Annotated in this window: 116 protein-coding genes, 1 pseudogene and 4 riboswitches (2 of these 121 running past the window's edge); of the genes and pseudogenes, 33 read left to right on the forward strand and 84 right to left on the reverse strand. The window is 42.6% G+C overall.

The features are described from left to right. On the reverse strand, positions 1 to 1,278 hold the 5' portion of the coding sequence (locus tag MNQ98_RS17410; protein ID WP_241929397.1) for a DUF6138 family protein. It extends 393 nt beyond the left edge of the window; the window shows 1,278 of its 1,671 coding nt (coding positions 1–1,278); it begins with the start codon at positions 1,276 to 1,278; the stop codon falls past the left edge of the window. A gap of 121 nt (positions 1,279 to 1,399) precedes the next feature. Further along, complete coding sequence (locus MNQ98_RS17415; protein WP_241929398.1) at positions 1,400 to 2,974, reverse strand: HEAT repeat domain-containing protein; 1,575 nt, start codon at positions 2,972 to 2,974, stop codon at positions 1,400 to 1,402. 369 nt (positions 2,975 to 3,343) lie between these two features. Here MNQ98_RS17415 and MNQ98_RS17420 point away from each other — a divergent pair, with 369 nt between their 5' ends. Further along, positions 3,344 to 3,778, forward strand: coding sequence for a DUF4259 domain-containing protein (locus MNQ98_RS17420; protein WP_241929399.1), 435 nt, complete (start codon positions 3,344 to 3,346; stop codon positions 3,776 to 3,778). Positions 3,779 to 3,868: 90 nt separating this feature from the next. On the opposite strand, the gene MNQ98_RS17425 is transcribed toward MNQ98_RS17420, so the two are convergent. From MNQ98_RS17425 to MNQ98_RS17460, 8 genes are all read right to left on the reverse strand, one after another. Beyond that, positions 3,869 to 4,504, reverse strand: coding sequence for an RNA ligase family protein (locus MNQ98_RS17425; RefSeq protein ID WP_241929400.1), 636 nt, complete (start codon positions 4,502 to 4,504; stop codon positions 3,869 to 3,871). Positions 4,505 to 4,516: 12 nt separating this feature from the next. Beyond that, complete coding sequence (locus MNQ98_RS17430) at positions 4,517 to 5,476, reverse strand: AAA family ATPase (protein WP_241929401.1); 960 nt, start codon at positions 5,474 to 5,476, stop codon at positions 4,517 to 4,519. Positions 5,477 to 5,700: 224 nt separating this feature from the next. Then, positions 5,701 to 6,978: a hypothetical protein gene (locus MNQ98_RS17435; protein ID WP_241929402.1), complete on the reverse strand. Its 1,278-nt coding sequence runs from the start codon at positions 6,976 to 6,978 to the stop codon at positions 5,701 to 5,703. Between the two features lie 140 nt (positions 6,979 to 7,118). Continuing rightward, on the reverse strand, positions 7,119 to 7,943 hold the full coding sequence (locus MNQ98_RS17440; protein WP_208919426.1) for a phosphoenolpyruvate hydrolase family protein: 825 nt from the start codon (positions 7,941 to 7,943) through the stop codon (positions 7,119 to 7,121). Between the two features lie 45 nt (positions 7,944 to 7,988). Continuing rightward, complete coding sequence (locus MNQ98_RS17445) at positions 7,989 to 9,200, reverse strand: Tm-1-like ATP-binding domain-containing protein (RefSeq protein ID WP_241929403.1); 1,212 nt, start codon at positions 9,198 to 9,200, stop codon at positions 7,989 to 7,991. 143 nt (positions 9,201 to 9,343) lie between these two features. Beyond that, complete coding sequence (locus tag MNQ98_RS17450) at positions 9,344 to 10,534, reverse strand: phosphoenolpyruvate hydrolase family protein (protein WP_481856648.1); 1,191 nt, start codon at positions 10,532 to 10,534, stop codon at positions 9,344 to 9,346. A gap of 239 nt (positions 10,535 to 10,773) precedes the next feature. Then, a complete protein-coding gene (locus tag MNQ98_RS17455) occupies positions 10,774 to 11,565 on the reverse strand; it encodes a hypothetical protein (RefSeq protein WP_241929404.1) in 792 nt (263 codons plus the stop codon). 175 nt (positions 11,566 to 11,740) lie between these two features. Further along, positions 11,741 to 13,084 carry an amino acid permease gene (locus MNQ98_RS17460; protein ID WP_241929405.1) on the reverse strand — a complete coding sequence of 448 codons (1,344 nt, stop codon included), beginning with the start codon at positions 13,082 to 13,084 and terminating at the stop codon, positions 11,741 to 11,743. 157 nt (positions 13,085 to 13,241) lie between these two features. Here MNQ98_RS17460 and MNQ98_RS29925 point away from each other — a divergent pair, with 157 nt between their 5' ends. Next, positions 13,242 to 13,523 carry a stalk domain-containing protein gene (locus MNQ98_RS29925; RefSeq protein WP_481856649.1) on the forward strand — a complete coding sequence of 94 codons (282 nt, stop codon included), beginning with the start codon at positions 13,242 to 13,244 and terminating at the stop codon, positions 13,521 to 13,523. 547 nt (positions 13,524 to 14,070) lie between these two features. Here the strand turns inward: MNQ98_RS29925 and MNQ98_RS17465 are convergent. From MNQ98_RS17465 to MNQ98_RS17475, 3 genes are read right to left on the reverse strand one after another with little or no spacing between them, the layout of a single operon-like run. Continuing rightward, positions 14,071 to 14,727 (reverse strand): GAP family protein, encoded by a 657-nt coding sequence (locus tag MNQ98_RS17465; protein WP_241929406.1) that lies wholly within the window; start codon positions 14,725 to 14,727, stop codon positions 14,071 to 14,073. After that, positions 14,724 to 15,503 carry a MerR family transcriptional regulator gene (locus tag MNQ98_RS17470; RefSeq protein ID WP_208919421.1) on the reverse strand — a complete coding sequence of 260 codons (780 nt, stop codon included), beginning with the start codon at positions 15,501 to 15,503 and terminating at the stop codon, positions 14,724 to 14,726. Before MNQ98_RS17470 ends, MNQ98_RS17465 begins: the two co-directional genes overlap by 4 nt. Positions 15,504 to 15,556: 53 nt before the next feature. Then, entirely contained in the window at positions 15,557 to 15,736 is a 180-nt protein-coding gene (locus MNQ98_RS17475; protein ID WP_241929407.1) for a hypothetical protein, read from the reverse strand. A gap of 219 nt (positions 15,737 to 15,955) precedes the next feature. Between MNQ98_RS17475 and MNQ98_RS17480 the strand changes: the two genes are divergently transcribed. Then, a complete protein-coding gene (locus tag MNQ98_RS17480; RefSeq protein WP_241929408.1) occupies positions 15,956 to 16,627 on the forward strand; it encodes a DUF4097 family beta strand repeat-containing protein in 672 nt (223 codons plus the stop codon). 111 nt (positions 16,628 to 16,738) lie between these two features. Here the strand turns inward: MNQ98_RS17480 and MNQ98_RS17485 are convergent, their stop codons facing one another. The 4 genes from MNQ98_RS17485 to MNQ98_RS17500 all read right to left on the reverse strand — a co-directional run bounded on the left by MNQ98_RS17485 (position 16,739) and on the right by MNQ98_RS17500 (position 20,684). Then, a complete protein-coding gene (locus MNQ98_RS17485) occupies positions 16,739 to 17,278 on the reverse strand; it encodes a GrpB family protein (protein ID WP_241929409.1) in 540 nt (179 codons plus the stop codon). Between the two features lie 21 nt (positions 17,279 to 17,299). Further along, positions 17,300 to 17,656 (reverse strand): hypothetical protein, encoded by a 357-nt coding sequence (locus MNQ98_RS17490; RefSeq protein ID WP_241929410.1) that lies wholly within the window; start codon positions 17,654 to 17,656, stop codon positions 17,300 to 17,302. A 383-nt stretch (positions 17,657 to 18,039) separates the two neighbouring features. Continuing rightward, positions 18,040 to 19,713 (reverse strand): ribonuclease J, encoded by a 1,674-nt coding sequence (locus tag MNQ98_RS17495; RefSeq protein WP_241929411.1) that lies wholly within the window; start codon positions 19,711 to 19,713, stop codon positions 18,040 to 18,042. 359 nt (positions 19,714 to 20,072) lie between these two features. After that, a complete protein-coding gene (locus MNQ98_RS17500; RefSeq protein WP_241929412.1) occupies positions 20,073 to 20,684 on the reverse strand; it encodes a TetR/AcrR family transcriptional regulator in 612 nt (203 codons plus the stop codon). A 183-nt stretch (positions 20,685 to 20,867) separates the two neighbouring features. Between MNQ98_RS17500 and MNQ98_RS17505 the strand changes: the two genes are divergently transcribed. Both MNQ98_RS17505 and MNQ98_RS17510 read left to right on the forward strand, forming a co-directional pair. Beyond that, the gene (locus MNQ98_RS17505; RefSeq protein WP_241929413.1) at positions 20,868 to 22,082 is read left to right on the forward strand and encodes an MFS transporter; all 1,215 of its coding nucleotides are present in this window, start codon (positions 20,868 to 20,870) and stop codon (positions 22,080 to 22,082) included. 235 nt (positions 22,083 to 22,317) lie between these two features. Further along, on the forward strand, positions 22,318 to 23,052 hold the full coding sequence (locus MNQ98_RS17510) for a hypothetical protein (RefSeq protein ID WP_241929414.1): 735 nt from the start codon (positions 22,318 to 22,320) through the stop codon (positions 23,050 to 23,052). A gap of 61 nt (positions 23,053 to 23,113) precedes the next feature. Here MNQ98_RS17510 and MNQ98_RS17515 read toward each other — a convergent pair whose 3' ends face one another. The 15 genes from MNQ98_RS17515 to MNQ98_RS17585 all read right to left on the reverse strand — a co-directional run bounded on the left by MNQ98_RS17515 (position 23,114) and on the right by MNQ98_RS17585 (position 38,921). Further along, the gene (locus tag MNQ98_RS17515) at positions 23,114 to 23,827 is read right to left on the reverse strand and encodes a YjjG family noncanonical pyrimidine nucleotidase (protein ID WP_241933955.1); all 714 of its coding nucleotides are present in this window, start codon (positions 23,825 to 23,827) and stop codon (positions 23,114 to 23,116) included. Beyond that, on the reverse strand, positions 23,827 to 24,285 hold the full coding sequence (locus MNQ98_RS17520) for a DMT family transporter (protein WP_241929415.1): 459 nt from the start codon (positions 24,283 to 24,285) through the stop codon (positions 23,827 to 23,829). The genes MNQ98_RS17515 and MNQ98_RS17520 overlap by 1 nt, the downstream gene beginning before the upstream one ends. Before the next feature lie 81 nt (positions 24,286 to 24,366). Next, a complete protein-coding gene (locus MNQ98_RS17525; protein WP_241929416.1) occupies positions 24,367 to 25,065 on the reverse strand; it encodes a Crp/Fnr family transcriptional regulator in 699 nt (232 codons plus the stop codon). Positions 25,066 to 25,122: 57 nt separating this feature from the next. After that, entirely contained in the window at positions 25,123 to 25,548 is a 426-nt protein-coding gene (locus MNQ98_RS17530; RefSeq protein WP_241929417.1) for a DMT family transporter, read from the reverse strand. A gap of 89 nt (positions 25,549 to 25,637) precedes the next feature. Further along, positions 25,638 to 26,783 carry an MFS transporter gene (locus MNQ98_RS17535; RefSeq protein WP_241929418.1) on the reverse strand — a complete coding sequence of 382 codons (1,146 nt, stop codon included), beginning with the start codon at positions 26,781 to 26,783 and terminating at the stop codon, positions 25,638 to 25,640. Positions 26,784 to 26,847: 64 nt separating this feature from the next. Next, positions 26,848 to 27,444: a TetR/AcrR family transcriptional regulator gene (locus MNQ98_RS17540; protein WP_241929419.1), complete on the reverse strand. Its 597-nt coding sequence runs from the start codon at positions 27,442 to 27,444 to the stop codon at positions 26,848 to 26,850. Between the two features lie 179 nt (positions 27,445 to 27,623). Beyond that, positions 27,624 to 28,583, reverse strand: a complete 960-nt coding sequence (arcC, locus tag MNQ98_RS17545; protein WP_241929420.1) for a carbamate kinase — start codon at positions 28,581 to 28,583, stop codon at positions 27,624 to 27,626. Further along, complete coding sequence (locus MNQ98_RS17550) at positions 28,565 to 29,488, reverse strand: oxamate carbamoyltransferase subunit AllH family protein (RefSeq protein ID WP_241929421.1); 924 nt, start codon at positions 29,486 to 29,488, stop codon at positions 28,565 to 28,567. Before MNQ98_RS17550 ends, arcC begins: the two co-directional genes overlap by 19 nt. A 33-nt stretch (positions 29,489 to 29,521) precedes the next feature. Continuing rightward, the gene (locus MNQ98_RS17555) at positions 29,522 to 30,787 is read right to left on the reverse strand and encodes a YlbE family protein (RefSeq protein ID WP_241929422.1); all 1,266 of its coding nucleotides are present in this window, start codon (positions 30,785 to 30,787) and stop codon (positions 29,522 to 29,524) included. A gap of 52 nt (positions 30,788 to 30,839) precedes the next feature. Next, a complete protein-coding gene (gene fdrA / locus MNQ98_RS17560; protein ID WP_241929423.1) occupies positions 30,840 to 32,582 on the reverse strand; it encodes an acyl-CoA synthetase FdrA in 1,743 nt (580 codons plus the stop codon). Positions 32,583 to 32,624: 42 nt separating this feature from the next. Next, positions 32,625 to 33,674, reverse strand: a complete 1,050-nt coding sequence (allD, locus tag MNQ98_RS17565) for an ureidoglycolate dehydrogenase (RefSeq protein ID WP_241929424.1) — start codon at positions 33,672 to 33,674, stop codon at positions 32,625 to 32,627. A gap of 42 nt (positions 33,675 to 33,716) precedes the next feature. After that, positions 33,717 to 34,481, reverse strand: coding sequence for a (S)-ureidoglycine aminohydrolase (gene allE / locus MNQ98_RS17570; RefSeq protein ID WP_241929425.1), 765 nt, complete (start codon positions 34,479 to 34,481; stop codon positions 33,717 to 33,719). Between the two features lie 56 nt (positions 34,482 to 34,537). Next, on the reverse strand, positions 34,538 to 35,782 hold the full coding sequence (locus tag MNQ98_RS17575; RefSeq protein WP_241929426.1) for an MFS transporter: 1,245 nt from the start codon (positions 35,780 to 35,782) through the stop codon (positions 34,538 to 34,540). A 54-nt stretch (positions 35,783 to 35,836) separates the two neighbouring features. Continuing rightward, positions 35,837 to 37,069 (reverse strand): allantoate deiminase, encoded by a 1,233-nt coding sequence (gene allC / locus MNQ98_RS17580; RefSeq protein WP_241929427.1) that lies wholly within the window; start codon positions 37,067 to 37,069, stop codon positions 35,837 to 35,839. A 169-nt stretch (positions 37,070 to 37,238) separates the two neighbouring features. Further along, positions 37,239 to 38,921 (reverse strand): PucR family transcriptional regulator, encoded by a 1,683-nt coding sequence (locus tag MNQ98_RS17585; protein ID WP_241929428.1) that lies wholly within the window; start codon positions 38,919 to 38,921, stop codon positions 37,239 to 37,241. A gap of 269 nt (positions 38,922 to 39,190) precedes the next feature. On the opposite strand from MNQ98_RS17585, the gene MNQ98_RS17590 reads away from it, so the two are divergent. After that, positions 39,191 to 40,057, forward strand: coding sequence for an alpha/beta hydrolase (locus tag MNQ98_RS17590; protein ID WP_241929429.1), 867 nt, complete (start codon positions 39,191 to 39,193; stop codon positions 40,055 to 40,057). A 179-nt stretch (positions 40,058 to 40,236) separates the two neighbouring features. Here MNQ98_RS17590 and MNQ98_RS17595 read toward each other — a convergent pair whose 3' ends face one another. The 4 genes from MNQ98_RS17595 to MNQ98_RS17605 form a co-directional block, all read right to left on the reverse strand. After that, positions 40,237 to 40,854 (reverse strand): uridine kinase family protein, encoded by a 618-nt coding sequence (locus MNQ98_RS17595; RefSeq protein WP_241929430.1) that lies wholly within the window; start codon positions 40,852 to 40,854, stop codon positions 40,237 to 40,239. A gap of 121 nt (positions 40,855 to 40,975) precedes the next feature. After that, positions 40,976 to 43,054: a WG repeat-containing protein gene (locus MNQ98_RS17600; protein ID WP_347272215.1), complete on the reverse strand. Its 2,079-nt coding sequence runs from the start codon at positions 43,052 to 43,054 to the stop codon at positions 40,976 to 40,978. Then, a complete protein-coding gene (locus MNQ98_RS29765) occupies positions 42,975 to 43,343 on the reverse strand; it encodes a hypothetical protein (protein ID WP_347272216.1) in 369 nt (122 codons plus the stop codon). The genes MNQ98_RS17600 and MNQ98_RS29765 overlap by 80 nt, the downstream gene beginning before the upstream one ends. A gap of 173 nt (positions 43,344 to 43,516) precedes the next feature. Then, positions 43,517 to 44,158: an NAD(P)-dependent oxidoreductase gene (locus MNQ98_RS17605; RefSeq protein ID WP_241929431.1), complete on the reverse strand. Its 642-nt coding sequence runs from the start codon at positions 44,156 to 44,158 to the stop codon at positions 43,517 to 43,519. A 419-nt stretch (positions 44,159 to 44,577) separates the two neighbouring features. On the opposite strand from MNQ98_RS17605, the gene MNQ98_RS17610 reads away from it, so the two are divergent. Beyond that, entirely contained in the window at positions 44,578 to 45,174 is a 597-nt protein-coding gene (locus MNQ98_RS17610; protein ID WP_241933956.1) for an acetylglutamate kinase, read from the forward strand. Positions 45,175 to 45,415: 241 nt separating this feature from the next. Continuing rightward, entirely contained in the window at positions 45,416 to 46,309 is an 894-nt protein-coding gene (locus MNQ98_RS17615) for a pentapeptide repeat-containing protein (protein ID WP_241929432.1), read from the forward strand. Between the two features lie 99 nt (positions 46,310 to 46,408). On the opposite strand, the gene MNQ98_RS17620 is transcribed toward MNQ98_RS17615, so the two are convergent. The 5 genes from MNQ98_RS17620 to MNQ98_RS17640 all read right to left on the reverse strand — a co-directional run bounded on the left by MNQ98_RS17620 (position 46,409) and on the right by MNQ98_RS17640 (position 49,904). Then, on the reverse strand, positions 46,409 to 46,924 hold the full coding sequence (locus MNQ98_RS17620) for a VanZ family protein (RefSeq protein WP_241929433.1): 516 nt from the start codon (positions 46,922 to 46,924) through the stop codon (positions 46,409 to 46,411). A 4-nt stretch (positions 46,925 to 46,928) separates the two neighbouring features. After that, positions 46,929 to 47,801, reverse strand: a complete 873-nt coding sequence (locus tag MNQ98_RS17625; protein WP_241929434.1) for a M15 family metallopeptidase — start codon at positions 47,799 to 47,801, stop codon at positions 46,929 to 46,931. Positions 47,802 to 48,145: 344 nt separating this feature from the next. Beyond that, positions 48,146 to 48,541: an LSm family protein gene (locus tag MNQ98_RS17630; protein WP_241929435.1), complete on the reverse strand. Its 396-nt coding sequence runs from the start codon at positions 48,539 to 48,541 to the stop codon at positions 48,146 to 48,148. Positions 48,542 to 48,686: 145 nt separating this feature from the next. Then, positions 48,687 to 49,139 (reverse strand): NUDIX domain-containing protein, encoded by a 453-nt coding sequence (locus MNQ98_RS17635; RefSeq protein WP_241929436.1) that lies wholly within the window; start codon positions 49,137 to 49,139, stop codon positions 48,687 to 48,689. A 132-nt stretch (positions 49,140 to 49,271) separates the two neighbouring features. After that, a complete protein-coding gene (locus tag MNQ98_RS17640; RefSeq protein ID WP_241929437.1) occupies positions 49,272 to 49,904 on the reverse strand; it encodes an FMN-dependent NADH-azoreductase in 633 nt (210 codons plus the stop codon). Between the two features lie 443 nt (positions 49,905 to 50,347). Between MNQ98_RS17640 and MNQ98_RS17645 the strand changes: the two genes are divergently transcribed. Together MNQ98_RS17645 and MNQ98_RS17650 are read left to right on the forward strand one after the other, a co-directional pair. Beyond that, positions 50,348 to 50,989 carry a zinc metalloprotease gene (locus MNQ98_RS17645; RefSeq protein ID WP_241929438.1) on the forward strand — a complete coding sequence of 214 codons (642 nt, stop codon included), beginning with the start codon at positions 50,348 to 50,350 and terminating at the stop codon, positions 50,987 to 50,989. Beyond that, positions 50,982 to 51,590: a hypothetical protein gene (locus tag MNQ98_RS17650; protein WP_241929439.1), complete on the forward strand. Its 609-nt coding sequence runs from the start codon at positions 50,982 to 50,984 to the stop codon at positions 51,588 to 51,590. Before MNQ98_RS17645 ends, MNQ98_RS17650 begins: the two co-directional genes overlap by 8 nt. 990 nt (positions 51,591 to 52,580) lie before the next feature. Here the strand turns inward: MNQ98_RS17650 and MNQ98_RS17655 are convergent. The 3 genes from MNQ98_RS17655 to gcvH form a co-directional block, all read right to left on the reverse strand. Continuing rightward, positions 52,581 to 52,934 (reverse strand): site-specific integrase, encoded by a 354-nt coding sequence (locus MNQ98_RS17655; protein WP_241929440.1) that lies wholly within the window; start codon positions 52,932 to 52,934, stop codon positions 52,581 to 52,583. A 279-nt stretch (positions 52,935 to 53,213) separates the two neighbouring features. Continuing rightward, positions 53,214 to 53,978 (reverse strand): DUF4253 domain-containing protein, encoded by a 765-nt coding sequence (locus tag MNQ98_RS17660; protein ID WP_241929441.1) that lies wholly within the window; start codon positions 53,976 to 53,978, stop codon positions 53,214 to 53,216. Positions 53,979 to 54,226: 248 nt separating this feature from the next. Continuing rightward, on the reverse strand, positions 54,227 to 54,616 hold the full coding sequence (gene gcvH / locus MNQ98_RS17665; RefSeq protein WP_241929442.1) for a glycine cleavage system protein GcvH: 390 nt from the start codon (positions 54,614 to 54,616) through the stop codon (positions 54,227 to 54,229). Between the two features lie 165 nt (positions 54,617 to 54,781). After that, positions 54,782 to 54,897, reverse strand: a riboswitch (glycine riboswitch). A gap of 171 nt (positions 54,898 to 55,068) precedes the next feature. Further along, positions 55,069 to 55,166, forward strand: a riboswitch (glycine riboswitch). A 3-nt stretch (positions 55,167 to 55,169) separates the two neighbouring features. Next, a riboswitch (glycine riboswitch) is annotated at positions 55,170 to 55,281 on the forward strand. 102 nt (positions 55,282 to 55,383) lie between these two features. On the opposite strand from gcvH, the gene gcvT reads away from it, so the two are divergent. From gcvT to gcvPB, 3 genes are read left to right on the forward strand one after another with little or no spacing between them, the layout of a single operon-like run. After that, entirely contained in the window at positions 55,384 to 56,490 is a 1,107-nt protein-coding gene (gene gcvT, locus MNQ98_RS17670) for a glycine cleavage system aminomethyltransferase GcvT (RefSeq protein ID WP_241929443.1), read from the forward strand. Beyond that, entirely contained in the window at positions 56,490 to 57,839 is a 1,350-nt protein-coding gene (gcvPA, locus tag MNQ98_RS17675) for an aminomethyl-transferring glycine dehydrogenase subunit GcvPA (protein ID WP_241933957.1), read from the forward strand. Before gcvT ends, gcvPA begins: the two co-directional genes overlap by 1 nt. Continuing rightward, positions 57,836 to 59,293 (forward strand): aminomethyl-transferring glycine dehydrogenase subunit GcvPB, encoded by a 1,458-nt coding sequence (gene gcvPB / locus MNQ98_RS17680; protein WP_241929444.1) that lies wholly within the window; start codon positions 57,836 to 57,838, stop codon positions 59,291 to 59,293. Before gcvPA ends, gcvPB begins: the two co-directional genes overlap by 4 nt. Before the next feature lie 540 nt (positions 59,294 to 59,833). On the opposite strand, the gene MNQ98_RS17685 is transcribed toward gcvPB, so the two are convergent. From MNQ98_RS17685 to MNQ98_RS17695, 3 genes are all read right to left on the reverse strand, one after another. Then, entirely contained in the window at positions 59,834 to 60,472 is a 639-nt protein-coding gene (locus tag MNQ98_RS17685) for a nitroreductase family protein (protein WP_241929445.1), read from the reverse strand. 128 nt (positions 60,473 to 60,600) lie between these two features. Further along, positions 60,601 to 61,056, reverse strand: a complete 456-nt coding sequence (locus tag MNQ98_RS17690) for an RrF2 family transcriptional regulator (RefSeq protein WP_241929446.1) — start codon at positions 61,054 to 61,056, stop codon at positions 60,601 to 60,603. Between the two features lie 95 nt (positions 61,057 to 61,151). Then, the gene (locus tag MNQ98_RS17695) at positions 61,152 to 62,099 is read right to left on the reverse strand and encodes a carbon-nitrogen hydrolase family protein (protein WP_241929447.1); all 948 of its coding nucleotides are present in this window, start codon (positions 62,097 to 62,099) and stop codon (positions 61,152 to 61,154) included. 247 nt (positions 62,100 to 62,346) lie between these two features. On the opposite strand from MNQ98_RS17695, the gene pdxR reads away from it, so the two are divergent. Next, positions 62,347 to 63,792: a MocR-like pyridoxine biosynthesis transcription factor PdxR gene (gene pdxR, locus MNQ98_RS17700; protein WP_241929448.1), complete on the forward strand. Its 1,446-nt coding sequence runs from the start codon at positions 62,347 to 62,349 to the stop codon at positions 63,790 to 63,792. A 78-nt stretch (positions 63,793 to 63,870) separates the two neighbouring features. On the opposite strand, the gene MNQ98_RS17705 is transcribed toward pdxR, so the two are convergent. The 13 genes from MNQ98_RS17705 to MNQ98_RS17765 form a co-directional block, all read right to left on the reverse strand. Beyond that, on the reverse strand, positions 63,871 to 64,446 hold the full coding sequence (locus MNQ98_RS17705) for an SCO family protein (RefSeq protein WP_241929449.1): 576 nt from the start codon (positions 64,444 to 64,446) through the stop codon (positions 63,871 to 63,873). A 13-nt stretch (positions 64,447 to 64,459) separates the two neighbouring features. Continuing rightward, positions 64,460 to 64,798 carry a c-type cytochrome gene (locus MNQ98_RS17710; protein WP_241929450.1) on the reverse strand — a complete coding sequence of 113 codons (339 nt, stop codon included), beginning with the start codon at positions 64,796 to 64,798 and terminating at the stop codon, positions 64,460 to 64,462. Positions 64,799 to 64,845: 47 nt separating this feature from the next. After that, complete coding sequence (gene cyoE, locus MNQ98_RS17715) at positions 64,846 to 65,709, reverse strand: heme o synthase (RefSeq protein WP_208920253.1); 864 nt, start codon at positions 65,707 to 65,709, stop codon at positions 64,846 to 64,848. Between the two features lie 11 nt (positions 65,710 to 65,720). Next, entirely contained in the window at positions 65,721 to 66,047 is a 327-nt protein-coding gene (cyoD, locus tag MNQ98_RS17720) for a cytochrome o ubiquinol oxidase subunit IV (protein ID WP_241929451.1), read from the reverse strand. 1 nt (position 66,048) lies between these two features. Next, complete coding sequence (cyoC, locus tag MNQ98_RS17725) at positions 66,049 to 66,648, reverse strand: cytochrome o ubiquinol oxidase subunit III (protein ID WP_241929452.1); 600 nt, start codon at positions 66,646 to 66,648, stop codon at positions 66,049 to 66,051. Continuing rightward, positions 66,648 to 68,630 (reverse strand): cbb3-type cytochrome c oxidase subunit I, encoded by a 1,983-nt coding sequence (locus MNQ98_RS17730; RefSeq protein WP_241929453.1) that lies wholly within the window; start codon positions 68,628 to 68,630, stop codon positions 66,648 to 66,650. Before MNQ98_RS17730 ends, cyoC begins: the two co-directional genes overlap by 1 nt. Before the next feature lie 36 nt (positions 68,631 to 68,666). After that, the gene (cyoA, locus tag MNQ98_RS17735; protein ID WP_241929454.1) at positions 68,667 to 69,581 is read right to left on the reverse strand and encodes a ubiquinol oxidase subunit II; all 915 of its coding nucleotides are present in this window, start codon (positions 69,579 to 69,581) and stop codon (positions 68,667 to 68,669) included. 164 nt (positions 69,582 to 69,745) lie between these two features. After that, positions 69,746 to 70,666 carry a COX15/CtaA family protein gene (locus tag MNQ98_RS17740; protein ID WP_241929455.1) on the reverse strand — a complete coding sequence of 307 codons (921 nt, stop codon included), beginning with the start codon at positions 70,664 to 70,666 and terminating at the stop codon, positions 69,746 to 69,748. A 271-nt stretch (positions 70,667 to 70,937) separates the two neighbouring features. Then, positions 70,938 to 71,132, reverse strand: a complete 195-nt coding sequence (locus MNQ98_RS17745; protein ID WP_241929456.1) for a hypothetical protein — start codon at positions 71,130 to 71,132, stop codon at positions 70,938 to 70,940. A 30-nt stretch (positions 71,133 to 71,162) separates the two neighbouring features. Beyond that, positions 71,163 to 72,644, reverse strand: a complete 1,482-nt coding sequence (locus tag MNQ98_RS17750) for an aminotransferase class I/II-fold pyridoxal phosphate-dependent enzyme (RefSeq protein WP_241929457.1) — start codon at positions 72,642 to 72,644, stop codon at positions 71,163 to 71,165. A gap of 218 nt (positions 72,645 to 72,862) precedes the next feature. Beyond that, positions 72,863 to 73,171, reverse strand: a complete 309-nt coding sequence (locus tag MNQ98_RS17755; protein ID WP_241929458.1) for a 50S ribosomal protein L25 — start codon at positions 73,169 to 73,171, stop codon at positions 72,863 to 72,865. A gap of 40 nt (positions 73,172 to 73,211) precedes the next feature. Next, complete coding sequence (locus MNQ98_RS17760; protein ID WP_241929459.1) at positions 73,212 to 73,427, reverse strand: sporulation protein Cse60; 216 nt, start codon at positions 73,425 to 73,427, stop codon at positions 73,212 to 73,214. Between the two features lie 184 nt (positions 73,428 to 73,611). Beyond that, the gene (locus MNQ98_RS17765; protein ID WP_241929460.1) at positions 73,612 to 74,286 is read right to left on the reverse strand and encodes a VOC family protein; all 675 of its coding nucleotides are present in this window, start codon (positions 74,284 to 74,286) and stop codon (positions 73,612 to 73,614) included. Positions 74,287 to 74,414: 128 nt separating this feature from the next. On the opposite strand from MNQ98_RS17765, the gene MNQ98_RS17770 reads away from it, so the two are divergent. Together MNQ98_RS17770 and MNQ98_RS17775 are read left to right on the forward strand one after the other, a co-directional pair. Then, on the forward strand, positions 74,415 to 75,290 hold the full coding sequence (locus tag MNQ98_RS17770) for a LysR substrate-binding domain-containing protein (RefSeq protein WP_241929461.1): 876 nt from the start codon (positions 74,415 to 74,417) through the stop codon (positions 75,288 to 75,290). A 71-nt stretch (positions 75,291 to 75,361) separates the two neighbouring features. After that, positions 75,362 to 76,258: an SDR family NAD(P)-dependent oxidoreductase gene (locus MNQ98_RS17775; protein ID WP_481856650.1), complete on the forward strand. Its 897-nt coding sequence runs from the start codon at positions 75,362 to 75,364 to the stop codon at positions 76,256 to 76,258. 120 nt (positions 76,259 to 76,378) lie between these two features. Here the strand turns inward: MNQ98_RS17775 and MNQ98_RS17780 are convergent, their stop codons facing one another. Next, positions 76,379 to 78,436, reverse strand: a complete 2,058-nt coding sequence (locus tag MNQ98_RS17780) for a stalk domain-containing protein (protein WP_241929462.1) — start codon at positions 78,434 to 78,436, stop codon at positions 76,379 to 76,381. A 558-nt stretch (positions 78,437 to 78,994) separates the two neighbouring features. Here MNQ98_RS17780 and MNQ98_RS17785 point away from each other — a divergent pair. Continuing rightward, positions 78,995 to 79,651, forward strand: coding sequence for a cupin domain-containing protein (locus tag MNQ98_RS17785; RefSeq protein ID WP_241929463.1), 657 nt, complete (start codon positions 78,995 to 78,997; stop codon positions 79,649 to 79,651). Between the two features lie 177 nt (positions 79,652 to 79,828). On the opposite strand, the gene MNQ98_RS17790 is transcribed toward MNQ98_RS17785, so the two are convergent. From MNQ98_RS17790 to MNQ98_RS17800, 3 genes are all read right to left on the reverse strand, one after another. After that, positions 79,829 to 80,446, reverse strand: a complete 618-nt coding sequence (locus MNQ98_RS17790; RefSeq protein WP_241929464.1) for a hypothetical protein — start codon at positions 80,444 to 80,446, stop codon at positions 79,829 to 79,831. Positions 80,447 to 80,562: 116 nt separating this feature from the next. Then, the gene (gene sigJ / locus MNQ98_RS17795; protein WP_241929465.1) at positions 80,563 to 81,423 is read right to left on the reverse strand and encodes an RNA polymerase sigma factor SigJ; all 861 of its coding nucleotides are present in this window, start codon (positions 81,421 to 81,423) and stop codon (positions 80,563 to 80,565) included. 33 nt (positions 81,424 to 81,456) lie between these two features. Continuing rightward, entirely contained in the window at positions 81,457 to 82,641 is a 1,185-nt protein-coding gene (locus tag MNQ98_RS17800; protein WP_241929466.1) for an NAD(P)/FAD-dependent oxidoreductase, read from the reverse strand. A gap of 293 nt (positions 82,642 to 82,934) precedes the next feature. Here MNQ98_RS17800 and MNQ98_RS17805 point away from each other — a divergent pair, with 293 nt between their 5' ends. The 3 genes from MNQ98_RS17805 to MNQ98_RS17815 all read left to right on the forward strand — a co-directional run bounded on the left by MNQ98_RS17805 (position 82,935) and on the right by MNQ98_RS17815 (position 84,776). Further along, entirely contained in the window at positions 82,935 to 83,138 is a 204-nt protein-coding gene (locus MNQ98_RS17805) for a hypothetical protein (protein WP_241929467.1), read from the forward strand. 119 nt (positions 83,139 to 83,257) lie between these two features. Beyond that, the gene (locus MNQ98_RS17810; RefSeq protein WP_241929468.1) at positions 83,258 to 84,040 is read left to right on the forward strand and encodes an arylamine N-acetyltransferase family protein; all 783 of its coding nucleotides are present in this window, start codon (positions 83,258 to 83,260) and stop codon (positions 84,038 to 84,040) included. Positions 84,041 to 84,074: 34 nt separating this feature from the next. Next, a complete protein-coding gene (locus MNQ98_RS17815) occupies positions 84,075 to 84,776 on the forward strand; it encodes an HAD family hydrolase (protein ID WP_241929469.1) in 702 nt (233 codons plus the stop codon). Positions 84,777 to 84,797: 21 nt separating this feature from the next. On the opposite strand, the gene MNQ98_RS17820 is transcribed toward MNQ98_RS17815, so the two are convergent. The 4 genes and pseudogenes from MNQ98_RS17820 to MNQ98_RS17830 all read right to left on the reverse strand — a co-directional run bounded on the left by MNQ98_RS17820 (position 84,798) and on the right by MNQ98_RS17830 (position 87,807). Then, the gene (locus tag MNQ98_RS17820) at positions 84,798 to 85,037 is read right to left on the reverse strand and encodes a site-specific integrase (RefSeq protein ID WP_241929470.1); all 240 of its coding nucleotides are present in this window, start codon (positions 85,035 to 85,037) and stop codon (positions 84,798 to 84,800) included. Positions 85,038 to 85,162: 125 nt separating this feature from the next. Further along, positions 85,163 to 85,288, reverse strand: a pseudogene (locus MNQ98_RS29640) (DnaB-like helicase C-terminal domain-containing protein); the annotation flags it as partial. Positions 85,289 to 85,376: 88 nt separating this feature from the next. Next, a complete protein-coding gene (locus MNQ98_RS17825) occupies positions 85,377 to 85,616 on the reverse strand; it encodes a hypothetical protein (protein ID WP_241929471.1) in 240 nt (79 codons plus the stop codon). Positions 85,617 to 87,093: 1,477 nt separating this feature from the next. Beyond that, positions 87,094 to 87,807, reverse strand: coding sequence for a hypothetical protein (locus tag MNQ98_RS17830; RefSeq protein ID WP_241929472.1), 714 nt, complete (start codon positions 87,805 to 87,807; stop codon positions 87,094 to 87,096). Between the two features lie 970 nt (positions 87,808 to 88,777). Here MNQ98_RS17830 and MNQ98_RS17835 point away from each other — a divergent pair. Continuing rightward, positions 88,778 to 89,986 carry an IS110 family RNA-guided transposase gene (locus tag MNQ98_RS17835; protein WP_241933947.1) on the forward strand — a complete coding sequence of 403 codons (1,209 nt, stop codon included), beginning with the start codon at positions 88,778 to 88,780 and terminating at the stop codon, positions 89,984 to 89,986. 443 nt (positions 89,987 to 90,429) lie between these two features. On the opposite strand, the gene uvrA is transcribed toward MNQ98_RS17835, so the two are convergent. Together uvrA and MNQ98_RS17845 are read right to left on the reverse strand one after the other, a co-directional pair. Then, entirely contained in the window at positions 90,430 to 92,880 is a 2,451-nt protein-coding gene (gene uvrA / locus MNQ98_RS17840; protein ID WP_241929473.1) for an excinuclease ABC subunit UvrA, read from the reverse strand. Positions 92,881 to 93,032: 152 nt separating this feature from the next. Further along, positions 93,033 to 93,434 (reverse strand): GNAT family N-acetyltransferase, encoded by a 402-nt coding sequence (locus tag MNQ98_RS17845; RefSeq protein WP_241929474.1) that lies wholly within the window; start codon positions 93,432 to 93,434, stop codon positions 93,033 to 93,035. Between the two features lie 225 nt (positions 93,435 to 93,659). Here MNQ98_RS17845 and MNQ98_RS17850 point away from each other — a divergent pair, with 225 nt between their 5' ends. The 6 genes from MNQ98_RS17850 (at position 93,660) to MNQ98_RS17875 (ending at position 100,721) form a co-directional block, all read left to right on the forward strand. Next, a complete protein-coding gene (locus tag MNQ98_RS17850) occupies positions 93,660 to 94,367 on the forward strand; it encodes a TioE family transcriptional regulator (RefSeq protein ID WP_241929475.1) in 708 nt (235 codons plus the stop codon). Between the two features lie 107 nt (positions 94,368 to 94,474). Continuing rightward, positions 94,475 to 95,662, forward strand: coding sequence for a cytochrome P450 family protein (locus MNQ98_RS17855; protein WP_241929476.1), 1,188 nt, complete (start codon positions 94,475 to 94,477; stop codon positions 95,660 to 95,662). A 257-nt stretch (positions 95,663 to 95,919) separates the two neighbouring features. Then, positions 95,920 to 96,738 carry a MerR family transcriptional regulator gene (locus MNQ98_RS17860; protein WP_241929477.1) on the forward strand — a complete coding sequence of 273 codons (819 nt, stop codon included), beginning with the start codon at positions 95,920 to 95,922 and terminating at the stop codon, positions 96,736 to 96,738. Positions 96,739 to 97,008: 270 nt separating this feature from the next. After that, complete coding sequence (locus tag MNQ98_RS17865; protein ID WP_241929478.1) at positions 97,009 to 98,472, forward strand: spore germination protein; 1,464 nt, start codon at positions 97,009 to 97,011, stop codon at positions 98,470 to 98,472. Positions 98,473 to 98,502: 30 nt separating this feature from the next. Beyond that, positions 98,503 to 99,600, forward strand: coding sequence for a GerAB/ArcD/ProY family transporter (locus MNQ98_RS17870; RefSeq protein WP_241929479.1), 1,098 nt, complete (start codon positions 98,503 to 98,505; stop codon positions 99,598 to 99,600). Positions 99,601 to 99,671: 71 nt separating this feature from the next. Further along, positions 99,672 to 100,721, forward strand: coding sequence for a Ger(x)C family spore germination protein (locus MNQ98_RS17875; protein ID WP_241929480.1), 1,050 nt, complete (start codon positions 99,672 to 99,674; stop codon positions 100,719 to 100,721). Positions 100,722 to 100,803: 82 nt separating this feature from the next. Here MNQ98_RS17875 and MNQ98_RS17880 read toward each other — a convergent pair whose 3' ends face one another. Both MNQ98_RS17880 and MNQ98_RS17885 read right to left on the reverse strand, forming a co-directional pair. After that, complete coding sequence (locus MNQ98_RS17880) at positions 100,804 to 101,286, reverse strand: hypothetical protein (RefSeq protein WP_241929481.1); 483 nt, start codon at positions 101,284 to 101,286, stop codon at positions 100,804 to 100,806. 398 nt (positions 101,287 to 101,684) lie between these two features. Continuing rightward, positions 101,685 to 102,359 (reverse strand): DUF5701 family protein, encoded by a 675-nt coding sequence (locus MNQ98_RS17885; RefSeq protein WP_347272218.1) that lies wholly within the window; start codon positions 102,357 to 102,359, stop codon positions 101,685 to 101,687. Positions 102,360 to 102,507: 148 nt separating this feature from the next. On the opposite strand from MNQ98_RS17885, the gene MNQ98_RS17890 reads away from it, so the two are divergent. After that, complete coding sequence (locus MNQ98_RS17890; protein ID WP_241929482.1) at positions 102,508 to 103,218, forward strand: MerR family DNA-binding transcriptional regulator; 711 nt, start codon at positions 102,508 to 102,510, stop codon at positions 103,216 to 103,218. A gap of 19 nt (positions 103,219 to 103,237) precedes the next feature. Here the strand turns inward: MNQ98_RS17890 and MNQ98_RS17895 are convergent, their stop codons facing one another. The 10 genes from MNQ98_RS17895 to MNQ98_RS17940 form a co-directional block, all read right to left on the reverse strand. Further along, the gene (locus tag MNQ98_RS17895) at positions 103,238 to 103,696 is read right to left on the reverse strand and encodes a metallophosphoesterase (RefSeq protein ID WP_347272265.1); all 459 of its coding nucleotides are present in this window, start codon (positions 103,694 to 103,696) and stop codon (positions 103,238 to 103,240) included. A 181-nt stretch (positions 103,697 to 103,877) separates the two neighbouring features. Further along, positions 103,878 to 104,375, reverse strand: a complete 498-nt coding sequence (locus MNQ98_RS17900; RefSeq protein ID WP_241929483.1) for a fibronectin type III domain-containing protein — start codon at positions 104,373 to 104,375, stop codon at positions 103,878 to 103,880. Between the two features lie 124 nt (positions 104,376 to 104,499). Then, positions 104,500 to 105,081 (reverse strand): histidine phosphatase family protein, encoded by a 582-nt coding sequence (locus tag MNQ98_RS17905; protein ID WP_241929484.1) that lies wholly within the window; start codon positions 105,079 to 105,081, stop codon positions 104,500 to 104,502. A gap of 277 nt (positions 105,082 to 105,358) precedes the next feature. Continuing rightward, positions 105,359 to 106,519, reverse strand: a complete 1,161-nt coding sequence (purT, locus tag MNQ98_RS17910) for a phosphoribosylglycinamide formyltransferase 2 (protein ID WP_241929485.1) — start codon at positions 106,517 to 106,519, stop codon at positions 105,359 to 105,361. Between the two features lie 125 nt (positions 106,520 to 106,644). Next, positions 106,645 to 106,725, reverse strand: a riboswitch (ZMP/ZTP riboswitch). A 59-nt stretch (positions 106,726 to 106,784) separates the two neighbouring features. Then, on the reverse strand, positions 106,785 to 107,096 hold the full coding sequence (gene trxA / locus MNQ98_RS17915) for a thioredoxin (protein WP_241929486.1): 312 nt from the start codon (positions 107,094 to 107,096) through the stop codon (positions 106,785 to 106,787). 29 nt (positions 107,097 to 107,125) lie between these two features. Then, entirely contained in the window at positions 107,126 to 107,680 is a 555-nt protein-coding gene (locus MNQ98_RS17920; protein WP_241929487.1) for an NADPH-dependent FMN reductase, read from the reverse strand. Beyond that, positions 107,673 to 108,068, reverse strand: coding sequence for a MerR family transcriptional regulator (locus tag MNQ98_RS17925; protein WP_241929488.1), 396 nt, complete (start codon positions 108,066 to 108,068; stop codon positions 107,673 to 107,675). The genes MNQ98_RS17920 and MNQ98_RS17925 overlap by 8 nt, the downstream gene beginning before the upstream one ends. Positions 108,069 to 108,231: 163 nt before the next feature. Then, on the reverse strand, positions 108,232 to 108,654 hold the full coding sequence (locus MNQ98_RS17930; protein ID WP_241929489.1) for a GNAT family N-acetyltransferase: 423 nt from the start codon (positions 108,652 to 108,654) through the stop codon (positions 108,232 to 108,234). A gap of 109 nt (positions 108,655 to 108,763) precedes the next feature. Continuing rightward, positions 108,764 to 109,483 (reverse strand): YebC/PmpR family DNA-binding transcriptional regulator, encoded by a 720-nt coding sequence (locus MNQ98_RS17935; RefSeq protein WP_241929490.1) that lies wholly within the window; start codon positions 109,481 to 109,483, stop codon positions 108,764 to 108,766. Between the two features lie 88 nt (positions 109,484 to 109,571). Then, positions 109,572 to 109,769 (reverse strand): hypothetical protein, encoded by a 198-nt coding sequence (locus MNQ98_RS17940; RefSeq protein ID WP_241929491.1) that lies wholly within the window; start codon positions 109,767 to 109,769, stop codon positions 109,572 to 109,574. Positions 109,770 to 109,812: 43 nt separating this feature from the next. Here MNQ98_RS17940 and MNQ98_RS17945 point away from each other — a divergent pair, with 43 nt between their 5' ends. Further along, positions 109,813 to 110,283 carry a hypothetical protein gene (locus MNQ98_RS17945; protein ID WP_241929492.1) on the forward strand — a complete coding sequence of 157 codons (471 nt, stop codon included), beginning with the start codon at positions 109,813 to 109,815 and terminating at the stop codon, positions 110,281 to 110,283. Positions 110,284 to 110,369: 86 nt separating this feature from the next. Here the strand turns inward: MNQ98_RS17945 and MNQ98_RS17950 are convergent, their stop codons facing one another. After that, the gene (locus MNQ98_RS17950; RefSeq protein WP_241929493.1) at positions 110,370 to 111,572 is read right to left on the reverse strand and encodes an MFS transporter; all 1,203 of its coding nucleotides are present in this window, start codon (positions 111,570 to 111,572) and stop codon (positions 110,370 to 110,372) included. 326 nt (positions 111,573 to 111,898) lie between these two features. Here MNQ98_RS17950 and infC point away from each other — a divergent pair, with 326 nt between their 5' ends. From infC to MNQ98_RS17970, 4 genes are all read left to right on the forward strand, one after another. Continuing rightward, positions 111,899 to 112,372: a translation initiation factor IF-3 gene (gene infC / locus MNQ98_RS17955; RefSeq protein WP_241929494.1), complete on the forward strand. Its 474-nt coding sequence runs from the start codon at positions 111,899 to 111,901 to the stop codon at positions 112,370 to 112,372. Positions 112,373 to 112,649: 277 nt separating this feature from the next. Further along, a complete protein-coding gene (locus MNQ98_RS17960) occupies positions 112,650 to 113,126 on the forward strand; it encodes a MarR family winged helix-turn-helix transcriptional regulator (RefSeq protein ID WP_241933961.1) in 477 nt (158 codons plus the stop codon). Between the two features lie 67 nt (positions 113,127 to 113,193). Beyond that, complete coding sequence (locus tag MNQ98_RS17965) at positions 113,194 to 113,964, forward strand: spermidine synthase (protein ID WP_241929495.1); 771 nt, start codon at positions 113,194 to 113,196, stop codon at positions 113,962 to 113,964. 67 nt (positions 113,965 to 114,031) lie between these two features. After that, entirely contained in the window at positions 114,032 to 114,922 is an 891-nt protein-coding gene (locus MNQ98_RS17970) for a GNAT family N-acetyltransferase (RefSeq protein WP_241929496.1), read from the forward strand. Positions 114,923 to 115,065: 143 nt separating this feature from the next. Here the strand turns inward: MNQ98_RS17970 and bshB2 are convergent, their stop codons facing one another. Continuing rightward, positions 115,066 to 115,343, reverse strand: the 3' end of a protein-coding gene (bshB2, locus tag MNQ98_RS17975; RefSeq protein ID WP_241929497.1) for a bacillithiol biosynthesis deacetylase BshB2. The gene runs 379 nt beyond the window's last position; 278 of the gene's 657 nt are visible here — the last part of the coding sequence; the start codon falls outside the window, past its right edge; it ends in the stop codon at positions 115,066 to 115,068.

A 115,343-nucleotide genomic window follows, 5' to 3' on the forward strand; every position in this document is an offset into this window, starting at 1 on the left:
GGTTCCGGGCATGACAGATTTCTCACTAGGCTCCACATCCTGGTACCAGGCGAATTCCTCCATAGCAAGCTCCGCATATGCTGCAAGTTGAGGGAATAACGCTGGATAACGCACTGCATTAGCAAAAAACCGATGATGTCCTGACTTCGCCAGCTCTTTTAACGGTAAGTAGTGCTTTTCTTTACTCTTTAGCTTAAGGTTGTACCCTTTCGGAAAACCTTGCCGCAGAAGATTGCTGATAAAGTCCAGCGCTTCACGGTAGGCGGCTTCTTCTTCAGATACAATACGAATTTCTATAGTTTGTATAATATCATTGGCTTTTCCTTGAATCAGATTGCTATTATACACACTTTCAAAGAGACCGCTTCCTTGTTTCAAATAATTCGCTGCTTGCTTCGATCCGAGCTCAACGGCGAGTTTCAAGTACTTCTCTCGGATGTCTGGTTCCTTAGGTCCGATCTGCAAGGCCGCATAAATGAAGAAGTCCAGCTCCTGAACATTTAGTTCATTACGCTCCGTCTCATTTTTCAGAACCCAATCCAAACCGAAATTTCCGGATCGGTCAAAATATTGATCTAAAAACCGCTCCTCCGCCCAGTTCTTGAAAGCCGAAGTATACTGGTATGTCCACTTATCACTTCGTTCTCTATTTGGGCGGAGCTTGTCACTAAGACGCCGGATCAGCGGTTCGATTACTTCCTGTCTCTGTTCCATTAGATCGGGATTCATTAGATGACGAGCGAAGAAAGACCCGTCATTTTCTTTCGGAAGTACTGGAAGCTCCGACAAGATTTTTGTGTCAATAAAGATATCCAGCGTCTGTTTGAGACCCTGGAGTTTTTCTTCGTTTAATAAACATTGGGATTGGGAGTGGTACAGTTTAGACTGCTCCCACTCGAACTCAAACACGATTTCAAACCGGTAATCAAAAAAGTTGGGGCCATAATCGTCCGATTGGAATAGTTTATCCATCCGGTCACACAGAGCTGGGAAAAAATCATGAATTAAAATTTCATCCGTCAATTCTACTATGTAAGTACCCGCTTCGAATTTATAAGAGCTATCGCTCCAGGAGAATGGTTCATAAATGTCGATATGGATTTTGCCCTGGGCCCAGTTGAATTTCCCTTTTCTCCAAGCCACTCTCAGGTAGTCATATACTCCCGCCTGAAGCCGACTTCGGTCTTTAAACTCACTAATTCTCTGACTCTCTTTATCGTAAATAGCTGTAATATGACTCCATATATCGTTCAAAAATGCTTCTGCAGCCTGGTTCAATGAGTTGTCCTCCTAATCATAAAATCAGTTAATAAATTGAATTAAGTTTTTGGCCTGGGCATCACTACGAATGCGGATTATTCTTACGATCGCTGTTGCCCCTAGATTTCTTTTATGTATTTCATGTGTTTATAAACCATTCTATCTTTGCAAGAACGACATCTTCCATTTCAGACCTGCTGTAATCCAGTTTATTATGTATACGTGTAATGTCATTTTCCCTAGGTCGACCTGTAAATTTGCGGTTTGAAGACTCCGCCCAAGTTACAAGCTGCTCCCGTATTTTAGCTTTAAACCTATCTTCTCTCGTATATGTCAGTAGATCTAGCAAAATCTCGAGCTGTTTCCATCTATCAAAAGCAGGCAACAGGCGCAGAGCATTCCGCATCACATGATCCGGCTGCTCCCGGGACATTATTGAGGCCAGTTCATCCGGGTTGACCAAGTATGGATATCGTCGGAGTGCACGAGAAGCTTCACGTGAAATACCAGGCTGCTCGCTTTGGAGCGAGTCAGTAAATAGTGATGCATACGGTTCAGGGTTTAACTTAGCAAGACCACGCAGAACAGCCTTCCGTACGGAGACACTCGGATGGTCTGAATATTCAAACAGCACTTCGTTCTCAAAATCCTGACCTGTTTCTCCCAAACCTGCGATCGCCGCTGCAAGGTACTGCTCCTGCCCATTCCAGAGGACGTCCAGATAATACTCGGAATAATCCATCGGTTGAAGGCGGTTCAAATACCGTCGTGCCGTCTCTCTAACCGTCATATTGTAATCCAGAAGCCCGTCTATTAATATTTCCTTGGCAGCATCGGGGAAATAGACCGCGAGTAAAGCCAGGCTTTCCCTTCGGATGGAAGGTACTGGATCATTTTTCATTAGCAGCAGCATCTTATACAGGCTTTCATTTTCAAGACATGCTTCTACCTTTTGCGATGCCCAGCGGCGTATTTCTGTATCACAATCCATGAGCGCCTGTTCGATAACAGCTGCAGCATCAGCGCCCTCGGCTTCAACAGATGCCCGATTTGCAAACCTGCGAATTTTGTTATCCTGCGAAGTAAGTGCTTCGGTCAGTGCCTCCGTACATTCACTCCCCCGCAGAAGCTGATGAATCGACTTCACAAACGGCTCAAAAGAATCTCGGCCGCATGTTAGAAGCCGATCAACAAGTGATATGTTTTGAATCCAGTGCTGTGCATTATTGGAAGTGCGCCTTTGTTCCAGATATTCCCTAGCGATATTTCGGATCTCCGGTACCCAATCGTTCATTCGCAGGAGCAGAAACGGAAAAGCCCTACCGTTATCCTCCTCTGCTAATCTTTTAACAGCCGCCTCACGGACGTATCCGCTCCAATGCATGCTGCTCATAGACAGTCGAGTAAAGCTAGCTTGGTCCATGGCTTCCACCAAACGATTTGTTAATCTTTTCCACTCCATCGGAGATGGATGCCAGGCTCGAATATGCTCATTTAGCCAAGCCAGTTCAAGTGCAGGGCAGGAATCAAGCAGCTTAGAAACCGCCATTTCGGCAGAACCCACTATCTTGCCATCTTCACTATCCATCAAAGGTAGTATATGTGGAATGGCATAGTATTCACCGGACTGTCCTATTTGATCAAGCACGTTAATTCTATTTGGCGTATCCAGAACTTCAATTAAGGAGCCAAGGTAAGGTGACAGCTTCCTCATGAGATCTACTCCTTTCACCTAGAGGACTACTTTTACGCGGACTTTCTGATAGCGTCGTACCGTCGAATGTGACAATAAGTTGTTAACCGATGACCTTTACGACGTTTCACTCATTATCTGTAATTAAACTAAAAAACTAAAAAAATCAGGAGATTGGAATCCCTATTGTCCATTGATAAGATGAATCAGAAGGAAGGGGTCCAAGAGCCTGATTACTGAATAAATTATAAAGCTTTATGGCAACAATTATCAATTGTGATCATGATATATTCGTCTGAAAACCTCTTTCGTCCTAATTTTATAGTATGTTTTTCCTATTCAATTCCTTTTCCATTGTCGTTACACTGATTCTGAAGGAGGTTGTTACATATGGGAGCATGGGAAACAGGTGTATTTGATAATGATGGTGCGGGTGATTTTTTAATCATCGTGGAACGTGACTACTCTGCTATCGTTAACCAGATAGAATATGTGAAAACTACATGGTCTGAAGAAGAATATATGGAAGTCGATGAAGGAAGCTGTATTCTCGCAGCGGGAGAATTGATTCTCGAAGCATATGGTGTGCATCCAGTTCAGCGGCTTTCAGAAAAAATCGATCTGACTGCCGTGAAATCACAGATCACATTGGAGTTGCTTCAAAAAGTCATCGGATTAATCCAAATTGCCTTAAACATGGACAATAGCGACCGGTCAGAAGTGTACGAACTTTGGGCGGAAGCTGATCCTGAGGATTTTGCAAAGTGGAAGCAAACGGGGCAAGCCATACTCCATCAGCTAGAGCAATTGAGTGTTGGCGCTTAATTTTTTCATAAAATAACAAACAGTTGTCATTCTATATTGGTTTCATTATTCGGGATTACATGATACTCAGTCCTCTCCTGTTTATTTAAATTAACAACGGGCTACTCTATTGGGCTCGATCGGTTTACTTAACCAATGCTCATCGGTTTGCACATGATTTTTACGGACAAATTTGGCCGCACAATGCTTGAACTCTTCATATGCAAATGCAGATGCCAGTCTCACCACATAGCCTTCTTGCTCTCCGCCACAGCAGGATTGCTTCGTATAACATTTTTGGGCGGCTTCTTCGTTCCAAATCCCTCGGTACAATACAGGGACCATCGCGAATCCAAGGCGGGACGCCCATTCTACTGTTTCATCCCACGTCAAGCAAACATTATGTTCATTCCAAACGGAAAACAGCATAAAATAGCTGGGCAAAGTTGTATACATCAGTGAATGTTTGGCATAAACATTTTCCCCACACAACCGATATCCTTCCGGTATCAGATGCTGTATACTACCATGCAGCGTCTTGACATAATGCCGGGAGGGATGGTCCTTGCTGTCAAGGGACCTTGCGTGAATGAAATCAGAGTACATCGTCGTATTTTCCCCGTCCATTTTTTCCGTTATGACCACCTCTTTTCCTGCAAAATGATCGGTATTCCGCAAGATTTTGTCATCATCCGTATATCCCCTCGACCATGGCAGATGCATCGTTTTTGGATATTTCACTTTCATGTCATCACCTCTTTATTTTGCAAAAGTATCTGCTTCAGCGAAGAAGTACATTTGGGCTAGTAGATCCTCTCCGAGCAAATGATAAATTTTAGACGCTCCCGCGTCCCCTCCGTGTAAAATCTCCATGTGGAAACTTACTATATTCACAACCTTCAAGATAAAATCTTGGTCATAACCAAGCTCTTTAAGGACATGACAGGCTATTGCAGCGGATACGTGCTCGTGTCCAAAATACGAATAATATCCCCGGCTCTGCTTCCATACCTTGCAAAACGGTTTACCCGCATCGTGAAACAAGGCTGCTAACTGCATCGCAAGCAAATCTTCACCTTCGTAACAGACGTTGATGTATTCCAGAACCGCAAAGGTATGCTCTGACAAGGTTTTTGAATGATGGGGATTCTCCTGATCATATCCCAGCATGACTCGGAAGTATGGGGATTTGGACAAATAATCTAACAGCTCATCATGATCCGAATTGCCAGCAAGATGTTTTTCAAGCTCTGTCCTATCAATCATGACTTCGACTGGTGTATGGACGATATGCATGGCATGAAAGCCTTCTCCAATGACAGGAAACTCGAAGTTTTTGGCATACTTGGTTAATATCTTATCGTCAATCCGCCTTTTTCTCGCTTGTATTCGTTCTCTTACGATCTCGTAAGGAGTAATACATACATGGCATTCGACAGGAACATCCTTGAATCTCTTCAAAAATTTAAACCTCCGGTCGCGGCTGACATTTGTAGCGTCAAACACGACATTCCGGCCCGTTTGCAAAGCATGATCGATTTCCGCAAAAGCTTCGTCAAATACCGCATACGTATTTTTTTGCTTAGATTCGCTTCCGAATAACCTGTTTCGAATTGAATCGGTTGCAACGTGTGCAGCCCTTTGTCGTTTGCACAATTCTTTTGCATAATGGCTTTTGCCGCTGCCCGGAATACCGACCAGCATGTGTACAGTTCTCATATTGATCACCTCCTTTCACTCTTTCTACTATACATAAAAATGTTACCTGGTACATTACTCTTAAAATTTGAGAATACAATTCTTCAACAGATTGAGAACTGTCCAATTTTAAAACAGAACTTTTATTATGTATCTCCTTCTTGTTCATTATTGCGACATTCGCATAATCATGGCTTTCTATCTCTCCAATGTAAATTCCCTTGTCACGATAAAATCTCAAAACCTTAGGCTGTCGTATACCAGAGGTACAAATAATAATGCTTATCATGGACACCAAAAAATTGCAACAGATTCCATTCATCATAAAGCATCACATTGCTTGACCTGAAAGTAATTTCATTTTTCAGATTGAAGTGACCTTCCGTATAAAGCTCAGCTTTATGTAATATCTCCTTCCAGAAAAGTGGTGTACATTCTCCGTTATCCAAAAGATAAGTTAGTGCCGTACGCAATTCTTTAAGACCAACTTCTCTTACTTCCTTCTCATCCCAGCTCCACTCCTGCTCAAGGAATTCCAATCTTAGTAGTAATAATGCAAGTCCCTCCAAATCGGATCGGACTTCTGTCCTCGGCAGCTTGAGAAAGTAAGCTCCGGCTTCTCCAGCTGGATAATTCCATTCTTGAATTTCAAAGTGAACGGTAAAAGACAGCGATTGCTCCGTCAAATTATGCTTTAAGCTCGCAAGCTCCGTTTTGCTTATGTTTAGATGCTGTGTTTGTTGCAGATGCAATACCGAATTGGCCACCGCATGAGAACATTGAAGCAATGTATGATATAAAGCCCCCGTGCAGTCATTGTACTCTTTTTCCAGTTGATGCAGGTGGGCGGAATAAGGTGGACTGTCATTCCACGACCCCATTCCCCCGAATACCCAAGCTTTATATACAGCATTCAATAGCTTTTGAGCCTCGTCCGAATATATATCAGGAAGTTCCATCGGCATACTAGTTACAACACCTTCAAGTCTTTCAATAGCCGGTTTAAAAAAATCTTTGTTCCAGAACTCTTCATCAATATCGACCGCTAGTTGTCCAATCCGCTTCAGTATTCCTCTTAATTCTGCTGCATAATGACTTAAAGGAACCGTACTAAATTCTCTGTTAATCCCGGCAGGGTCAATGTGTTCTGTATATGTAATTCTCCATTTTGTTGTTTGCTGAGGCTTACTCACCACATCCCAGGACGGCATCCAGACAGGTTCGTTTGGTATTCCAAGCGCTGCAATACCTGTAGGTTGCCCCCCACCTACAAAACCACTACTTTTCCAGGTCTCTCCCGAACTTTGGCTGGTCACCAGTGAAAGTCCCTGGCATCCTAACGTTAGTAAATAATCCAGCCATGCTGACCATGTCCATTTCCCTTGGCTGCTTGCAAAAATCACTTCATAATGTTCTTGATCCGGATGAACATTGTCTTCAGGCTTTGCCCCGCTCAGGATATAACCATTACCCATAGCAGTCAATTGAATGAGTTGATACACCTCGCCGTTCATGCTGATCATCCCCTTCTTTCCCCTTGAAAAAAATGCCTATGATTAATATAACGCAAAAAGCCATAGCTGGCTCCCCCTTCGACAAATCCAAGTCTCCAGGTGGAACTACAGCTATGGCATGCTATCGTTTCAGGATTCTCAGTGCAATCCTATTTCAATATATTTTTAAAAGCTTCCGTTTGCTGTTTGATACCGACTTCAGTTGCAAAGCGTTCAATACTGGATGCTCCGAAAAATCCTTCAACTCCCTTGGTTTTTGACAACACATACTCAGCATCTTGGGGTTCAGCAATCGGACCGCCATGGCACAGGATCATGATATCCGGATTGATTGCTTTGCCTGCGTCACAAATCGCCTGGATTTTGTCCACACAGTCATCGAGTGTCAGCGCAGTTTTAGCGCCAATCGTTCCTTTTGTAGTCAGTCCCATATGAGCGACCAGGACATCTGCTCCGGCTTCGGCCATCTTTTTCGCTTGATCCACATCAAACACATAAGGTGTTGTCAGCAGATCCAGCTCGTGGGCTTTTCGGATCATGTCTACTTCCAGATCATAACCCATCCCTGTCTCTTCAAGATTTGCGCGGAACACGCCATCGATCAGTCCGACTGTTGGGAAGTTCTGAACACCAGCGAATCCCTGCTCTTTAAGCTGTTTTAAGAAAATATCCATGATCCGGAACGGATCAGTACCGCAGACTCCTGCCAATACCGGTGTCTCCTTTACAACAGGAAGTACCTCATTCCCCATATCCACTACAATTTGGTTGGCATCCCCGTACGCCATGAGTCCGGCGAGTGAGCCGCGGCCAGCCATCCGGTAACGTCCCGAGTTATAAATAATGATCAGGTCAACTCCGCCCGCTTCGGCGCTTTTGGCCGATATCCCGGTTCCCGCACCTGCACCCAAAAGTACATTTCCGGCCGCTACCTCTGCTTTTAATTGGGCCAAAATCTCTGTTCTAGTCTTCATTGTATGATTGCCTCCTTGGGGTCATTTAGTTCACTTATTCAGCGGTTAATGTTGCTTCATCATTTCCACCAATTTCTTGGCAGCTGCGATGGCAAAAGTCTGATCATTAATATCTGTGTCTACTTCAATCAGTTCAACTGACTGACGGTCAATATTTTGTCTTAGTGTATTAAACAGCATTTCATCCTCTTCGGTACCCCTAAACTGCTCTCCTTCTACATCGAGCAATGAGACACCTTGCAAAGGAAGCATTAACGCCGTTGGACCTTTTGCCTGATTCAATTTATCCGCAATAATTTCGCCAAGTTGACGGTTCTCCTCAACCGTTGTCCGCATCAAGGTTACCGACGGGTTGTGCTTATACAAATTGCGGTCCTTGAAAGCTGTCGGTACTGAATCGTAGGGACCGAAGTTGACCATATCCAGTGCACCAGTCGATACGACCTGCGGTACCTTACAGCGTCCGGCTGCCTCAAGTCGATGAGGTCCGGCAGCCAACACACCCCCGACAAGCTCGTCGCACCATTCAGTTGTCGTGAGATCCAGCACCCCGTCGATAAAGCCGCCTTCAATCAGGCTTTCCATCGTTTTTCCGCCCGTGCCAGTTGCATGGAACACCAGCACCTCGTAGCCCTGATCCTCTAGATATTCTCTCGCATAATTAACACATGGTGTGGTGACGCCAAACATGGTAGCTGCGATCAGCGGTTTTTTATCCTGAGGCGGTGTCGATTCAAACTGCACCATACCCGCCATGGCATGTACTGCGTTGGTAAATATTTTGGTGGAAAACGAGTTTAGCCCGGATACGTCAACGATGGACGGAAACATGATAATGTCACTAGTTCCTACATAGGGTTCTGTATTGCCAGAAGCCACGGTAGATACCATCAATTTGGGAACTCCGATCGGCAAACCTCGCATGCCAGCGGTGACAATGGACGTTCCCCCTGTTCCTCCGAAGGATAGAATACCGTCAAATTTCCCTTCCGCATACAGCTTCGGAATGATTATTTCCATTCCTTTTGCCAAAGCTTCTGTCCCGGCAGCCCGGTCCTTTCTGGCAGCTATTTCATGAATATCGATACCCGCAGCCTCTGCAACTTCGGTGTTGGATACATCAGGTGTAAACATGGGTTCAAACACACCACTGTGTATTGTAAATGCGTTTAAACCGAGACTTTCAATGACCGATTTCACATATAAAAACTCTGCACCTTTTGAATCAAATGTTCCTGCAATGGCTATCGTTTTCACTGAATAACCTCCTTCGTTAAACATGCTATCAGGATCCGCCGCTAGCCCTGCCGGACCACCGCCGTGAACCTTTACAACCCAATAATACAGCGCTTTCAAGTCAAAGTAATCGTATGGTTGTATGATTTTTATGTATATTTGTCTTATGTTTGTTTACGGAAGTTTTGCGGGGTAACACCGGCGTATTTTTTAAACGTTTTACTGAAATGCACATAATCAGGATATCCGACCAGCTCCGCAATCCTTGATAATGAAAGCTTTGTATGCTTCATCACGTCTTGCGCTTTATGTATACGGTATTTCGCTAAGTATTCCGGAAACGTGCAGCCCACTTCCTTGTTGAAAAGCGCGCTTAAATGCGTCCGCGAAACGTGAATCTGGTCTGCTAGCTCTGTCAGTGAGATGTTATTCATGTAGTTATGGGCAATATGCTCTTTAACAAAAGTCACATAATCATACGGCTCATCTAAAGCGTTCAGCTTATCCATCAGCTGTTGGTCCTGCTCCAAATAACCAGTAACCTTGAACCGATGTGTCGTATCTACGATGGCCTCTTCTGTCGGAATCCGTTCGAAGCTGGAGCCGCCGAGATATCCCATCGCGGATGTATTATCATACATATACTGCACATCAATCGGAGTATGGACAGGTCCGCCATATACGAGTTTTATAGGATTCAGATTAGAAGTATCACATACAGCAAAAATCTGTCTCGCGATGTCCGCTCCTTTTTCCAAAGAATATACTTTTTTTGTACCCATCAATCCACCTGCCGTAACCCCCAAGTGGGCGCAGATCACATTAGCTCCCGCATCCAGCATATAAGCCGCCTGCTCTGCATTAAATACAAAAGCCATCGTAAACATATCCATTTCATGTGCGAGCCGGACAGCCTCTACTTCCTGAAGGTAAGATATCCCCTCTTCCTCCAATGCTTCACGAAACTGTCCGTCGATCAGGCCAACCGTCGGATAATTGATGATGCCGGAAAAACCGCTGCTTTGAATCGTATCCAAATACGATGACAGTTCTATGGTAGGATCTGTTCCGCAAAGTCCGAATACAACAGGTTTATTCCCAACAACGGACAATATCTCACGCGAGCCATATTCCATTACCATTTCATTGGAGTTCGCATAAGGCATCAAGCCTGCGATGGAGCCCAGCCCCATTTGTCTGAACCGTCCCGAATTCAATGCCAATATAAGATCTGCTCCGCCTTTTACCGCATACTTGGCTGATATTCCCGCTCCTGCCGCAACGCCAATGATATGCTCTCCAGCTATAGCTTGTTGATGCATCCGTTCGATAATTTGCTTTCTGCTTGTTGCCAATTTGATGAGCCCCTTCGATCAATTAGACCGCCATACTATATTTTACGCTGGCAGTTCATTACCTATTATTATAAGGGATAACTTGTTGATTCTGTTAATGTGTTTATTGTTGTAAAGGATATTGTTAGGTAAGAGCATCGTTAAAGACACTTATCAATAGTTAATTAAACCGATATTATGTAAGCTATTACTTTTCTTAGTAAGACTAGCTTTAGAAGAGGTTGGATCATTGCAGACACTTATCTCGAGAGCCTGGTCTCTGCAGCATGAATTGTACTCCGAATATTCCTTTCCCATTCAAATATCTTCTTCTGTAAAACATGAATTTGGTTAACATCATCAACGATCCGTTTCAATTCTGCAGCAGCCTTCACAGCGTCTCCCTGCTTGACAGCCGCTTTATAACGTTTATTCGCTGCAATTTTATTTTTATTTATGTCTGTTATTTTTTTGTTCTCGGCTGTAATTTGTTTCTTTAGCGTTTGCACCGGCACTAAAGCATCTTTAACGATTTTGGCTTTTGCTGCAGCCTGCTTCTTCGCAGCTGTTAAAGCATCCTTTTTCAATTTGATCTCCTGTCTCGCCGCATTAGCAGAAGCCTTAATACGGTTTCGCTTGAGTTCATACAGAAGAACAGATTTTCGATCTTTGCGTTTCCTCGCTTCTGTCGCTTTCTTGCCGAGATCAGTGTATTCCGCAAGCAAAGGAGCGTATTTTTTCTGAGTCTGGTCTACTTCTGTCTTTAACTTGTCGAGCTTTACCTTGTCAATGAGCTGCACTTTTGAATTAATTTCTTTAAGCTTGTCATTGTTTTGCTTGCGCAGCACCTGTATTTGCTGCTTATCCTGTTTATTGGCTAACTCCAATGCGGTAAAGCTGTCATGCAACTGCTCAATGCTTGTTAACGCAGCATCCCACCCAGTATTTGAAGCCTCTACATAGGGCGGTCTAGCCACAAGCAGCAGGAAACACAAGGTTAGAATTACTAGAACACTTATAAAACGGTAATATTTACTTCTTCGTTGCAACAAAACAATCATCTCCCTTATCCATATCATCTTCAAAGGAAGCGCAAAAAAGCACCCCACAAGAAAGGCTTCATAGCCTGTCCTGCGAGGTGCTTCTCCCGCACTTCTTTCGATTTGATAATAGTATATATTGGATCAAATGGGATGTCAATCACTTTTCAGAACGTTTGTTCCCACTTCAATTCCTGTTGGAACGAAATTTGACAAAAGACGATATGATGAGGATTAGCAGGACCCCAAGACAAGTCCCAATGCTGAATCGGTTCTGACTGTCAAAGAGGAACATGGTTGCAATAACTGCGAGACATACGACTACAAATCCTGTCACATAGGGATAGCCCCATACTTTGAAGGCTGGTTTAACCGGATACTGCTTGCGCAGCTTCAGTTGGGATAGAGCGATGCAAATCCATACCAGAATCACAACGAATCCCGGAACAGCCATTAGTATACGGAAAAGCTGATCCTGTGCGAATAGCCCCAGCATAGAGCCTGCAAGCAAAATGACCGCTAACAGCAAAAGCGTATTTACCGGACTACCCTTCCGATTAGTTCTAGCCAAAGACTTGGGTGCCTCACCTGCCGCTGCCATGGAATAAAGCATTCGAGATGCACCGTAAATACCCGAATTGGCCGCCGATAGTACAGCCGTTATTAGGATGAAATTCATAATATGAGCCGCACCCGAAAGTCCGGTCGCTGTTAGCACCTGTACGAACGGACTGCTCTCAGGCCCCAGCTGATTCCAAGGAATTAAACCGCAAATAATTAGAATTGGCAAGGTGAAAAACAGAATGATTCGTAAGATAAAGTTGCCGACCACCTTGGGTAATATACGTTCAGCATTTTCCGTTTCAGTCAGTGTTAATCCGATAAGCTCGGACCCACCGTAGGAGAACATCACGACGAGCATTGCAGAGATTACTGAAGTCCAGCCATTCGGTAAAAAGCCTCCGGCAGTCGTGTAATTTTGCAGGTAAGGTGTATTATTACTTGGAATAATACCGAATATCAGACATGCTCCTAACACGATAAAAATGATGATCATAGCAATTTTAATTCCCGCCAACCAAAATTCAAATTCTCCAAAGGTACCTACACTCAACAAATTGATAAGAACAATAAAGGCGGCACAGGCCAGACTTAGCATCCATAACGGCACTTCTGTAAACCAATATTGCAGGAAGCTTCCCGCAGCAATAACCTCTATAACACACACAGACAACCACATGAAACAGTACATCCAACCCATGACAAATGAGACTTTTTCCCCAAAAGCTTCGCGGACAAAATCCTTCATATTCCGGTTTGGATATACGGTCGCCATTTCTGCCATGGCTGCCATTACAACCAGAAGCAACAGCCCTGCAAATATATAGGACATGATAACCCCAGGTCCAGCCAATCCAATCGTTTCAGCACTACCTTTAAAAATCCCTGTTCCGATTACACCACCCATAGCCATAAAACTGATATGTCTAGGTTTTAATTTTTTCTGTAATGATCCCTCTGCTTGTCCCATTCATATCCTCCTGATGTACATTCATGAATGACTATGTATATTTAAATGCATATTACAGTATAACCTATAATACCTATTTGTGAATATGCTGAATCTTGGACAATAAATACAAATCACTTTTTTGAGAAAGTAACGAAACTTCCTGCTTCGAGCTCTTGTGATTACCCTTTCAAGCGTCAATATTGCCAACACCTTTTACACGATTAGACATACTGAGGCTTCAGCCTCCTTCCGTATTGATCAACTTGAAACAGAGATCAATGGGAAAACTGTAACTTTGTCCAGCCCAGTCTACTCAACAACCGGCGTGATTATGATTCCCGCTTCACTGCTAAAGCAGATGGGCTTGAACGTTGCATGGAATAGCAAGCTTTCAGAGCCTAGTATTAGTAGCATGAAGCATTTTGTATCATTGAAGCTGCGTGATTATCCGATATGAACGCAGAAAAGGCACGACCGTTAGGGTCGTGCCTTTTCTGTGCAGGTAAATCGCACCGCCGCAGCTCCTAGCGCGCGATGTGGCGGTGCATGTCGGTGGTCGACCACAGTCCCTTAAATAGAAACAAAGATTTTCTGATAATCTCGTTAATTAATAGCTCAACACAAAGATGACTAACATCGAGATGGATTAGTACTTTACGCAACCCGAGACTTGTGTCGTGAAAGGTTTTCAAATAAGTGAGGCTTCATATAAACAAGCGATCCGTAGATCGGACTCAGGTTCCGTTATTTGGAGCAAATTCGTCTATTCGAGTGAGGCACCGGACTGAAAGGCCGTTATTTGTGACTATTTAAGCGGAATCGGCTATGTTTTGAGGACATAACGGATTCTCAGACCGCACAGGTTGCAAAACTCGTCGATTATAGCAAATAGCGGAACGTAAGTCCTCGATGCGCTCCGGCCAGGGCATTGCCTCGTACTAATTACTATCGACTTAGCTGCGATTAGCTAGTCAAGAACTTATTTTGAATTGGAACCTTAATAATTACAAATTATCTATGCTGTTCAGCAGCAGAATAAGTCCGGCAATACACATAATCCAGGAAAGCGCCGATCCGGAGCTTTTGGCGATTTTTACCCTAAGCTTCTCTAAGGGTCTTTGCATCAAACGACCAAATACGAGGTGAAATCCAAACAGCAATAAAGGAGGTAGAATCATGATGAAATTGTATGCAACCAATATGGGAGCCCACTGAACGATTGGCAATTTCGCAGTGGTCATAAGCCCAATCGCCGCAAAATAAGGCAGTGCCATCGCCACCTCAATCAATGCAGTGGTAAGTCCGAGCCCGATCATCGCACCGATGCTTTTTGATTTTGGACGACGTGGTTCAGACGGCTTATTTGTAGGGACATAGAAACTGGCAATAAATAGGGCTCCACCAACTATAGCCATGATCCAGCTTACCGTTCGATTCTGAAAAATACCGGACATTGTTTCAAAAACGACATCTAATCCGAGCATAAGCAAAACGCCGACAAAGAAGTAAAATCCTGCTACTGTTATCAAGTAGACGAGTAAACGTGGTACAAGCCGGTCCCTCTCAGCAAGTAGTAAATAAACGGTTACTCCTATCGTGGCTGGGCTTAGCATATCTAACAGTGACAAAGCCCCAACGGAAAGAAGCAGTTCTATGGTCAAAATCTCTCCTCCTGTTCAGGGTGTTCTTTCTTGCGAGCCAAATATATATCAAATGCTCGGTCCATCAGTTCAAGAAGTTCTTGTTCTATTGGGTATAAACCCATTTGCTCAGACTGATCCGGCGAGTTTCTGATCTCCCATAGTTTTTCTACGAAGGCGTCTTCTTCCCCAAAACTCTCCAATCGTTTCTCATCCATTCGTCCTACGATTCGTTGAACATCAGGCGATTCCGGTCCGTCGTTCATATGTCTTTTGAGCTGTCCCAGCAAAGCGATCCATTCCAGAGAGTCAGGATCGTCTCTATTCATGTTAGGAAGTAGACTCAGCAATTCCTTTTCGTGCTCTTCAAACATTTGATTACGGAACGCTTGCCTTAACGCCGTATCACTTCCCGATAGCTGGATAAGTTGTTGAATAACTGTCCAGCTCTTTTCTCCTTCCACCGCGATACTATGAAGCAACCCTCGCAAAGCAGACTCTATTTGTTCTAACTTTTTTTGTTCATTAAGAACATAGTTTAATTGATTTTTCAAACTAGTTGACCAATTCCACTCTCGGTTCTTGAGCATGTCTGAAATTTCTTGGAGGCTGAAGCCTAAGCTTTTTAAAAATTGAATTTGCTGCAGCTTCTTTAATTCTTGATCGCTATACATCCGATGTTTCCCCTCTGTCCTCGCTGAAGGGATCAATAAACCGATCTGATCATAGTAACGCAGCGTTCTAACGGTGATACCCGTCTGTTTTGTTATTTTTTGAATAGGAATCGATTCAAACACCTACTTTCTTTTTATCGTATAAACCGACTATACAAGGTGACGTTACGTCATGTTCAAGCCTTTTTACGTGAAATAAATAATAAAGCAACATTAATCCTTTTTTTAAAAGAAAATTTAATTAGATACCCAATCCCCAAACCGACTAGAACACCTGGAAATGCACTGCCAAGCATTAGCCCTATACCGGCACCAATAATTACACATGCGTAAATAACGATATCTTCTTGCTTCATCTTAACTCCCCCTCTTTTTCCTTCTCTGTAATTAGATCTAATCACCAATACCATTGTCGAAAGCTAATAAAGCGTTACTTTACGTTGGGATTGGCAGGATTTTTTCATCATACAAGATGACGTCGCGTCACTTACAAGTGTTTTTCTTGAAAAACCACTTGAAGGTGACGTTACGTCATCTAATACAATGAGATCTAGCAAACAAAAGGAGTGGTTAAAATGAAATTCCGATTTATTATGCTTTTAGTTCTCGTCATGTTTTTACTAAGCGCTTGTGGGAACGGAAGCGGTGAGGCAACCGAAAATGTACAAAGTGTCTCCCTAGAAGATGTAGATGTTCTTCAAATCGATCATGGTAGCGTCAAATTAAATGTGGAGTCGGCAGATATTGATTCACTGGAAGTCTCCTTGCTCTTTCACGACAATGGGCCGGGGATTGTTATGGATAAGAGTAAGAAAAAAATCAAAATTCGATTGAAAAACGATATTACTCGCATGATAAATATCGGAAAGATGCCTCAGATTAAAGTGCGCATTCCGTCTGATTATAAAGGAGAGGTGCTCATTGATGGTTCATCTGGTAATGTTGCGGGAAGTGAGTTACAAACCCATAACCTAGTAGTAAAAGGCAAGAGCGGCAACATCTCTCTTGATTTCGCGAAATTCCATAGCGATATTTCTGTTTCAGTTTCAAGCGGTAATGTGAAGGTATCGTTAAATGATGACAATCCGGATGCCAGTTGGCTCCTGCAATCAGGCAGTGGAAGTCGATCAATTTCCATTCCTTTGGAGGATCATCAACAGAGCAATAAAAAGACGGAAGGTCAATCGGGTAGTGGATTATATAAGGTTAATCTCAAAACAGGTTCGGGAAAAATATCAGTACAATAGACACAAAATGGAGAGAAGCGATCTACGCTTCCCTCCATTGAAATTGAACAAACTCAGCACTTGCTATAGGCATGTAATTGGGGGCTATTCTCCCCTTTTCGCTCACGCCTTTTACCCGTTGTTATAAGAGACATTGTATAAGGTCTTTTTTAAAATATCTTTTACAAATTCAGTCTTGTGATTGCTGTATGAATCAATATCGAAACGGTGTGTCTCAGCAAGCCTTATTTTTAATAATTCATATTCTTTTCGAGCTGATTCATATCCACGTAAATAATCCCGAAATGCAATATGTTCTAAATATCCTTTTCCGTCTTGAGGACATACATAAAGATGATACTTCATGCATCCATCGTTAAAAAGCCTCCGAAATGCTTCTCGTCCCTCTGTCCCTAAATTCCCCTCATACTCATATCCTTGCTGTTCTAATCGTTCAACAATGCTTGGAAATACATCATAACTCTCAATGACTACATCAAGATCAATGATCGGTTTAGCTGATAAACCTTCAACTGAGGTGCTTCCAACATGTTCAATAGCTAATATCAAGTCACCAATGTAACCTGAAATCATTTTCTTAATCTTTTCAAATTCGGTTTTCCATTCGGGGTTATATGGTACAACCTCAATGATTCTTTTTCCTTCTGTCATGTTTACCTCCTTTGATTTGGATTATTTCTCGCTTATCCTTGTTGCATATTGATCATGTAGTTGTATACCTGCCTTTAATGTTTCTTTCGTTTCTTTATCGATTAAGTCGATCTCAAAATCTAAATTACCGTAGCCATCTACAACTTCTAAAATTCGATAAATGATCTCGTCAACCAACTCATTCTGTATGAATCGAAAATCTCTTACCTGTTCAACCGTATTTATGTGCTCACCTAATTTTAAATACTCTTCTGGATAACTACTCCAGTTTAGTTTCAAATCCTTATTTAAGCTCAATAGAGAGAAGTCAACATAATGTTCTTTTATTGAGACTAATTCTTCAAGAAACTTTGATTGTTTTTCATTTAGGTTTGACATTAGCTATTCCTCAATCTCATAATGTATTCTTCTAAAGGCTCAAATCCAAAATCAGTGCTTGCATTAAGCCATGAAGCCGCTACATGGATGGATCGTTCTTACGATCGCTGTTGTCCCCAAATTCTTATGAATCAACTTTTAAAGTGGATGAAATTCGGCGACAAAGGCGAACGCTTCGCTTCTTCAGATCGATTCCATCCCCTCCGCTACTTTAGTAAACATTATACCCGACTGACCCTCTCTATCTTTTGTATTTCAATTTACTTCATCCCCTTTAATCAAAGCATTCAACGAATGGATGAATCAATTCAAATATTTTCACATCCTATATAATAATATACAAAAAGAATACCCAATGAGCCATTGGGTATTCTTCTTGTGAGTTATATTTCAATGATGATTGGTAAAATCATCGGTCTTCTCTTTGTCTGACTGTAAATTAACCGGCCGATATTATCCTTTAATGTTTGCTTAATTACGTTCCACTGGCTCATTTCTGATTCCGTTAAGTTATCCATGATGGACTTTACATTCTCATGAATTTCGTTCATGAGTGCTTCAGAATCTCTCACATACACAAAGCCTCTAGAAATAACCTCTGGTGCCACAAGCATCTGCCTCTGATTTTTACTCAAGGTTGTAACGATGATTAGCATCCCGTCTGAGGACAGCTGTCTCCGGTCACGCAGTACGATATTACCTATGTCACCTATCCCTAACCCATCTACCAGGCTGTTACCAGCCGGTATCTTTGGTCCAAGGAGGGCTTTTCCAGCTTCGATCTGAATCATCTCACCATTACGAACAATGAACACATTCTCATTAGGAATCCCTACTGATTCTGCCAGCAAGCGGTGCTGGTACAGCATCCGAAATTCACCATGTACGGGAATCAAGTATTCAGGTTTCATCAAGGTCAGCATTAGTTTAAGTTCTTCCTGGCTACCATGCCCTGAGACATGCATACCTGCTGAACTACCTGATCCATAAATCACATTAGCACCCAGCACATATAAGTTGTCGATAACATGCGCAAGATTTCGTTCATTCCCCGGGATAGCTCCTGCAGCGATGATAACCGTATCACCGGGTAAAATTTCAATATGGGGATGCTTGGAGCTAGCCAATCGTGACAGTGCAGCCATTGGTTCGCCTTGACTACCTGTGCATAATATCGCAATTTTCTCCGGCGGGTATTGCTCCGTCATTTTTGCATCAATCAGAAGATCATCGGGTAATTTCAAGTAACCGAGATCTTTTGCCACCGATACAACATTTACCATACTCCGACCAAGCAGAACCAACTTACGATGGGTCTCCACCGCTGCATCGATAATTTGCTGGACTCGGTTTACGTTGGAAGCGAACGTGGTTATGAATACCTGCTGTTCAGCCCTCGCGAATGCATCCAGAATATGTCCACCAACCGACCGTTCTGAAGGAGTAAATCCGGGCCTTTCGGCATTTGTGCTCTCAGATAGAAGCACCTTAACCCCCTGTTTGCCGATATCAGCCATTCGGTGTAGATCGGGATAAGGGCCGCTTACGGGAGACATATCAAATTTAAAGTCGCCCGTGTGAACCACATTTCCTTCTGGTGTCTGAAAAAAGATACCCACGCAGTCGGGGATACTGTGACTTGTAGCAAAAAAAGATGCTTGGATGGCACCAACCTGAACAGTTGAATCTGCATTTATAACTTGCAATTCAGCATCTCTTAGGAGGCCATGCTCCTTAAGTTTAATTTTAATCAATCCGATCGTGAGCTGAGTCCCATACACGGGAACATTCAATTGCTTCAGCAGATATGGAATTCCCCCGATATGGTCCTCATGACCATGTGTCACGATTAGCGCTCGGACTTTATCACGATTTTCGAGTAAATAAGTAATATCAGGGACGATGAGGTCGATACCCGGCAGGCTTTCGTCGGGAAATTTTGACCCGCAGTCAATAACAACGATATCCTGATCGTACTGGATTAGATACATGTTTTTCCCAATTTCATTCACACCGCCTAAGGCAGCAATAAGCAGTTTGTTTTCAGCGAGCTTCAAGTTTATGAGACCTCCTAGTAAAATTGGAAACCGACGCTCTTTCTTCCTGTTCTTATTATTTAGTACATCGCAAAACTTATGCACCGTTGCTACAACATTAAAACGAAAAACCACATGGAGCATTCATTCCATGTGGCCTCTAACCTCAATCCGTATTGAGAAGAGATTACATCCCTTCCATCTCTATTTACAATTGAATAATAGGTCCTCTTTGCTTTGACGATAATTTGTTATTTTAATGTTTCAAAGATTTATAGTTCTTTCATCTTGGTTGCACCAACCAGTCTCTACCAACCAATTTTCCATTTCTATTCTCATGTTATAAACCTCTTCTATCGAAGGGGGATGCTACCAAGCGATCAAGCTGAATGTGCTAACGTATCCCAGATTCCCATTACTTGAGTAACAGCCCCATCGATTGTCGCAAAAGATATGCCATCCCTGGATTGTGTCGATATCCCGAGCAGAAAAGTTTCAAATACAGCCGTCAGCATGGTGATATCCGTAGACGCAGGCAGTTCTCCATTAGAAACTGCACGCTGAATACAATCAAACAGACGGCTCCGTGTCAGCTCCCGTTCTTTGGCGAGCATTTCACAGATGTGAACATTCTCAAAAGAACATGTGCTTGCGGACAGGACCAAAAAACAGCCCAAGGGATGAGTTTCTTCTGTCTGCATTTTGGCTGATCTTCGCAATGCCTTTTCTATGGCTTCTCTTGGCGTAAGAGAGCTATCGATAAGACTTGCTGTTGCCTGTCCAAAAGTAGAAATATACCGGTCTACCACTTCTCTGAATAGGGATTCCTTAGAGTCGAAGGCTGCATAAAAACTGGCTGCTGAAATATCCCCCATTACGACTCGAAGTTGCGCCAAGGAAGTAGATTCAAAACCATGCTCCCAAAACAACATCATAGCTTTCGATATAGCTTCATCTCGATCAAAATTGCGGGGACGTCCTGTTCTGGCCATAACAACTCCTCCTTTCAAAACATATTTATATACTATTCGATCCACAAGTCATTGACAAGGATTAACCGTACGTTTAATATATAGATCAATCGATCCATAAGTAGTGTGGTAAGGAAAAGAAGGAGGAGTGAACATTTCCTTATATAATTTATTTCTTTCTAAAATATCCTTTAAGGAGCAGAAATGATGTCTAATACTTCATCTTTATCTGAGAGAAGCGTTTCACCTGTCACATCATCTGAACGTCTCCCCTGGCTTGGATTGCTTGCTTTGGCGATGACTGGATTTATCTCGATCATTACAGAAACTCTTCCTGCAGGTTTGTTACCCCAAATAAGCAAAGGGCTCGATGTGTCGGAAGCTTTAGCCGGACAACTCGTCACCTTATATGCTCTCGGTTCTCTTGTGGCTGCCATTCCTTTGGCGGCTGCTACCCGTGGATGGCGTCGGCGTCCTCTCCTTCTACTGGCCATTTGTGGCTTTCTTGTTTTTAACAGTGTCACAGCCATTTCCTCCAACTATATCTTAACGCTGGTTGCCCGTTTTTTTGCTGGTGTATCTGCCGGTGTTTCATGGGGGATGATTGCGGGCTATGCCCGGCGTATGGTATCTGATGAACTTAAGGGGCGGAGTATGGCAGTAGCTATGGTTGGCACACCACTCGCTCTGACTTTCGGCGTTCCCGCCGGAACATTTCTCGGAACGCTCGTGGGTTGGCGTTCTGTTTTCGGAATTATGTCTCTGCTGACCCTCGTGCTGATTGCCTGGGTGCTCTGGAAAGTGCCGGACTACCCTGGACAGGCCGCTCACAAGCGTATCCCTGTCCTCAAAGTCTTCACCACACCAGGGGTACGCCCCGTACTCTTTGTCATCTTGGCCTGGATGTTGGCTCATAACATTCTCTACACCTATATTGCACCTTATCTTGCTCCTGCCGGGCTTACGCAGCGTATTGATCTGGTATTGCTCATTTTCGGCATTACAGCACTTGCCGGTATCTGGATTATTGGTGTGCTAATTGACGGATGGTTGCGGTTTTTAGTCCTAATTAGTCTCATCGGCTTTACCTTGACTTCCCTTACGCTGGGTATCGCTGGCAGCCATTCTCTTGTAATCTACCTGGGCGTTGCTGTGTGGGGCTTAACGTACGGTGGCGCGGCAACTTTGGTGCAAACCGCACTTGCTGAAGCTGCTGGAGAAGATGGTGTAGATGTAGCCCAGTCTATAAACGTAACTGTCTGGAACTTGGCTATAGCTGGTGGCGGTCTAGCAGGAGGCATTCTTCTTGAAACCTTAGGTGTCACCTCCTTTCCATGGGCATTATTTATTCTCTCGCTCTTAGCATTAATTGTAGCTTGGCGAGCGAAGGAACATGGATTTCCATCCATCAGACGCTAAGTGACCCATAGTTGTACTATTCGTAATTAATTAAAACTATCCTTAACTAGTAACTCATATAATACAATGCTCTAAAAATGCACAGCGGCTATTGTTAATTAAGACGACATAATATGCTCCTTTCAAATTGCTTTATTTATGTAAAACGCCTTGAAACAAAGTTTCAAGGCGTGAACATTCTGGTATAATTGCTGTATTTGAATTACGAAGATATTTTATATTAATGAGGTATAACATGGATAATAAATATTTGAACAAGTACATAGAATTATCAAAGGATTTTAAGTCTAGTAACAAATCTCCTCAAAGCATCGAAAAACTCTATGAGTTTTCAAATACATTAAAGACTGCTAAGGAAGAACAAGCCAGACTTGTTTTATCCTATGTATTCTCTCTACTTGGTTACCATAAAAGTGCTTATGATATTTTCTTAACCGTTTCCGATTCTAATAATCGTAAAGATCAGAGTAAGCTTTTTGAAATGAAGAAACTGGCAGATTCTCATGGAGATCATTTTATTATAAAAAGAGTTAAGAACAAGGCTGTACAAAAAATGGAGAAGTTGACAATGGCAAATATTAAGAAAAAGGATGAACAAGGTAGTGATTGGCAAAACTATGAAATTGATAAATCGATCATGATTTTTGGGTCTCCATTTGACGGGAAATCGTTAGGAATTACAGTTCATAATGATGTGGAGTTAACAAACAGTACAAATACTCTCACGGAGTACATCGATTGGCTTGGTCTCTGTAAAGATGTTTTACAGAAATTCTACAATGAAGAATTTGAAGATGAAGCTGATGATGAATGGTACGAATCTTTAGAAGTTTATCGTGTTCAAGTAACTGTAATCAATACAGGCGATACTTTTGCGGAAATTACATGTGGTGATAATATTTGGTCCGATCATCTGCTAGATATCGAATTCAATGGAAAAGAAATTGAAACGATGGGTTATGACGGATAGGTTTTTTAGAGAATATAATAGCCGCCCCTTAGGGGCGGCCAGAGTTAGAACGAATTCGCCATTAAACACTGACTAATCGTTCTCTTTCAACGTTTAAAATCCGGTACAGCTCATCAAGACTTTGTATTTGATAGGTTGGAACAATATCCGTGTTGTTCGGCTTCAACTCAGGGTTGAACCAGCATGTATCTAGACCTGCTAGCTGTCCACCTGCTATATCCGCGCTTAAAGAATCTCCAATAATTAATCCTTGCTCCACAGAGAAATTAGGAATTCGTGCAAAAACATAATCAAAATATTCTTTCATTGGCTTTTGGAAGCCCGTATCCTCAGAAACAAATATCCCCTTAAATAGCGAATACAATCCTGAACCACGTAAACGTTTGTCCTGAGTCTTTGAAACGCCGTTCGTTACAATATACAAGTCATATTTATTATGTAGGTCCTTTATTAATTCGAACGCCCCGTGAACAAGCTGATGCCCTTCTTCCAAATAGCTGCGATATTTCTTTTCCAATAGGACTCCATCTACCTCTTGACCATACTCCTTAAACAAGATCGAAAAACGCGTGTTCACTACCTCATCACGATCCAATGTTCCTTCTTCAAACGACTTCCACAGACCTTGATTTATTTTTTTATAATGAGCTTTCAATTCTGCGGTTAAGGGAATGTTGTGATCCTCGAAAAGCATTTGCAGCGCTGCGTTTTCTGCTGCACCAAAATCCAATAGTGTATCATCTACATCGAATAATAAAGTCCGGTATTTCTTCATCATGATCTCTCCATCTCCTGACGTACACCGCCCAATTTATATACAATCGCGCCACCAACGATGACCAACACACCTAGTAGCTTCTGAAATGAAAAGGGAACCTGCTCTAGGCCTAACCAACCTAGGGAATCCCATAATAGTGCAAATCCCAGCTGTGAGGTCAGCACAATCGAAGTAGCAAGTGTAGGGCCTAGCAGCTTTATTCCTTGCGTCAGACAAATTACTACACCTACTCCAATGACACCGCTAAACCAGTACCATAGCTTCATATTTTGCAAAGTAAATAAATGGCCTCCTTCAAAAAGGAGACCCGTCAAAAGTGATGCCAAAAATCCCATGCCCAATACGATAGTTGTCGTAGTCCAAGTGCCTGCACGTTCATTGACTTTACTATTAAAAATATTTTGCAAACCGACTAACGAACCTGCAACCATCGCAAGTAGCAGTCCTTGAATCATAACCTTTGCACTCCCAATAGTAGATTGCATTCAGATGCATATCATTATAGCCGTACTGACTTGCTGCATGAACACATGCGTCTATTCATAAATATTGTGACCAGCGAGCGCTTGTAATCCTTCTCGATCCTTGACAAGGATGAACGCCTTATTGCGTTCAATCAGTCCCTTTGTACTTAACTGATGAATAACTCGATTTAGATGTCTATAACTCGTTCCAATTAAATCGGCTGCATCCATAAGACTGCCTGTAGAAAGCTGTCCTTTAAATTCAGAATTGGATTCATCAAAAGAGACAGACAATAAATAACTTGCCAATCGCACCTCTACTGGATACATCAAGTTAAAGCTCATAGAATTAGATTTGACGCAAAATTTCCGGGTAATAATATCTAACAAAAATTGCAGCAACGGCGGATATTCTTTTCCGTATTTTTTCAGCCAATGATGACGAACAACGATCATACAGACAGGCGATACGGCCTCAACCGTATTGATCATATCCATGCCTTGTACGTATTCAATATCACCCACTACCTCAAGTGGCATCTTAAAAGAGAGAATAAGTTTTTTACCTTCCGGAGATGTAGTAGAGACTTTGATCTTCCCTTTAACCAGAACGTATACATGCTCTGAAGGCTCTCCTTGGGAACAGATGCGTTCCCCTTGCTCATAACTGTACAACGTTAAATACGGTAGCAATTGTTCAGGAAAAATAGATTGAATCTGGTGAGCATGCAAGTATAGAATAAGTTGCTCACGGTCGTTACTTTCTTTCATTACTCGGATACACCCCCAGCCCTTTCCCCTATTTACGTTCTGGAATTAATCAATCGATCACAATGCTAATATTACAACACCAACAATCATCATCCCAATGCCGATGAATTGTGGCAGTCTGAGCTTTTGCTTCACCACACCGAACCATCCATTTCGATCAATAAAAAAGGTTAGACTCAGCTGTGCAATCAGTACAGCGGATATCGTGAGAGTAGCACCAATCTGATGAATAGCCGTAATGTTACTAAAAATAATAATCGCCGCTAAGGCTCCGCCAGTCAAATATAAGGGCTTTACTTGCTTGAGCATTTTCCATTTTCCATCTCGGACGAACATCAGGACCAGCAATGCAATTATAAATCCCGTTAATTGAGTAACTGTCGCCGCTTGCCAAGTACCAATATCTTGGCTTATGCGAGCATTGGCGACACCTTGCAGCGTAATGAAGGCCCCACCAAAAAAAGCGAATAAAAATCCTCTCATTTGTTCTCCCTTGTGTAGATGTTTCCTTTATTACATAACGAACTCATGTATTTGCAAAGGACATATGTCCTTAACTCGCTATCCCTATTTCAACAATCAGTCTTTCTCTTACGCAAATATGGAATTAATGAAATGAAACCTAAGGTGGCTAAACAAGCCCCCAGCCATAAAGGCGATACAAATCCATATCCTGCACTGATTCCTATACCGCCAACTGACGAACCGATAACAATACCAAGCGTAATAAAGGAAGTATGGACGGTGTTTACCATAGTCCCACTCCCTGCTGTCTTCATTACTCGTGCAACCATGGCCGGATTCATCGCTACACCTGTCAAGCCAATTAATATGAGGGAAATGACAGTAATATATTTACTTGCGGCACCCGAAGCAAATAGAACTAACGCCACTAGTAATAAAGTTAATCCAGTTACAAGTACTTTCATTGTAAAACGATCAGCAAACCTACCAATCACAATGTTTCCAATCACTGTCGCACTGCCGTAAAGGGCAAGCAAATATGGAACACTTGTATTCGAAAATCCCGAGACATTTGTAAGAATAGGAGTAAAATAACTAAATGCTGCAAACGTTCCGCCTATGATCAACATACTCGTTACATACGCCGCCCAAAGATGAAGATTTTTAAAACTCGTAAGCTCTCCCTTCAAATCCATCTGCTCTGTGGATGATGTTGACGGCAGTAACCATTGAATCATTATTCCGGATAGTAATACAAGGACTGCAACTGCCCAAAAGCTAATCCGCCAGCCGAATTGTTGTGAAATTATTGTTGCAATAGGCAGCCCTAGTACAGTTGCGAGCATTAAACCCGCAAGGACAAGCGAAGCTGCTTTTCCTCTTGAATTAGTATGAACTAAAGTTGCTGAAATGGAGACAGAAACTCCAAAAGCTGCGGATGAGGCAATACCCGTAATAATACGCGCAATCATCATGGAATCATAACTCCAAGCAACGGCTCCTAACGATTGACCAATCAAAAAAACAAAAACTAAAGACATTAGTGCTTGTTTTCGGTGAATTTTCAGAAGTCCTGCAGTTAAAACAGGGCCGCCGATAACCATTGCGCCTGCATAAGCAGTAATTAAATACCCAATGGATGATACCGAAACCTGGAATTCATTAGCAAGCTCGTTCATCATACCTGCAACCATAAATTCAGATGTGGTCATAGAAAATATCGTAAAAGCTAACAAGTAAATAATAGATGGCATAAGATAAAACTCCCTATTCATTATTGTAGTGATCGGTACAAAATTAGCGAAAAAAAAGAGCGCTTTAAGCGCCGAAAATTGAATCAATTGTTCCATTCATAATTTGTTCAGCCAATGTCCTATTTTGCGTGGATGTATTAAGCACACGGAATCCGTAGTAACTGCTTAAGAATAAGCTTGCTAAATCTACAGCTGATTGTTTTTTTGAAATTTCGCCAGTTCTTAAACCTTCCTCCATCACCTTCTCTATGGCCTGTATAAGAAGTTCAACATGTTTTGATACAATTTCTTCAACCATTGGATCGTCTTTAGCCCGTTCCAAACCGGCGTTAATCAGCAAACAACCCTTTTGGTCGGTATGTTCAAAATCTTCTTCCAATGCCCATTTCAAAAAATTTCGTAGCCGTTCTTTAACTGAAATCGAACTTTCTAATATTGCCTTCTGTTCTCTAATCCCAATTTCGTGGTAGCGTTCCAACACTTGTGTATAAAGCTCATGTTTACTGCCAAAAGTATTATACAAACTGCCTTTGCCAAGCCCTGTATCACTGCATAAGTCCTGCGTAGAACAGCCCTCATATCCTTTTGTCCAAAATGTTTTCATGGCAACATCCACGATGGAGGAGTAATCAAAATCTCGGGGTCTGCCGCGTTTGCTCAAGTGGTATCCTCCTTTCATTTCAAGGTACTATGGAAATAATACACTTTTTGTACCGATCAGTCAACAAATATCAATGACAGGCCGTGGGCTAATAAAAAAAGGAGTCTTGTCAGTTAATGGTGACAAGCTCCTTTTTTGATTCTAACCTTGTATCCTACCCGGGAAAAGTATTTCTTTCATTACTTACAGCTTATCAGATCATCCTGGATGATGCGGGTACCCGCTGCTCCTTCTAGAGCAAGATCAGCCTGATCCAGGGAACAAATGATAGAAGTACCGCCCTTTTCAGCAAAGCCTATGGCAGATTCCATCTTAGGCCCCATACTTCCGACACTAAACTGGCCCTCATCCGCATATCGCTTGGCTTCTTCCAGTGATATCGTTTCCAGTGATTTTTGATTAGGCTTTCCGTAGTTCACATATACATTGTGAACATCGGTCAGAATCATAAAGATATCCGCTTGCACATCCTGGGCCAGCTGATATCCACTGCGGTCTTTATCGATGACGGCTTCCACACCGATAAGGGTCCCGTCTTTCTGCCGGGATACAGGAATACCTCCACCACCTGCAGCTATGACAATGGCTCCCTGGCTTGTCAGAGACTTGATTACATCCGCCCCAATAATGGATTGTGGCATTGGAGATGGAACTACACGACGCCAGCCTCTGCCTGCATCTTCTTTGACAACCCAGCCTTTGTCTTCAGCAAGACGCTTGGCCTCTTCCTCACTGTAGAACACACCAATAGGTTTAGTTGGATTTAGAAATGCAGGATCTTTCAAAGATACTTCCGTTTGTGTCAGGATGCTTGTAACAGCCTGATTTAATCCCAGCTTTTGCAGTTCATTTTTCAAGCATTGGTCCATCATGTACCCGATAAAGCCTTGGGATTCCGCACTGCACACATGCAGCGGAAATGGTGGAACCACTTCTTTGGCTTCGTCCTGCTGACGTAATATATTCCCTACCTGAGGACCGTTCCCATGCGTAATAATTACTTCGTAACCTTGCTTCACAATTCGGGTGATCACTTCACAGCTTTTCTGGATATTTGCAATTTGATTCTCATAGGTTGCCTGTTGTTTAGGTTGTAGAATAGCATTGCCGCCAAGAGCAATCACAACTTTTTGTGCCAATTTGAATTCCTCCTAATAATCAGCATACCGATCAGTATGCCGAATGCTGTATCCAGACCTGAGCTGTGGCCTACACGCAACAATTCCCTGGTCCGCTTAATCAAGCTGTCTGTATCCTGTTGCAGAAGAGCATTCATGACACCTGTCACTGTTGAACTGAAGTTTCGCTTCAGCGCATACTTTAGGTATTCCCGGCTGATATCGGTAGTTAGTGCTTCATTCTCCACCAGTTCAGATAAATGTAAGCGGAACGTATCCGTGAATATCTCTGCTGTTGCATCCACCGCAAGCATTCCCGCCAGCATGTCATCTCCGGCAGGGGTTAGGCCTTTTCCCCGTCCAATCCAATATCTGAGTATTTCATCTATCTGTGACAAATTTCCGGCCGGTACCGTATTTATTAACTGCATCATTTTTTGTTCACTATCTGAACAAGTTGCATGAGCTTCGTTAAAGAAACATTCGATGAAATGATCTATCGAAATACCTGTGCCTGTCGGCTCATTATGAATTAACAGCTCGCTTGCAAACGCATTCAGATGATGGAGCAGCGATTCCGGCCGGTCCATTGTCGGTCCTATCCCAGACTGATAAGTTGCCTGAGGGTCTAATTTAATACAGAATGAAGAAAAGAGAAGAGACGTTGTATCGCTGTCATAATGAATCATTTGATCTTCTTCATCTTGCTGGAGCATAGAAATGAGCTTCGGCATTTGTTTGTCTTCCAGATGGATGCCGAAAGGAAGCTGCCCGTTATTCGTGCTGCCTATAAAAATAAGTCCATCTCCCATCAGGATATTCCAGCCATTTTGAAATATACTATGCACATATCCTGGCTTACCGCTATGAAGGAGAGGGAGAATAGCTTCGCTATATACTCCGTCTACTTGGATTAAATGTTTCATGCGACTGCCACTCTCCTCTGTTCCTTCGTGTTGTTAAATAAGACCTAATTTTTGGGCATAAGCTTCAAGCGCTTTTTCAAAACAAGCTAGAGGTGCGCGAACTGTACCTGCCCCGATTTGACCAACTCCTGGATCTTTGTGGGCAATCCCGGTATTAATTACCGGTGTGATGCCTGTTTCAACGACTTTTCTTGCATCAATACCGAGACAGATTCCCTGGAAGTTCCAAGTTGGAATCGTAAAGTTAGGGTTATGGCCAATACAAATTTCAGCCATTTCATTGCTGGTTGCCAGTGCATCGTCAAAACCGCCCGCACCTACGAAGCGGGTCACACCTGGAGCAGCCACCATGGCCATGCCTCCTACACCGAATGCCTCCGTAATGGCGCTATCACCAATATCAGGATTCGCCATGTCTTGAGAATAACCAGTGAAGAATAAACCTTGCGGTGTATTAACTGGAGCGGTAAACCATTCGTCTCCCATGCCACTGATTCGAATACCGAAGTTTTGGCCATTTCTCGACATCGCCGTTACGACAGTACCGTGCTCAATCATTCTTGCAGCATCCAGTACCGCTTTAGATGTTGCCATGGCAACATTCAGGAAAAACTGATCGGTATCAGCCAGAAATTTCACTACAGCCAATTTGTCTGTTTCGGTTGCATCTGTTTGTAAAATATAAGGACTTATTTCTTTTAAAAATACGAGAGAAGCTGCGATATTCCGCTGATGGAACTCGTCTCCCATTGTAATTGACTTCGCGATCATTACATTAATATTCAGACCTTGTTCAGTCTGATGTAGAGCTTTAGAAAGAGTCGGTCCCAGCACATCTCTCATCCATTGCAGACGCTGAATGACCTCTTCGGAATAGGCTCCGAAACGCAGCACTTTCCCGATTCCTTCATTCATGGTGCAGAAAGCGCGGTTACCATCTGTCTGATTTTCTACAACTAGCAGCGGCATGTTGGCAGAAGTGATTCCGCCCATAGGCCCTACAGCTTTGACATGATGACACGGAATGAAGGTTACTTCTCCTTGCTCCAGCATGGTCATCGCTTGTTCTTCGTTTGCTGCCCAACCTTCGAACAAGACCGCTCCGATACAAGCGCCCTGCATGGGGCCTGTCATGTCTGCGAATAGAATGGGTGGACCGGCGTGCAGAAGCACTTGTCCATTTAATTGCTCCACTACTGATTTGGCAGGAACAACATCTACCAAGAAAGGGGCACCGGCTACTATTTTTTGAATGACTGCCTGATTTGCTTCATCGATTGTTTGATATGGTCCATACATGCTGCATTTCTCCTTGTTGTTTATTTAAGAGGTTGTGAACACGAACTTTAATTTATTTGAGCAGGCTCAGAATTTTCCGCATCTTCTCATTGCCTCCAGCTATCGGGCGCCAGTCAAAGTGAACGGCATTTCCGCCGTGGCTGGTTACTGCATTTACAAATTTTTTGAGCCCTACATTCACAACTTCCGGCTTTCCGCTCAGCAATTTAATAATGGATTCAGAAACGTCGATGTTTCCTTGTTCGGTCTGCACTGCAGGAGTGAATGATTTATCCTTATCCTGAAGTTGAATGCCCATTATTGCCAGAGCGGTCCGGACAGCCTGATTGTTACTGTCTTTAACAATAACGCCTGCTCGTTCAAGTTTGGCCTTTTGCTCTTGATAATTTTGCGGATCTTGTTCGGTTCCACACACCGTTGCTACGAAATATAAGCTTTTGCCTTGTGCTGCAGCTTCACTCTGTGTTTTCTCAATGACAGGCAATAGTGCGCCAGCCATATCTTCATGTGAACCGTACCCTAGAACGACATCCAGCATAATAATCGCTGTGGATTTATCCTGAGCTGCCTGCTCGATGTAATGGATTCTCGTTTCCGGATCAATCATCGGGTGTGGTTTACCTTGTGTATATTTGTCATCTCCCAGATCAATCACTTCATGACCTTTAGCTTTTAACATGTATCCATCTTCATGAATCAACTGTCCCAGTTCCAAGCCTTTGGACATAAGAACCGCAGCTTCGTACGCGAGGGTACCACCGGAATACAGACCTTTTATCGTTGTCTGCTCTGGTGTCAGCTTAGTCTGAGGAGCCGTAACGTTCAGTTTATTGTAGTTCGCCTTAACTTCTCTGCCTTTAGACAAATCCACGGCTATCATGGCAGTCTCTTCCAGCGTATAGGCATAATGTACCGTGCCTTCATGTGTTTCTGGCTCTTCACCGACGAAGATAGCGACTACCGGTTTGGATATACGGTTTAATAGTTGAACTACCTGATTCCGTACTTCGATGGCAGGCGGTTTGGAAATAACAACGATCACTTCTGTAGCTTTGTGATGCTCTAGCCCTTGAATCGCATCCAGCATCGTAATCGCTCCAATCGGTTCAGACAGATCACGTCCGCCTGTTCCGATCGCCTGGCTCACGCCGCTGCCCAGCCGGTCAATAAGGGTGGTAACTTCTTGAATGCCTGTGCCTGAAGCACCGATAACGCCAATGTTGCCTTGTTGTACTACGTTGGCAAAGGCTACCGGAACACCGGAAACAATACCGGTTCCGCAGTCTGGACCCATGACCAGCAAGCCTTTGTCATGCGCTTTTTGTTTTAGACGCAGTTCGTCCTGGACGTCAACGTTATCGCTAAAGATAAAGGCGTGCAACCCACGGTCAAGTGCTTGTTCCGCTTCTTCCGCTGCGTATTGGCCAGGGACAGAAATAAGAGCAAGATTAGCATTAGGGAGCGCTTGCAGCGCTTTATCCCAAGTCCGTACGGATTGGAATTCCTGCTTGCTGCTACTTACCGCCTGGTTTTTCAGTTCCACTTCAATGGTAGCTAACACCTCAGATACGTGTTCTTCACTATTAGTCTTGATTACGATACACATATCATTAGGACCGGCTTTGTCGAGTTCATCCGTGTACATGCCGGTATTATTGAAAATATCTTTATTCGCAGGTGTCCCCATCATAATAGAGGCCTGCTCTACTCCGTCCATCGTGGAAATTTTGTTAGTTAAGAGCATGAGGTTAACTGAATCTTGATAGGAATTTTCTTTAATGATGGAATATATCATAAGTACAAGCTCCTCTTCGGTCAGAATAGACAATTGGTGAAGTTACTTGGCAAATGGATCTTTGTTGTCATACTGATTTCTATGAACGACGTCTGATACCAGGTATTCATAAATATCGTCTACAATTTCAATACCGTTTTTCTCGTATTGTTCTTGAATCAGATCATTATTTTGTCCGGGGAACAGCACTTGCTCAAAGCCAGGCGCCGGTTTGATATGGTTCAAATCGTCCATGGTATTCGAAATATGTTGTTTAAACATGTCAGGGTCCGTAAAAAATGCAGGGTTAATTACAAGATGAAGCTGACCAAGATTTCGATATTCGGTTAGATCATGGTACATCGATGAAACTTTATTCCCAAATGGCAGGCCGAGCAAAATACCTGAGAGCACATCCACCATCATCATCAGACCATATCCCTTTGGACCGGCAATGGGGAGTAAGGCATTGACTTTAAAAGGATCTGTCGTCGGATGGCCTTCTTTATCGACTGCCCATGAATCCGGGATCGACTCGTGTCTTGATCTGGCATGAAGGATTTTGCCCCAAGCTTGTATCGTTGTTGCCATGTCCAGCGTCATGATCCGCCCGTCATGGGCAGGAACGGCAAACGCAATCGGGTTCGTCCCGTAATAAGGTTCTGAGCCGCCGAAGGGCACGACCATCGGATCTGATTGACACATCGAAATACCAATCATTCCGGATTTGGCTGCTTGCCGTACAAAATAAGATAGGGCTCCGCTGTGTCCGATTCTTCTGATGCCAACAGCTGCTATCCCATGTTCCTTAGCCATCTCGATGGCCTCATCCATAGCTAGTTTGGCAGCGACATGGCCTACTCCATTATCCCCATCAAATGTCGCTGTGCTGGGGCCAGTTTTGTTAAATTTAAACTCGGGATTTGTATTTAATCCGCCTTTGGCGATTCGTTCCGCATAGTACTCCACTCGCATAGCGCCGTGAGAATGAATGCCTCTTATGTCGGCATGGACCAGAACATCTGCTACGCCGGCGGCATGTTCTTCTGTTAAACCCGCCTTGTGCAGCTTTGTTGTGATTAGTTCTTGTAATTCTTGTCTGAATATTTTCAATGTTAACACCTCTGTTAATTCGATTTGCTACATGATAAGAGCTTAGAGATCCGCATCCCGATTGCAGTCTTTAGAGTATACATAAGCAAGTTTCTCACGACCAACTGCATAGCAAGCTTGTTGCACATACGGCCCCATAAAGATATAGTCGTCTTTTTTTACCGGAATCCACTTGTTATCCAGATTGTACATTCCTTCACCAGACAGCAGGTAAGCTCCATGTTCCTGTACATGCGTTTCGATGAATGGATGGCATGCGCCCGGATCGAAGGTTAATATGTGAAAATTCATATCGAAAGCGAGATCTTTAGGAAGTAAATCCTGAATTCGCATATTTGTCATTCCGTCATAATCTTCTTCTGGAATATTGCCTGAGTGCCCAGAGACGACCCATGGTTTCAAGTTTTTTAACGGTTTATGCTTTTGTTTGTACAAGAACAGTTTGCTGTCGCCGTCTATCAAGTTGTTCAGATACATCTTCGTTCCTGGCGGACAGTACAGGTAGCCGCCGCTTGTCAGCTTATACGTCTTGTCAGCAGCAGATGCCTCGACTTCACCTTCCAGCACATAAACGAAAGTTTCGATCAGTTCTTGTCCGCCAAAACCATCCGTATTTGCGCCGCCTTTGTGCATTGTAACTATATAATCGACAAAGCTTGCTCCAAGCTTTGGAGTTGCCAGAATAGATATAGTGCAGTTGTCAAAGCCCGGAACTACGTTATTAACCAGACCTTCCGGAGTGATTAAGGCATATTTGCCATGTTTAATGATAGAACGGCTGGACAGCAGATCAGTTGCATAACCCATTGTGTTTCTCTCCCTTTTCTCTTAATTTTGTGTGTGAAATAATTGCTATTTTTCTTTTACAATGCAGGGCGCTTCCTAATATTTGCGAAGAACAGGAATACAGTACCTACAATAATGATGCCGATAGCAAGATAAAAGCCCAAGACCTTGCTACCTGTAGAGTCTGAAATCAAGCCAGTTACGAACGGAGCGATGACCGAGGACATCATTCCGAAGAAGTTAAATACGCCGAATGTTGTACTATACCCTTGCTTAGGCGCAATGTCTGCTACGTAGGAGATCATGATCGGGTCAACAGCAAGTTTACCGAAGAAACCGTACATAATCAGGAACAAAATCAGCAGTTCGTTACTTTGAATAGCCACTGTTAGATACAAGGTAACTGCGGCAATAGCTTGCAGAATAATTACAACCATAATCTTCTTGTTCTTGAACTTGTCTGATAACCGGCTGAACAATAGCGCACCTGGCACAGATGCAAAGGCAACCAAAGCTGAGGCAAAACCGATAGCAGCACCTTGGAATCCGCGCTCCATTTGCAAGTAACTTGGCAGCCAAGTCACAATCATGTAATACCCGTAACATATTGCAAAGTAAATCACGTAAGCCGAAATCATTCGGATATCGCCAAAGAGCGTCTTCATCGTTGCTTTATCATTTGCATCTTTTTCCATGTTAGTTGCAACGTTATTCGCTGCTGGTTTTTCCTTAATGACTTTGGCAAAGGCGATCACCATAATAATAACCAGGGCAGTTGTGACAAAGAGCAGCGGTCTCCAGTCCCAACCTAGCCCTTTCACCAAGTAAGAGGAACCGATATATCCGATAGCCATTCCGAGTGCTGAACCGCTGTTGATAATGGCGGTAGAGAAGCCCCGTTTCTCAGCCGGGATTGTGGACGATGAGATCGAATAAGCAGGTCCGTAGTACGTTCCTTGTCCGAGTCCTGCCAGGAAGCTGCCTACCAGTAGGAAAATCAGGGACGGTGCGATTCCGACGGTAAAAACTCCGAAAGCAAAGATAAGGAAACCCGGAATCAGCATTATTTTTCTTCCGAATTTATCAGCCATAAAGCCGGATGGAATCTGCATTGAAGTGTATGCTAGAAAAAATAAACTGGAGATCAGACCCATGCTGGCATCCGATTCAACGCCAAGTTGTATTTTGATTTCCGGTAAAATCGGATTCAGTATTGTTCTGTATATCCACATGACAGTCCAACCAAGGCAAAATAAAATGACGACCTTTTTCCAATATTCAAGTCCACCTTGTTTAGCTGTAGTAGGGGTTTGTACCTTCATCTTTTTTTGCTCCTTATAATAAGGTTGTAGGCAAGTTATTTGCCAAGACGTCGTTTATTCTTTGTATGCCAGATTATATAGAGTTCCGATCAGAACCTTCACACCTTCGGCTAAATCATGAGGCTCGGTATATTCAGCCGGATTGTGGCTAATTCCTTGTCTGCTTGGTACAAAGATCATGGCCGATGGTACAAAAGGAGCCAGAATCTGGGCATCATGCCCTGCCCCACTATGCATCAACTTATAATTCAAACCTTGTTCCCGGCACTCGCGTTCAATGACTTCTACAACATGTTTATCCATAGGAACAGGATCTGCATCCATCCACATATCGATTTTCAGTTCTACTTTCCGTTCTTCTGCAATGTTCTTCAAGGAAGCTGTAATTTCTTCAGTAAATTGAACAAGTGCGTCTTTCTCGGTATGACGGATGTCCATAGTGAATAAAGCATATCCTGGAACTACGTTAACTACATTTGGCTTCACTTCGATTTTGCCGATCGTTGCCACTAACGGATCTCCGTGTTTGTCCGCGCGGTTTATAACGTCAGAGATCATAGCGCTTGCAGCTTGGACAGCATCTTTGCGATAACTCATCGGAGTCGTACCTGCATGGTTAGCTTCACCTATCACTTCCACGGTAAATCTGCGCTGACCTACAATGCTGTGGACTACACCAACGGGTTTTTGCTCTGTTTCCAGAACACTGCCTTGCTCGATATGGATTTCTACAAACGCTTTCAAGTCATTACGAAGTTCTCTAGATTCCTGACGGAAATTAAAGTTACACTCTCTCATCGCATCCACGAAAGCTACGCCGTCAAAGTCTACAATGCTCTCTACTTCTTTACGTTCTGCTGTGCCTACGATGTTTTTGGACCCCCAGAATGTATAAGGGAAACGGCTGCCTTCTTCTTCAGCCATTGATACGACCTGAAGATTGCGTAGCGGTTGCCCATAGGTCTCTTTCAAGTATTTAACCGCAAGCAGACCTGCGACAATACCGTATTGTCCATCGTATAAACCGCCATTGCTTACTGTATCCACGTGAGAACCGGTCATAATCGTTTCATCTGGATACTTCGTTCCTTGTAGACCTCCAAACAGATTGCCCACCTCATCAAAGTGAACATTGAAACTTTCTTTGTTCATCCAATCTTCTAAAGCTTTCTGAGCGTTGAGCCATTCTTTGGAATAGAGTAGTCTGGTAATACCTCCTTCAGGATCATTTCCAAAATACCCGAGCCATTCTAACATCTGCATGATATCTTTACTTAGTTCTCCCATACTTACCGTTCCTTTCTACGATGATAAAGGTACTTCAAAAGTGCTGATTAACTTTGTTGCATCTTAATTGTAAACGCTTACTGATATGTCTTCATTAACAAAGGTGGATAAAAGAATAACAGCTTCTTTATCCACCTTGGCTAAAAATAGGGTTTATTTAGTTTAAATTTTAATGTTCTTCTTCGTTATTTATTAAATTTAGAATTTTTAGGCCAACCCGGGTTTCCAGCATCTCTTCTGAATTATCAAAATCCATGTCGCTAATTTCTTTGATCCGTTCCAGTCGGTACATTACCGTTTTGTAATGGACAAACAAATCCTGAGCTGCTTTCGCAGCATTTTGGTTATGCTGCAAAAAGACCTCAAGCGTATGCAGCAGATCTTTTTTTATGGCACTTTTGCTTTGAACGAGCCTGTTTAAAGAAGCGGGAATAAACGAGGTCAGTACGGCAGGATCTGGATACTGACAGAGCAGGCGGAATAAACCAAGCTCGGCGAAGGCGGTAATCGATTCGCTGCCATAGAGTGTACCGCCGAGGTTCAGGGCTTCTTGCGCCTCATGATGGCTTCTCGCAATATCCATGACAGTGGCCGCCACATTACCGATGCCAACCTGCACTACAATATCTTTGGTTTTCGTGCGGATGTTGTCTTGAATCCCGTGAACTTTATCTTTAACTGTAGGCAACCAGTTTTTCTCTTTCCCTTCCTGCGAATCAACAGGTAATAGCAGAATGATGGTATCGCTTCGGCTACGCATAATTGCGTCTGGAAAATGAACGTCAATAGCTTCATGTAAGTAAGTAAACGTTTTACTCTGCAGTCTGCGCAAGTTTTTAGGTTTATTCATTTCTTGCTGGTTGAACGAGGTGAACTCTTCTTTCACATGAAACAAAAGCACAGCATATGAACGATCTAAATCCCAGCCGATCAGGTTAGCTCGTTGATACACCGTCTCCAACACCTGACCTTTTCCAGCTAGCAGGTCATCAATAATGTCATTTTTATATTCCCGCTCGACCTCCGCTACAGCAAACTGTTTGACCAGTTCTAGGGACAGAGCAGTAGCGGCATTCTCTATTGCAATGAAATCTAATTCTTCTAATTCTTTATGAATTTCAGTGATGACGAGATGCACCTTAATACGGTTTACTGTCCGAATAGGCACGACTACCTGGTAGACTGATTTCTTCTCCGGTTCCGTAACTTGCGTAGTTATCCAATAATAAGGAAATTTGGTTTCGAATATTTTCTCACGTTCTACAATGTGCTCCTGTTGTAGTATGGGAAGCGTGTACAAGGAAGTATGTGTCATACAGACAAAATTCCGATCATAGATGGCAACAGGGTTTCCGATTAATTGTTCCAATGTAGTGATAATCGGTTCCATACCGGTATCTGTTAAGGAGAGTGTAGTGAAGCGATCATGCACCTCTTTAAAATATTTAAGCTTCATTACCTGATTATTAAACAATTCCTCCATAACCGGATAGAGCACATCTACATAAGGGATGTCCTGTGGGATTTGGATAATAGGCAGCCCCGTCTGTTCGCCTATTTCTATGATAATTTCGGGAATTTTCTTGACAAAACGGTGGTTTTTGATCATTATGGCACTGACACTTTTGTCAGCCAAGCGGAACATAAATTCGCGTTGTTCTGCTTCTGTATAATTGAGGATCGGATATAGACTGGTCAGCAACATCTCTCCGCCTTTTAGCCAATCTGCGATATCGGGTGCTTCCATAATTGTGATACCTTTTATTATATTAGAGAGCCCTTGACTGCCCCCTAGCACTTTTGCATTTTGCAGTCGAGCCATCTTCAATACATGTTCTACTCTGAATTCCATATCTTTAACTCCTTATGAATGCAAATCTGATGTCTATTCATTGTTATTGTATCGGAGCAAGAGCAAGGGGGGAGCATAGCGCTTCTTTGTATGCGTTTTCACTTAATGCCCGATGGATCACTTTTGAAATTGATGTACATACTACACTAATTTTGAGCGAAAACAGGCGAAATTGTTTTGAATTTGATGCACATGGATCATCTCCTTTATATGTATGTATAAAGGATAAACAATCTAGAAAATGAAGTCAAAATTAGGGGGGAATAACGATGAGAACGATTTGCTATAAATCAATTGAAGGTGTTGAGTTGCTAGGAGACTTTTACAGCGCTTGTCAGACTAGTTCCTCTGTGATTGTCTATATTCATGGAGGCGGATTAATATTTGGTTCAAGAAAAGATATTTTGCAAGAGCAGGTGGAGCAGTATAATCAAGCTGGTCTGCACGTCCTGTCCATTGATTATCGACTAGCCCCTGAAACGCGGCTTCCAGCTATTATTGAAGATATTCAGGATGCTCTTCGCTGGCTACGAGAGCAAGCATTCACCGAGCTTGGCTTTCAGCCATCCGCTATAGCCGTCGTAGGCAGTTCGGCAGGTGGATACCTTGCTCTGCTTGCCGGATCCAGAGAGCCGGCTTTGAAAGCGGTCGTGTCTTTTTACGGCTATGGGGATATTCAAGCCAGCTGGTCTTCGAGTCCTAGCTCGTTCTATCTGCAAAAACCTACTGTACCTAAAGAACTGGCCGATCAGTTGATCACGAACCGGACGATTGCTGAAAGTTCCATTCAGCAAAGATTTGGTCTCTATTTATATTATCGTCAACGAGGACTCTGGACTCAGGAGGTTACGGGGTTGGACCTTGTTCAGGATAAGGAGAAGCTGGACTTGCTTTGTCCAGTACAAGTTGTGAACGACTCTTTCCCACCTACTATGCTACTGCATGGGGAGGTTGATCAGGATGTGCCTTGTGAACAATCTATCGGTATGGTGCAGCGGTTGCAAAGCGCGGGAGTTGAGCATACGCTTCTTACCCTTCCAGGCGAGGATCACTTGTTTGACATGCAGCTGAACAAGGAAAATGTTCGACAGGCATTTACACAGGTTCTGGAGTTTTTGCAGCGTCATTTAGTTTAATATAGTAGCTATAATTGTAGCGGGCTCATATTTCAGAAATAGGATCATGTCTCAAAAAAATAGCTCAATTTCCAAAGGTAGCGCTTGATAATCAGCTCGTTTCTGTTACAGACAGTAACGAGCCTCGTTGCATTCAAAAATAAGCCCTCCGTTTGTTCAAATACGTATTGAATAATTCACTACTGGTTATTCACAATTAAATCAAATGATGTTCGTGGACGCAGGACTGAGAAATAGTAATCTTCAGCCGGGTCCCATCGACGGTGCCAGGCTACGTCTTCATTCCCCTCCCTGAGATTATGCCTATGGCGGCGGACATTGGGTAACACATCCACTAGAATCGTAAAATGAACAACATCGGTTAGTTCAAGGAGCGAGCTATAAATTCCATCGAGAATAATGACCTCTGAAGGCTCTTTAACGACCAAGTTCGACGCTAAACCGTTACTAGACGAAAAAGAAAACGGGCAATATTGAGCGTTCTCACCTGCTAGCAGTGGTAACAATGCCTCAGTACGCATACGCTGCCAGTCGATACAAAGACGACATTTTTGCTCTGTTGTGTAGGTATCCCATTCATCGTCAGTGATCGTTGCCGCGAAGAAGTCATCACACTGAATAACTGTTGCTCCCAAATGCGAAGCCACCTCAGCAGCCAATGTAGATTTACCTGCACCACTCCCTCCATCTAACGACACCACCAAAGGATTGGTTCGACTTATCATACGATGGTTAATTGCAGATACAATGGACTGAACGGCTTCCTGTGATTTATGTGTTAAATGGTTAATTCCCACGACTACTACCTCTCTCAATCAAAGAATGGACTAAATCCTTCTATATAGTATACCGAATATCTCAATTCTGTCGCTAAGCTGCACTCCTAGCCTGATATATCAGGCTCATGTGATTTGGCGTTTACGCATGAAACGACTTCCAAAACTCTCCATCCGTATTGACTATACCTCTAATCTGTTCAAAAGGAACGGTAAAGGTCGGGAACCCAGCAGCATACGGAGCAATCTCATAGGGCGAGAAGTACAGATGTATCGCATTTTCGGTAACAAAAAACGGATGGTCCGGCCGAATGCCGGTATAGCTGCCCGGGAATACATAGGAGTATTGCGGGTCCTCCTTAATCTGTTTACCGACGATGCTGCTAAGTTCTTTCACATAATCGCTGCCAGGTTTAAATAGGTCTTTCAGCGTATACATATGACCGTTGACTAAATTAATGATTGCGTACGTTTTCGTTGGCATGCCGTGAGCTGCGCCGGATGGATAATGGTATCCGTTCAGTTCTAATTCAAGCAGCTTCTGCTTGTAAAAGGCGACTTCGAAATCGCCGGAATACGAATAATCGAGCTTTCCGGGGATCGGTTTTACTTGCGACATCTCTTTCAGTTTCGAATTGACCATCTGCTGTGCTGCTTTGTCCGTCATCCCTTCAACCTGAGGATTATAGACAAGATAATCTGGGTTCGGCTTGTATTTTTCTTCTTTAACTAGGTAAGGTGACTTCAACGGAATGACTGTATTTTGCCCCCAGATCACGACTCCATCACGGTTTATATAAGATAGCCGCTGATCTATAAATGCTTTGATTAAATCTTTCTGTACCAGTGTAAGCGAGCCGGTGCCGGTAAAGCGCGGAAAGCCCGGCGCTGGCTTTCCACTGCGATCGATAAAATACGTTTGTTTCGTATCTGATACCGATGCCAGATCGTCCTGGAAGTTGGAAACGTCTTGGTATAGAAATTCTGACAGCACCGTACCTTTCCAGTCCGCGATAGCGTATTTAGAGCCGAGGAACGGCTGCTCAGGGTCAACCGCCCTTCCAAGTGCCAAACGCTCATCACCTAAATCCCGGATGTCGTTGTATTCCGGCTTGACGACGAACATCCCTTGCTTGTTAATGACGCCATAATTTGATTTGTAATCCTCGGCAGCATTGACGACAGCCCGGCCGTCATGGAATGGAAACGCAGAGGTATAGGTAGGAGGAATGACGACGGTCCCGTGCTCATCAATGTAGCCATACTTTCCAGCAGCTTCTCGTTTGAAGGCAAGCAGCCCATCGCCATGAGGCCCTACATATGTATATGGGTATGTGGCGAGTTTGCGACCGTCCCGCCCGATGAGAGCATATTCGTTGTCCTTGATTTTAACGACTGCCCTGCCATTTTCGAAATCGTTTGCTTCCTCGTATTGCGCAGAAATAATCTCGTTCCCCTGCGAATCTAGATAACCGTATCTGCTAGTTCCTCCATTTCCGCCGTTTGTGACATAAAAGACCGATCTCCCGTCCTGCATATTAGAGATGAATGGATAAGCCTGCTTTGTCAACACCGTTCCCGTTTCGTCTATAAGTTTGAATCCCTGCCCGTCAATGACGATTGCCCGGCGCTCTGAAAAAGGGCTGATCATTTCATACACAGGCTGAACGACGTAATTGGTGGATATATCGATGATGCCGTATTTACCATTCAGTCCAACGATTGCGAGACCACTCTCCTGAAAATCACGTGCATCATCATAGAGCGGCCGGATCTCCATTTTGCCACGGTTATTGATATAACCCCATTTCACCCCTTCTGTTGTTTTCACTGAAGCGGGGAATAGCCCTACCACACGAGGCATACCGATTATCTCAAGCATTTGCCTGATATTCCGTTCAAGCTCAAGCAGCCTCTCGCGGGATGGATAGGGCTGGTCGAAGCTGAGTGCTTTATGAACGGATGCTAGTGCCTCCTGCGGCATGCCCGCGCGATACTGTGCGTCAGCAAGATAATACCAATAGAATGAGTAATCCGGATGCTGCTGCGTCATTTGCTCGTAATAACGGACAACTGTAGGAAAATAATATCGATACACGTCCGGCGCAGGCACAAATATTCCATTTTTCCACCTTAGCACCTCAACCCGATAGGCATCCCCCGTATCGTGAATCCATAGCGCGATTTCCGCTATTCCATCTTTCCCCGCAGGGCTCGGCATATCCATCACTTGAATATAGCTGTAGCTCATATCTGGTGGGGCTATATCGATTAACCCATCCTTTCACATTTGCCGACACCTCCCAGATGCCATCCAGGTATTGTAGCACAAGCAAGGAAAGCTCACCGTTTAAGCGATATACAGCCGTAACTTCCGGCACACCGTCTTCAGTTAAGTCGGCTGCATAAACAGCCGCATGCTCTGCAGGCTTATTGATTACTACCAGTTCCGCACCGCTCGGTAAATGAGCCATCGCTAGCTGCTTCAACTGTGGTTCGTTAGCGGACATGTCTGCATCCCCCCCTCCCCCTCATTCTTTCGCCTAAACGTATGCGGTCAAAAGACAGATATTCTTAAATTCTTGTCGATTAAGAATTACATCTTGATCACAAAACCAAGCAGACCACCCAAGAATGAAAAAAAATCTCGGGTGGCCTGCTTCGGCTATTTTCTCTCAGATTATTATTCAGCTTCAGAAACAACAGTAAAACGTTCTTTAATGTGCTGAGGTTTTTCGATCTCATCTATAATCGCGATTGCATAATCTGCATAGCTTACATAGCTGTCACCTTTTGAATTTACGATCAGATTGTCTTTCCCTTTTTGGTAAGAGCCTGTTCGCTTTCCATCTGGGTTAAAGAACGCTGCTGGACTCACAAATGTCCACTGAATTTCGCTTTCATTCTGCAGATCTTCTAGATTTTTACCTTGGTTAGTCGCTGTAGCTAAATATTCCTTAGGGAACTGAGGCGTATCCATCAGTCTGACGGTTTTTGCTTCATCAACGTAGAGACTTCCTGCTCCGCCAACGACGATCAATCGAGTTTCTGGAGCTCCTTTAATTGCGTTGATCAGCACTCTTCCTGCTTCAACATGAAGATGCTCTTGACCGGGAACAGCTCCGAACGCATTGATGACAACATCAAATCCTTGAAGATCGCTTGAGGTTAAATCAAAGATATCTTTTTCCAAAATGGCTGTTTGAGTTTCTCCGATTTTAGAAGCATTTCTCACAATCGCTGTGACTTCATGTCCACGACTTACTGCTTCCTTTTGAATAGCTACTCCAGCTTTACCAGTTGCTCCGATAATTCCGATTTTCATAGTTGAACCCTTCCTTTTCCTCGTATTTTGATGGTATGTACCAAAAATTTCATAGGCAACACCAATTCTAGATCTGGCGTGACTCATCTCTTACATGTAACTGTGTTCGTTACATGTAACCATAATAGTTACAATTGTTCGTTATGTCAATAGTTTTGTTAGTTAGTTCAAGAAAAAAAGGACCGACGATTGTCAGTCCTTAATGCTTTCCTATTTTATGAACCACATACCTATCTCTGTGTCCCTTTAAAGCTCATGTCATTGTAAACCGACTCAAATCTAATGTTCTCCAATATCTATAAAAATTGATTTCATCGTGAACACATCGGGTCAAGTGCCCATATTATGGGGCATATCATTACAAAGGGAGGATAAGTAATATGTATCCTTAATGGGGATTCAGCACTTTCACACATGAAATACCTTATTTCGTTCCAAATCAATATCCCACTTATTTCACGACGCGCTCTAAATGCATAAGCGAGGCACAGGTTGATCTTATGAATTACATGCGTTTACTGTGGGAACAGCATGTTGCATGGACTAGAATGGCTATTATTAGCATCGTTTTCAATTTGCCTGACATAGATGTTGTTCTAGCCCGTCTCCTCCAAAATGCACCGGATATGGGGAATGCCCTTAAGCCTTTCTATGGTGAAAGTATAGCAATAACGTATAGTAACTTGATAAAAGAACACTTAGTAATTGCTGCGGAGCTCGTTAAAGCAGCAAAAGCAGGTGATACTAAAGCCGTAGCTGACGCTGAGAAACGATGGTACTCCAATGCAGATGAAATTGTTGTATTTTTATCTCACATTAATCCATATATCCCTAAAGAAGAATTCAGGAAAATGTTCTATGAACATTTGGCATTGACGAAAGCAGAAGCAGTCGCGATGCTGAATAAGGATTACAAGTTAAGTGTTCAATTGTATGATAGAATCGAGCTGGAAGCTTTAGAGATGGCAGATATGATTAGTGAAGCAATTATTAAACAATTTCCACAAATGTTTTGAAAATAACAGTTCCCCTCTCTCTCAGCAGCGATAGGATTCATATATAATCCATACAGTTACGTTGAAATGATCAAAGGTCGCCCAGCGACCTTTGATTTTTGTAAACGATATTAAATTCATATGACGCACAATTTTTTTCCCGTAATATAGAAAACCTCTATTATTCTACCAGCATTTTGCTTTAAAATAATTATAACAATGTATGACTATACGCAAAATCGAAAAGGAGATCGTGCAAGTTATGTTTGAGAATCTATCAGAATCTTTATCCGGTAAAAATCCTCTAAGTATGCACGCTGACTGTGAGAACTGCTTCGGTCTGTGTTGTGTCGCGCTCCCCTACGCTGCTTCTTCAGATTTCGCGACAGATAAGGATGCCGGGCAGCCTTGCCAAAACCTGCAAGCGGACTTCCGCTGCGGCGTTCACGACAGCCTCAGACAGCTGGGCTTTCGTGGTTGCACGGTTTATGACTGCTTCGGCGCGGGACAACAGGTTTCACAGATTACCTACAGAGGACGGGACTGGCGGCAAGCTCCCGAGTCCGCGAAGCAAATGTTTGAGGTGTTCCCGATTATGCGTCAGCTTCATGAGCTAATCTGGTATCTATCAGAAGCACTAACGTTGGAATCGGCCCGTCAGATCCATGCTGATCTTAGATTAGCGCTTGACGAGACGACACGCCTGACTTGCCTCAGTCCAGACTCTCTCATAAAACTGGACGTGGCAGCACACCGGGCAGACGTTAATGTTCTACTCTTACGAACCAGCGAACTTGTAAGAGATGAAGCCTGCCGCAAGCATAAAGGTCCACCAGTACGACAGAAAGCTCAAGGCAGGGGCGTTGATCTCATCGGCACCAACCTCAAAGGAGCCGATCTGAGATGCGCCAACCTGAGAGGAGCATACCTTATTGCCGCTGATCTCAGACGCGCCGATCTGAGAGCCGCTGATCTGATTGGTGCTGATTTTCGAGATGCTGATCTCAGTGGAGCCAACCTCACGGAGAGTATCTTTCTCACCCAAGCACAACTCAACTCAGCGAAGGGTAATGCTGACACAAAACTGCCTCCATCACTCTCTCACCCGATACACTGGCTCTCCCCCGGATGCAACGTTAAATCCAAAAAAATTTAAAGACAAGCTAAAAGGTGATTTCGAAGAAGTTCGGAATCACCTTTTTTATAATACGATTACCGTTTAAGGGATCATATCCAGTCGCCAACTTAGATTATTTTAAGAGTCCTTTATGCCTACCAATGCAGAACCCGCAACACTTCCTCCTCCATACACCCACTTCATAATTTGAAAAGACCCATAGCCTAGTAAACCTCCGGATACGTTTAGGATGAGATCATCCACATCAAAGATTCCCATTGAAAATAGTACCTGTGAGCATTCCAAGCCTAAGCTAAGACCCAAGGAACTCATCAATACACTTAAAAATTTGTTTTCGGTCAATAAACTGATGAATATTCCGTTAGGTACAAATATCACGATATTTCCGATGAAATTAACCAGGTTATGCCCGCTTGAAAGTCTGTGCAGGTATTGTTTGATCGATTTGAAAGCAGTAAAATTACCTGATTGCAATCGATTCATCATATATTCTGGATTCTCAATAGCTCTTTGAAGCTGGTGCCATAGAAAAGGGATATCCACTGAACCAAATTTAAACAAGATGACTTTAAGTAGCACAAATAAATAAAGGGTAAACAGCGTCAATACGATAAGTTTATTCCATGACTTCATGGCCTTATCCCTCATTTTGCCGAATGGTTACAATAACGCCATCCACATTATTACCTGATAATTCATAGTGCTGATGAATGGGTACCTGTAGCGTCATATTTTTAGAAGCAGGTACAAATGAAATTTCGTATTTCTCGCCATCTATTGTCGTGATAAAGTTCTTTTGTTCCTTCAGAAAGTCCAGATACTCCTCTAATGTAAAATTCTTTTCTTTCATTATCTTACTGTGAGGTAAGCCTACATATCGAAAATGCCAAGGCTCGAACTTAATGCCCGTAATCTCCGTTTTATTCTTGGGATACCTGAGAATAAAACCATATTCCGAAGCATTCTTTTGTAACCACTCCCCCTCGGGAGCTTGGTCGATTGGCTTCAGGGTTGATCCGATATCAAGTGAAAAACCGATGTTATGTTCGCTGTAGCCCGCAGGTAAAGCATAATCGGCACCCTTGTCACGATATAATTTTTCCTGCTCGGAAGCATCTCGGTAGCCGCTACTTATCATAAAATGATTGACACCTTCCTTGTCGGCATCATGCATCATTTCTCCAAAGTTTAGTGCCACGCTTCTCGATAACTGTATCGTATTGTCCAGCAAAGCATACCCCTGAATCAGTTCTTTATTTTTATACAAGTTAACGATGTCAGTAGGTATGCCATCCGTATGGATCGGGTGCTCCTTATTGACCAACACCAAGTTCCCTTTATGTACCTGTTCCTTGGGGATCAAAATTGTATCATGGTTAACTTCGGGAACGGATTCCGAAGGCTGATCTTTCGTGTTCTCCTGAACATTAATGTCATTGTTTTGCTTAGGTAGAACGGATTCACAACCCATCAGCAATAAAAAAGATAAACATACTAACCACTTCTTCAACTTCAACATCTCCTTAACCTTTGTTCATCTAAGATAGTATAAAATCTTTAAAAATAAGTGTGGAAAAGTTAAAGATTTTCTAAAGTTGGCTATAAACCGCATGATCCAGTGTTCTCTGAGGAACATATTTCATTCTGCACTTGCAAGCGCATTTCTCATCATTTCCCGCGCAATGTTCATTTTACAGCGGTGGACATCATCGAGAAAGTTTACAACCCGTCATTTCCACTAAATTAACGATATCAATGATCAGACCTGCTTGAAGATGGTTCATCCAAACATAAAAAACGCTTGGTAAAGCCCAAGCGTCAATATCAATCATTTTCTGTTTTCCGTATATATCGCTAACCTTTCAATAATCCCATCAATGGCATAATTGATTTTACCATATTCATACCCACTTGAATATGAGGCATGATTTGTCCCAAAAATCCAAATATGCCAAGCCCATTGCTTCCACCTTCCGCTGCTGCTCCAGTTGGGCTATTGAACCCCCCCAAAAGAGCACTTAAGAAGCCTGAAATTTGAGCTTTATCTCTACTTTCGATAACGGAAGCTGGAAGCTTCTTTTCAGGTCGCAAGCCGGATAGTGTTAATTTATCTTTTTCTATACTGTTCATTGTTCCGATATAATAACTTCCATCTTTCAAGACAACCATGACAGGTTTTCCTAACCATTGCGTCGTTGATTTATGGTTTGTTTTCTTTTTTGAAGGCAATTTATTCACCTCACTTTTCATTTTCTTGAATATCATTTTATTCAGCTAATGTTCGTATTCTTGTGTCTTTTAAACTTACGATGTAAATAGGGCTAAAAAAAGATGACTCCGGATAAATACCCGAAGTCACCTCTTGTTCCCCTAATAATCGGTTTTCGTTTCTCCTTTATTCATCATAATTTTTTCTTATAACTAAATGGGATACAGGTTCCTGTCTTGCAATGAGAAAATCTAATATACCTTCTGGATATAATGGCTTTTGTTTCAATTGTTCAAAAGTACGCCAGATTAATTTTATCCCTTGTTGCTCGTTATGTATTAATGAATCCTGAATTATAGAATCATCAATTGAAACCCAATGTAAGATGGTACAATGATGTCTCTTCTTTCCATCATATTCAACGATACTTTCATTAAGGCATGCCAGTGAGCCTACTTCTGATTGTAAGTCGAACTCTTCAATCAGTTCTCTTCTAATTGCTTCTGCGGCGGTTTCCCCGAATTCAACAGACCCACCAGGAAAGCGATAAAATGATTCTTCGTTATCACATTGAACGAATACAGAATTTCCATCATTCCCTATAATGATTGCCTCAGCTCTAAGCAATGGTTGGTTCAAATTAATCCCCCTAACCCGTTTAATTATTATAAAAAATACGGTATCACGTAGCTATTTCCTCCTCGGTCGTATAGAAATAGAAAAAGAGAACCCACAATCATTGCAGGTTCTCTTTTGAGGATATCGATAATATTATGCCAATTGGTGTGTAAGCTGTGATGCAGCTTCTTTTACTTTTGCCAAACCTTCGTTGATGATTTCATCTTTACGGACCGGAAACGCGTTATGGCCTTCAATAACGACTTCATTGATGATTTCCATACCGAAAACACCGCCAACGATATTACGCATATAAGTTGCGGCCATTTCCATAGGAGCTGTTTCTGGAGTTGAATATATTCCACCGCGTGCGGATAGGAAAATCGCTTTTTTGTGAGTCATTAAGCTCATCATTTGACCTTGTTCATTAAATTTAAAAGTGAAGCCAGCTTGATAAACATAGTCAATGAACGTTTGCAATTTAGCTGGGATCGTTAAGTTCCACAGTGGGAATGCGAACACAACCACGTCAGCAGCAGTTAAAGCGTCCATCGCTTTTTGTTTGGCAGCCAGGATGCGTGTTTCTACATCTGTTAATTCTCCACCAGATTGTACTTTACCAAATGCGTTAAACAAATCTTGGCCGAAGTAAGGCATGTCTTCTTCAAATACGTCGTAAGTTGTAACATTCAGATCTTTTACTTCATCCATAAACGTTTCGTACATTTTGCTGGATACAGCTTCAGAAGCTGGGCGGTTATTAGCTTTTACTACTAAAATATTCATTCGTTCAATTTCTCCCATCATGTTGTAGTAGATGAGTTCTTACCACTCACTGATAATAGTATAGCATCTTTATCTTATTTAGTCATTTCCCAGTGTCCTTCCAGCGTTATCAATCTATGCTGTGGGTGTAATGTTTATCAGAACATAACAAGTCATTTTACACGGAAAAATCTGGCGGACAGAGAATACGTTATTTGTGAGAATCAGCTGATTACTGTGATACTCGCGGACTGAGGTTCCGTTACTTGCCCATGAACCCCCTGAATTCCTTGAGTTGATGGATAATAGAGTATTTCCTGTCCGCGTACGCACCCAAAAAGCCAAAAATATATGACACTGGAAATACATAACTATCATATAAAGGCAGCTGGGTGATCTATAAGAAATGCGAAACATTTAAGTTGCTCTCAACAAAATTCCAGTAAATTTTTAGGAGGTATAAAATGCTAAAGAAAACATCTTTAATCTTAACAACTATTATTTCTTTATTACTTTTATCAACAAGTGCTTACGCTTACCAACACTATAAAAGTGGATATATGTCATCAAGTATAAAGTTTAAGCCCGTGGGTTTACCTTCACAGTATGAATCTGCCCTCATCAATGCTGCTGCTTCTTGGAATGCGGCTACTAATAAAGTGTATATTAGCAAAGATAATAATGCCGATAATACTGTTATAATAGGAACCATGTCCGATCCTCTTGATTTTGGAAGCTATACACCACAGTGGGAAGATCAATATGGTCAAGCTTCTCAATTTCAGATTTGGATCAACCAAACTGCAATAATTAATCAAACAAATCTAGGAAAAGATTTTTGGAATGTTACTCAAAGTACATTCGCTCATGAATTGGGTCATGCATTACATCTAGCTGACCTCCAATCAGGAATCGCATTAATGAATCAAAAAAGAGATCGAGATAAAATATATACTCCTGAACAAGATGATATCAACGGTGTAAACGCTTACGTTTGGCTAATAAAAGAATGGGGGATGAACTATGAGAAGAATCATTATAATGTTAAGTCTTTTATTAGGAATTATCGTATTATCAGCATGTTCGGAGGAAAAAAAAGTGAATGAAGCAAGTGATATTGTTTCAGTACCCGATATTGGCCACATAGAAAATTTTGAAGAGTTAGTAGCTTCCTCGGATCTTGTTGTTATCGGAACTGTAGATAAAGTACATCCTGCGAGTAAAAGAAATATCAACTTAGATAAGTCAGAAACCTCTCTTCCCTATTACGCTATCTACACTGACTCTGATATTAAAGTGGAAAAAATAATTTTGGGAAATATTAATCAGAACACTCAGAACATGTTTACGATGAAACAGGCAGGTGGATTATACGATGGTAAAGAATATATGACCTACGCACCTATAGTAGAAGAAGGAAAAACATATTTATTTTTCTTGGCTACTTTCGATAAATATGACGCACCAGAAGAACCTTATACATTGGTAGGCACTGAGGAGGTCGTGGCACCCGTGGAAGATGGGATCGTAAAATTCCATCCTTCTCTATCTCTTACGAATCCACTGGCAACAAAACAAATCATGAATGAAAAATCCGTGGATCATGATGTTGCTCTAAAGATCGACGATGTTATTGCCGAAATTATCAGAGTAGATAATTACCTTCCCGATCCAATTGATGATGTAGATTTGAATAGCCTGAAATAACGAACAAATATCTAAAATAGAAAGCTCCCTCCTAGTACTGCTTGAGGGAGCTTCTTTTTTAAAAGTTATTCCAAATATTTCGTTTCGTGTGTTTTTGATTTACGCGTATATTCTTTTCTCGGATAAGAAATATCCCAAAAACCTAAGGTGATTCTCCAAGGGGCGCCCGTATAAGCAGATCAGAAAAATCCGAAGACATAATACCTCCTCCTGATCTACCAATGGACACTAGCGCAACCCATTATATCACACCGAGTAAGATATTGTTAAAGCACTAAAGCCATTACTAAGTGGATTCTTTTTGAGATACCCTTCCTCACGCACCATTTAAAATAAAGTTCGCAAGTAAGTTAAACGACTATTAAATGTCGCAGGGGCTATCCTTCCTGGTTAATATATGTTGGTGAACCGCTTCCTCTAATTTATAGTAAGATTCCCAAGCACCCGGGTATCTTTTAAACAACACCTCATAATCAACTGCGCTATAAACAAAGAAAAACGCCCACTAGCGATATCCATACGTTTGTATACGTAGGAGTCCGCCAGTGGACGCAATATTACCGAAACTTCTTCCGCGACTTTTCAAGTTTTCCAATGACCGCATTAATCGCAGAATACGCATTATGGTTGTTTTTTACTGATTTGTCCGAAAGGTGTGTGTAGTGGTTAGTCATTCTTCCATCAGCATGACCTAGTGTCATTTGTAAGAGGCGTTCCGATCCCCCTCCTCAAGGAACAGAGTCGCCCCGGAGTGGCGGAAATGATTCGGCATTAAGCGCTCGCCGAAGTTATTCAAAAATATGTACTCGCTTCCGAATTCCGTAGTCTCACGAATTAACTCCTGTATTAACTTTACTGTCCGCTTCGTCAATACGTATCATCCCATCGATCAGCACATTAAGAACGAGATAATCACGGAATCCACTTTACTCGCGGTGATTAGGCGCTTGAAGTAGCCGACTGAGTTCTTCCGAAGTTAATACCTCAATCTCACGACTTATTAATCCGCGTATTTATGGATTTTGGAAGTGGCCCAACAGCCCGGACACTCTCTGGCACATTACAATTATCACTAAATTTCTTTTTTTCATCTCTTAACCAAATAATGTACTCGCGTCCCAATTCGGCAGTTACATTTCTTATATCGCGGATAATACCACGCATGTCTAAGTATTCACAAAAGTAAGCATAATTCTGCTTGTATGTTTTCAGCGTATTTTCGGCGCGTCCCTCCGATTTCCTAGCTTGATAATAGTAATCAAAGAGATAATCAAGCGAATATTTCAAACGTTCAACATTACGTTCTTTTTTGACCGTCCTTCCCTTACGTCTATCTTCCGCCAAACTAAAAAACTCCCTTCCGCAATTTAACGGAAGAGAGCATATATCTGCGCCATGTCGGAGCGCTTATCTGCGTATGTCAGCGTACAGTCAACGTCACAGTCACCGTACAAATATCGAAGTTCTAACGGGAAAATTAGCGAGACAGCTGCCAACGATGCGCTCACTCACCCTAGCGTTTTACCAACCATAGCAGTTGTTCATTATCAGTTCGTTCCAACCGGTGCCTTTTAACCACCAATGTTGTTGGACACTATACTAAATGGTTCCTATCCAAACCCATCAATCCCACCAAAAATACCACACATCATGCTTCATCAAATAATCCGCGTAATCTCCTAAGCTATCATGACCTTCCAACACGTATGAACAAAAAATAAAGTGTTCTTTCGCCAGCTTTAATGCTTCCTCAAATGTCTGCGGAGGTTTTCCCGTTTGCATAACCCATATATCGTCCGAAACAGCGAGAAGTTTAATGCCATGTTCCTCCTGCCAGTGCTTTATAACAACCGACTGATGTACTGGGAAAGGACATTCATTAAATCCTCCCATTGGAATCCACAACGGTGCTTCATATCCGGATTCCTGCGGCAATATCAAAACAATAAGCTCTTCATCTTCTTCTATGTTTTCCTCCAACCATTCTACGGTGACATGAAATGGCTCTGTCTCGGTTTCACATTGCTCTTCACTCAAAAGATCATGCCCATCCCATAACAAAGAATACGAATGATAAATCTCTTCAAAATCCTTCCCTTCCAGATTTTTCTGTTCCGAAGATAAATCTGAATACTCAAGTTGAGACTTTACAATCTGCCGCCAAACATCCTCTACACTTAAGCTATGTACTTCCTCAAGCTGATGGCGAACATACTCAGAGGGTGATTCCTCTTCATCCAATGTATCTTCCATCATCTCTACTAAATTGTACCCAGGCAGGACAAAAATACTGTGCTTCCCTTCTTTTGTGGCAGGGAGCGATACGTTTTCAACCGCTACAACTTCAATCTCACATTCCTGAAGATAATCAGATAACTCTTCTATCATATTTGCACCTCTTTAATAAAGGAATCTATCAACTCACTCATCCATCATTTGTTAATTCTAGCATGGGTCATCTACCAGTTCAAAAAATTGTATCATCCACCCAGCAAAAAGAAACGCCTTTGGTGTCATCCTACTTAAGGACGAAAAGCGTTTCTTCGAGAAAAAGTCCACGATCTTCATCGTGGACAACGCTCAATAACGAGCTCTTTTCATAATATATCTAAATTTTTAAAATTTCAAAAATTAAATTAATCCACCTTAGCCCGATATGCTTCCGCAGTAAGCAGTTTAGCAAGCGCTTCCTCCAGATCGCCCTCAACTTCGATCTCAACAATCCAACCGCCTTCGTACGGTTCACTGTTCACCAGCTCCGGCTGCGCCTCAAGATCTCCATTCAACTTGGTTATTTTACCGGATACCGGACAATAAAGCTCTGATACCGTCTTTACAGATTCAATTGATCCTATGCTATCCCCTGCAGATACGTCTGATCCAGCCTCCGGCAGCTCCACAAAAACAATATCACCCAGTTGGCATTGTGCATGATCGGTAATTCCAATACGTACGATGTTGCCTTCCACCTTCAACGCCCATTCATGATCTTCACTGTACACCAATTGCTCTCTGATTTCACTCATTTGAATTTCCTCTTTTCTTAATATGAAATGGATTCAAACAAAATAAAAAAGGACAGGAAAAGACTCTCGCCTCTTCTCTGTCCTCGGTACCTGAGAGTTTATGAATGACCGTTTCTAGACGGCCCTTCGTTTCCCCTTTGGCGGCTTACGCTCTCTCCAGAGTTGCGTCAGATAGCGGTACTTTTACCTGAGAGATTACTCGTTAACCGGCAGGTGTAACGAATTGCTCCTTCGGTGCCGCCGCCTTTATTGGCGCTGCGGTCTCTCCCGTCCATCGTCATCCACATATGTAATTTGGTTGATTTCTTCCACAGGATAAAGCACTTAGCAGATCATGTCAATATAGCTGACAAAAATAATATTTTTTTGACGAACTAAAGGTTGACACGTTACAGAGACCGACGGTTATAATGATGTGAAGAACAAAAAGCATAATAGAGCTGAATAAGCGGATGAAGGTATTGGGAGAGATTACCGACTAACGGGTAACGCCGAAGGAGTAAACCGAAACAACGGTGAATCTCTCAGGCAAAAGGACTTTTACTGGACGCACCTCTGGAGAGAATCCTGATACATTTAGGATCACCAAAGGGGAAACTCACACGCGCTTCATATCTTGCTTACATAATTTGTGTAGAGGTAACTCTCAGGTACAAAGGACAGAGCAGAAGGACAATGATACGGCAAAGCTTGCTTTGCGCGTATGTTATTCCTTTTGCCTGTCTTTTTTTGTGTAGTCCCAATTTCATGCTAAAGAGGTGCTCAAAATGAGTTCATTGCAACGAACGCCGCTTTACCCGCTTTACTCGGATTTCCCATCCGTCCGCTGCATCGATTTTGGAGGCTGGGAGCTGCCTGTACAGTTTCACGGAATTGTTCGAGAACACGAAGCTGTACGCCGACAAGCCGGTCTGTTCGACGTTTCCCATATGGGTGAATTTCTGGTAACCGGGCCAAACGCCGAGGTTTTTTTGCAGCAAATGGTTACTAATGATGTTTCGCGGTTGTCTGTCGGTCAGGCCCAATATGCTCCCATGTGCAATGATAACGGCGGCACCGTGGACGATCTGCTAGTCTACAAGCTCTCAGATAATCAATTTATGCTAGTTGTGAATGCATCTAACATTGACAAGGATTTACAGTGGTTAAAGGACCATATCATCGAAGGTGTAGACCTTCAGAACATCTCTGCTGAAACAGCTCTCATTGCCCTGCAGGGTCCTGAAGCCGCAGCTATTTTATCTAAGGTGAGCGATGAACCTGTTCATACGCTGCCTTCCTTTCATTTTATTCAAAACGCGGATGTATGCGGTACCTCCGTTCTCCTCTCCCGTACCGGTTACACCGGCGAGGACGGCTTCGAAATATATTGCCCAGCTGAATCTGCTTCGGTCATATGGAAAGAACTACTCGCTGCTGGCGAGCCGAACGGTTTGATTCCGGCAGGGCTTGGCGCGCGTGATACTCTTCGATTCGAAGCTAAGCTCGCGCTGTACGGCCAAGAACTGTCAGACACCATTTCTCCGCTTGAAGCAGGTCTTGGATACTTCGTAAAGCTGGACAAAGGCAACTTTATTGGACGGGATGCATTAGCTCTACAAAAGAACGAAGGTGTACAGCGCAAGCTCGTTGGCGTTGAACTGATTGATCGCGGGATCCCCCGCTCTCATTACCCGGTGTATGTGGACAATTCTCTAATCGGTGAAATCACTAGCGGTACACAGTCACCAACGTCGAAGCGAAATCTCGGACTTGCGCTGATCGACAGCAGATTTGCCGCAGTAGGAACTGAGGTTTCGATTGAAATTCGCGGCAAACGACTGAAAGCGGTGGTTGTAAAGACGCCATTTTATAAAAAAGGAGAAACCTTATGATGAAGCATCGTTATTTGCCGATGACTGAGCAGGATCAATCGGAAATGCTTGCCACCGTTGGCGCGGAATCCATTGAGGATCTATTTGCAGATATTCCTGCTGAGGTGCGTTACGACGGAGTTCTGCCGATGTCCGAAAGACTAAGTGAACCTGAACTTCTAAAGTATATGAACGGACTTGCCGCTCGCAATGCTGATTTTGAACGTTACACCAGCTTTCTAGGTGCAGGGTTGTATGATCATCATATTCCTGTTGTACTTAATCATGTCATTTCACGATCCGAATTTTACACAGCGTATACACCTTACCAGGCGGAGGTCAGTCAGGGTGAGCTGCAAGCGATCTTTGAATTTCAATCTTATATCTGTGAGCTGACCGGGATGAAGGTAGCCAATGCCAGTATGTATGACGGCTCCACTGCTCTTGCAGAAGCGGCGGCACTTGCGTCAGGCGCTACGAAGCGCAAGAAGATTGTCATTTCCCGTACGGTTCATCCGGAAGCTCGGGAAATAGTCCTTACTTCTGCTCACGGCCTTGGCCTTGAAGTTGTGGAAGTAGGTTTCAAAGACGGCGTTACTGACACCGATGCTTTGGCGTCTGCTATTACAGATGATACGGCTGCAGTCCTTATCCAATCTCCGAACTTCTTCGGATGCATTGAGGACGTAAAAGCTATCGAACCGCTAGTTCATGCCCAAAAATCACTGCTCGTGCTTAGTGTGAACCCGCTTTCCCTTGGCTTGCTCGAATCACCTGGAGAACTTGGTGCAGACATCGTTGTCGGCGATGCCCAGCCCCTAGGTATACCAGCTTCGCTTGGCGGTCCTACCTGTGGTTTCTTCGCGGTATCCGATCCCTTGATGCGCCGTATTCCAGGCCGGATTGTCGGGCAGACCGTGGATCGGGACGGCAAGCGCGGCTTCGTTCTTACGCTGCAAGCCCGTGAGCAGCATATCAGGCGCGAAAAAGCGACATCGAACATTTGTTCCAACCAGGCATTATTGGCACTTTGCGCCTCTGTGTATATGTCTACCCTTGGAAAGATGGGTATGCAGGAGGTCGCATTGCTTAATGTCCGTAAATCGCATTACGCCTCCGAATGCATCACGAAAGGCTCCCTAGATATAGAATTCGCTTCGCCATTCTTTAATGAATTTGTCGTGAAATTGCCAGATGGGGTTGATTTAAAAGAAGTTAATGCGAAACTCCTCAAGGCAGGTTACATCGGCGGCTACGATCTTGGGCTAGCCTATCCGGAGCTGCAGGGTCGCATGCTCATCGCCGTTACGGAACGGCGAACTAAAGAAGAAATTGAGCGATTCATCGGAGAATTGGAGGCAATCGTATGAAACCGGAAAAAGCGCTGATCTTCGAACTAAGTAAACCGGGCCGAGTGGCCTATTCCTTACCTGATTGTGACGTACCGGAAACGGACGTATCAGAATGGATTCCAGAAAGCATGCTGCGTTCCAAACTGGCGGAACTGCCAGAGGTGTACGAAGTGGATGTCATTCGCCATTACACGGAGTTGTCACGTCGTAACTTCGGCATTGATAACGGCTTCTATCCGCTTGGTTCCTGCACGATGAAATACAACCCAAAAATCAACGAGGATGTGGCCCGCTTTCCCGGATTTGCCAAGATTCATCCTTATCAACCCGAGGAAAGCATTCAGGGAGCCCTGGAAATGCTCTATACGCTTCAAGACGATCTCGCCGCTTTGACCGGGATGGATCAAGTGACATTGCAGCCAGCGGCTGGCGCTCACGGTGAATGGACTGGACTGATGCTGATTCGCGCATATCACGAGAGCCGCGGTGAGCAGCGGACCAAAGTGATCGTGCCTGACTCCTCACACGGAACGAACCCGGCCAGTGCTACAGTGGCAGGATATGATACGATTACAATTCAATCCAATGAGCGCGGTATGGTCGATCTTGATGCTCTCAGAGCTGTTGTTGGAAGCGACACAGCAGCATTGATGCTGACGAACCCGAGTACTCTTGGTCTGTTTGAAGAACAAATCGTGGAAATTGCTGAGATCGTACATGAAGCAGGCGGCCTTCTCTATTATGACGGAGCGAATTCCAATGCGATCATGGGAATTACCCGCCCGGGAGACATGGGCTTTGACGTTGTCCACCTCAATCTGCACAAGACGATGAGCACACCGCATGGCGGCGGTGGTCCAGGAGCTGGTCCCGTCGGGGTGAAAGATAAGTTGATCCCCTTCCTTCCCAAACCGATTGTTTCCAAACGTCAGGACGGAACATTTTACTGGGATTACGATCGTCCGCAGTCGATTGGCCGTGTGAAAGCTTTTTACGGTAACTTCGGCATTCTGGTACGTGCCTATACGTACATCCGTAGTTACGGGCCGGATGGTCTTCGCCGGGTTTCGGAGCTTGCGGTCTTGAACGCCAACTATATGATGCATAGGCTGGCGCCTTATTACGAAGTCGCTTATCCCGGTCTATGCAAGCACGAATTCGTATTATCCGGTAAAAAGCTGAAGGAATACGGCGTACGAACACTCGACGTTGCGAAACGATTACTCGATTTCGGATATCATCCGCCAACCATTTACTTCCCGCTGAATGTCGAGGAGTGTATCATGATCGAGCCGACTGAAACCGAAAGTAAAGAAACGCTGGACGGTTTTATCGATGTAATGATTCAAATCGCACAGGAAGCTGAAACAAATCCGGAGCTAGTCATCAATGCACCTTACACAACGGTTGTGAAACGTCTTGATGAGACTACAGCTGCACGTAAGCCGGTCTTGAATTGTACTTGCGGTTAGTGAAGGTTGAGCAATGGGCTATGCGACCGCCGTTATGCAACGCCAAACCGCGCGCTGGTCTACTCATATAATCCAACAAGATTCAGTTAGTGTGGTATAAAGTGCAGCCATATATGGTGACGTAACGACGAACGACCAATTGTTGCATGTAATACAACAATAGGGATAGATTTAACTCGTTCCAAGAGGAATTGTTGTAGGATTTACAACAATATAAGTAGGTTCAAGCATTCTGTTCGTCCAATGTTGTATAACATACAACATTACTCATCACTTCATGTTTGATCATTCTAGCAGGCCTTTAAGACGTTAGACATAACCGTAACTTCATCATTGCAACCCATTCCATTAAATAATCTTCAAACACTAACTTTAGTGAAGAGCCTAATAAAACAGATATTATACAGATAAAAGTAAAAGCAGGTCGCCCGAGGATTCATCCTTTGGGTGACCTGCTTAGTTTTAGGCTCCAACATGTTCTGCTTGATGAGGTTATCGTTGATTGAAACCCGGTCTACAGGATAATAGATTCACCAAATGTTAGTTTATTTCATTCCAAAAAGCCACCTGATTCAAAGGAAGTCTTACGGTTTGGCGTGCAGGCTGAGCCGCTTTACCAATCGCAATCAGCATAATGCTCTCATAGTTGGAAGGAAGGTTAAACGCTTCTTTAAATTTATCACGGTTAAATCCTCCCATAGGTACGGTATCGTAACCTTTTTCGCGAGCGATTAACATAAGCTGCATGGAGATTAGACCTGCATCGATATCGACAATGCTTCTCTTTTTGGAATCATCCAAATGGCGATACACTTGATTCGCAGTTGCGATCATTTTTTGTTTAACTTCCTCTGTCATATATCCCGCTTCCTGCGATTGTGTATAAATATCTTCTGCTTTGTCATACCACTCCATATCACCTAATACAGCGATGACCGCGGATGCATCTAATACTTGTGCCTGGTTATTGGCAATTGGATATAGCTTTTCTTTCAAGGCCTGATCATCAATGACGAGAAAACGCCAAGGCTGAAGATTGCTTGAGGACGGTGCAGATGTGGCTTCCGTCAGCATTTCCTGCATCTCTTCCCGCGATATTTTTACCGATGGATCATACTGCCGTACAGAATGGCGCTCTCTTACAACGCTAAGAAAATCTTTTTGTGTCAAAGTTGACATGGTTGAACACTCCTTAAAAATTATTGTGCAAATTAATGCACAGTTTAAATCACGATTATACTGTGCCGATAATTGCACAGTATAATGCAAATATATTTCGTTTGTCAATACACAACATCGTTACATCGTTACATCGTTCTTTCGACGATGTCAGCGATAGTATAGGATTTCAGTACATTTAGTGTGCTTTCCTCAATCTCAGATAAAATATCAGAAAAAGCGTTTTTCATCTGCCCACCTAAGCAGTTGTCTCTTGCAGCGCCCAACATGCTGTCGGCGATGGTGTTGTGGATCTGGAGCGCCGAATAAATATCAGCAAGCGTTATGCTATCTGCACCCTTAACTAAACGGTAACCCCCGTCTCTTCCTTCACGGGATTCGATGATTTGTTCTAAGGCCAACGCCTTTAAAATTCTTCTGATTAGCGTCGCATCGGTATGCATATGAGTTGCGATATCACCGCTGGAACATTTACCGCCTGAGTGTTTCTCAAGGACAACAAGTGCTTGGAGTGCTAAGCTAAAAGTTTTATGGGTGGATGGGCAGGCCATGGCCGATTTCTTAGAAGATGATACTTTATCCACTTTGATGTACCTCCCCTTTTATCGTAGTTCATTAAAATATTGTAACTTAAAACCTAACACTCCAGCAAGATAACAAAAATGTTTGAATATTCAATTTATAAGAATTGTGTAATATCCTGCTTTTTCCGGTTAACTACTAACTGAAATACATCCGGACGGCTATAGTGACCAACTACATCAAAATCATAACGACTTTGAACGATTTGAGAAAGGTCCAGCGTTGCGAACAGAATGCCTTTTTCATTATATAACGGTTCAACGACATATTCTCCAAGAGGACTTACAATAGCACTTCCCCCTCTGCTTAAAATATCGGGATCTTGTTCAACATCTTCATAACAAGCTAAATCAGCGGGATATGAGTCTTTGGTCGAATACTGATTGCAGGAGATGACGAAACAGCGGCCTTCACAGGCAATATGGCGCAGTGTTGCCTGCCATGTATCACGAGCATCTGCTGTTGGAGCGATGTAAATGTCTATTCCTTGTGCATACATAGACGTCCGAGCAAGCGGCATATAATTTTCCCAACAGATGAGTCCGCCTATTCTTCCGAACGGCGTATCGATAACCGTAAGAGTACTTCCATCACCTTGTCCCCACAACAGGCGCTCCGAACCCGTAGGTACGAGCTTCCGGTGTTTACCGAGAACCTTCCCGTCTGGTCCGATGTATACCATGGAATTGTATAAGGTCCCTCTGCTGAACTCCTGATCTCTTTCAACTACTCCGATGACAAGATAAACACCCGTTTCCTTAGCAAGTTCCCCTAATGTGTCTGTCTCCGTTCCAGGAATATCGATTGCGCTTTCCCAATATCGTTCCCAGTCTTTTCTGCCATCAGCATTTCTGCTTCCGACACGGGTTCCAAAGCTCAAGCCTCGAGGATACCCTCCTAAAAAAACTTCGGGAAACACAACCAGGCCAGCTCCTTTCTCTGCAGCATCTCTAGTATGACCATCAATCTTGTCCATGGCGGATTGTTTGTCAAACAAAATGGGAGCGTCCTGTACAACGGCTACGCGAAAATGTTGACTGTTCATGTCATCCTTCCCTTCTCGAACGATATTATGGTATATGATATATGACAAACCCTCATTTCAAACCGTCCATTATTGAATGAATTAAACCATCCAATTTATTCGACAATATTCCCATCCATGTTCAACAGATTGATAGAGTTTTGTCATATATATGATGAAAATTCAGACTTTTCTAAAAAACGAATAGTGATATGATAAAAATCACAGTGCTTGTTCATTCTACATACAGACAGAAAGGATGAAAAATGTGTGGAAACCTGATCGCAAAAGCAATCAGCCTCTTTATCAACAAATCGCAGATGATCTCGAACAAAGAATATCCTACGGGGAGTTTCCACCTGGAAGTTTGCTTCCTTCCGAACGAAAATTAGCAGACCAACTGGGGGTAAATCGCAGCACCGTTGTGCTTGCATATGCAGAGCTTCGGTCGCTTGGAATCATAGAAAGCCGATCTGGAAGCGGTACCCGGGTCAGCAGAACGAAATGGGGAGCAACACCCAAACATACACCGAATTGGCATCGTTATGCGGAAGGTGGTAATTTCTTGCCTAACCTGCCCTTTTTGCGCCGTATTCGTGTCGCACTGGAGCAGGATCCATCCATCATAGATTTTGCCAGTGGTGAACTCGCCGGAGACTTGGCACCCATTGACGAGATTAATGCAATAATGAACGAAAAACAAAATACGTCGTATTTGGGTTATGACAACCCCCAAGGATATATGCCTTTGAGACAGGCACTGGTATCGTTTCTAAAAGAGTATCGAGGTATCCATACGACCGAATCGTCAATACTGATTACATCCGGTTCACAGCAATCTTTATACTTGATAACCCAATGTTTGTTATCTCCAGGGGACGCTGTCGCCATTGAAGATCCTTCGTACTGTTATTCATTGCCCATGTTCCAGTCTGCTGGTCTTCGATTGTTCAGGCTTCCCGTCGATGAGCGGGGTGTGCAGCCTGAAGACATTCGTTCTCTATTCAAGAAACATAAAATCAAAATGGTGTTTATTAATCCCAACTTTCAGAACCCAACGGGTACTTTACTTGCTGAAGAGAGAAGAAAAAAATTGCTTGATGTTGCAAGCGAACTCGGACTACCCATCGTTGAGGATGACCCTTTTAGCTTGACTGCATACAAAGGTACGCCCCCTTCACCGTTAAAATCGGCTGATGCGATCGGGTCTGTGCTTTATATCGGGTCTTTTTCCAAAATTGCCGCATCCGGCTTGCGTGTTGGATGGATGGTAGCTCCTCATTCCGTTGTCGAACGACTGGCTGATGCCAGACAGCAAATGGATTTTGGGCTTAGTGTTGTACCGCAAAGGGTTGCCGCTACATTTCTGGAATCACCGTTTTTTGATCCTCATATAGATCGGTTGCGGTCAACCCTTCTTTACAAGCGGGATTTAATCATTGAGGCCATACAAAAAGAGATGCCAGATCTTGTTGAGTATCATATTCCTGATGGAGGACTGCATCTGTGGTGCAAAATTGTACCTGAGGTGAGTGACACCAAATTACTGGATGCCGCTATTCAAAGAGGGGTAATCTTCGTACCTGGAAGTGTATATGGATCGGATTCCAGTTACGTTAGGCTTACATATGCCCGTGCAAGAACTGAAGATATTCATACTGGCATATCCAGATTTGCGGAAGCGCTTCGCTTAGTCATTAATAAAGAAAATTAAAAAAAGGTGCATGATACGATTCAATGTTCGTAAAGAATCTTTACCATGCACCTTTTTTGTATATCTTCTTCTCGTCCTTTACTTCTGTAAAGCTTTCACATCTTTTATAATTTTGTCGTATGGAGTATCCGTAGTTCCATCATACTTTGCGACGACCGTTCCAGATTGATCAACCAAGTAAAAAGAAGTGCCGTGTATTACTTGATCTGAAGCAGTATCCATGATAAGAGGCGTCTTGAAAGATTTCAGAACAAACGATTTGATGTCTTCGTATTCGTAACCAGTTAAAGCATGCCAGTTCGTAAAATCAGCATCAAACTTCTCTAGATAGCTTTTTAATGCCGCAGGGTCATCACGCTTCGGATCAACAGAGAATGAAATCAGTTCAGCCTCTACCCCTTCTTTTTTTAATCGTTTCTGAAGTTCCGCCATATTGGCTGTCATTGTTGGACACACCGTAATACAATGTGTAAAGACAAAGTCCGCAACCCATACTTTACCACTTAGATCCGATAACGATACGGTTTCCTCATCTTGGTTCGTATATTCAAATGGTTCAACTGGGATGCTAAACTGGTTTGGCTTGGAATTTCCACATGCCGTTGCCACTCCAAGGATCATGATGAGTAAAGTAACTATAGCAAGCTTTTTCAAAACATACTCCCCCTTATTTCATATTAGCCAACCACCCAGCTAAAATCTCAATCTCGTTATCTTCTAACAGCTTTTTAAAAGAAGGCATGCCTTTTGAGCCATCCCGAATAATTTCGTTGATTTTTTCCTCCGTCATTGTTGAGCCGATATTTTGCAAGGCCGGCCCCACTTTGCCACTTAAATCTACTGCATGGCAGGAGATACATTGATTTTTATACAATGCGACAGCTTCTTCATCCTCGGGAGACATAATCGTTGCCCGTAGTGCTGAATCATCCACCGCTTTCTGGTTGCAGGCGCTTAGGAGAAGTACTGCTAATATGGCAATAATTAAGCCGCGTTTTCTTGTCACTGCTTACCCTCCCTAACCGTAAAATTCATAATGGTTTCATTAGCGTATCAAAATGACCGTCCTGCTGTATCCAAGATCATGATGACGAACACAATCATTAAATAATTGACCGAAATAAAAAAATTCGTTTTAGCCCATCGGTCATTTTGAGATTTCGTTATACCGCGTACGGTATGCCACAACCACAGCACACTTCCAATCAAGGATACGATAAGGAAAATGACGCCTGAGTATTGTAATACATACATCAGAATAACGGTAGGAACCAGAAGCACGACATACGGAATCATCTGCAAATTCGTGCGTCTTATCCCTTTTTTCACAGGCAAGAGTGGATATCCAGCCGCTTTATACTCTTCAACACGGCGTATGGCAAGTGACCAGAAATGGGCAGGCTGCCATAAAAACAACAATAAGAATAAGAGAAAAGCCCCTGCATCCAGTTGATTCGTAATCGCACAGTATCCAATAACGGGCGGCATCGCCCCCGAAACACCGCCAACTGCCGTGCTCCAGGTCGATGTTCTTTTCAGCCACATCGTATAAATAACAATATAGACGAACATGCCGAGCAACCCGAGCCAGCCACAAAGCGTATTAACCTTCCAAAACAATATCGTTTCTCCGGCAATACCGAGCACAAAGGCGTACAAGACTACATATGCCAGTTTTAATCGCCCTTCTGCCAGCGGCCTATCTTTCGTTCGATTCATCTTGCGATCCAGCTTATAGTCCCACACATTGTTAACGACGCAGGCGGATGCCATGGTGAGGACCGTACCGAGCAGTGTCCACAGCAACAAGCTTTCATTTATTACCCATTCAGAGGCCAGCCAGAAGCCTCCGAATGTAGCAATGAGATTAAGCTGAAGTATGCGTGGCTTGGTTAAGTGCAGCCAGTCCGCCAGCATACTCTTTTTTTTCATAACGCCACCATGTTGTTAAGCATGATCCATATCGATCCTGCTACAATAACGACCAGAATCACCAGACCGAGGATCAAGGAGATCAAATTATAGCGAGGGTTCTTTTCCTCACGTAAATGCATGAAGAATAATAGTTGAACGAACAGCTGCAATACGGCGGCTATCATCAGCACGAGTGCTAACCTTGTTCCTTGAAGCCATTCATTCAAGACCACTGCAATCGGAATCACCGTTAAAATAATGGAGCAAATAAATCCGATCGTATACGATTTAAAGGAACCATGATGCTCTTCCTGTACATGAGCCGAGTTCGAATCCGTCATGTTAGCTCACCCCCATCAAGTACACAATCGTGAACACAAATATCCAAACAACGTCAAGGAAATGCCAGAACAGACTAATGATATTGACTTTACGCGTTGTCACCGGTGTAATACCTCTTCTTGACAATTGAATGATTAAAGCGACAATCCATACTAATCCAAACAATACGTGGATACCGTGAGTACCCACCAGCGTGAAGAACGCTGATAAAAATGCACTCGTGCCAATCGTAGCACCTTGATCCACCAAGTGAACAAACTCAGTAATTTCTAGACTTAGGAAAATCGCACCGAGTAATGCAGTAACACCTAGCCAGCCCATTAGAGCCTTTACTTTCTTTTTATGCATAGCCAGTACGGCAAGTCCACATGTATAACTGCTCGTAAGCAATATGAAAGTACTTGCGATAATACCGTTTATCTGGAACAGATCGGCAGCTCCCGGTCCTCCATCGGTGTTATGCTGAAGGACGATATACGTTGCAAATAAAGTTCCAAAAATAATAACATCGGTCATTAAATAGATCCAAAAACCGAATGTCCGTACCTCCTCCATATCCGGATGGTCATGGTGAGACTCCTGCAAATGGGATTGTGCCATTAAATATTCACCTTCCTTAAGGCGGCTTCTGTACGTTCAATTTCATCGACAGGGATGTAATAATCCGTATCATAGTTGAAGGAATGGTAAAGTAAACAAGCGACTACTCCACCCAAACCAGCTATAACAAACCACTCCCAATGGAATATAAATCCGAAACCGGCTATGAACCAGCAAGCCGACATGATAATAGGAGTACCGGAGTTTCTAGGCATATGAATGGGCTCCAATTTTTGAACCGGAGTAGGTCCAGATTGTCCCTGTTCTTTGCGCTGCTTACGCTCCCACCAATCATCCTGCTGAGTAACTTGCGGTAGGACCGCGAAATTGTACACCGGAGCCGGAGATGGGGTGGACCATTCCAGTGTGCGTCCATTCCACGGATCTCCTGTTGTATCCAGATTATTTTTGCGATGCTTGAACCCATCAACGATCTGCCACACCTGGAACAGAAATGCAATCCCCATCAATACTGCCCCAATCGTTGAAACGACGTTCAATTCCCACCAGCCTTTGTCCCAGGTGTAAGTGACGACGCGGCGGGTCATTCCCATGAGACCGAGAACATATTGTGGCATGAAGCAGAAGTAAAATCCGATGTTCCAGACCCAGAACGCCCATTTTCCGATACGTTCATTCAGCTTAAAGCCGAACATTTTGGGCCACCAATAGTACAACCCGGCAAAATAACCGAACACTACACCACCGATAATGACCTGATGGAAGTGAGCGATCAGGAAGTAGCTGTTGTGGAATTGAAAGTCAGCTGGTGCAACCGACAGAAGTACTCCAGTCAGCCCGCCGACAATAAAGCACGGGATAAATCCGATCGTCCACAACATCGGAGTTTCAAACGTGATTTTTCCTCTGAACATGGTGAAGAGCCAGTTGAACACTTTGACACCAGTTGGTATGGCAATAAGCATGGTCGTTAACGCAAAGAATGCATTTACGTCAGCTCCTGATCCCATCGTAAAGAAATGGTGCGCCCAAACAAGGAAAGACAATACGCTGATGATCATCATGGCGTACACCATGGATTTGTATCCAAACAGTTTTTTCTTCGCAAAGGTTGACACAATTTCAGAGAAGATACCAAATGCGGGAAGTACAATAATGTAAACCTCAGGATGACCCCACATCCAGATCAAGTTGATATACATCATCGGGTTTCCGCCGCCATCCAGGGTGAAGAAATGTGCGCCGGCATAACGGTCTAGGAACAACAGCGCCAGAGTTGCTGTCAAGATTGGAAACGAAAAGATGATCGCAATACAGCTGGATAACACCGACCATGAAAACATCGGCATTTTCATCAACTTCATTCCTGGCGCCCGCATTTTCAGGATCGTTACAATAAAGTTAATCCCGGTCATCAAGCTACCGATACCTGAGATCTGTATACCCCAAATGTAGAAATCCTGCCCAACTCCAGGGTTGTATTGAAGCTCAGAATAAGGCGGATACGCGAGCCAGCCCGCATCGGGTGAGCCCCCGATTACAAATGATAGGTTAAACAACATCGCACCTGAGAAGAACAACCAGAAGCTTAGCGAGTTCAAAAATGGGTACGCAACATCCCTTGCTCCAATTTGAAGCGGTACCATGATGTTGAACAAACCGAACATGAATGGCATGGCCATAAATAGAATCATAATGACGCCATGCGTTGTAAAAATCTGATTATAGTGATCCGGTGTCAGGAAATCGACCCCCGGCATGGCCAGTTGTGCTCTCATGAGAAGAGCATCAACTCCCCCACGGAACAACATTAGAAAGGCAGCTAGAATATACAGGATTCCGATCTTTTTATGGTCAACCGTAGTGAGCCATTCTCGCCACAGCCATTTCCATTTCTTAAAATAAGTTAACCCGAATATGATTGCTATCAAGGTTAGTACGATAGTTACATCGGCTCCGTATATTAACGGATCGCCCGTTACAAAAAACTCGGAGGCGAAGTCTTTTACCTTCTCCCACATGGACAAATCTCTCCTTACTTCATGATCCAAATATACCTACTTTGCTTCATCTGGCTTGATTTTTTGGGCCTCTTTCGAAGACAACCCATGGTTGTGAGAGGCTCCGTATTTCGTAACGGTCATCTCGAACAACCCTTCAGGAAACTCGGAAAATGTCTGAACTTCTGAAGTCGAGGGCTCAACCAACTGTTTATATCCGTCCAATGTTAGCTTCGGTGACCCTGCTTTAACATCATCCACCCATTGATCGAATTGTTCCTGAGTGGTCGCTTCTACATCGAAATACATCTGAGCAAATTCGGTGCCGGTGAAATTAGCCCCAGACCCCCAGTAATGCCCCACCTCATCGGCTTGCAGATGAAGCTTCATCGCCATGCCGGACATGGCATACATTTGTCCTCCAAGCTGTGGAATCCAAAACGAGTTCATTGGAGAGTCGGCGGTGATTTCAAACCGAACCGGCACGTCCTCCGGAATTTTCAACTCATTTATCGTTGCAATCCCCTGTTCAGGGTACTGGAACAACCACTTCCAATTGAGGGAAGTTACCTGTACGGTCAAAGGCTTCTTATCTGAAGCCAGCGGCTTTGAGGGTTCCAATGCATATGTAGCTTTTACGGTTATTACGGCCAACGCCAAAATAATAACGATTGGTATTCCCCACCAAATGAGCTCCAGCTTGGTGCTGTGCTCCCAATTCGGTGTATAACGCGCCTTTCTTCCCTTTTTGTCACGGTATCGCCAGATAATAAACGCAGTAAGGATGAGTACAGGAACAATTACAATACTGCACAGCAAAAGTGTAATCACCATCAAATCTCGCTGCTGCTCTGCAATAGGCCCCTTGGGATTCAATACAATGATCTTTTCTGCACATCCGGTTGTTGCTAGCACCGTCATGATCGACATAACAAACAACATCATGTATCGCAGCGCTTTAGATCGTTTCATTTCCTTCAGCTCCATTCCACTTGCTATTCCTGAATTACTGTATAAGAGAACAGGTGGAGTGTCACCAGCCGCTCTTTCATAAATAAGAACAGGCCATGTTCAACTTTCTGTAACAAATGTCACAATGAAGGCGATTGTTATTCCGTTTCCTTGAACACTTCGATTTACAAGTGTCTCCTCTTGCACGACCGAATGGACAAAGTAGTCAGTATACTGAATAAGAAGGTGGCCAAAACATTATGAACGAGACTGGCAAACAGATATGCGTCTGGATCATTCATGACGAATGTGAGCCATGCTCCACTGAAAATTTGTGCCGTCACAAAAACAAGCAGGCCGGTTGTCGAGAATGTAAGCTCTGAGTGATTACTCTTCGCTTCGTGCCGCCGAACAAGAATAAACAGAATAATGGCCAAAACCAATAGAAGCGCAGCTGCTACCCGATGAATGAATACGATCCCTGACGCGCCGTACATATAAGGAATGACTTGTCCATTGCACAACGGCCACCCCATACACCCAGCATCCGACTTGGTATGACGAATGTACGCGCCAAGATATATGACGATACAGCTATGCACCCATGTTCCCCATACGATGACTCTAATATGGGTTGGAATATGGACTGCTCGATAGCTCACTTTTTCTTTTTGCATCTGATACATCCATACGACTAGAAGCATGCTGCTGGCAACTGCAAGCAGAGCGATTCCGAAATGGAGGGCCATTACAGCAGGCTGTTGCGGCCACATGACAGCAGCTGCTCCCATTAAAGCTTGAATAATTGTAAAAAACAGTGTTCCTCCGGCATAGTACAACGCTTCCTTATGCGACTTGTAATAACGCCATGTCGCAATGAAGGTTGCAAGAACCAGCAGTCCCACTACACCTGTTATCATGCGGTGAGAATATTCGATCATGGATTCCAGCGTATAGGCCGGGACAAATTTGCCATTACATAATGGCCAATCGTCACCACAACCTCGGCCTGATCCCGTTTTGGTTACTATCGCTCCAGCAAGTAATACGAAGAACATACCGATAAATGAGGACCACGTCAGTAGTCGATAACGGAACGAAAACAATTGAATCACCTCTTATGTCTGTTTTTATAAGGTACCCTCAACGAATATAATGACTATCATTTCATTCGTGACCATCCATTTTTCATTTTGACTCACCATCCGTTTAGACACATTTACTACTGTTGGGGAATGCCTTTTACCTTGAAAATAACAAAAAGCCCCATTGGAATATCTGTTCCTCCGAACAGATATTCCAATGGGGCCGAGATGGTCTGTTATCTGAGTGTCACTCCACTTCTTTACCGAGGAAGTAACGGCACGATAACCTGTTTTATTTAAATATCATCCAAATCACAATAAATGCAATCAATGAAAATACATAAATTAAGGTTAATTTTGTGACATTCGCTCTAGTTTTACGTTCATAATTGGGGTTTGCTTTCTTATTCTCTTGAGAGTGACCGACAAGTAATGTTGAAACTCCCCCGATTAATGCCAAAGTAATGACGATAATGTACATGCCCATCGCTATCAACCCCTTTTTAAAGGTAATCTTTTAGTTCGTATGTCTATTCTTATGCAACTCAACAACAACCTTAACCTCTTTTGTTGTTGAATCCTCAGGTCCTTTAATCGGTAGTCCTGCCTCTACATGCCGTATAATATAGTCAACGACATCCTGGGATATAATCTGTCCAGGCATAAGAATTGGAATACCCGGGGGATAAACATAGATGGACTCAGCGATGATCCGCCCCGATGATTGTTCAAATAAAACGGTTTCTGTATCTGCATAGAAAGCATCTCTTGGTGACATTAAAAATGGTGAAGCATCAGGAATGGTGGCAGGCGTAAGAGCAACTGCACTCTCTTTTTTCCTGAACGTATCATCCATGTGTTTCAAAGCGAGTATAAGCTGCTTAACTTCATGTTCGGTGTCCCCAAGCGTGATGAGACACAAAATGTTCGACAGATCGCTTAGCTCTACCTCGATGTTATATTGCTCACGTAGCCACAACTCCGCCTCATAGCCCGTAATGCCAAGTTGTCCAACATGAACGCACAGCTTCGTTGGATCATAATTGTATACACCTTTCAGGTCGAGTATTTCTTCGCCATAGCAGTAAAGCCCAGGAAAGACATTGATGTGACTTCTGGCTTGATTCGCTAAATTTATAGCGTTCTCCGCAAGCAGTCGCCCATTTATAGCTAACTGCCGTCTTGCAGTATCCAGGGAGGCTAGAAGGATATACGAGGTTGAAGTGGTTGTCAACATACTCATAAGAGTGCGAATCCGTTCTATATTTACCAATTTGCCCTTCACATTGAGGATCGAACTCTGAGTCAATGACCCTCCAAGTTTATGGACACTGGTTGCCGCCATATCTGCGCCCGCTTGCATAGCCGACACAGGCAGATTCTCATGAAAGTGAATAAGTGTTCCATGTGCTTCATCCACCAGAACCGGTATCCCATAGCCGTGAACGAATTCGACCATCTCGGTCAAGTCCACGCTCGTTCCATAGTAGGTTGGGTTTATGAGTAGGACCGCTTTCACACCTGGGTTCTGCTCTATCGCTTGCTGGATCGATTCTTTCAACACTCCATGTTCGATCCCTAACTTGTGATCTCGCTCAGGTGTTACCCATACCGGAATCGCTCCAGCAAAAATAATGGCCGACAAAATGGATTTGTGGGCATTACGAGGCACGATAATCTTGTCACCTGGGGCACAAACAGACATGATCATTGTCATAATTGCCCCAGTGGTCCCTTGTACGGAAAACAACGTATAGTCTGCGCCAAAAGCTTCAGCCGCGAGGCGCTCCGCTTCCAGAATAACCCCTGACGGTTGATGAAGATCATCAAGTGGGACAATATTGATTAGATCAATGGCTAGAGCATTGTCACCCATATAGGATCGGAATTGCGGATCCATCCCTTTACCTTTTTTATGACCGGGTATGTGAAAAGGCAAAGGGTCGCTCATTGCATGTTGTACTAAAGCGTCAAACAATGGAGTTCTATGTTGGTTCATGGTGATCTTTCCTTTCAATGAACATTCCTTATCGAGTGACTTCAAGAAGCCATATCAATCAAATAATACTGGCTATAATACCAATCGTAACCATCCATTTTTCAATTTTGTATACCATCCACTTTGAAAGAGATAAAAATAACCCCCAAAGCTATTCGATTGAATAGCCTGGGGGTTATTTTTATAAGTTAATAAAGTTCATCATTCGTATAATGGCTCTATGCACCGGCAGCGGCAGTTCCGCCTGCGATCAGCATGTCAACATGGATAATATCTTTTGTAACCGGATTGCGTTGGATTTCTTTCAGTTCAACAGATACGGACGTCCCTCCGTCAATCGACAACTCTAATGTCTTGGATAATCCGTCCCGCATCAATAGCGAGAATTCCCGTGCGTTTATATGAACCATACCAACGGTCCCCTTCTTCCCGAGCAGATTGCAAGGCAATCTTCCCTCTTTACGGAGATTCCGCAAATCGGAACGTTTCTCATTCTTTCTTGTAAGCGCTTCTAAATGATGTGTCATATCAACATACTCCTTCTAGGTTATCAATAATTAGCCGTCACTATGGTTCATGCTTTCCCGTATGATCATTCGTCCGGTACACGACCAGAATGCTGCTTAGTTGCTCGGACGTATCGCGATTCGAGCGATATCCCGCAAAATACTTAATGTCAATCACTTGCTCGTCCTGTAACGTTGCCAGAAATTCGTTCGCTTTCTTCTCCGCCGTTACAGAACCCCTATCTAGAAACTCTTTCACCTGAATCATGGCATCCATCCTTTCTCACCTGACCATTTAATGTAAATTCATTCTAACTATACACAAAGGCACTTCGCCCGTGAGGGAGCGAAATGCCTCGTTGCTTATACTGTATCAAGATTGGTGTACATTGTCAATGTTACCTGATGTATCCATTAAAAGTAAATTATGAATTAATTATCTTCTTTATTTGACAATAGGATCAGGTCGATCTTAATTCGTACAGACCGTTTTGGAGAACAACAAGGGCGGAATCGGTACCTTCAATGGAAACCCTAGTGTCGAATACGCCAGGGATGCGACCATCTGGAAACCAGGGCCGGTGCTTGTCCACAACAATTAATCTACCCTCCGCGTCACCGAGCGCAGCGAATTGCTGGCCATCCCCGCTCCACAGACGAAGTCGGAATGTTTCGGTTAGTTCTTTAACGACTTGCGAAACATTATCGACAGGAAGCCCGATCTCACTGATACATAGTAAATTTTTTGACCCAAAAGCTTCATCCGTCGTATTGTTGAGCGTATGGTGAGCAATGAATTCGATTAGGTTGCCGTCTGGATCATAGAAGTAAAAGGCCGTTGCATTCCAGTTCTCGAATAGGAATTCATTTTGACCATCCTTGGAGAATAACGCGATTCCTCGTTCACTCACCCACTGCTTCGCTTCTGAGAACTTATTGGCAGGAATTGTGAAAGCAATATGGTAATATGGTTGATCCTGTGGAGAAGCCTTACGGAAAGCGAGAATTGTACTCCCAGCCTGAAATAATAACTGAGACGGTTGATCCTCCAGAACATCCAGTCCCAATAGAGATCCGTAAAATCCCTTAATCGCTTCGAATTGTTGAGTACTTAATAAGACTTTCGATAATTTCATTCGGTGTACCTCCCACTTTGTTCTTTCTCTATCCTTGCCCTCATTATAGATTTACTCATATAATAGATCAATACTATATATTCTATTGTAATAATAGTATAAAACTATGATAAAAGGAGATTTCTTCAGTGGAAATCAGACAACTACAATATTTTCTTATGTTATGTAATGAATTGCATTTTTCTGAAGCTGCATATAAATTAGGGATTTCACAACCAACATTGAGTCAACAAATTCGGGTGATCGAAGATGGGTTAGGCGTGCCTTTGTTCGACAGGATTGGCAAAAAGACAGTTAAAACCGAAGCGGGAGAGCTTCTGGAGGGCTATGCTTTACAAATTGTTCAACAATTAGAAAACGCAAAAAATGCTATCGCCGATCTCAGGAATTTGAACTCCGGACAAGTGCGTATTGCTGTATTACCTTCGGATCTGGATTATCGACTAACATCATTACTCATCGATTTCCACAAGGATTTGCCTAATACCAAAGTTAAAATGATTCCATCCATAGATATATTGAATAAAGTGTTAAGCAATGAAGTAGATATTGGCGTTGGTTTAGCAATTCAAGATGACCCACGTCTGAATCACATTCCCTTTTATACGGAAACGTATAGTCTTTATGTAGACAATGAACATGACTTAGCGATGAGGGAAATTATTTCACCTGAAGATTTGACGAATATACCTTTAGTTATGTACCCTAAGGGTTTTTATGGGCGAGATTTAATTGATGACTGGTGTAAAGAGCAAAAAGTTACGATTCACACCGTAATGGAAACGGGCTCTGCCACTTCCTTGTTTCAACTGGTTAAAGAAGGCATTGGAGCTACCATTCAACCAAGCCAATTGATTGAAATTCTCAAGTCACCAAATATTCGTGCCATTCCAATTGAGTATTCCCCTATCAGAGAATTAGAGATTATTTATCGTAATGATAAATATTTAAACCGAGCTACAATAACATTCATGAAAAGGTTGGAAGTGTTTTTTGGAGATTAAAGAAAGCCACAAATTTGTATCATTTCATTCAAAAAATCGTCAATAACACCCTCTAAATTGTGTGGTAATTCATGGCAAAATTTAATTACAACACGATAGACGAATCATCGTCTGGCTCTCGGTACGGATACCAATGGGAGGTGTTTTATATCGATAAATATGTGAGAACAACGATCGTTACAGGCGGTGCATCTGGAATTGGTCGAGCCATTTGTAAGCAGCTGGCTGAGAAGAACGTTTATGTCATCATCACTGATATTAGCGCTCAGCAGGGAGAAGAGCTCGCAAGCGAAATCATCAGTCAGGGGGGTCAGGCTCGGTTTATCTTTATGAATGTAACGGATGCGAATGAAGTACAGTCTGTCATTCATGAAGTATTCGAGGAATTCGGGCGGCTGGACTATGTATTCAATAATGCAGGCATTTCCATGTACGGCGAATTTTATCATATGGGCCTTGAGGATTGGAATAAAATTGTGAACATCAATCTTTGGGGAGTGATCTACGGGACACGCGCAGCATACTCCATTATGAAAAAGCAGGGATTCGGACATATCGTGAATACCGCTTCCGTTGCCGGCTTGGGTCCTACTCCGATGGTAACTGCCTACGCCACCACCAAACATGCAATTGTCGGCTTCACCACTTCCCTCCATTACGAAGCAGAAACGTATGGTATTAAGGTAACTACCATTTGTCCGGGACATGTTGATACAGCGATATACGATAACGGCCATGCCATCAATCTGGATAAGAACAAAATCAACAGATCGGTAAAACAACGCAAAATGATGAGTGCTGAAACATTCGCTGCCTATGCTCTAAAACGAATTGAAAAAAATGTGCCGCTCATATGCCCCCTGCCTTTCCGTAAAACCATGGACGTCTTTTTTCAATTATTCCCAAATGCCCATAGAAAAATGATGCGAATGGTCTGCAGGGTCATCAGAGAGACACAATTGGACTAATAAAGAAAAGCAGGCTACCCAAGGATGAATCCTTGGGTAGCCTGCTTGGTTTTTGTCTATGTTTTGAAGCGCTCTTGTCCCCGATTTCTTCTGCTAAGAAATTAACAGGCCAGACTTAATTTATTTTTTCTGTGGTAACGGGGTGAACAGCAAGTTAACCGGAAGATTACTGCCTGGAGCTGCCGTCAACAGAATCTCAACCTTTTGTTCAAATCCGCCTGTACGATACAACACGGATTGTTCATCAGGCTTGACCTGACCCAAGGAATAAATAGGGACGATATCCCCATTTACCATAGCATACCCGGAATACTTACCTCCACGTGGATTAAAGGAAATCAGTGTATTCGGTGCTACATTATCAAGGGTGATTTTGTAAAGAACTCCAAAGTTACCAGCATTGGATGTTACCTCTCCATACATAGGATCCATCCCGGACAAATTGGGATCATCTAGGTTGTCACCCAAGATGAGGCGCTGTGGTTCTCCCCCTACCTGATCTGAGTATTGGATGACGCGAGTAGAGTTGGGATACGTTCCCCGGTTGTGTACCCCATCACTATCCAGGACAGGCAGTTGGTCAATTACGCTTAATGGTTCCGATTTCTCATCAATCATGATTACATCAAACTGTACAGGCAAATCACTGTACATATCCGAAAACAGAGAAATAACATCCCCTTTTTTCATTTTTTGTTTATTGAGTTCTGTCATGACGATTTTACGTTCACCCGGCTCAAGTGTAATCGAAGATTGTTTGGATCCATCTTTCATCGATTGGAAATAATTCAGAACTGATTTTTTACCCGCAGCTGTCGCTATATATGATGGCCCTGCAAATCCTAAGTAATCCGTTCTAAGGGTTGCTGCTGTACTGTTCTTATTTGTAGCCACTACGTACATTTTTACATTTTTATCGAGATTGTTAACATGGTGAATCATAAATCGCATATCGCCAACGGCCGTCTCTCGATATACAATCCCTTCAGTGTCTACCGTTTCTGGACTATTGCTTCGAATCAAAGTACTCGGTTCGTCATTAAATGTGTAATTGAGCTTAGATCGAGAAGAAACATTTGAAATGAAGGAGAATTTTTCACCTGCAGGTATAAAGAGCATATTAAAATCATCTTCGGAATAGAGTGAATCACCTGTGATATTAATACTTGTTTCATAAGTAGAGCTCAGACCCTTATTATCAGTTACAGTGAGTTTGATTGTTTTGGGACCTGGAGTAAAAAAGGCAAACTCCTTGTTCTCCCATTTCGTAGTCTTAATCCCGCCATCATCAGTGCTCTCGTCTGTATAAGTAATCAATTCACCCATCATATACTCAGACTTGTCGGTTGAAAAGGAAGCCACAGGAGGTTGATTCGGCTGAATTACGGTTATGGTTTGTGTATAAGGATCACTCCATGATCCACTTGAATCCTGCACAGAATAACTAATTTTGTATTCTCCTGGAGTATCAAACACTTCTTGTTTGCCTTCCCACCGTTCATCAACAATAGGAAGTCCAAGTGATGACTCCGATTCTGTCTTATATGTAACGATTGTCTCACCCGCAAAAATCTCTTTAGGCGCCACCGTAAATTTAGCTGTCGGTTTAGTCTCCAGATTCATAATAACTCGCTTACCCACATTGTCTGCTTTGTATGGAATATTTAAAGCTTGAGTTATTGCTGTTAACGGAACCATGAACGTGCTATTTGTCTGATAGGAAGTACCTTTCATGGTCTTTGTCACACCATTTACCGTATATTTACTGCTGTCTGTTTTAAAACGAAGCTCGTTGCTGCCTTTAAGAATAATCGTTTCCTTTGTTTTCTTATCATAAGTGACCTTGAAGCCAACACGGTCTACAAGGGCACGAATCGGAACATAGGAGACTCCATTTTTAACTTGCATAGGCTGGGGTGCATTATAGACTTTACCGCCGTGTTCCATTTTAGTGCTATTGAAGTATAAGATCAGTTCATTCATATTTGATGATACCGGAGTAATAGGTTCCTCAATATCGTCAACAATAGGCATCGTAACGTTCGGATCATAAACTTCTTGAGTAACTGTCCCTTGTGGAATATCCGTGTTACTCGCTTCCGCTCCTACAGGGATAACTGTTGCTACCTGCGAAAGGGCTAGCACGGTTAACAAAATCGATAATTTCTTCAGTTTCATTCTCAGACTCCTTCAATCTCTAGTTTTTATTTTCCAATTAGTCATAGTATTAGACGCCGTTCTGTGTAAATAGTTTCTATAATTGTCCAATAAATATTGATTCTTGTCTAAAAAAAGAAGTTTTGAACGTTAGCATCAGCTGAAAATGTCGAATTTTCTGCAAAAAAAACTGACCGTTTGCACGCTTGTCCATTTTCAATTGACAAAATCCCTATCATATTTAATCGGATAACTATCATTGTTTAGATAAAAAAAGACACTACAGTAACTCTGTAGTGTTAACAATATTATTTGTGCCATAGATCGTTTCTCCTGTGGTTATTTAGCGTACTGTATCCTAGTAAGAGCCCCTTCTAGGTGTACGTCAACCACTGAATCCCCAGAAGGAACGGAACGCTACTGCTTCAGCAGTTTCACTCCAAAAGGATGTTAACGATAAGGAGAGCTTTCGCTGAACGTTATTGTGACGCCCATCTGGATATCGTCATATGATACGTCATCGGGTCAAACACCCATCTTACAACAAAGGCAGGTAATAATAAAACGATGATATCTTATATGGATTTCACTTCACCATCTGTGCAGTATTTTTATGATCTAAGCCAAAATCAATTTTTCAAAAAAGACAGGCGCAATTATATTAATTCTCTCTCCGTCAATCAGCTTAATACGTTAGGTAACGTCTCTTTGTTAGATATTTTTCTTAGTAAATCGAACGTAGTCGAGCCGCATACTCATCAAAATGCATCAGAATTAGTCTACTGTATATCAGGAGCCGCAGTCGTCTCATTAATCAATCCATTTACTAAAAAGCTGGTTAACATCCCTATTACACCTGGGCAAGTAGCCAATGTTCCACAGGGGTGGTGGCATTACGAAATTGCTACCGTGGATAATACACATTTATTAGCAATATTTGATGCTCCCGTACCTGAATTCATACCGGGATCAGATCTGCTGCGTTTAACACCTGCTGACATTTTGGCGCATACGTATTGCTTGGATGAGGCGAAGGTTCAAGAAACGCTGGCTCCTATTACAGAAACTGTTGTCATTGGACCACCATGTAGTTGCAATAACGTTCAAAATGGAAATGAAAACTGTGTTCCAACGCAGCAGTATAATCAAGGGCAATGTAATACGTATGACTACACAATGACACAACAGCATCCGCCACAAGTTATCGGAAATGGATGGCAGTATCATCAACGCTAGAAACAAAGTCTATCGGAGTTGAAACTCTGTTTCTAGACAATTATTTCACCTGTACGAGCTGTTCCTTACCTTTCATAACTCGATAATGTCGAACACCATCGTTAGAGGTTAGTTTGAATGTTTGACTCTTAGGTTCATAGGTAACGGAATCGCTTGATTCTGCGTCCAGAGCGCTATTTACATCCGCCCATACGATCTCATCACCTCTTTTTTAATGATAAAAACTTTATTGTCGAATTTGATGTCCGTTGTTGCAATCAGTTCCGCAACTCCATCGCCATCCAGATCAGCTTCGTGGCCTTCTGAGTTGAGTGTATACTTGATATTGACATGATCATCCCCGACAGTTAACAGATACGTACAGATCAGGTTTGGTCCGCATTCCCCGGATAATGTATGCAGATTGTCTCCAAATGCTTGGCTCCTTCCCCACTTAACATGTTTCAGGGCACCGTACCCCAGTTCAAGCAGTTCTCCCGGCTTGGAAACCCCTGCTAACTGTAGGCCTTGAAAGACAGCTTTTCCTCTCTCATCTGATCTGGTGTAGACCAAATAGCTGTCTTTCCCGTTTAAATCGATGATTTCTTGCAGGTCAACGGATGATGTACTCAATCTAGAGAACCGGCTTTCATATTCCTCCCATAATTCAATATTCGTATTAGGTATAATAACTGGGTCTTTGGTGAAGGTCAGTTTATTCTTTTCTGTCGAAGTTACTGTCGGTTTCAGCTCGTTATTCTGCGGCTGGCCAGGCGCGGCGTTTTTATAGGACTGAAAAGGATCAGCGATGGACAACAGCCATTCAGTAAAAGTTCCCTACACATTTACACGACAACAACATGGTTGAACATAAAAAGGGTCACTTCCGTGACCCCTTAAAGTACACCCTCCGTTGATGAATTAGTCTATAATCAGACTTGCGTCAGCTTTTCTGGGTTACGTATGATATAGATGTTTTGAAGTAAATCTTGTTTCATATTCATAAGTACAACGTTTGTAGCATGATTACCTTCACGAAAAATAATTCCGGTCTGATTGTTTATACGTGCCAGTTCGAAAACGGGTGAGCCGCTTTCATCTTTCTGCACTTTGCTGATTATGCCAAGCAGAAACCTTGCAACCAATTCACGAGTTTTAATCGGACGAACTGCGGCTGATACTTTGCCACCACCGTCAGAAACGATTTCAGCGTTCTCGGCAAGCAAAGACAACACAGAATCAACGTGGCCTTGTGATAGCGCAGCAAGAAACTGGCCTATCCATTCCTCTCGCACCGCTCCAACGTTCGTTAAATCCTCTTCCGATATTCCCATCTTCCGTCTGGCGCGACTCATCAGTTTGCGGCAGTTCAGTTCGTTTTTTTCAATCAACTCGGCGATGACGGAATAATCAAAGTCCAGCGCCTCCCGTAGGACAAATACTGCCCGCTCTGAGGGAGAAAGCCGCTCCAGAAGCACAAGCATAGCATACGACAGCATATCGTCACGAACAACCTGTTCATATGATTCGTCTTCCGTCATCAGGATCGGTTCCGGAAGCCAATAACCGAAATATTGTTCGCGCCTTCTCTTCGCCGATTTAAAAATGTCTAAGCATCGGTTCGTTGCCATTTTGCATAGATAGGCTTTCGGTTCTGTCATTTTCGAAGAATCTATATCGATTACTTTGACGAATACATCCTGCACAACATCTTCCGCGTCAGAAACAGATCCGGTCATCTGGTAAGCAAGATTAAACAGTAACCCTTTGTACTGAGTATAAAGTTCTTTCATGTCACAGCGCTCCTCACCATTGAAGCAAATATTTCACCGAAGCATACTGGAAAAATTCCACAAATATGATTTGATTTTATAACCAAGGGTACCGGTTATGGTCACGTCAATTCCCCACTTTCGCGTCCAACTCAATCCATTTTCCGGACCCAGACCAACTGTGAACGATTCGATCACTGTTTTATGCTGCGGAGCCGGTCGCCCATCCAAATCAGCTATAATGATGGCTCCGAGCCGGTTGGCCTGAAGGATCGCTTCTTTACACGTCATCCCGTCGGCTTTGCTGGTTGTCGGATCAACAATGTGTGCGCAATCTCCGATGCAGTAAATGCCTGGAGTTTCTCGAACACGATAGCTTCCATCAACGATCACTTGACCATCTCGCGTTAGTGGCAATTCCATACTCCGAAGCACCGGATTGGGAACTAAACCTAACGTCCAGACTACCAAACCGACGAACAGAGGTTCATCTCCAGATATTGTAAGCTGACCACCCTGTTCTCGTAAAGCTTTTCGTCTATGATGAACCGTCACGCCCTTTGACATAAGGGAACGTTCCAACTTGATTCCAACTTTCGAAGGACCTTCAGGGAATAACCGTTCGTTCTTATTCAGAAGGTGGATAGTAATCTCTGACGGGTTAAGTCCTAGAGTTAACGCTTCCTCCCTCATAGCGTATGCCAATTCTGCGGATGTTTCGATACCCGTAATACCCGCACCTGCAACAGCAACACTCATCAAACGCCGCTTTTCCTTTTCAATTGGCTCTGTTAGGGCAAACTGCAAGTTTGTTCGCCATTGCTCAAGAATTCGTGTGGCCGCTTCCAATCCGGTCAATGCAATACCACCCTGCTCCGGGTCAGGTTGCCTGATAACACTGCCTACCGCCATGACTAGCACATCATAGTTCATCAATTGCTGTTTGCCTTCAGCATCCTGATAACAAAGCCTTTTACTCCGGCTCTCCACTTTCAGTACCGTACCTTGTACGAATTGAGACCCTTCAGGCAGTATCCGCTGCCACGGTACGGTAATCTCCTCATTCCCTACAGCAGGTCTGAATAAAAGCACTTTCCGTAAATGGTATGTTTGCTTATCGATAAGGATCAGTTGAAGCCTGCGTCCGTCCGTTCTTCCTCGATACGCTTTCTGGATCGCTTTAACCGTATGAATACCAGCAAAGCCGCCTCCCACAATAACACATATAAAATCTTGCATCTGTAACCACTCCTCTTTTTGCATTTGCAAATAGAACGAGGAAGCTATGTTTTTTGTGACATGTGAAGTGCAAAGATAATTATAAGAAAAATGTCCATCGACGTACCTCAAAGAAGACAGACTGCGAATCATCATACATTCGTTACTACTATCCAGTGCTTTTTATAAAAGGGGAAATTTAAAATCACATATCAGCACTTTTTTGCCTCCAAACTGCACTGCATAATAAAACCATAAGACATCTTGCGTATGCGTCTTGACGTAAATTTTGGAATGTCTTTAAGGAGGTACTTATGTACACTGACAGCTACTCAACAGAGAAATGGTTGGAGTTCCAACAAGCCGAGTTGGAGCAGCTTGATCGTAAAGGAGCATTTGTCAAATATGACGGAAGCAGTTATTATGGCGTAACAGCATTACCCAGAAACGTTCGTTTAGTAGATATCCTATATGGTTTCTTTCGAAAGCGCAGATCACGAAGAAACAATTCCATGTAAGCAAAAAGAGAGCAAGCGCATTTTGCGCTTGCTCTTCTTCCTTTTTCTCTCATCCAAATAGGAGTTATTATGTTATAAACATATATATACTAATCAGAAATGTGGTGCTATCAAATTTCATGGATAACCAATTGGATGTACAACAGTATCTAAATCGCATTGGGTACAGCGGTCCCGTCAACAATAGTCCAGAAGTACTCTCTCAATTACAGGAGCATCATGTCCACACAGTCCCTTATGAAAACCTGGATATACTAGGACACATCCCCTTATCGCTTGAAATCCCGGATCTGTTTCATAAGATTGTAATTGAGCGCCGGGGAGGTTACTGCTTTGAACTGAACGCGCTGTTCGGATGGCTTCTGCAGGAACTCGGCTTCAAGGTTACTAATTATTTCGGCCGGTTCTGGCGGGGTGAGTCCCATACGCCAGTCAAACGACGTCACCATATCCTTCACGTTGACATACATGATAGACGATTTATCGCTGATGTTGGAGCAGGCATGGCACCTCGACTCCCGATCGAACTCATTGAGAACGTCGAACAGGTACAAGGCAATGAAATCTATCAAGTTAATAAAACATCATCTTATGGATGGATGTTGTACGAACGTAAGAATGGAGTTTTGGACCCTGTTTATTCCTTCACGGAGGAAAGCAACTTACCTCAAGATTATATAACGACGTCCTACTGGTGCCAGTATTCACCTGAATCGGTATTTAATAAAGGAGCCAAAGTATTCATCCGTACCAAGGACGGCCGGAACACCGTAGATGGTCAAGAATTTCGTATCTTTTCATCTGATGGAGTCCGTACAGTTTCACCGTCCAGTCCACAAGAATATGCGGATGCTTTATATGCTCACTTTGGAATCAAGTTACCTTTTGAATTGAAACAATAACGTTCTTTTAAATGGAGAGTTGGGGATACAAACAATGAAAAATATAAAATGTATTTTTTTTGATTGTATGGAGACCATAGTTGATTTATTTGAGCTCCCGACTTCAAGTGATTATGCTCGTTGGACTTATGCGAATTCGGGAGTTGAACACTATTGGCACAATTTTGATGACTTTTTAGAAAAATATAATATTGCAAAGAAATCATTAAGCGATAGTTGTGATACCTATCAGGAGTATGAACTGAAACAAAGAATTGAGGTTGTTGTTAACACCACAGAATCAATCAAGCAGGATAAGAAAGAAGTTACAAATCGTTTATATGATAATTACTGGAATACATATAAGTCTAAGTGTTTTATCAAGGAAGAAGTTAGGGTTGCGGTATTACAACTTAAAGAGAAGTATCGCTTAGCGATTGTGTCTAACTTCATGGTCATGAACGGAATTGAAGAATTGTTGATAAAAACCAATATGAGAAATAATTTTGAGTTCATTGTGTCATCCATTGGATTTGGATGGAGAAAACCTGATCCTAGAATATATAAGTACGCTATTGATAACTCTGGATGTGAGGCACAGGAGATTCTTTTCATTGGTGATGATTATGAGAACGATTACGTTGCTCCAAGGAAATCTGGGATGAATTCACTATGGTTAAATAAATTTCATAAAAAGAGAGATGATATTGATCAAGTACATGACTTTTATGAAATAACGCAAAAACTTTTAGGGTAAATACGAAGAGGCGAGTGTTTGTCAAGCATTAATGCTTTGTGGAGTGATCTTCATGATCTTACGCTTACCTATTTTCATTTCGTTCATGACCAGGTATTCGCCACTTACATCTTTAACCTTAAGTTTCAACATGTCCTGGATACGTAGACCTGTGTTAATGCCGAATACAAACAACAGGTAATTTCGATAGGATTGTTGCATCAAATAATTCTTAATCGCCTCAATCGTTTCATGATCTTGGATTGGCTGGACAAGGTTCATTTCACCACCTCGCAAATTCCAGTATATTTTGATTGCAAATACACAAAAAAGCTACTCTATCTAAGAGCAGCTTTTCAATTCTTATCTTTTTAGTGGAAATCCAAAGAAAAAAGCATCCAATTTCTTCACTTTATAATCGGAGTCCTTATTTCAAGAAATTTATTGAATTCTTTAGCGAAAATAAGCTCTACGGTCCCGATTGGACCATTTCTCTGCTTGGCAATGATAATTTCGACGATGTTTTTCTTTTCTGGACAAAAATAACAAAGGGCGTGTTTTGATCAATTCAAAACATGCCCTTTCTATTGCCTTAGACCTTCCTTGACCTGATCTGAGGCGTTAATCCTTCATTATTTTAATGAGCTTCATCATCATGCCCGCAGCAACGGAATGGCCGGTAAACTCATTGATCGTTCCCGTGAAGAACAAATCGGTATCTTCGTGATAAAAGGCAAACGCCCCGGATTGCCCCCAATGCCCGATCAACCCCTTTTTCAAATTAAAGAGAGTGATGTGATGGGCTGTCTCGAAATACCAATTCCATAATAAAAGAATCCAGGTCCAATTAACAGATTCCAATGGGAGGTCAATTCCGAGAGATCTTTCTTGGGAAATAGCCGTCCACTAAAAAAAGCTTTTAAGAAAACCATCGACTCCTGTGCGTTTGAAACAATGCCTCCCTCCGAATCGATCGAGGACATATAAAGCGGAACGTTCAGCTGCCGTTTCTTGTAAAACATAGGGACTGGGCGAACGTCGCTTACATCTTCAAACAAATACGTCTTGGCCAACTGCAGTTCGTCAAAAAGAAAACTTTGAACGCCGCTTGGATGCTCAGATCGGTAATGTTTTCAATAATCTTTCCAAGCAACCGAAAGTTCGGGTCCGAATATTGCGCTTTCCCTTTCTGGCCCGGTTTAAATTTTGGCCGGATTCCCTTACTGTAACATGGTCAACTAGCTCGGTAAAATTACGAAGCATTTCACTTGACTGTTCGTCCTGGTTGTCGTCAATAAATATCCGAATACCGCATGTTCTTGCCTTAATTGGTACAGAGAATTTATAAACTACTCGCGTAGAATAGCAGGTTTTTGATGAACGGGGCTTCCGATCAACACGTGCGGTTTATCATCCAAAACAATCACCGCCAACGCCTGCTTCTTCTTTGTTTAAGATAGATTCCAGATACCTTTTATTCTCCAGGATTCTAGGATCCGTCTGTCGATAGCTGCGGGCAATCTCGTTATGATATTGGGCCAAACCATATTCACCAACTTGTTCGTAACATACGCAAAGCTGAAGGTGGGGGAGCCAAGTCGAGTGTACAGGATTAAAAAAAACCAAGTTTTCTCGTGATCGTTCAAGTTGGTGGCCATCTTATACCAGAAAATCGCTGTCTGGATATCATCCTGCTGTAAAAAATGATACCCAAGCCGACAACAGAATTCGGCACGAGGGCTACGTACCGAAAAGAACGTAACGAGGATTCCACCTCTCGTTCCCTATTTCCGAGCTCGTGGTAACAGTCTGCTAGCTTGCCACAAGAAGCAATATTATCTTCGATCCATCCCTTTCCTGTGGCCAAGAATTTTTCATAATAACATATCGCCTGCTCGTACCTCTGGTGATCAACGAGTTCATTTGCAAAATAATATAAATCCCGAGGTAAAAAGTGTTCGCCGCGAAGTAAACGTTTTTCGTAAATCTTAAGATTTCTGTCGCTATCATGATGGAGGCTGCTATGTGTGATAGCAACCTCACTATTCAAAATGTTCCCCGATACTTTGAGATATTCATGAACTGCGCCAATCCATTGAAAGTTATTCTCCCTTTTTACAAAACGATTACGTCTAACACTAAAAGTAACGTTTTCAAATTCGTCGAAAGCCAGATGATAGTCCATCGTCACAGAATCCACTGATCGATCTACTGTTTTTTCAGTTTTTTAAATTTCTTACGATCCTCTTTCTTTAACACGTCGTCCGCGTCTAACCAAAATATATAGTCCTTAGTAGCGAAATGAAAACGGTCAATCGACATTCGCTTTTTACTTAAACTATATTAAAGCCCCTGTAAAAGTAATGGCTCCAATAGCAGTTGCTGTACCTACAATCGTTAGTGCAACTAATGAATACGTAACATTGCCAGTTCCCGGAGTTGAATCAACATGGTCAACACTGGTAGCTTCAAATGTGTTATTTCCGGCTGCATGGTGATTAATGCTAAAAATAATAGTTGCCCCACGGAGAATTTGTAATTGAAATGCTGTAGTACCTGCTGTGGACTCCCATCCAACGATTCCTGTTAACCAAATTCTGCTTCCTGTAGGAACTCCCGTTATTGTTATTGTTTTTAATGTAGTTGGAACTGCGGTTATCAGGATTGCCGAACTCCCTGTTGTATTTGGAGTATTCTCGGATACCTGAAATTGTAGAAAAATCCCCGCAGCTCCTGTCACACCCGTTACACCTGTAGCTCCCGTGGCTCCTGTTACGCCCGTCGCTCCTGTTGCTCCTGTTGCTCCTGTAGCTCCCGTTGCCCCAGTAGCTCCCGTGGCTCCTGTCACACCCGTTACACCAGTTGCTCCTGTTACTCCTGTTGCCCCAGTCGCTCCTGTTGCTCCTGTAGCTCCCGTTGCACCTGTAGCTCCCGTGGCTCCTGTCACACCCGTTACACCAGTTGCTCCTGTGGCTCCTGTTACTCCTGTTGCCCCAGTCGCTCCTGTTACTCCAGTCACTCCCGTGACTCCTACTGGTTTAATTACTCTCATATTACCCGTAACTCCTATCAGATCATTTAGTTTATAAACTTTAAGTTTATTGATACATCTTTTAGCACTAATAAGATGCATCAACGATTTTGCAACTTTCCTCTTGGATTATTTTTTTTCGGTTCACATAATTCTTTGCCGCTTGTAAATCACTTATAGCCAAATTCACTTCTCATATGCAGCTTTTTCGTGGACGTTTGCGCTTACTCATTTTTTCGTTCTCCCCCGGCATTTTTGAGGGTGTTTGGTTTTCCTACAATTGCTTAAGCTCCAAAACGTACCACTGAGAATCGAGAAGGCAACTGTAATTTCATCTTCTGCTTGTTCAAATCTTCCAATGTTGCAAATAGTGTTTTTCCTTTGTTAATCGCCGTTTTGCAGCATTTAATATGCTCATGCGGTTTCGATGAAAGATCATTTGCCGGTCACCTCCAAAAAATTTGTTAATATTACGTTAAACGTTAATAATTCTGTATTTTGTACTCACTCCTACTACTTTCCTGAATATAACAACAGTCTACGATGAAAAGATGAATACCAACACGGTATTCACCTATTTTTATAGTGAATTTTAAGAACAACATAAAATTCGAAAAATTAAGTGATTAAGTTATCTTTATTACAGATTCTAGCCGAAAAAGCCCTAGCCTTTAGGCATGGGATGAGTCAACTTAGGGCAAGGGCTGCCATTAGACAGCTTAATTGTCCTACACTACCAGTTCGTATTATGAGGTCAACCAGTTCTTTCTGGTTGATCCTTTTTTCATTTGCATAGAGGATTAAGGTAGCCTGGTCGAACGTAACTGCCAGTGGGACTTGATCCCGAACGCTATAATGTTCACCCCTACTTGTCATAACCATGATTGAGGCTGGTTGGGACGTAAGATCCCGTATAACAAGCGATGCTATGGAACGACAAGAAGAAACCGTAGGGGCTGCCGGTGAATCTACACAAACAGGGAGAGATGAAATGAATCCAGTTATCGGTCTAGATATTTCTAAACAAGAAAGCCATGGACAAGTCTTTTTAGAGCGCGGAAAACCTTACAAAGGAACCTTCCATTTCGAGCATACTCGAGAAGGTCTGGCGAAATTACTTCATATTGTTCAAGACGTAGAGCTTGCTGCCAAACAACGTCCCTTGCTTATTTTGGAAGCAACCGGGCATTATCAAAGCCCCGTCGTTCAGTTCCTCGAGGAGCATCACTATCTTTACATTGTTATAAATCCGCTCATCTCCAATCGGCTTAGGAAGTCTAACCTTCGTAAAGTGAAAACAGATGCTGCTGATGCTTACCTTTTGGGTGAAATGTACTACAAAGAAGAGTTTGAACCTTTTAAGAAAAGGGGTGTGCAACTGCTCAATCTACGCTATCTAACAAGGCAATTTGAGTCGCTTTCAAAGATGTGTGTGCAGATTAAATTGCAATTCCAAGCTGTTCTAGATCAGGTTTTCCCTGCTTACAAAGGTGTATTCGGGGCTATGTATTCGAGCATTTCACTACGTTTTTTGAATGAATATCCAACTTCATATTCAGTTTTACAAACGGACGAAGAAACGCTTAACGCCAAAATGAAAGAATTGCTTTCAACGAGACGAGGCCGTTCCGACGACTGGATTAGCGAACGGGTAAAGCGGCTGCTGGATGCGGCAAAACAAAACCCCTTCGAGCAAACCATGTACGCTAGCCACTTAGTTAATTTAAGAGTTCTCATCACCCTCATTCTTCAGTACCAGGAGCATCTTGCTGAGTTGGAACAAAACATAGATGCCCTGGCAGAAGAAATCGAAGAGTATGATTTAATTCAGTCCATTCCCGGTATTGGCCATAAAATTGCAGCAACAATTTTATCGGAAATTGGGGAAATTGACCGATTTGATCATCCGAAAAAACTGGTAGCCTTTGCTGGTATCGACCCAAGTGTCTTCGCTTCAGGTAAGTTTACGGCAACCCGGAATCGAATCACCAAACGTGGATCCAGACAGCTTCGTTATGCGCTAGTTATGGCTGTCCAATGCGGACTTATCCGTTCTCGTAACATACGGATAAAAGCGTTCTACGATCGTAAACGAGCTGAAGGGAAGCCGCATAAAGTGGCTCTAGTTGCATGTGCAAATAAGCTGATTCACTGGATTCATGCCATATTGAAAAACAAAAAGACATTCCGTCCAACTTAAAGAAATTTTATTGGCATAGCATTCCAATAAATGACAAAATTGGAGGGTTATTTGGCATGCTCATTTTAACTATACCACATGATTTAGAATCACTTTACTGGTAATCTTGACAAGCTATTAGCTGGTATAGGGTATAGTGAACGTATGCTCGCTCTTTGAAAATAGTATACATATGGGGTTGTAGCGACTAACTCTTTCGCCACGTAAAATGTATGAAGTCGTCAAGAACAAAACGCTAAAACATTTCAGCAAACAACCTGTCTCATCTGGTAACAGGGTGAGAGCCTAAGATGCTATATGCACTGTCTTAGGAGGGCGATGACACACCCAGTTGTCCATAACAGAAATGGATTGAGGGCGTTAACTACTCAAGAATCCCATCTGCACCAGCAGACTTGCCCCTTTTGGGGTGGGAGTGTCAATTAAAGAACACTAGTATTTTTTTATTTCGAAAATAAATATTTCCCTGTGTGTGACTCGCGATTAGATGCGATGTCATGTGGGCTACCGCAAGCAACCACCAGTCCGCCGGAAGTTCCACCACCAGGACCCATATCGATTACCCAATCGGAAGCTGCAATTAAACTCGTGTTATGCTCAACCATAATGACCGTATTCCCAGCATCAACAAGTTTGTTCAACAGCACATGCAGCTTTTGAACATCCAGCGGATGTAGACCAGTAGATGGTTCATCGAGCAAGTACAAAGTGTGGCCTCCGGAAGTTGCGCTTAACTCTTTTGCAAGCTTTAATCGCTGTGCTTCCCCACCGGAGAGTGTTGTTACAGACTGTCCCCACTGTAAGTATCCAAGCCCCACTTCGCATAATAACTCAAGCAGTTTTTTCATCTTCTTATGTTCAGCGAATAAAGAAAGACTCTCCTCAATCCCCAGCTCGAGGATATCCGATATCGAATGATCTTTATACGTTACTTCTAGCACTTCTTGATTGAATCTTTGTCCCTTGCAATCCGGACAGACAACTTGCAGATGAGATAAGAAATGCATATCCACCATAACTTGTCCCAATCCTTCACATCTCTCACATCTTCCTCCCGGTGTATTGAATGAGAAATGCTTAGCTTCAAGACCTCTGTCTTTAGCTCCGGGCAATGCTGCAAAAGTCTTTCGTAGTAAAGTGTACAAATCCACGTATGTGGAAACACTGGAGCGTTGCATGCGAGAAAGCGGTGATTGATCCACATTGATCACACTTTGGATAGGTTCCAGTCCTGTGATGTCCCGGCATCCTTCGATCTTTGAAACGGTTTGGTTCGCAGAAGCAAGCAGGCCAAAGACAAGTGTGGATTTTCCTGAACCCGATACACCGGAAACTGCCGTCAAACATCCGAGCGGGAACTCCACTGTTACGTTTTGCAGATTGTGGTGTGTCGCTTCATGGATAGTGATAACATCACCGTTGCCCCTGCGTCCGGATGATGGTATGGTTCCCTCTTCTTTCATATAGCGCCCCGTAACAGAAAGGTCTTGATTCTTGAGCTCCATCAACGTTCCTTGTCCGACAATCTCTCCTCCAAAACGTCCAGCTCCCGGCCCAACGTCAATGATATGATCAGCCTCTTGAATGACCCGTTCATCATGCTCAATAAGAAGGACCGTATTGCCGAGATCACGCAGTTCCTTCATAACTTGAATCAGACCGTCTGTGTCTTTCGGATGCAGTCCCGAAGTAGGTTCATCCAGCAAATACAGCACCCCAGTAAGTCCAGAACCAAGAATAGAAGCAAGTCTTAACCTTTGTGATTCTCCCCCGGACAGGGTAATGGTCTGTCGATCCAGAGACAAATAACCGAGTCCTACATTGATTACCCTTTTTATCTTAATCAATAAATCATGTAGAACCGTATCAAAGAGTGTATCTCCTTCTTGCTGATACTTGGCGTGAACGCCCTCTAACCAATCGCATAGCTCATCTAACGAACATCTTGATAGAGACGGCAATGTTTTCCCTTCTACAGTGACTTGGCGGCTTTCTTCTTTTAGTCTTTCTCCTCCGCAATCATGACAGGTCTGGGTCTGAAAATACGCAGCTTCACTGGACTGACCTTCCTTCTCTTTATAACGCTGCCACATCCCAGTCAAAACACCTTTAAAGTTCCCTTTTCCCGCCGTTTTAGGTAGACTCATATCCGGAAAATGTCGTGAGAAGGCTTCACTTTCAACGCCGTAAAGGAGTAAGTCCCTCTGGACTTCACTGTAGGTATTCAACGGCTGATCCGAATTCATTTCAAAGCCATAATGCTTACCCGCAGCTTCAAGAATACTCGAGTAATATTCATTGATTGCATCATACCAGAAGGTTACGGCCCCACCGCGAATGCTTTTCTCTTTATCAAAGACAGCCTCGACATCGATATCAACTACAGTCCCAAGCCCACTACAGGTTGGACAAGCACCACTTGGTGTATTAAAGGAAAAATCCGACTTGGTCAAAGGGGGATGAGCAAATTTACAAGCGGAGCAATAAATAACTTCTTCTTCTCCTCCAGCAGAAGCTGGAGGAATCACTTGATGGCATTGCCTGCATTTTCGTTCCCCTTTTTTCTGAAACACCAAACGCAAATAGGTGTACATATCCGTCACTGTTCCGACCGTTGAACGTGGATTCCGGTTTGTCACATGCTGACCAATGGAGATGGACGGGGATAGCCCGACAATGGAATCGACTTTAGGCTTTGATATCGATTCTGATGACATCCCGCTCGACTCCATATATTGCCGTTGGCATTCCCGCTGCAAAATATCCATTGCAAGTGTGGATTTTCCCGATCCTGATGGACCTGTAACTACCACGAGCTGATGTTTGGGAATGTTAAGCGTTATATTTTTTAAGTTATTCTCTCTCGCTCCAGTAATACGAATGAAATCTGTCATATAAACCCTCCAATATTGAAATGAAAATTGTACTACATCAACCACTTTACAACATTGATGCAAGTGATAAGGTTCAGATAAAAATTTGTTAATATGAAGCATAATTAGAGCTTGATATCCGTCAATAAACTATAATGTTTTTTTAGAATGTTTTACATCTTGATGGACATGCCATAAAATTCAGGATAGATGAGCTTAAAGCCCAGTCTTTGATACATTTTTATTTTCGCCACATCTGCAATCACTAGTATGTCAGCATCCTTCGAGGCTTTGTTAGCCAAATAAGCTAATAACTCTTTGATGATCATTTCCTCTAAGCGCGGTTCTTGATGTGATGGATGAACTACAATATCTACAATTTGAAAATAACAAGCACCATCTCCAATAATTCTCCCCATTGCCATCAGCTTAGAGTCCTCTCCTCTTACAATTACTGAAAACAACGAATTTTTAAGTGCGATATCGGCCACGGAGTTATCCATGGAACCAAGCCCTACAGCTTTTCTCAATTTTATATACTCATTGCTGTTAGGAGTCTCATGCGAAATGTTCATTCAATCACCTATTCCTCTATTGGGAGTGAAATCAAGACTTTCACAATTATTTTATAACATTGATGCAAGTGAGAAGGTGTTGTTCTATAACACCTATAATATAAGCTACATGGGATAATAAGACTGTCTTAGCACTTTAGGGTTTTTACTTAATGTTTGTCTGTGTAGAACGCATTTGGTATAGTGGTAACCTGGAACCTACTACGGTTAAGAGGAGTGCCGGAGATGCGCTATTACAAACCGATTGAGATTGCCAAAGAACTTAACATCAGCACAAGCGCTTTGCGACATTACGAGGATTGGGGAGTCATACCGAAACCCGCTCGTGCAGAAAATGGCTACCGTCTGTATACAAAAGTACATTTAGCTTACTTTCGCTGCCTTCGAGCCTTGTTTCCTGGATTCGGTGTAGGCATCACATGTGATGTGCTTCGGCATATACAAAACGCTGAAGTGGACAAAGCTTTTTGGATCGTTAATCATGAACAAGCCAAACTTCAGCATGAAAAAATGGTTGCAGATCAGACGCTTGCACTGCTTCAAGACTCGGAGCTACCTATCACACCGAATAATAAACTGAAAAGCCATATGAACATTGGAGAAGTTGCAGCCCTGACCGATGTACAGGATTCAGCCATCAGACATTGGGAAAAGGAAGGACTGATCTCGCCATTGCGAGACCCCGAGAATGGATACCGGATTTTCACATCCGTGCACATTCGGCAAATCCTACTCATTCGTACATTGCGAAGAACGGTCTACTTTTTGGAAAATATGAAGGAGATCGTTCAGGCTGTGGAACATCACAGCATCGAAAAAGCAAAAAAAGTTACTGAAGATGCTTTGATAAGCATTAACCAGCGTAATCGCCAGCAACTTCGAGGCGTTCAACAATTGGTTGAGCTTTGCGATGTATTGGAATTTATCGATTGATTTAGACAATTTGATTATTGAACATTTCATACTTCATAACCTATTTATGGATGTTTATCTGTCGTATAATTAAATCAAATCTTTTTTTTCGAGAGGAGACGATTTCAATGACCGCTAGCGAATCCCCGAAAAATCTGTTTACGAAAGAATTCACCCAGAACCCATACCCGGTATACGAAAAATTAAGGAAAAGCGATCCCCTGCTCAATTTGATGTTTCCGGACGGTTCTTACGGCTGGCTTGTCAGCAGTTATGAAGATGCAGTAGCGGTCTTAAAGGATCCTAGATTTATCAAAGACATAACGAAAATATACGGTAACGAATATGCAAGCGTTTTTACAAGCAATATGCTATTCTCCGATCCACCAGATCACAAAAGACTTCGTGGACTTGTACAAAAAGGGTTTACTCCGCAAATCATTGCCGGAATGAGAGACCATATTCAAGACATTGCTGATGAACTTCTTGACGCTGTGTCCTCACAAGACAGCATGAATCTTATCGATGATTATGCCTTCCTCCTACCGATTATCGTGATCAGTGAATTACTCGGGGTTCCTCTCGAGGACCGGGATAAATTCCGGATCTGGTCCAACTCCATTATCGGAGCTTCCAATCAGGAAACTGGAGAAGAAGTGACTCAACATATGAACGAATTCGTTCAGTATCTAGGAGAATGGTTTGCAAATGTCCGCGAAAATCCCGGAAACGACATGATCAGTCAGTTGATTATTTCCGAAGAACTAGGAGACCGCTTATCAGAAGAGGAGTTGTACGGTGTCGTCACCTTGATGATCATTGCCGGCCATGAAACGACGGTCAATCTGATCGGCAATGGTGTGCTTGCACTTCTGGAGCATCCGGAACAACGCAAATTACTGCAAGAACAACCAGACCTTATTCATGGCGCGATTGAGGAGATGCTCCGTTTCAACGGCCCTGTTGAATTCAGTACATCCCGCTGGGCAACTGAAGATTTTGAATTTAGAGGCCAGATGATGAAAAGAGGTGATCTGGTCATCGTAGCATTGGATTCCGCCAACCGTGATCCAGAACAATTTAACGATCCTGATATTTTTGATATTACAAGGGATAAAAGCAAGCATCTGGCATTCGGTAAAGGCATTCACCTATGCCTTGGCGCCCCGCTCGCCCGTCTGGAAGGTGAAATTGCAATAAACACGCTACTGCGGCGATTTCCGAATATCGAACTCCGTAGTGACGTTCAAGAACTCGAATGGAAACCCGGCATGATTGTTCGGGGTGTGAAAGAGATTCCTCTTTCCATCAAATGACCTAATATTTTTCATAACAGAGCACAATCTTACAGCAGTTCTACTGCTATGGGATTGTGTTTTTTATACTTCTTCGACATGCTACCTTTCGTCAAGTAAGGTTTTAGCGTTCAATAATTTTCATAGGTTACATGTGATGCCGAGTTTCCCTCTATAATCAGGCTAAAAAAAGATGATCATCGTTATTGACTCTACCACTATGGTATACCCCATACTCATGATGAGCTCAAAAACACCGCGGTGAAAGGAAGATAACAATGTTTCGAATAGGTGATTTCTCCAAGCTGTCGAGGATCAGTATACGGATGCTGCGACATTACAATGAGTTAGGTTTACTTGTTCCCGAATACGTTGATGAAATGACGGGCTATCGTTATTACAAACCAGGTCAGCTCTCGCTTGCGAACCGAATCCACTCCTTAAAGGATATGGGCTTTAGTCTTACGTTAATAGGACAAATTCTGAAGGAATACGGCGATGAGGAGAGTTTGCGAAAGCATCTCATGATTCAACACGCACAAATGAAAGAACAAGAGCAATTGTTACAGAACAAGCTCTCACTGCTTCAAACAACCATCCAACAACTTGGAAAGGACTGTTTACCTATGAAATACAATGTCACCCTAAAAGAAATTAGTTCAAGATATGTAGCGAGCCTGCGTCAAATCATACCTTCGTACAATCAAGAAGGGCTCTTATGGAACCAACTAATGGAAGAAACGTCAGCACAAAAACTGCAATTTTCAGAACCTTACATGAGCCTTGCGGTCTTTCACGATGAAGGTTATAAGGAAGCTGATGTTGACGTTGAGATTCAGATTTCTGTCACTGGCAAGTATCAGGACACGGAACATGTCCGTTTCAAGCATGTTCCTCAATTGCTCGTGACTTCTACAATCATTGAGGGAAACTACGATCAATTGGGAGCTGCGAATGAGGAGATTGCAGCTTGGATCTCGGGCAATCAATATGAAATGAACGGGCCTATGTCTACCATTTATCATGTCGGACCTGGCACAGAAGCGAACCCCGACCTGTGGGTAACAGAGATATGTTATCCAGTGAGGAAGCAATAAGAGTTTGTATTCCACACTTACTATATCCTTGGGTGGCCTACTTGGTTTTGTAATCAATGTATCTTCATAAGGAAATTGTAGGCGAGCGAAAGCAAGCCCACTTTCTAAGCTCACTTCCGTAAGCCCTGGAAGCAGGAATCACTAAAACTCCCGGTTACTTCAAACTTACTCATTCGTTCAGGCTCGTAGTGCCCTACAACACACAAAGGGATGTCCCAGGATAATATGAACCTGTTCTCGGAATAATTTTCAAATGTTCAGGGGAATTTATTGGGTATTAATCATCGGAAGGCGAGCGATCTAATTATGAATACTCAAACCGCTGTATCATTTTCCTCTATAAATCAAAATATGCAGTACATCCAAAACGCCCTGTTTCAAACGAGTGATCTAAAAACTAGAACTCAAGCTTTTAAAGGAACTCCCGGAATACTTCTGTATCTCGAATCCGTAGCAGATGCTGAACTTATAGAGCGAAACGTTATTACACCACTCAGCAGAAGTGAAGAAGACAAAGAACTGGACGAGCTTTTTACAACCCTCGGTTTTGACCAAGAAACCTCGTTAGATAAGGGTGTCCATGGACTCATAGAAGGAAAATGCCTCTATTTTTTAGAAGGGAACCCCGAGTTTTACATCCTCTCCACACCGGCAAATTACTTACGAAGCGTATCGGAGCCAGAAAACGAAAGTGTCGTTCGGGGTGCTCATAATGGCTTTATCGAAAGTTTGAAAGTGAATTTATACCAAATTCGCAAACAGATCAGCACATCTAATCTCACTGTCCGTTACTTCCAGATTGGAGAAAAATCTCCCAAGCAAGTTGCGGTGGTATATTTGCAAGATGTTGCTAATGAAGAGGTATTGCAGAAAGTTGAATCAAGACTAAAACACATCACTTTGGATGCCATAATCACTACAGGATACATACAGGAAGTAATGGAGGATAATCCGTATTCGATATTCCCCCAGCATCTGAATACAGAGCGTCCCGATTATACCTGTGCACACTTGCTCAGCGGGCATGTAGCCATTCTACTCGATGGTGATCCAACCGCATTGATCGTACCTGTAAACTTTTTCACCTTTTACAAAACTCTTGATGATTATAGTAATCGCTGGATGATCGCCTCCTTTGTTCGCATTATCCGGTTGTTAAGCTTCATAACAGCATTCATGCTGCCCGCTATATATATAGCGACCGTTTCTTATCATTCCAATGTGCTGCCACTACAATTGTTTTTCACGGTTCAAGGTTCATTATCACGTGTACCGTTTCCTCCATTGGTCGAAGCTATGCTGCTTGAGCTCATTTTTGAATTGCTTCGGGAAGCGGGACTTCGTCTTCCTAACCGAGTCGGTCAAACTATAGGCATTGTAGGCGGTTTGGTTATCGGGGATGCCATCGTGAAGGCTGGTTTAATATCGTATACGATGATTATTGTCGTAGCCTTAACTGCCATATCCTCTTTTCTCATTCCTTCCAATGAGATGAGCTCGTCTATTCGCATATTAAGGTTTCCACTGATGGTTGTTGCGTCCATATTCGGATATATCGGAATTTCATTTGGACTGACGATTTTGTTCATCCATTTGGTCAAACTTGAATCCTTTGGAAAGCCATATTTTAACCCGTTGACTCCGTTAAGTTTAAGAGGTCTAAAGGATACGTTTGTACGATTTCCCATTTGGAGTATCCGCAAGCATCAAAGCAGTTCTGATCCTGATGAATAACAGTCCACTTCATGCAGTAAAGGATGAGATATGATGACTCATAGTGAGAAAATGCTCTCGAAATTGCAGTTTTTCTTTTTTATCATTCAGGCCCAAATCGGGGTTGGTGTTCTTTCGATTCCTCACGAGTTGAATAATAATGCAATGGGCGGTTCGGGTCTCTCCGTTTTGATTGCGGGGTTTGTCACCCAAATGATTATCTTTATACTGTGGTTTTTATTGAAGAAGTATCCTGGACTCAGCCTGTTTCATATTTGTCTAAAACTGTGTGGTCCAGTCATAGGCAGATTATTGATTGTTTGTTATATCGGTCACTTCATACTTCTAGCTGCTAATATTTTGCTCAGCACCGTTGATGTTTTGCAAAGCTGGATACTCCTGTCAACACCTAAATGGGTATTGTTAGGTCTCTTCTCGATCATGGCTCTATATCTAGCCAGAGAGAAGCTGACAGTATTGGCCAGATTCTATGCGCTGGCATCTTTTCTGTTTGTACCATTGATCTTTTTTGTCAGCTATGGTTTAACTCAATCCCGTGTAGAATATATGTTTCCGCTACTTGAGGCCGGTTACATGAATATTGTAAAAGGTGCCAAAGATGCTACGATTTCCATGTATGGATTTGAGATGATGCTCATCATTTTTCCTTATACACAAGGATCCAACAAACAAAGACTGATGACGATTAGTCTGGCCAATTTGTTCGTCACTTTGTTCTATACATTTGTTGTCGTCACCTGCGTGATGGTATTTAATACCGAGCAGCTACGATTAATACCTGAACCGGTGATTTACCTGATGAAATCCCTTAATTTTTATGTTTTCGATCGTGCAGACGTCTTGTTCTTACCGATATGGGCAATTACGCTTGTGTGCTCGATTGTCAGTTATTGTTATGCGCCTTCTATTGGACTTACAGTTTTATTTAAGAGGAGTAATCACAAGAACTTTGCACCCTATGTCATAATTGTAAGTTACATCATCGCGTTGTTTCCTATAACCCCTATCGCCATACATCAATTAGATAGAGCAGCTGAGTATTCAGCGTACCTTTTTATAGTCGGCATCCCTTTCGTAATGATGATTCTATCTCTCTTTGTCAAAAGGAAGGCCGGTGAATTGGCATGAAACTCATTTCCAATTTCTTGGTGATGCTTCTAGCCCTCGTCTCCCTGACCGGATGTTGGGATCGAGAATATTTGAAAGATATCAATCTTGCTTACAGTGTGGCCTTAGACCTCAAGGATGATGGAAAGATATTTCAAGCGGTCGAAATCATTATCCCTGCTGAAGCAGAACAGACCAGCACGACTAATGAAATTCACACAAGTGAAGGAATGACAACACGCGATGCAAGCAGTGAGATGCGAAAAAAAGATCGAGGTAACTTGAGTTTTATAAAAAATAGCATACAGCTTATAGGAAGTCCTTTAGCAAAGCAAGGTTTGAATTCTGTTCTAAATGTGATTTTCAGGGATCCCAATAACCCGACAGCAAATCTTCGGCTTGTCGTCACTGAAGGTGAAGCTACAAAAATCCTAAGTCAAAAAATGGTTGGAGGAATGAAAGTCGGCGAGTTCATTTCACAGAAAATTAAGAGTTTGGAACGGATGAGTCTATTCTATCCTACAGAAACCGTTGATACCGTGTTCCGATCCTTGAAGGATCCCGGACAGGACTTCGCACTGCCTTATATTGGACAAGAAGGTACAGAAGTAGTGGCTAAAGGTGTGGCTCTGTTTCATGAACACCATCTCACCGGATCACTAAACGCAGACCAATCCGTTATGTTAGTTCTGCTCAAGGGACGACAGGGAGAAAATGCACGCTTCACCAGAAAAATAGAAATAAGTTATCCGGATAACTTACACGGTACCATGACCTTCAATTTGGCGAAGAAAAAAATAAAACGTAAATTTAACGTGCATGTATCTAAGGACGGAGACATTATTGTGAATTTGAATTTGAAACTCCAAGCCATTGTCGAAGAGTTTACGGAGGACCAAGCGCTCACTGAAAAAAAGCTCGACAGTATTAATCAAAGGCTCTCTGAAATGCTGACGGAAGAGGCAAAAGATGTCATCCGAGAACTTCAAAAGGCGAACTGCGATATTTTCGGCGTAGGGAGAAAAGTGATTGCCTATCATAATAACGTATGGAAAACCAAAAACTGGAGTAAGGATTACCCAAAAGTGCAATTTCATACGAAAGTAGATGTTGAAATCGTAGATACAGGCGTGATTTTTTAGGGAGGTTTGGGCACTAATTTTCGTTGCTCAGTTATTGGTGCCCAAGCTATTCTACATATGTAATCCTCTCTTATAACGACCTTTATACATCGGAATCATTCTCTTCCATTAATGCAGCACAATGATCTATTAACAAACAGAAAGAGCGGTTATGTCCTATAAAAAATGAAGATACGTCATACCTGCCCCATGTAGGTTCGAACGTCACCAACACACGATGTTTCATTACATTCACAACGGTGGCAGCGAATTTATCCGAGGTGCTGCCAGCCATTAAAGTAATGTATGCATATAGTGAATGATCCACGGGCTCATCCAGGGGACTTACCCCAGCACAAGAAAATTCGGTTTGTACCCCTAGCCGATTAAGCCTGCTCAATGCGGGATGAATCTCCGAGTCAACGTAGACACCATTTAATAACCTAGTCTTCTTCTCCCCCTTACGAACTTTGGGAGAACTTGTCCAGCTTATTAATTCCCTTTTCCGGCGTCTCCAATGTTCGTCAGAATGAAAACTCAGCAGCACCTCATTAGAAATATCTACGTCTGCTTTATCTTGGTACATATGATGTTATCCTCCCGTCTAACCGGAACTTAGATGAACCGTTACTGTTACTCTCATGATATCACCTCCACCTCCATACATAAACTGCATAATCGTAGTAATCACGGGTGAAAAATATTCCATCAGGAGGCGGAATCATGAAAAAATCAGCATCTCTGGCGCTATTAAGCGCAGTCTTGTCGGTAGCATTGCTGCAGCCACAGCAAATCTTTGCAGCCGATTCTTTCAAGGAATCACTTCTTTAGATGATCAACAGAATTTCAATCCAAGGCAGGTCATGAAGCGTGACTAGGCTGCAGCCATGGTTATAAAAGCGGTAAAATTTGTGGAATCTCATAAAGAAGAAAGGACTGTTCACGATGACTGAACAGTCCTTTTTATGTCAGTCGGTTTGCGTGTTACATTCCAACTCTTGAACTACATGATGCTGAGCCCAACCATGTATGTGGATTGCCCGCCCAACACCAGCCAAGCTTCGGTTTCCCGGCACTAATCCATAAGGCGGTAACCCTGCGGTCTCCACAGCGAGAACCAAGCAGTGAGAATCCGCTATTTTTCATTAATATATCAGGGTTATGTGTTATAACAGCTATCCCCTCTTCCAGGGTAAGTGGAGAGCGGTTGTCGTTTACAATCGTCTTGAGTGCTTCGTTTGGTGTCACATTACGAGTTTCTGTACCTGTATCTATATCCATGGCCAGGTATGCTATTCCATTTGGTAGTTCTATCCCCTCAATAGGTTTAAATCTCTGAATATCATCAGCATCCATAACGCTAAATCCTTTTTGATTTTTTCGCTCTACGAGTTGCATCGCCTTCTCACCATCCACCCACTCGCTTTTGATGACGATCACATAAGGAATAAAACCTTCTCGATCTTCCTCATTCTTCTCAAACTCTATTGTTTTTGTTTTGAGAGGCTGAAGCTGACTTCTGAATTCAACCTCATTTAACCCTGCAATCGAAGGATAGCCTTTTTGAATTAAATTCTCCACTTGTCGGTCAAATTCGTTAGTGATCATTCGTTGTTCCCTCTCTTTCTCTGGACAAGCTTTGAAAAGCTCTTTTACCATCAGAGCAATTATGCTTTACTCTTTTATCGTACAACATTCACGCTAACTCTAAACTTTCTCAATCAAATCTGTTGTTTTATCTTAAGTAAATTTAAAAAACTTTATAAGTGTGCTTTAATCTTAATTAGCATGAATGTTGAGGTGACCCATGAATTTAAGACCGATAGATATCGCAACTAAACTTAATATAAGTACAAGTGCCCTAAGAAATTATGAAGCACAGGGAATTGTTCCCCCTACAAAGCGTTCAGCAAGCGGTTATCGGATCTATACAGTGGAGCATATCGCTTATTTTGAATGTATTCAAGCTATGGCCCCAGGTTTTGGGATGGACGTAACGAAAGACGTTCTACGCAAGATTCAATCTGAAGAAGTGGATACTGCACTCCGATTGGTTAACCAAGTTCAGGCCAACCTGTATCGTGATATAATTCTGGCTGAAGAAACGATTCACGTCTTGGCGTCTAATGAACTTAACTTCCTGAACTCAGGTAGAAGCAAAGAATGGATGACCATCGGGGAGGTCTCTGCTGCGACGAACATCCCAAGTTCAACAATCCGATACTGGGATAAGATCGGACTTATCACTTCTTCACGAGATTCACGAAATAGGTACCGAATATTTAATCAATCTCAAATTCGTAAAATCCTCCTGCTACGCACCTTGCGACCGGCTGTCTATTCATATGACTTAGTGGGGCTTAAACAAGCGATCGGGGCAATGGATCATAACGATCTGGAGCATGCGAAAAAAATCGCTCAAGACTCGCTGGCGTACCTGAACAACATTAACCAAGAACAACTTCGCGGCGGGTACTATTTATACCGTTTATGCCGATTGTTAGATTTAATTGATTAATACCATGTGTAGTCACACACTAGAAAAATAGTTTTTTGCCATCCGCGTTTTTCTTCACATGCCATTTATCAAAGAGTCGCCCCTCTTCGTCAATAGCCCTCACTTCCAAGTTATCGGAAGTTGCAACCACCTGAACAAAATGAGGTACCGCCAAGGATTGCGCTGTGTGCCACTCTCTCTTCGGCAGCAGCCATTCCGGCATGGATCCGGCACCACCCGCAACAATATAGACAATGCCATCGTCAAAATCAACCTTTCCTTCACGAAGAGGATGACTCCGTTCATAAACAATCGTATGTGAATTGAAGACGATATCCACTCCATATTGCTCCAATACAGGACAAAGCTGTCGCAAATCTTCCACCTGATATCCTCCAGATATATACGGCGGGTAATGAAAATAAACGACTTTCCACTTTGCAGTGGAGGATTGTAAATCGTTGATCAGAAATTCATATTGCTCGTTGCCTGGACCAATTTCTTCTAAGCTGTTCGGAAATGGTCCGGTTTAATAAAATCAGTACTATCCAGGCAAGTAAAGTGAACATCTCCGTAGTCAAATGAATAGTAGTTTTTAGGCGATTCAAATGCGAAGAAATCATAATACCAAGAACCATTATTTTCATGGTTACCGAGACAACTGTAGAACGGTGTACTTGTCAAAAATTTGCGGCCGGGGCCAAAAAATATGTATACCAGTCATCATAATTACTTCCGTCATTCACGATATCACCTATGAACAACGTAAAGTCAGGACGATATTTTTGCATTTGGCTGAAAATGTTTCTGTTTATCATTCCATCCGTCTGATCGAATCCGCTGTATCCACCTGTCTCACTTGTTACCGTAAATGAAAACGGCACGCCTTCAGATATGGTTGTCTTAAAAGGATGTGGTCCTGACTCTACATTGATTTGTCCGTTACCTGAATGTATTTGGTAAAAATAAACCGTCCCTGCTTCAAGGCCATTCACTGTGAGCTGGTGAATTTTTGAATGCCCCTCATTTGAGACGGTTGTGATCACTTGCTCCGGTTTTTTGTAATTACCTTGATATCCACTATGGATTCTCTCTGCTAATAGAACATCTACTCTGGAGGATGCCGGCTCAGATGTTTCCCACATGATCGTCATGGAGTCCACCGTAGGCCATTGCAAATAGGGTCCCTTAATAATTGTGAACACTGTTCCTCACTCACTTTCGCTTGGAGTTTTTCGCACCGCGCGTTGTGTTGCACGACGATGGCCAACCAATTAAAACGTTTACATATTTAACTTTGCTTTATGCGGGACTCCACAACCGCTGAACATGGCTCAGCTGATTATCTTGGAATTCCAATTTATAAATATCAGGTTTGCTTGTCCCCTTCCAAAATTCAAAGCCATAATTAGAATCGAAATAATTCAATATGATCGTCATTATATTTCCGTGGGTGCCAAGCGCGATTTTCTTGCCTTTATATTCCGAGAGCAGTCGCATAATGATCGGTATAGCCCGTTCCTGCGACTGCCTAGTTGTCTCCCCTTCAGGCATGCAATAATCTATATCGATAAAAGATTGTTCAATTCCTATTAACAGCTCCTCATCGGATACAGCTTCATTCAAAGTACCAATTGGTCTTTCAATAAGCTCGTTATACAAAATGATCTCTTTCTGTAGCAGTTCAGCAAGTGGAGCTAATGTTTCTCTTGCCCTGTTATACGAACTGGAGACGATCACATCAATTCCTTCGTCTCTTAACAGCTCTGCTACTCTTTTAGCATCGGATTTCCCTTGATCGTTCAAGCTCGCACCTCCCGAGCGCTCAAGTTCCAAAGAAAATGGAGCAATTCCATGACGAACAAAATACAGATATGTTTTCATTGTTCACCCATCCCCCAATTTTTTAAGTAATAATAACTTAATATACTTGTTAGTTGAAGAGATTGTAAAGTCTTAAAAGAGCTGTGCAAGTGTCGGAGATTACAACACTCACACAGCTCTATCTCAACCATAGCATTTCATTTAACTTGTCACTCTTTGACAGGATGATAGGTGAGAACAACGACCCCCGAACTAAAGTCTTCAACGTCCATTGTGGATCTTCCATGACACGGTCAAGAGAAACGAACTCCGATACTTTTCAAAAAACCTCGTATAGTTAAGATTCTACAACAGCAAGCTCATCGAGTGCCAATTTCGCCTGTCTCCGTGCATTTTCAACCGAATCGGACGTTGATAAAGCGACCGCCATTCTCCGACCTGCCTTTGTAACCGGCTTGCCAAATACACGAACCTGCGTGTTCGGGACCGATAATGCCTTCTCCACACCGGTAATACGATAGTGTTCGAGTTCAAGGCTTGCTTTCAATGGACGGCTGGCTCCCGGCGTCATAAGTACGATTTCAGGGATTGGATAACCGAGGATTGCCCGAACGTGTAGTGCAAATTCAGAAAGATTTTGCGTTACAAGTGTCACGAGTCCAGTATCATGCGGCCGCGGAGAAACTTCGCTGAAATAAACTTTATCCTCCGTTAAAAAGAGTTCAACACCAAACAGACCATATCCGCCTAGTTCGTCTGTTATGGCTCCAGCAATATGCTTTGCTTCTTTAATCTGATCCTCTGTCATATCATGCGGCTGCCAGGACTCAATGTAATCCCCGTTTTCCTGAATATGTCCGATTGGTGCGCAGAAGCTTGTTCCACTTATGGAACGAACCGTAAGCAGCGTGATTTCAGACTCAAAGCGGATGAACTCTTCAATAATAACCCGCCCGTTCTGAACCCGGCCACCTTCCATTGCTACGTTCCAGCACTGTTCAATGTCCTTCTCTTCACGGCAAACACTTTGTCCTTTTCCTGAAGAACTCATCAGAGGTTTGATAACGCAAGGATACCCCATCTCCTTTACCGCTTGAACAAACTGATCATACGTGTCAGCAAATTTATAACCGGCTGTTGGCAGGCCCAGTTTCTCTGATGCAAGACGTCTAATCCCTTCCCGATCCATCGTCAGCTTCGCAGCGCGGGCTGTTGGAATGACCCGATGGCCTTCTTCCTCCAGTTTTAAAAGCTCTGAAGTCGCTAATGCTTCAATCTCGGGTACAATAAGATCCGGGTTTTCCTGTTTGATAATTTCCCGCAACCGCTCACCATCCAGCATATCGATCACATAATGACGGTGGGCTACCTGCATGGCAGGTGCATGAGCGTAACGATCAACCGCTACCGTCTCAACTCCCAGACGCTGAGCTTCGATCAAAACTTCCTTACCTAGTTCTCCCGAACCGAGCAGCATTATTTTCTTAGTTTGCAACATTGGCATATCCCCCATTTTACCGCTCATAGCGGTAGTTTTATTCTTGCGAGATAAAGATGCAGTTCACTCCGAAGTCTATGCTCTCTTATCTCAAAAATAAAAGAGGCAAGGAGAAAGAAACTCCTTACCTCTGCCCAGGCGTACGGCCGCTGCCATTCATGTGCTCCCTCATGGTTACCCATGTTCCGCCAGTCACACATAAGCATTTCATTTGTCACGTAAATCATACTGAAATCTTCGCCTATTTGCAACATGAAGGGGTACTTTATTGGTGAGTTTGGATTTTGCCTATAATGGAATTTTTCCGCTGCAAGCCAACTAGTTTTTCCACCGGTTGGCCGTTTTTAATTAGAATCAGTGTCGGAAGACCCATCACGCCATACTTAGAAGCGAGCTCGGGCTCTTCATCTGCATTCACTTTACCGATGAGTATAGAATCTTGTAGTTCGACGGAAAGCTCTTCCACAATGGGAAGCTGCATTTTACAAGGTCCGCACCAAGGTGCCCAAAATTGAACCAGCGTTAAACCTTTGTCGATGAGTTCTGAAAAATTCTCTTTTGTCATTGTCTCAAGCATTCTGCTATCCCCTTTGTAAATAAAATTGTTTATAACTCGGTATTCAAAGCTTTTTCCAGAGCATGAAGCACTGCTGTTATTTCCTTTGCCAAATCATTGTCCGTGATGTCTCCCGCTGCATTCATTTTCAAACTTATTTGTGGAATACACATCGTTCCCCCAGAGACTATATGTGCATTCAACATATTCAGAGTCATTAAAAGTGACGCATGAGCATTTTCACCACCTGCTGGATGTGGTGAGGCACTCAACACACCAGTAGGTTTGTTATACAACTCTCCTGATGACACCGTCCAGTCGATTGCGTTCTTAAGAACGCCTGGTACTCCGCTTGCATATTCCGGTGTGCTAATTAACACGCCATCTACGGACATAAGTTGGTTCCGGAAAGCGATAACGGCTTCCGGTGCTTCCTCTCCGTCAATTTCGGGATTGAAATGCGGAAGATCACCTAATCTATCGAAAATCGTGAGGTTAATATGTTTAGGTGCCAACGCCGCAGCTGCTCGTAACAGATTTGTATTAGAAGAACGGTTACGGAGACTTCCGGATATACCTAAAATGTGAATCATTGGTTCATTCATCGTTGCATCCCACTTTCCAGGAATTGATTTTACTTGCTGGGTGTTCTTGAATAATCGAGCTTATGCGTTCCTCCAGGTTTGACTTTATGTTCTCGAGCTGTTTGATTTGACCATCAATTTCCTTCAGTTTCTGTTGATATACCGGGAGAACCTCTTTACAAAATGCTTCTTTGTTCTTCAACACGCAATTCAGAAAGCCGGCGATTTGTTCAGTAGTCAAACCTAATTTCAAGTAAAATTGAATAGTCTGCACTTGTTCAATCATGAATGAGGAATATTCACGATATCCGTTATCATGCCGTTTGGGGGCAAGCAAGCCCTGCTGCTCATAATAACGAAGGGAGCGAATGCTAACGCCGGTTCGATTGGCGAGTTCTCCAATTCTCAAGTGTCATGCCTCCAATTGTAATTGTATGGGTTTAATCTGATTATAAACGATGACACTAATGTCAGGGTCAATATGAATTTGATAAAAGAAAAAAGCTCAGAGTTAATTATCTGAGCTTTTTTCTTTTAAAAGGTGTTTTCAATTAATGCAATCATTAAACTGTCTATAAATCTTTTTTTAGATAGTAATGCTTAAAATCTCTTCCGACATTATCAAGGGTACCAAACTCTTGAAACCCGTGTTTTTTATAAAAATCTAATGCTTGAAAACTTAAAGTATCTACTTTTATGAAGTCACAACTCGTCTCCAAAGCTATTTGTTCTATTTCTAATAATAGTTTAGTTCCATAACCCGATTTACGCATGTCTTCATCAATTATAAAAGTATGAATCTCTAACCAATTCCAGCAAATTTCACCTAATATTCCACCGCGAACCTTGCCGCTTTCATCCTTCAGAAATAAATTAATTTCTTGGTATCTTCCACCTAAATCCACCGGGAAATTCTTCAAATTAAACTTAAAAAGCTGATTATTAACATGATACTTATCATTTTTATTTAGTTCTTTAGTAATATGTAAATTCATTATGTAGGTGTTTCTCCTCTTCTTCCAACAGTATAAAAAATACCTCCTCATTATGAATTTTTCAATTCATTCATGAGGAGATATTTATCATAATTTTAATTCATCAGATTTACTCTTCAGAATCCACGTTATGATACACTTGCTGAACATCTTCCAGATCTTCCAGTGCATCAATCAACTTATCGAATTGTGCTACGGCATCTGCAGGAAGTTCAACATAGTTTTGCGCAAGCATCGTTAACTCAGCAACGGTAAAATCAGAAATACCAGCGTTTCTGAACGCTTCTTGCACCTCATGGAACTGATCCGGTTCCGAATATACAATGACAGACTCATCTTCTTCCATGATATCGCGAACCTCTACATCAGCTTCCATCAACAGCTCAAATACTTCATCCAAGCTCTTGCCTGTAACACCAATAACAGCGGTCGCATCAAACATATACGCGACAGATCCACTCACACCCATGTTTCCGCCGTTTTTATTAAATGCGGAACGAACATCAGAAGCTGTACGGTTGACGTTATTCGTCAATGTATCTACGATGACCATGGCTCCGTTCGGTCCAAAACCTTCGTACCGAAGCTCTGTATACGTTTCTTCCGCACTGCCTTTAGCTTTATCCAAGGCGCGGTCAATAATAGCTTTAGGTACGTTATATGTTTTTGCTCTCTCAAGTACAACTTTTAAGGCGCGGTTAGATTCTGGATCTGGCTCACCTTTTTTTGCTGCTACATAGATTTCAACCCCGAACTTTGCATAAATACGACTTGTATTTGCATCCTTTGAGGCTTTCTTCTCTTTGATATTATTCCATTTACGACCCATGCTGTTCCCGCTTTCTTTATGAATTTTACAACCCTATTATAGCATTATAACCTATGATGAAAAAACTCCCCTACATAAAGAAGTTATGTTATTGAACATTTCTCCAAACAGTCCGATATTTCTTCTGATATTTCGGGTCTTCTTCCATTTCTATAAGCTCTAAAGCCTGTTCCTTTATAGAAGCACCTTTCAGCTCATCATAAAGACTTCTTAAGCCTTGAAGAATGTCATAGCGTATTAATATGTAGTTTTTCTCATTGGTGCAATCTCTAAATCGGCTGACCATGGCATGAACAACCATTTAGAGATCCGAAAGGAGGATGATTCACTTGAAAGTCGGAGCTGCGCGTAAGGCTGCTATTGAATGGGTTGATCAATACTCTTCTCAAGATAAAGGCTTCCACGGGGCTTATTTCAGCGGTTCAACTGTAGGTCAACCAGAAGACGAGGAATTGTCCGCATCATCAGATATTGATGTTGTGATTGTAACTGAAGCGGACGCTCCCCCCATTAAACTCGGGAAGTTTGATTATAAGGGAACACTCGTGGAGGTCACTTATTTATCTTGGAAGCAACTAGAGTCTCCCGAAGAAGTTCTAACTTCCTATCATCTGGCTGGTAGCTTCCGTATGGATAGTATTATCTCCGATCCAACAGGACATCTGCGTAAACTTCAGATACAAGTATCGCAGCACTTCGCGGAGTGGGCTTGGGTGCACCGCAGGTGTGGGAACGCACGGGAAAGAATCGAAATCGGGCTGAGAAAGTCATTCATTACTTACCCAGACTCTGGGATATAGCTGAACAGATCATGTCCGTTAACCCTCACATCGTGAATAAGAAATTCTAGCTAACCCGGGGAAAAGCTTTTTATGATTTTAGCTTCTCAAAATGCTTGCTCGTGAATATTTTCGTTTTTCCGAAACAGAGGAGCTAATACCAACGAACCCAAAATAAATAAACCTGCACTTATGCTAAATACGATAAACAGTGAAAATTGTCCCTTCAGATAACCAGAGAATGACATACCTAGAACCATCATCCCCATGAATACCGGCGTTATGGCTCCTCCTACCCTGCCGATATATGAGGCTTCTGTATTCTTCATTATAAGTGTTTGGATGCCCACTTGAATACATGGATAAAAAAATCCGCTAATCACCTCAAGGACTATGGTCCAAATAACTACATTAGAAAATCCGATACCAACAGTAACGAAAGCACTAACAACCAAGCCGATCGAAAGTAAAATGTGAGGCTTCACTTTTGAAGCCAATCCGATAATAGCGACGCCTCCTACGAGCATGGCAGCACCATTCGCCATAAGCAGCCACTGCAGAAACGTTTTGTCTTGCCCAAGCTTTTCAATCGTAATAAACAGCATCAGGGGCTGGATCAGACCAACCGCCAGTCCGCTGGCCGCAAATGTTGCGCTTAACGTTCTTAACTGAACGTTATTCCATACATACTTCAATCCATCTTTCATTTCTCCGACAAAATTGTTGTTGGTATCGGCTAACGTATCTTTTTTATCCCGAGGAAGTCTGGTTAATACGAGTGCCGATCCGAGAAACATAAGTGCAGTTAAAGCAAGAGAAATCTCAATGCCGTATTGCAGAAAAATAAATGAGCCTATTACGGGACCGAGAACCATAAAAACGGCCACTAAGGACTGAGACAGTGCCATGACACTTTGAACCTGCTCACTAGGCACATGTTCCTTGTAAAATTTCATCGCAGAGGGCTGCGAAAATTGAGACAAACTGGCGGATACGAGCGTACCCAGCAGCAGTGCGTACCATCCTCCATATACAAGAGCGAGCAGAACGATCAACACAGATATGGCGGATAGCATATCGCACCATACCATGGTCCGTTTGGGTCTCCATCGATCAGCAAACGTTCCACCTATAATGGCAAAAACAAAGATCGGTGCGTACTCAACAACTGAAATAAGTGAAACATACAAAGGATCATTATTCGTTAAATTTGTTACATATAGCAGTATTGCAAAGTTTCGTATCCATATTCCAAGCTGAAGAAACACCCTGGATAGGATGATCGTTCTTACATAACGATTCTTTAACACAACTTATCATTCCTTTGATTTAAGAATAAATGAATTAATCTCAACATCAACCTACAGACTCCAATAACATTATGTTAAAACCATGTGTCGACTCCACAGCTTCAATATGTAGACAGTATATTCATTTGTTTATAAAATTACAATAGTTCATTTATTTTTATTATAGACTTTTTCGTTTTTTGTCTGAAGATAAACAAACATATAGAATTTATGTTTGTTTATTTCCTCGATCTGCATTCAATCACTATTATGGTCTAGAGTTGATCTTACTACTTTCCAGCGGTATGATTAACTCACAGTTTAGAGTGAGAGGCATGTGTGAATACATGATTAAGAACGAAAAGATTAAAGCCGCAGAAGTTGAACTGACAGGCATCCATGGAGAAAATTTAGGAGTTGTTCCAACTACAGAGGCGCTTGAGATGGCCCGGAAGTTAAAGGTGGACCTTGTCTGCACTTCCCTATTCAGCAGTCCTCCGCCTTGCCGTCTGATAACATCAGGAACGGTTAAGGAAGAACGCCAACAAGCTCGCAAGAAAGAGCAGCCCGCTAAACTCAAAGAAATACGATTAACTCCAAATATTGAAGAACATGATTATGATACGAAGAGAACTCAAGCGGATAAACTTCTCCGTGCCGGAAATTCTGTAGCACTCGTTGTCCGAGTGCAAGGTAAAGAAGGGGCCAAAGCTAAGGTTCTTTTAGAGGAACTGATTCAAGATCTGAAAGAAGTGGGTGTTCAAAAAACCGGCATTCAATTGAGCGGTAAACAAGCGATGATCCAGCTCGATCCGCGATAAGGATCACGGGATGGATAACTCATGCATACAAATGTATAAAGGGGCTCTCCAACTGCTACTTTGGATCAGCCCCTCTTTTTAATAAAAGTCCTCCCCCAAGGAAATCGATTCGCCCGCCCTCCAACTTCCAACACTATCTATTTTGGTGTCAAGTATAATAAAGTGCTCCGTTGGCTTAACTTCATTAGTCCGTTTATAATATATTATTAAGCTCAAGAGATCGGAAATGGATTGAGCCAAGAATCAACAACAAACCAAGGAGCTAAAAGAAATGAATATTAACACAAGCAATCCTCAAGCGATTGACGTCATTCACGTATTGATCAGAGCGACGCATTCTGTCCAAAGAGAATTTATGTCGCAATTATCCGCTCTCAACACACCGTTTCACATATCGGGTCCGCGTTTACAAGTACTTTCTATCGTTTCAGAAGCAGGAAAGATTCGTATGAACGAATTAGCTGCTAAGTTGGGCGTTAAGGCACGCACGGTTACTGATTTTGTTGATGGTCTGGAAAAAGAAAATCTTCTGGTTCGCACCCCCGACCCAACAGATCGACGGGCAACCCTTATCCAGCTAACAGAGCTGGCAGAAAGCAATATTAGTGGAATCCTTGACATACAAACAAATATCGCAAATAAATTAATCAAAAAACTCACTTCTACGCAGCGTAAAGAGCTTCTTGATATACTATTTCTGCTTATAGAGGATAAGGAAATAACGACGATATGTGACGGCACCATAAATGAGTAACCCGATGGATTGGCAGTAAGGTTCCAATTCACATTACCAAGGAAAATATGATCCGTGTATCATATTTTTGAAGGAGATCAATCATTTGCATTTACTGTATAAGGATCATGTTAACGATCAAGAAATCACTGTACTGGACACTCCAAAATTGTATGGTGAGAATGGGAATTTTCGAGTATTACAGTTTTCTAATGAGGCGATACAGGGCGCTCTGGATCTTAATCATCCGGAACGTATCTTGTTTGAATATCCCCGAGCCATGATCCATCTCATGGAGTTGAATGACCCGTCTTTCGAAGACTTGTTTGTAATCGGGCATGGAATTGGGACTATCCCGCGTTATTGTGCGGATAAACGATGTAAAGTAGCAGAACTTGATGCTAGAATCGTGGAGTTAAGCAGAAAGTACTTCGGGTACAACGGAGATAATGTCATTGTTGCCGATGGACGTCAAATTCTCGAGGGTGAAGATCCGGAAGCCTATGACTTCATTATTTTAGACGCGTTTACCGATAAAGGAACACCGCGGCATTTAACATCGTGGGAATTTTTTAAGATGACATCAGAGAAGTTGGATTCCCATGGGGCAATCATTCTAAACCTCATGGGAAGAAGTGAACATGATCATCACGTAAACGCGATACACACTACTCTTCGCGAATGCTATCCTTATGTTAAATCTTTTGCTCTCCCCGCTGAAGGTGCTTCAGATATCCAAAACATTCTAATAGTCGGAGGGAAGACCTCCATCCAGTTTCAAGCCCGGCATATGTCCGGTTTCTCTGAGATTGAACTTGGTGAGGGATATATCATTAGAGACGCTCACTCCCTTACATAATCAACCTATTCGTGTTATAGATGAAATGAGAGAGATTTCGTATTAAATAAAGAATAGAGGTTTTAATATGAGTGATTATCAGTTCATAATTGACTATAAGAACAATGAAACATATAAGGAAAGCTTTACCGAATTAGCTAAAATGATCTTTGAGATTGATTTTAAAAAGTGGTACGAAAAAGGGTGTTGGAACGACAACTATATTTGTTATTCATACGTTGATCGAGATAAAGTGATCGCAAATGCCTCCATAACTAAAATGACGGTTGTATCTAATGGTAAAGAATATAAAGCTATACAAGTTGGCACGGTAATGACGCATCCTGATTACCGTAATCAAGGTTTATCTGGGAAACTGATGAACCACATCATTGAAAAATACGAAAAAGAATACGACTTTATCTACTTATTTGCAAATGAATCCGTTCTAGATTTTTATCCTAAATTTGGATTTGTAAAAGTACAAGAAAGTAGTTTTTCACTCAATGTTTCAGATTTGAAAAAACGACCAGATAAAACACATACTTTACGCAAGTTAGATACGAATAATACAAATGATTTCCAAATGATGGAGGAATTCTCTGTTGAAAGAATACCTGTATCTTCAATATTTGGGGTGAAAAATAATGAATCTCTATTAATGTTTTACTTTATCCTGGCATTTAATGACGCGATTTATTATATTGAAGAGGATGATGTCATTGTTATGTTTGAACAAGAGGATCATCATCTTCATATTTTTGATATAATCAGCAAAAAAAGAGTTGAATTAGATTCAATATTAAATCACATTGTTTCTGCTGATACGGAAATCATTCATTTCCATTTCACACCTGATTATGACATTAAGAACATCCATACAGAATTCATAACAGAGAGTGATGATACATTGTTCGTCCGTCCGTTATTAGAAGATGAAACAAAGCCATTTTTATTTCCATTAACTTCACATTCATAAAATTTAACAGAGCTTTATTAAAAATAAATGATGCAAAAATTGTCTTTAATCGAACATAAAAACACGCGCAGATCGGAGTCTGTGCGTGTTTTTTGAATTGAGCAGATTACATATATGAGGAACCTTTTCGCATAATTTTATAATTATTTGAAACGATAGGTCCAGAAAGCTTCATTGCCAAAACGCTTGTTAATCTCTTCAGGGCTCGGATGTTTACTGCCCAGTAAGTCTGCAACCTGGAACTGGGAACGATGTGCTTTGATGGAGCTCATCTTGTGCTCAATAAAGTCAGTCACATCATTAACCACATCCGCCTTCCCAATATGCTGTTCACAGTTCTTAGCGAAGGCTATACAGTGTACGACAGGACGCTGTTCTTCAGGAAGTTTTTGAACAGTTCGGATAACAGCAGCCCCCGTTG

Source organism: Paenibacillus sp. N3/727, from assembly GCF_022637315.1.
GTDB classification, from domain to species: Bacteria; Bacillota; Bacilli; order Paenibacillales; family Paenibacillaceae; genus Paenibacillus_AQ; species Paenibacillus_AQ uliginis.

Coding starts and splice junctions, on each gene's coding strand:
- MNQ98_RS17415 (WP_241929398.1), bottom strand. CDS start 2,974: ATGAGGAAGCTGTCACCTTACCTTGGCTCCTTAATTGAAGTTCTGGAT.
- MNQ98_RS17420 (WP_241929399.1), top strand. CDS start 3,344: ATGGGAGCATGGGAAACAGGTGTATTTGATAATGATGGTGCGGGTGAT.
- MNQ98_RS17425 (WP_241929400.1), bottom strand. CDS start 4,504: ATGAAAGTGAAATATCCAAAAACGATGCATCTGCCATGGTCGAGGGGA.
- MNQ98_RS17430 (WP_241929401.1), bottom strand. CDS start 5,476: ATGAGAACTGTACACATGCTGGTCGGTATTCCGGGCAGCGGCAAAAGC.
- MNQ98_RS17435 (WP_241929402.1), bottom strand. CDS start 6,978: ATGATCAGCATGAACGGCGAGGTGTATCAACTCATTCAATTGACTGCT.
- MNQ98_RS17440 (WP_208919426.1), bottom strand. CDS start 7,943: ATGAAGACTAGAACAGAGATTTTGGCCCAATTAAAAGCAGAGGTAGCG.
- MNQ98_RS17460 (WP_241929405.1), bottom strand. CDS start 13,084: ATGGGACAAGCAGAGGGATCATTACAGAAAAAATTAAAACCTAGACAT.
- MNQ98_RS17475 (WP_241929407.1), bottom strand. CDS start 15,736: ATGAAGCAAGAAGATATCGTTATTTACGCATGTGTAATTATTGGTGCC.
- MNQ98_RS17480 (WP_241929408.1), top strand. CDS start 15,956: ATGAAATTCCGATTTATTATGCTTTTAGTTCTCGTCATGTTTTTACTA.
- MNQ98_RS17485 (WP_241929409.1), bottom strand. CDS start 17,278: ATGACAGAAGGAAAAAGAATCATTGAGGTTGTACCATATAACCCCGAA.
- MNQ98_RS17490 (WP_241929410.1), bottom strand. CDS start 17,656: ATGTCAAACCTAAATGAAAAACAATCAAAGTTTCTTGAAGAATTAGTC.
- MNQ98_RS17500 (WP_241929412.1), bottom strand. CDS start 20,684: ATGGCCAGAACAGGACGTCCCCGCAATTTTGATCGAGATGAAGCTATA.
- MNQ98_RS17505 (WP_241929413.1), top strand. CDS start 20,868: ATGATGTCTAATACTTCATCTTTATCTGAGAGAAGCGTTTCACCTGTC.
- MNQ98_RS17510 (WP_241929414.1), top strand. CDS start 22,318: ATGGATAATAAATATTTGAACAAGTACATAGAATTATCAAAGGATTTT.
- MNQ98_RS17515 (WP_241933955.1), bottom strand. CDS start 23,827: ATGAAGAAATACCGGACTTTATTATTCGATGTAGATGATACACTATTG.
- MNQ98_RS17520 (WP_241929415.1), bottom strand. CDS start 24,285: ATGATTCAAGGACTGCTACTTGCGATGGTTGCAGGTTCGTTAGTCGGT.
- MNQ98_RS17525 (WP_241929416.1), bottom strand. CDS start 25,065: ATGAAAGAAAGTAACGACCGTGAGCAACTTATTCTATACTTGCATGCT.
- MNQ98_RS17530 (WP_241929417.1), bottom strand. CDS start 25,548: ATGAGAGGATTTTTATTCGCTTTTTTTGGTGGGGCCTTCATTACGCTG.
- MNQ98_RS17535 (WP_241929418.1), bottom strand. CDS start 26,783: ATGCCATCTATTATTTACTTGTTAGCTTTTACGATATTTTCTATGACC.
- MNQ98_RS17550 (WP_241929421.1), bottom strand. CDS start 29,488: ATGAAACATTTAATCCAAGTAGACGGAGTATATAGCGAAGCTATTCTC.
- MNQ98_RS17555 (WP_241929422.1), bottom strand. CDS start 30,787: ATGTATGGACCATATCAAACAATCGATGAAGCAAATCAGGCAGTCATT.
- fdrA (WP_241929423.1), bottom strand. CDS start 32,582: ATGATATATTCCATCATTAAAGAAAATTCCTATCAAGATTCAGTTAAC.
- allE (WP_241929425.1), bottom strand. CDS start 34,481: ATGGGTTATGCAACTGATCTGCTGTCCAGCCGTTCTATCATTAAACAT.
- MNQ98_RS17575 (WP_241929426.1), bottom strand. CDS start 35,782: ATGAAGGTACAAACCCCTACTACAGCTAAACAAGGTGGACTTGAATAT.
- allC (WP_241929427.1), bottom strand. CDS start 37,069: ATGGGAGAACTAAGTAAAGATATCATGCAGATGTTAGAATGGCTCGGG.
- MNQ98_RS17585 (WP_241929428.1), bottom strand. CDS start 38,921: ATGGAATTCAGAGTAGAACATGTATTGAAGATGGCTCGACTGCAAAAT.
- MNQ98_RS17590 (WP_241929429.1), top strand. CDS start 39,191: ATGAGAACGATTTGCTATAAATCAATTGAAGGTGTTGAGTTGCTAGGA.
- MNQ98_RS17600 (WP_347272215.1), bottom strand. CDS start 43,054: ATGCCGAGCCCTGCGGGGAAAGATGGAATAGCGGAAATCGCGCTATGG.
- MNQ98_RS29765 (WP_347272216.1), bottom strand. CDS start 43,343: ATGTCCGCTAACGAACCACAGTTGAAGCAGCTAGCGATGGCTCATTTA.
- MNQ98_RS17605 (WP_241929431.1), bottom strand. CDS start 44,158: ATGAAAATCGGAATTATCGGAGCAACTGGTAAAGCTGGAGTAGCTATT.
- MNQ98_RS17615 (WP_241929432.1), top strand. CDS start 45,416: ATGTTTGAGAATCTATCAGAATCTTTATCCGGTAAAAATCCTCTAAGT.
- MNQ98_RS17620 (WP_241929433.1), bottom strand. CDS start 46,924: ATGAAGTCATGGAATAAACTTATCGTATTGACGCTGTTTACCCTTTAT.
- MNQ98_RS17630 (WP_241929435.1), bottom strand. CDS start 48,541: ATGAAAAGTGAGGTGAATAAATTGCCTTCAAAAAAGAAAACAAACCAT.
- MNQ98_RS17640 (WP_241929437.1), bottom strand. CDS start 49,904: ATGAATATTTTAGTAGTAAAAGCTAATAACCGCCCAGCTTCTGAAGCT.
- MNQ98_RS17645 (WP_241929438.1), top strand. CDS start 50,348: ATGCTAAAGAAAACATCTTTAATCTTAACAACTATTATTTCTTTATTA.
- MNQ98_RS17660 (WP_241929441.1), bottom strand. CDS start 53,978: ATGATAGAAGAGTTATCTGATTATCTTCAGGAATGTGAGATTGAAGTT.
- gcvH (WP_241929442.1), bottom strand. CDS start 54,616: ATGAGTGAAATCAGAGAGCAATTGGTGTACAGTGAAGATCATGAATGG.
- gcvT (WP_241929443.1), top strand. CDS start 55,384: ATGAGTTCATTGCAACGAACGCCGCTTTACCCGCTTTACTCGGATTTC.
- gcvPA (WP_241933957.1), top strand. CDS start 56,490: ATGAAGCATCGTTATTTGCCGATGACTGAGCAGGATCAATCGGAAATG.
- gcvPB (WP_241929444.1), top strand. CDS start 57,836: ATGAAACCGGAAAAAGCGCTGATCTTCGAACTAAGTAAACCGGGCCGA.
- MNQ98_RS17685 (WP_241929445.1), bottom strand. CDS start 60,472: ATGTCAACTTTGACACAAAAAGATTTTCTTAGCGTTGTAAGAGAGCGC.
- MNQ98_RS17695 (WP_241929447.1), bottom strand. CDS start 62,099: ATGAACAGTCAACATTTTCGCGTAGCCGTTGTACAGGACGCTCCCATT.
- cyoE (WP_208920253.1), bottom strand. CDS start 65,709: ATGCTGGCGGACTGGCTGCACTTAACCAAGCCACGCATACTTCAGCTT.
- cyoD (WP_241929451.1), bottom strand. CDS start 66,047: ATGACGGATTCGAACTCGGCTCATGTACAGGAAGAGCATCATGGTTCC.
- cyoC (WP_241929452.1), bottom strand. CDS start 66,648: ATGGCACAATCCCATTTGCAGGAGTCTCACCATGACCATCCGGATATG.
- MNQ98_RS17730 (WP_241929453.1), bottom strand. CDS start 68,630: ATGTGGGAGAAGGTAAAAGACTTCGCCTCCGAGTTTTTTGTAACGGGC.
- cyoA (WP_241929454.1), bottom strand. CDS start 69,581: ATGAAACGATCTAAAGCGCTGCGATACATGATGTTGTTTGTTATGTCG.
- MNQ98_RS17745 (WP_241929456.1), bottom strand. CDS start 71,132: ATGGGCATGTACATTATCGTCATTACTTTGGCATTAATCGGGGGAGTT.
- MNQ98_RS17750 (WP_241929457.1), bottom strand. CDS start 72,644: ATGAACCAACATAGAACTCCATTGTTTGACGCTTTAGTACAACATGCA.
- MNQ98_RS17755 (WP_241929458.1), bottom strand. CDS start 73,171: ATGACACATCATTTAGAAGCGCTTACAAGAAAGAATGAGAAACGTTCC.
- MNQ98_RS17760 (WP_241929459.1), bottom strand. CDS start 73,427: ATGGATGCCATGATTCAGGTGAAAGAGTTTCTAGATAGGGGTTCTGTA.
- MNQ98_RS17765 (WP_241929460.1), bottom strand. CDS start 74,286: ATGAAATTATCGAAAGTCTTATTAAGTACTCAACAATTCGAAGCGATT.
- MNQ98_RS17775 (WP_481856650.1), top strand. CDS start 75,362: ATGGCAAAATTTAATTACAACACGATAGACGAATCATCGTCTGGCTCT.
- MNQ98_RS17780 (WP_241929462.1), bottom strand. CDS start 78,436: ATGAAACTGAAGAAATTATCGATTTTGTTAACCGTGCTAGCCCTTTCG.
- MNQ98_RS17785 (WP_241929463.1), top strand. CDS start 78,995: ATGGATTTCACTTCACCATCTGTGCAGTATTTTTATGATCTAAGCCAA.
- sigJ (WP_241929465.1), bottom strand. CDS start 81,423: ATGAAAGAACTTTATACTCAGTACAAAGGGTTACTGTTTAATCTTGCT.
- MNQ98_RS17800 (WP_241929466.1), bottom strand. CDS start 82,641: ATGCAAGATTTTATATGTGTTATTGTGGGAGGCGGCTTTGCTGGTATT.
- MNQ98_RS17805 (WP_241929467.1), top strand. CDS start 82,935: ATGTACACTGACAGCTACTCAACAGAGAAATGGTTGGAGTTCCAACAA.
- MNQ98_RS17810 (WP_241929468.1), top strand. CDS start 83,258: ATGGATAACCAATTGGATGTACAACAGTATCTAAATCGCATTGGGTAC.
- MNQ98_RS17815 (WP_241929469.1), top strand. CDS start 84,075: ATGAAAAATATAAAATGTATTTTTTTTGATTGTATGGAGACCATAGTT.
- MNQ98_RS17820 (WP_241929470.1), bottom strand. CDS start 85,037: ATGAACCTTGTCCAGCCAATCCAAGATCATGAAACGATTGAGGCGATT.
- MNQ98_RS17830 (WP_241929472.1), bottom strand. CDS start 87,807: ATGAGAGTAATTAAACCAGTAGGAGTCACGGGAGTGACTGGAGTAACA.
- MNQ98_RS17835 (WP_241933947.1), top strand. CDS start 88,778: ATGAATCCAGTTATCGGTCTAGATATTTCTAAACAAGAAAGCCATGGA.
- uvrA (WP_241929473.1), bottom strand. CDS start 92,880: ATGACAGATTTCATTCGTATTACTGGAGCGAGAGAGAATAACTTAAAA.
- MNQ98_RS17845 (WP_241929474.1), bottom strand. CDS start 93,434: ATGAACATTTCGCATGAGACTCCTAACAGCAATGAGTATATAAAATTG.
- MNQ98_RS17850 (WP_241929475.1), top strand. CDS start 93,660: ATGCGCTATTACAAACCGATTGAGATTGCCAAAGAACTTAACATCAGC.
- MNQ98_RS17855 (WP_241929476.1), top strand. CDS start 94,475: ATGACCGCTAGCGAATCCCCGAAAAATCTGTTTACGAAAGAATTCACC.
- MNQ98_RS17860 (WP_241929477.1), top strand. CDS start 95,920: ATGTTTCGAATAGGTGATTTCTCCAAGCTGTCGAGGATCAGTATACGG.
- MNQ98_RS17870 (WP_241929479.1), top strand. CDS start 98,503: ATGATGACTCATAGTGAGAAAATGCTCTCGAAATTGCAGTTTTTCTTT.
- MNQ98_RS17880 (WP_241929481.1), bottom strand. CDS start 101,286: ATGTACCAAGATAAAGCAGACGTAGATATTTCTAATGAGGTGCTGCTG.
- MNQ98_RS17885 (WP_347272218.1), bottom strand. CDS start 102,359: ATGGTAAAAGAGCTTTTCAAAGCTTGTCCAGAGAAAGAGAGGGAACAA.
- MNQ98_RS17890 (WP_241929482.1), top strand. CDS start 102,508: ATGAATTTAAGACCGATAGATATCGCAACTAAACTTAATATAAGTACA.
- MNQ98_RS17905 (WP_241929484.1), bottom strand. CDS start 105,081: ATGAAAACATATCTGTATTTTGTTCGTCATGGAATTGCTCCATTTTCT.
- purT (WP_241929485.1), bottom strand. CDS start 106,519: ATGTTGCAAACTAAGAAAATAATGCTGCTCGGTTCGGGAGAACTAGGT.
- trxA (WP_241929486.1), bottom strand. CDS start 107,096: ATGCTTGAGACAATGACAAAAGAGAATTTTTCAGAACTCATCGACAAA.
- MNQ98_RS17920 (WP_241929487.1), bottom strand. CDS start 107,680: ATGAATGAACCAATGATTCACATTTTAGGTATATCCGGAAGTCTCCGT.
- MNQ98_RS17930 (WP_241929489.1), bottom strand. CDS start 108,654: ATGAATTTACATATTACTAAAGAACTAAATAAAAATGATAAGTATCAT.
- MNQ98_RS17935 (WP_241929490.1), bottom strand. CDS start 109,483: ATGGGTCGTAAATGGAATAATATCAAAGAGAAGAAAGCCTCAAAGGAT.
- MNQ98_RS17940 (WP_241929491.1), bottom strand. CDS start 109,769: ATGGTCAGCCGATTTAGAGATTGCACCAATGAGAAAAACTACATATTA.
- infC (WP_241929494.1), top strand. CDS start 111,899: ATGATTAAGAACGAAAAGATTAAAGCCGCAGAAGTTGAACTGACAGGC.
- MNQ98_RS17970 (WP_241929496.1), top strand. CDS start 114,032: ATGAGTGATTATCAGTTCATAATTGACTATAAGAACAATGAAACATAT.